108 protein-coding genes, 1 tRNA gene and 17 pseudogenes (2 of these 126 cut by a window edge) are annotated in these 115,343 nt (G+C 52.2%); 44 read left to right on the top strand and 82 right to left on the bottom strand.

The window, feature by feature from the left end:
* The 5 genes from amtB to ACQGXV_RS23515 form a co-directional block, all read right to left on the bottom strand.
* Positions 1–1,253, bottom strand: partial view of an ammonium transporter AmtB gene (amtB, locus tag ACQGXV_RS23535; protein WP_440863348.1) — the 5' portion only. Its footprint begins 40 nt before the window's first position; 1,253 of the gene's 1,293 nt are visible here — the first part of the coding sequence; its start codon is at positions 1,251–1,253; its stop codon lies beyond the left edge, outside the window.
* Between the two features lie 33 nt (positions 1,254–1,286).
* Positions 1,287–1,625, bottom strand: a complete 339-nt coding sequence (glnK, locus tag ACQGXV_RS23530) for a P-II family nitrogen regulator (protein ID WP_195315229.1) — start codon at positions 1,623–1,625, stop codon at positions 1,287–1,289.
* Positions 1,626–1,925: 300 nt separating this feature from the next.
* The gene (locus ACQGXV_RS23525; protein ID WP_440863347.1) at positions 1,926–3,704 is read right to left on the bottom strand and encodes a SmdB family multidrug efflux ABC transporter permease/ATP-binding protein; all 1,779 of its coding nucleotides are present in this window, start codon (positions 3,702–3,704) and stop codon (positions 1,926–1,928) included.
* Complete coding sequence (locus tag ACQGXV_RS23520; protein ID WP_440863345.1) at positions 3,697–5,466, bottom strand: SmdA family multidrug ABC transporter permease/ATP-binding protein; 1,770 nt, start codon at positions 5,464–5,466, stop codon at positions 3,697–3,699. Before ACQGXV_RS23520 ends, ACQGXV_RS23525 begins: the two co-directional genes overlap by 8 nt.
* 155 nt (positions 5,467–5,621) lie before the next feature.
* The gene (locus ACQGXV_RS23515) at positions 5,622–6,083 is read right to left on the bottom strand and encodes an Lrp/AsnC family transcriptional regulator (RefSeq protein ID WP_440863343.1); all 462 of its coding nucleotides are present in this window, start codon (positions 6,081–6,083) and stop codon (positions 5,622–5,624) included.
* Between the two features lie 278 nt (positions 6,084–6,361).
* Here ACQGXV_RS23515 and ACQGXV_RS23510 point away from each other — a divergent pair, with 278 nt between their 5' ends.
* The 4 genes from ACQGXV_RS23510 (at position 6,362) to ACQGXV_RS23495 (ending at position 9,507) form a co-directional block, all read left to right on the top strand.
* A complete protein-coding gene (locus ACQGXV_RS23510; RefSeq protein WP_440863342.1) occupies positions 6,362–7,435 on the top strand; it encodes a PLP-dependent cysteine synthase family protein in 1,074 nt (357 codons plus the stop codon).
* Positions 7,436–7,529: 94 nt separating this feature from the next.
* Positions 7,530–8,228 carry a 7-cyano-7-deazaguanine synthase QueC gene (gene queC / locus ACQGXV_RS23505; protein ID WP_440867568.1) on the top strand — a complete coding sequence of 233 codons (699 nt, stop codon included), beginning with the start codon at positions 7,530–7,532 and terminating at the stop codon, positions 8,226–8,228.
* Positions 8,229–8,446: 218 nt separating this feature from the next.
* Positions 8,447–8,725 carry a transposase gene (locus tag ACQGXV_RS23500; protein ID WP_440862591.1) on the top strand — a complete coding sequence of 93 codons (279 nt, stop codon included), beginning with the start codon at positions 8,447–8,449 and terminating at the stop codon, positions 8,723–8,725.
* Positions 8,722–9,507, top strand: a complete 786-nt coding sequence (locus tag ACQGXV_RS23495) for an IS3 family transposase (protein ID WP_440863340.1) — start codon at positions 8,722–8,724, stop codon at positions 9,505–9,507. Before ACQGXV_RS23500 ends, ACQGXV_RS23495 begins: the two co-directional genes overlap by 4 nt.
* A 6-nt stretch (positions 9,508–9,513) precedes the next feature.
* Here the strand turns inward: ACQGXV_RS23495 and ACQGXV_RS23490 are convergent, their stop codons facing one another.
* From ACQGXV_RS23490 to bolA, 16 genes and pseudogenes are all read right to left on the bottom strand, one after another.
* On the bottom strand, positions 9,514–10,047 hold the full coding sequence (locus ACQGXV_RS23490) for an IS630 family transposase (protein WP_440867567.1): 534 nt from the start codon (positions 10,045–10,047) through the stop codon (positions 9,514–9,516).
* Positions 9,971–10,336, bottom strand: a complete 366-nt coding sequence (locus tag ACQGXV_RS23485) for an IS630 transposase-related protein (RefSeq protein ID WP_440862584.1) — start codon at positions 10,334–10,336, stop codon at positions 9,971–9,973. Before ACQGXV_RS23485 ends, ACQGXV_RS23490 begins: the two co-directional genes overlap by 77 nt.
* Before the next feature lie 24 nt (positions 10,337–10,360).
* Positions 10,361–11,224, bottom strand: a pseudogene (locus tag ACQGXV_RS23480) (IS256 family transposase); the annotation flags it as partial.
* A gap of 44 nt (positions 11,225–11,268) precedes the next feature.
* Positions 11,269–12,192 (bottom strand): IS5 family transposase, encoded by a 924-nt coding sequence (locus ACQGXV_RS23475; RefSeq protein WP_440863224.1) that lies wholly within the window; start codon positions 12,190–12,192, stop codon positions 11,269–11,271.
* A 197-nt stretch (positions 12,193–12,389) separates the two neighbouring features.
* Positions 12,390–12,662: pseudogene (locus tag ACQGXV_RS23470) on the bottom strand (transposase); the annotation flags it as partial.
* Positions 12,663–12,667: 5 nt separating this feature from the next.
* Complete coding sequence (locus tag ACQGXV_RS23465; protein WP_440862665.1) at positions 12,668–13,201, bottom strand: IS630 family transposase; 534 nt, start codon at positions 13,199–13,201, stop codon at positions 12,668–12,670.
* A complete protein-coding gene (locus ACQGXV_RS23460; protein WP_440863338.1) occupies positions 13,125–13,490 on the bottom strand; it encodes an IS630 transposase-related protein in 366 nt (121 codons plus the stop codon). The genes ACQGXV_RS23465 and ACQGXV_RS23460 overlap by 77 nt, the downstream gene beginning before the upstream one ends.
* Before the next feature lie 155 nt (positions 13,491–13,645).
* Positions 13,646–13,969, bottom strand: coding sequence for a ComEA family DNA-binding protein (locus ACQGXV_RS23455; protein ID WP_440863336.1), 324 nt, complete (start codon positions 13,967–13,969; stop codon positions 13,646–13,648).
* 26 nt (positions 13,970–13,995) lie between these two features.
* Positions 13,996–14,133, bottom strand: a complete 138-nt coding sequence (locus tag ACQGXV_RS23450) for a hypothetical protein (RefSeq protein WP_440863335.1) — start codon at positions 14,131–14,133, stop codon at positions 13,996–13,998.
* A gap of 121 nt (positions 14,134–14,254) precedes the next feature.
* Positions 14,255–16,141 carry a peptidylprolyl isomerase gene (gene ppiD / locus ACQGXV_RS23445; RefSeq protein ID WP_440863334.1) on the bottom strand — a complete coding sequence of 629 codons (1,887 nt, stop codon included), beginning with the start codon at positions 16,139–16,141 and terminating at the stop codon, positions 14,255–14,257.
* Between the two features lie 291 nt (positions 16,142–16,432).
* The gene (gene hupB, locus ACQGXV_RS23440; RefSeq protein ID WP_440863332.1) at positions 16,433–16,705 is read right to left on the bottom strand and encodes a nucleoid-associated protein HU-beta; all 273 of its coding nucleotides are present in this window, start codon (positions 16,703–16,705) and stop codon (positions 16,433–16,435) included.
* 196 nt (positions 16,706–16,901) lie between these two features.
* Positions 16,902–19,310, bottom strand: coding sequence for an endopeptidase La (gene lon / locus ACQGXV_RS23435; RefSeq protein ID WP_440863330.1), 2,409 nt, complete (start codon positions 19,308–19,310; stop codon positions 16,902–16,904).
* A 189-nt stretch (positions 19,311–19,499) separates the two neighbouring features.
* Positions 19,500–20,774, bottom strand: a complete 1,275-nt coding sequence (gene clpX / locus ACQGXV_RS23430; protein ID WP_440863328.1) for an ATP-dependent protease ATP-binding subunit ClpX — start codon at positions 20,772–20,774, stop codon at positions 19,500–19,502.
* A 113-nt stretch (positions 20,775–20,887) separates the two neighbouring features.
* Positions 20,888–21,511 (bottom strand): ATP-dependent Clp endopeptidase proteolytic subunit ClpP, encoded by a 624-nt coding sequence (gene clpP, locus ACQGXV_RS23425; RefSeq protein WP_440863326.1) that lies wholly within the window; start codon positions 21,509–21,511, stop codon positions 20,888–20,890.
* A 469-nt stretch (positions 21,512–21,980) separates the two neighbouring features.
* Positions 21,981–23,285 carry a trigger factor gene (gene tig / locus ACQGXV_RS23420; protein ID WP_440863325.1) on the bottom strand — a complete coding sequence of 435 codons (1,305 nt, stop codon included), beginning with the start codon at positions 23,283–23,285 and terminating at the stop codon, positions 21,981–21,983.
* A 286-nt stretch (positions 23,286–23,571) separates the two neighbouring features.
* On the bottom strand, positions 23,572–23,883 hold the full coding sequence (gene bolA / locus ACQGXV_RS23415; protein WP_440863323.1) for a transcriptional regulator BolA: 312 nt from the start codon (positions 23,881–23,883) through the stop codon (positions 23,572–23,574).
* 238 nt (positions 23,884–24,121) lie between these two features.
* Here bolA and ACQGXV_RS23410 point away from each other — a divergent pair, with 238 nt between their 5' ends.
* On the top strand, positions 24,122–24,700 hold the full coding sequence (locus ACQGXV_RS23410; RefSeq protein WP_222159884.1) for a lipoprotein: 579 nt from the start codon (positions 24,122–24,124) through the stop codon (positions 24,698–24,700).
* 54 nt (positions 24,701–24,754) lie between these two features.
* Positions 24,755–26,239 (top strand): muropeptide MFS transporter AmpG, encoded by a 1,485-nt coding sequence (gene ampG, locus ACQGXV_RS23405; RefSeq protein ID WP_440863321.1) that lies wholly within the window; start codon positions 24,755–24,757, stop codon positions 26,237–26,239.
* Positions 26,240–26,304: 65 nt separating this feature from the next.
* Here the strand turns inward: ampG and ACQGXV_RS23400 are convergent.
* A protein-coding gene (locus ACQGXV_RS23400) for an IS5 family transposase (RefSeq protein WP_440863319.1) occupies positions 26,305–27,149 on the bottom strand; the annotation gives its coding sequence in 2 pieces (ribosomal slippage) (positions 26,305–26,804 and positions 26,804–27,149; 846 coding nt in all).
* Between the two features lie 404 nt (positions 27,150–27,553).
* Between ACQGXV_RS23400 and cyoA the strand changes: the two genes are divergently transcribed.
* From cyoA to ACQGXV_RS23360, 8 genes and pseudogenes are all read left to right on the top strand, one after another.
* Positions 27,554–28,519, top strand: a complete 966-nt coding sequence (cyoA, locus tag ACQGXV_RS23395) for a cytochrome o ubiquinol oxidase subunit II (RefSeq protein WP_440863317.1) — start codon at positions 27,554–27,556, stop codon at positions 28,517–28,519.
* A gap of 4 nt (positions 28,520–28,523) precedes the next feature.
* Positions 28,524–30,515, top strand: coding sequence for a cytochrome o ubiquinol oxidase subunit I (gene cyoB, locus ACQGXV_RS23390; RefSeq protein WP_440863315.1), 1,992 nt, complete (start codon positions 28,524–28,526; stop codon positions 30,513–30,515).
* Complete coding sequence (locus ACQGXV_RS23385; protein WP_440863314.1) at positions 30,505–31,128, top strand: cytochrome o ubiquinol oxidase subunit III; 624 nt, start codon at positions 30,505–30,507, stop codon at positions 31,126–31,128. Before cyoB ends, ACQGXV_RS23385 begins: the two co-directional genes overlap by 11 nt.
* Positions 31,128–31,457, top strand: coding sequence for a cytochrome o ubiquinol oxidase subunit IV (locus ACQGXV_RS23380; protein WP_440863312.1), 330 nt, complete (start codon positions 31,128–31,130; stop codon positions 31,455–31,457). The genes ACQGXV_RS23385 and ACQGXV_RS23380 overlap by 1 nt, the downstream gene beginning before the upstream one ends.
* Before the next feature lie 14 nt (positions 31,458–31,471).
* Positions 31,472–32,362, top strand: a complete 891-nt coding sequence (gene cyoE / locus ACQGXV_RS23375) for a heme o synthase (protein WP_440867566.1) — start codon at positions 31,472–31,474, stop codon at positions 32,360–32,362.
* Between the two features lie 151 nt (positions 32,363–32,513).
* The gene (locus ACQGXV_RS23370; RefSeq protein ID WP_440863310.1) at positions 32,514–32,879 is read left to right on the top strand and encodes an IS630 transposase-related protein; all 366 of its coding nucleotides are present in this window, start codon (positions 32,514–32,516) and stop codon (positions 32,877–32,879) included.
* 13 nt (positions 32,880–32,892) lie between these two features.
* Positions 32,893–33,411, top strand: a pseudogene (locus tag ACQGXV_RS23365) (IS630 family transposase); the annotation flags it as partial.
* Between the two features lie 24 nt (positions 33,412–33,435).
* The gene (locus ACQGXV_RS23360) at positions 33,436–34,815 is read left to right on the top strand and encodes an MFS transporter (protein ID WP_440863308.1); all 1,380 of its coding nucleotides are present in this window, start codon (positions 33,436–33,438) and stop codon (positions 34,813–34,815) included.
* 34 nt (positions 34,816–34,849) lie between these two features.
* Here the strand turns inward: ACQGXV_RS23360 and ACQGXV_RS23355 are convergent, their stop codons facing one another.
* Positions 34,850–35,341 (bottom strand): YajQ family cyclic di-GMP-binding protein, encoded by a 492-nt coding sequence (locus ACQGXV_RS23355; protein ID WP_440863307.1) that lies wholly within the window; start codon positions 35,339–35,341, stop codon positions 34,850–34,852.
* A gap of 206 nt (positions 35,342–35,547) precedes the next feature.
* Here ACQGXV_RS23355 and panE point away from each other — a divergent pair, with 206 nt between their 5' ends.
* From panE to ACQGXV_RS23335, 4 genes and pseudogenes are all read left to right on the top strand, one after another.
* Positions 35,548–36,483, top strand: coding sequence for a 2-dehydropantoate 2-reductase (panE, locus tag ACQGXV_RS23350; protein ID WP_440863305.1), 936 nt, complete (start codon positions 35,548–35,550; stop codon positions 36,481–36,483).
* Positions 36,446–37,036 carry a protein deglycase YajL gene (yajL, locus tag ACQGXV_RS23345; protein WP_440863303.1) on the top strand — a complete coding sequence of 197 codons (591 nt, stop codon included), beginning with the start codon at positions 36,446–36,448 and terminating at the stop codon, positions 37,034–37,036. Before panE ends, yajL begins: the two co-directional genes overlap by 38 nt.
* A gap of 114 nt (positions 37,037–37,150) precedes the next feature.
* Complete coding sequence (locus ACQGXV_RS23340; protein ID WP_440863301.1) at positions 37,151–37,390, top strand: type II toxin-antitoxin system RelB/DinJ family antitoxin; 240 nt, start codon at positions 37,151–37,153, stop codon at positions 37,388–37,390.
* A gap of 45 nt (positions 37,391–37,435) precedes the next feature.
* Positions 37,436–37,813 (top strand): annotated as a pseudogene (locus tag ACQGXV_RS23335) (type II toxin-antitoxin system RelE family toxin).
* A 53-nt stretch (positions 37,814–37,866) separates the two neighbouring features.
* Here the strand turns inward: ACQGXV_RS23335 and thiI are convergent.
* On the bottom strand, positions 37,867–39,315 hold the full coding sequence (thiI, locus tag ACQGXV_RS23330) for a tRNA uracil 4-sulfurtransferase ThiI (RefSeq protein ID WP_440863300.1): 1,449 nt from the start codon (positions 39,313–39,315) through the stop codon (positions 37,867–37,869).
* Between the two features lie 245 nt (positions 39,316–39,560).
* Between thiI and xseB the strand changes: the two genes are divergently transcribed.
* From xseB to dxs, 3 genes are all read left to right on the top strand, one after another.
* Positions 39,561–39,869 carry an exodeoxyribonuclease VII small subunit gene (xseB, locus tag ACQGXV_RS23325; RefSeq protein ID WP_440863299.1) on the top strand — a complete coding sequence of 103 codons (309 nt, stop codon included), beginning with the start codon at positions 39,561–39,563 and terminating at the stop codon, positions 39,867–39,869.
* Positions 39,866–40,777 carry a (2E,6E)-farnesyl diphosphate synthase gene (ispA, locus tag ACQGXV_RS23320; protein WP_440863298.1) on the top strand — a complete coding sequence of 304 codons (912 nt, stop codon included), beginning with the start codon at positions 39,866–39,868 and terminating at the stop codon, positions 40,775–40,777. Before xseB ends, ispA begins: the two co-directional genes overlap by 4 nt.
* A 112-nt stretch (positions 40,778–40,889) precedes the next feature.
* The gene (dxs, locus tag ACQGXV_RS23315; protein WP_440863297.1) at positions 40,890–42,752 is read left to right on the top strand and encodes a 1-deoxy-D-xylulose-5-phosphate synthase; all 1,863 of its coding nucleotides are present in this window, start codon (positions 40,890–40,892) and stop codon (positions 42,750–42,752) included.
* Positions 42,753–42,802: 50 nt separating this feature from the next.
* Here the strand turns inward: dxs and pgpA are convergent, their stop codons facing one another.
* From pgpA to nrdR, 6 genes are all read right to left on the bottom strand, one after another.
* The gene (gene pgpA, locus ACQGXV_RS23310) at positions 42,803–43,324 is read right to left on the bottom strand and encodes a phosphatidylglycerophosphatase A (RefSeq protein ID WP_440863296.1); all 522 of its coding nucleotides are present in this window, start codon (positions 43,322–43,324) and stop codon (positions 42,803–42,805) included.
* A complete protein-coding gene (gene thiL, locus ACQGXV_RS23305) occupies positions 43,305–44,294 on the bottom strand; it encodes a thiamine-phosphate kinase (protein ID WP_440863295.1) in 990 nt (329 codons plus the stop codon). Before thiL ends, pgpA begins: the two co-directional genes overlap by 20 nt.
* A 54-nt stretch (positions 44,295–44,348) precedes the next feature.
* A complete protein-coding gene (gene nusB / locus ACQGXV_RS23300) occupies positions 44,349–44,768 on the bottom strand; it encodes a transcription antitermination factor NusB (RefSeq protein WP_222158284.1) in 420 nt (139 codons plus the stop codon).
* 24 nt (positions 44,769–44,792) lie between these two features.
* Positions 44,793–45,257, bottom strand: coding sequence for a 6,7-dimethyl-8-ribityllumazine synthase (ribH, locus tag ACQGXV_RS23295; RefSeq protein ID WP_252318939.1), 465 nt, complete (start codon positions 45,255–45,257; stop codon positions 44,793–44,795).
* A gap of 138 nt (positions 45,258–45,395) precedes the next feature.
* Positions 45,396–46,511 carry a bifunctional diaminohydroxyphosphoribosylaminopyrimidine deaminase/5-amino-6-(5-phosphoribosylamino)uracil reductase RibD gene (gene ribD / locus ACQGXV_RS23290; protein ID WP_440863294.1) on the bottom strand — a complete coding sequence of 372 codons (1,116 nt, stop codon included), beginning with the start codon at positions 46,509–46,511 and terminating at the stop codon, positions 45,396–45,398.
* Positions 46,495–46,965: a transcriptional regulator NrdR gene (gene nrdR, locus ACQGXV_RS23285; RefSeq protein WP_440863292.1), complete on the bottom strand. Its 471-nt coding sequence runs from the start codon at positions 46,963–46,965 to the stop codon at positions 46,495–46,497. Before nrdR ends, ribD begins: the two co-directional genes overlap by 17 nt.
* 205 nt (positions 46,966–47,170) lie before the next feature.
* On the opposite strand from nrdR, the gene ACQGXV_RS23280 reads away from it, so the two are divergent.
* On the top strand, positions 47,171–47,704 hold the full coding sequence (locus ACQGXV_RS23280) for a DUF3251 domain-containing protein (RefSeq protein WP_440863291.1): 534 nt from the start codon (positions 47,171–47,173) through the stop codon (positions 47,702–47,704).
* Positions 47,705–47,759: 55 nt separating this feature from the next.
* On the opposite strand, the gene secF is transcribed toward ACQGXV_RS23280, so the two are convergent.
* From secF to queA, 5 genes are all read right to left on the bottom strand, one after another.
* Positions 47,760–48,728, bottom strand: coding sequence for a protein translocase subunit SecF (secF, locus tag ACQGXV_RS23275; RefSeq protein ID WP_440863290.1), 969 nt, complete (start codon positions 48,726–48,728; stop codon positions 47,760–47,762).
* A 10-nt stretch (positions 48,729–48,738) separates the two neighbouring features.
* Complete coding sequence (secD, locus tag ACQGXV_RS23270; protein WP_440863289.1) at positions 48,739–50,589, bottom strand: protein translocase subunit SecD; 1,851 nt, start codon at positions 50,587–50,589, stop codon at positions 48,739–48,741.
* Between the two features lie 27 nt (positions 50,590–50,616).
* Entirely contained in the window at positions 50,617–50,946 is a 330-nt protein-coding gene (gene yajC / locus ACQGXV_RS23265) for a preprotein translocase subunit YajC (protein WP_440863288.1), read from the bottom strand.
* A 114-nt stretch (positions 50,947–51,060) separates the two neighbouring features.
* The gene (gene tgt, locus ACQGXV_RS23260; RefSeq protein WP_440863287.1) at positions 51,061–52,206 is read right to left on the bottom strand and encodes a tRNA guanosine(34) transglycosylase Tgt; all 1,146 of its coding nucleotides are present in this window, start codon (positions 52,204–52,206) and stop codon (positions 51,061–51,063) included.
* 104 nt (positions 52,207–52,310) lie between these two features.
* Positions 52,311–53,399 carry a tRNA preQ1(34) S-adenosylmethionine ribosyltransferase-isomerase QueA gene (gene queA, locus ACQGXV_RS23255; RefSeq protein ID WP_440863286.1) on the bottom strand — a complete coding sequence of 363 codons (1,089 nt, stop codon included), beginning with the start codon at positions 53,397–53,399 and terminating at the stop codon, positions 52,311–52,313.
* A 139-nt stretch (positions 53,400–53,538) separates the two neighbouring features.
* Here queA and ACQGXV_RS23250 point away from each other — a divergent pair, with 139 nt between their 5' ends.
* From ACQGXV_RS23250 to ACQGXV_RS23225, 6 genes and pseudogenes are all read left to right on the top strand, one after another.
* Positions 53,539–54,120, top strand: coding sequence for an ACP phosphodiesterase (locus tag ACQGXV_RS23250; protein ID WP_440863285.1), 582 nt, complete (start codon positions 53,539–53,541; stop codon positions 54,118–54,120).
* 154 nt (positions 54,121–54,274) lie between these two features.
* On the top strand, positions 54,275–54,877 hold the full coding sequence (locus tag ACQGXV_RS23245; protein ID WP_440867565.1) for a peroxiredoxin C: 603 nt from the start codon (positions 54,275–54,277) through the stop codon (positions 54,875–54,877).
* A 351-nt stretch (positions 54,878–55,228) separates the two neighbouring features.
* A pseudogene (locus ACQGXV_RS23240) lies at positions 55,229–55,824 on the top strand (IS5 family transposase); the annotation flags it as partial.
* A gap of 114 nt (positions 55,825–55,938) precedes the next feature.
* Entirely contained in the window at positions 55,939–56,862 is a 924-nt protein-coding gene (locus tag ACQGXV_RS23235) for an IS5 family transposase (protein ID WP_440862815.1), read from the top strand.
* A gap of 106 nt (positions 56,863–56,968) precedes the next feature.
* On the top strand, positions 56,969–57,868 hold the full coding sequence (locus ACQGXV_RS23230) for a transposase family protein (protein WP_440863284.1): 900 nt from the start codon (positions 56,969–56,971) through the stop codon (positions 57,866–57,868).
* Between the two features lie 359 nt (positions 57,869–58,227).
* Positions 58,228–58,571, top strand: a pseudogene (locus tag ACQGXV_RS23225) (transposase); the annotation flags it as partial.
* Between the two features lie 17 nt (positions 58,572–58,588).
* Here ACQGXV_RS23225 and ACQGXV_RS23220 read toward each other — a convergent pair.
* Together ACQGXV_RS23220 and ACQGXV_RS23215 are read right to left on the bottom strand one after the other, a co-directional pair.
* Entirely contained in the window at positions 58,589–59,122 is a 534-nt protein-coding gene (locus tag ACQGXV_RS23220; protein WP_440862665.1) for an IS630 family transposase, read from the bottom strand.
* On the bottom strand, positions 59,046–59,411 hold the full coding sequence (locus ACQGXV_RS23215; RefSeq protein ID WP_440862584.1) for an IS630 transposase-related protein: 366 nt from the start codon (positions 59,409–59,411) through the stop codon (positions 59,046–59,048). The genes ACQGXV_RS23220 and ACQGXV_RS23215 overlap by 77 nt, the downstream gene beginning before the upstream one ends.
* A 24-nt stretch (positions 59,412–59,435) precedes the next feature.
* Here ACQGXV_RS23215 and ACQGXV_RS23210 point away from each other — a divergent pair.
* Positions 59,436–59,813, top strand: a pseudogene (locus ACQGXV_RS23210) (IS3 family transposase); the annotation flags it as partial.
* Between the two features lie 6 nt (positions 59,814–59,819).
* Here the strand turns inward: ACQGXV_RS23210 and ACQGXV_RS23205 are convergent.
* Together ACQGXV_RS23205 and ACQGXV_RS23200 are read right to left on the bottom strand one after the other, a co-directional pair.
* Positions 59,820–60,719, bottom strand: a pseudogene (locus ACQGXV_RS23205) (IS5 family transposase).
* A gap of 204 nt (positions 60,720–60,923) precedes the next feature.
* Positions 60,924–61,847, bottom strand: coding sequence for an IS5 family transposase (locus ACQGXV_RS23200; RefSeq protein ID WP_440863283.1), 924 nt, complete (start codon positions 61,845–61,847; stop codon positions 60,924–60,926).
* A gap of 58 nt (positions 61,848–61,905) precedes the next feature.
* On the opposite strand from ACQGXV_RS23200, the pseudogene ACQGXV_RS23195 reads away from it, so the two are divergent.
* Positions 61,906–62,298: pseudogene (locus ACQGXV_RS23195) on the top strand (IS3 family transposase); the annotation flags it as partial.
* Here the strand turns inward: ACQGXV_RS23195 and ACQGXV_RS23190 are convergent.
* On the bottom strand, positions 62,295–63,239 hold the full coding sequence (locus tag ACQGXV_RS23190; RefSeq protein WP_440863282.1) for an IS30 family transposase: 945 nt from the start codon (positions 63,237–63,239) through the stop codon (positions 62,295–62,297). The pseudogene ACQGXV_RS23195 and the gene ACQGXV_RS23190 sit on opposite strands and share 4 nt — an antisense overlap.
* Between ACQGXV_RS23190 and ACQGXV_RS23185 the strand changes: the two genes are divergently transcribed.
* Entirely contained in the window at positions 63,238–64,170 is a 933-nt protein-coding gene (locus ACQGXV_RS23185; protein WP_440863281.1) for an ATP-binding cassette domain-containing protein, read from the top strand. The genes ACQGXV_RS23190 and ACQGXV_RS23185 overlap by 2 nt on opposite strands.
* Positions 64,171–64,211: 41 nt before the next feature.
* Here ACQGXV_RS23185 and proY read toward each other — a convergent pair whose 3' ends face one another.
* From proY to phoB, 6 genes and pseudogenes are all read right to left on the bottom strand, one after another.
* On the bottom strand, positions 64,212–65,588 hold the full coding sequence (proY, locus tag ACQGXV_RS23180) for a proline-specific permease ProY (protein ID WP_440863280.1): 1,377 nt from the start codon (positions 65,586–65,588) through the stop codon (positions 64,212–64,214).
* 74 nt (positions 65,589–65,662) lie between these two features.
* The gene (gene brnQ, locus ACQGXV_RS23175; RefSeq protein WP_440863279.1) at positions 65,663–66,982 is read right to left on the bottom strand and encodes a branched-chain amino acid transport system II carrier protein; all 1,320 of its coding nucleotides are present in this window, start codon (positions 66,980–66,982) and stop codon (positions 65,663–65,665) included.
* Between the two features lie 463 nt (positions 66,983–67,445).
* Entirely contained in the window at positions 67,446–68,558 is a 1,113-nt protein-coding gene (locus tag ACQGXV_RS23170) for a cobalamin-independent methionine synthase II family protein (protein WP_440863278.1), read from the bottom strand.
* 360 nt (positions 68,559–68,918) lie between these two features.
* Positions 68,919–69,793: pseudogene (locus tag ACQGXV_RS23165) on the bottom strand (PstS family phosphate ABC transporter substrate-binding protein).
* Between the two features lie 81 nt (positions 69,794–69,874).
* On the bottom strand, positions 69,875–71,197 hold the full coding sequence (phoR, locus tag ACQGXV_RS23160) for a phosphate regulon sensor histidine kinase PhoR (RefSeq protein WP_440863277.1): 1,323 nt from the start codon (positions 71,195–71,197) through the stop codon (positions 69,875–69,877).
* 66 nt (positions 71,198–71,263) lie between these two features.
* The gene (gene phoB / locus ACQGXV_RS23155) at positions 71,264–71,953 is read right to left on the bottom strand and encodes a phosphate response regulator transcription factor PhoB (protein ID WP_440863276.1); all 690 of its coding nucleotides are present in this window, start codon (positions 71,951–71,953) and stop codon (positions 71,264–71,266) included.
* 271 nt (positions 71,954–72,224) lie between these two features.
* Between phoB and sbcD the strand changes: the two genes are divergently transcribed.
* Together sbcD and ACQGXV_RS23145 are read left to right on the top strand one after the other, a co-directional pair.
* A complete protein-coding gene (gene sbcD, locus ACQGXV_RS23150) occupies positions 72,225–73,448 on the top strand; it encodes an exonuclease subunit SbcD (protein WP_440863275.1) in 1,224 nt (407 codons plus the stop codon).
* Positions 73,445–77,134 (top strand): AAA family ATPase, encoded by a 3,690-nt coding sequence (locus tag ACQGXV_RS23145; RefSeq protein WP_440863274.1) that lies wholly within the window; start codon positions 73,445–73,447, stop codon positions 77,132–77,134. Before sbcD ends, ACQGXV_RS23145 begins: the two co-directional genes overlap by 4 nt.
* Positions 77,135–77,161: 27 nt before the next feature.
* Here the strand turns inward: ACQGXV_RS23145 and ACQGXV_RS23140 are convergent.
* Positions 77,162–78,164, bottom strand: a pseudogene (locus tag ACQGXV_RS23140) (fructokinase).
* 190 nt (positions 78,165–78,354) lie between these two features.
* Here ACQGXV_RS23140 and rdgC point away from each other — a divergent pair.
* The 6 genes and pseudogenes from rdgC to ACQGXV_RS23110 all read left to right on the top strand — a co-directional run bounded on the left by rdgC (position 78,355) and on the right by ACQGXV_RS23110 (position 83,920).
* Positions 78,355–79,266 carry a recombination-associated protein RdgC gene (gene rdgC / locus ACQGXV_RS23135; protein ID WP_440863273.1) on the top strand — a complete coding sequence of 304 codons (912 nt, stop codon included), beginning with the start codon at positions 78,355–78,357 and terminating at the stop codon, positions 79,264–79,266.
* Between the two features lie 24 nt (positions 79,267–79,290).
* On the top strand, positions 79,291–79,764 hold the full coding sequence (locus ACQGXV_RS23130; protein ID WP_440863272.1) for an NUDIX hydrolase: 474 nt from the start codon (positions 79,291–79,293) through the stop codon (positions 79,762–79,764).
* A 513-nt stretch (positions 79,765–80,277) separates the two neighbouring features.
* Entirely contained in the window at positions 80,278–80,517 is a 240-nt protein-coding gene (locus tag ACQGXV_RS23125; RefSeq protein ID WP_440863000.1) for a helix-turn-helix domain-containing protein, read from the top strand.
* 67 nt (positions 80,518–80,584) lie between these two features.
* Positions 80,585–81,484, top strand: a complete 900-nt coding sequence (locus ACQGXV_RS23120; RefSeq protein ID WP_440862939.1) for a transposase family protein — start codon at positions 80,585–80,587, stop codon at positions 81,482–81,484.
* A 54-nt stretch (positions 81,485–81,538) separates the two neighbouring features.
* Positions 81,539–81,718, top strand: a pseudogene (locus ACQGXV_RS23115) (TolC family outer membrane protein); the annotation flags it as partial.
* A 63-nt stretch (positions 81,719–81,781) separates the two neighbouring features.
* Positions 81,782–83,920 carry a type I secretion system permease/ATPase gene (locus tag ACQGXV_RS23110; protein ID WP_440863271.1) on the top strand — a complete coding sequence of 713 codons (2,139 nt, stop codon included), beginning with the start codon at positions 81,782–81,784 and terminating at the stop codon, positions 83,918–83,920.
* On the opposite strand, the gene ACQGXV_RS23105 is transcribed toward ACQGXV_RS23110, so the two are convergent.
* From ACQGXV_RS23105 to ACQGXV_RS23085, 5 genes are all read right to left on the bottom strand, one after another.
* Positions 83,883–84,194, bottom strand: coding sequence for a hypothetical protein (locus ACQGXV_RS23105; protein ID WP_440867833.1), 312 nt, complete (start codon positions 84,192–84,194; stop codon positions 83,883–83,885). The two genes, ACQGXV_RS23110 and ACQGXV_RS23105, sit on opposite strands and share 38 nt — an antisense overlap.
* The gene (locus ACQGXV_RS23100) at positions 84,155–84,682 is read right to left on the bottom strand and encodes an IS630 family transposase (RefSeq protein WP_440863270.1); all 528 of its coding nucleotides are present in this window, start codon (positions 84,680–84,682) and stop codon (positions 84,155–84,157) included. The genes ACQGXV_RS23105 and ACQGXV_RS23100 overlap by 40 nt, the downstream gene beginning before the upstream one ends.
* A gap of 15 nt (positions 84,683–84,697) precedes the next feature.
* Positions 84,698–85,231 carry an IS630 family transposase gene (locus ACQGXV_RS23095; RefSeq protein WP_440867564.1) on the bottom strand — a complete coding sequence of 178 codons (534 nt, stop codon included), beginning with the start codon at positions 85,229–85,231 and terminating at the stop codon, positions 84,698–84,700.
* Positions 85,155–85,520, bottom strand: coding sequence for an IS630 transposase-related protein (locus tag ACQGXV_RS23090; protein WP_440862584.1), 366 nt, complete (start codon positions 85,518–85,520; stop codon positions 85,155–85,157). Before ACQGXV_RS23090 ends, ACQGXV_RS23095 begins: the two co-directional genes overlap by 77 nt.
* Positions 85,521–85,594: 74 nt before the next feature.
* On the bottom strand, positions 85,595–85,735 hold the full coding sequence (locus ACQGXV_RS23085) for a hypothetical protein (protein ID WP_440863269.1): 141 nt from the start codon (positions 85,733–85,735) through the stop codon (positions 85,595–85,597).
* Between ACQGXV_RS23085 and ACQGXV_RS23080 the strand changes: the two genes are divergently transcribed.
* Positions 85,706–85,978, top strand: a complete 273-nt coding sequence (locus tag ACQGXV_RS23080; RefSeq protein ID WP_440862616.1) for an arylsulfatase regulator — start codon at positions 85,706–85,708, stop codon at positions 85,976–85,978. The genes ACQGXV_RS23085 and ACQGXV_RS23080 overlap by 30 nt on opposite strands.
* A gap of 117 nt (positions 85,979–86,095) precedes the next feature.
* Here ACQGXV_RS23080 and ACQGXV_RS23075 read toward each other — a convergent pair.
* Positions 86,096–86,621: pseudogene (locus tag ACQGXV_RS23075) on the bottom strand (integrase core domain-containing protein); the annotation flags it as partial.
* Here ACQGXV_RS23075 and ACQGXV_RS23070 point away from each other — a divergent pair.
* A complete protein-coding gene (locus ACQGXV_RS23070) occupies positions 86,569–86,739 on the top strand; it encodes a hypothetical protein (RefSeq protein ID WP_440863268.1) in 171 nt (56 codons plus the stop codon). The pseudogene ACQGXV_RS23075 and the gene ACQGXV_RS23070 sit on opposite strands and share 53 nt — an antisense overlap.
* A 184-nt stretch (positions 86,740–86,923) precedes the next feature.
* Here ACQGXV_RS23070 and yghX read toward each other — a convergent pair whose 3' ends face one another.
* From yghX to mlaA, 6 genes and pseudogenes are all read right to left on the bottom strand, one after another.
* Positions 86,924–87,811, bottom strand: coding sequence for a YghX family hydrolase (gene yghX / locus ACQGXV_RS23065; protein ID WP_440863267.1), 888 nt, complete (start codon positions 87,809–87,811; stop codon positions 86,924–86,926).
* A 139-nt stretch (positions 87,812–87,950) separates the two neighbouring features.
* On the bottom strand, positions 87,951–88,658 hold the full coding sequence (locus ACQGXV_RS23060; protein ID WP_440863266.1) for a GGDEF domain-containing protein: 708 nt from the start codon (positions 88,656–88,658) through the stop codon (positions 87,951–87,953).
* A 2-nt stretch (positions 88,659–88,660) separates the two neighbouring features.
* Complete coding sequence (locus ACQGXV_RS23055; RefSeq protein WP_440867417.1) at positions 88,661–89,023, bottom strand: DUF1987 domain-containing protein; 363 nt, start codon at positions 89,021–89,023, stop codon at positions 88,661–88,663.
* A gap of 25 nt (positions 89,024–89,048) precedes the next feature.
* Entirely contained in the window at positions 89,049–89,174 is a 126-nt protein-coding gene (locus ACQGXV_RS23050; RefSeq protein WP_440863265.1) for a SiaC family regulatory phosphoprotein, read from the bottom strand.
* Between the two features lie 94 nt (positions 89,175–89,268).
* A pseudogene (locus ACQGXV_RS23045) lies at positions 89,269–90,286 on the bottom strand (IS5 family transposase).
* Positions 90,287–90,687: 401 nt separating this feature from the next.
* The gene (gene mlaA, locus ACQGXV_RS23040) at positions 90,688–91,473 is read right to left on the bottom strand and encodes a phospholipid-binding lipoprotein MlaA (RefSeq protein WP_440863264.1); all 786 of its coding nucleotides are present in this window, start codon (positions 91,471–91,473) and stop codon (positions 90,688–90,690) included.
* 361 nt (positions 91,474–91,834) lie between these two features.
* On the opposite strand from mlaA, the gene ACQGXV_RS23035 reads away from it, so the two are divergent.
* The 3 genes and pseudogenes from ACQGXV_RS23035 to ACQGXV_RS23025 all read left to right on the top strand — a co-directional run.
* Positions 91,835–91,909: transfer RNA gene (locus ACQGXV_RS23035), tRNA-Arg, on the top strand.
* A gap of 163 nt (positions 91,910–92,072) precedes the next feature.
* Positions 92,073–93,341, top strand: a complete 1,269-nt coding sequence (locus ACQGXV_RS23030; protein ID WP_440867563.1) for a tyrosine-type recombinase/integrase — start codon at positions 92,073–92,075, stop codon at positions 93,339–93,341.
* A 1,092-nt stretch (positions 93,342–94,433) separates the two neighbouring features.
* A pseudogene (locus ACQGXV_RS23025) lies at positions 94,434–94,520 on the top strand (DNA damage-inducible protein I); the annotation flags it as partial.
* A 41-nt stretch (positions 94,521–94,561) separates the two neighbouring features.
* On the opposite strand, the gene ACQGXV_RS23020 reads toward ACQGXV_RS23025, so the two are convergent.
* The 23 genes and pseudogenes from ACQGXV_RS23020 to ACQGXV_RS22910 all read right to left on the bottom strand — a co-directional run.
* Positions 94,562–96,394, bottom strand: coding sequence for a hypothetical protein (locus ACQGXV_RS23020; protein ID WP_440863263.1), 1,833 nt, complete (start codon positions 96,392–96,394; stop codon positions 94,562–94,564).
* Between the two features lie 128 nt (positions 96,395–96,522).
* Entirely contained in the window at positions 96,523–100,470 is a 3,948-nt protein-coding gene (locus ACQGXV_RS23015; protein ID WP_440863262.1) for a host specificity protein J, read from the bottom strand.
* 57 nt (positions 100,471–100,527) lie between these two features.
* On the bottom strand, positions 100,528–101,145 hold the full coding sequence (locus tag ACQGXV_RS23010) for a tail assembly protein (protein ID WP_440863261.1): 618 nt from the start codon (positions 101,143–101,145) through the stop codon (positions 100,528–100,530).
* Positions 101,129–101,857: a C40 family peptidase gene (locus ACQGXV_RS23005; RefSeq protein WP_440863260.1), complete on the bottom strand. Its 729-nt coding sequence runs from the start codon at positions 101,855–101,857 to the stop codon at positions 101,129–101,131. The genes ACQGXV_RS23010 and ACQGXV_RS23005 overlap by 17 nt, the downstream gene beginning before the upstream one ends.
* 3 nt (positions 101,858–101,860) lie before the next feature.
* The gene (locus tag ACQGXV_RS23000; RefSeq protein WP_440863259.1) at positions 101,861–102,613 is read right to left on the bottom strand and encodes a phage minor tail protein L; all 753 of its coding nucleotides are present in this window, start codon (positions 102,611–102,613) and stop codon (positions 101,861–101,863) included.
* A gap of 12 nt (positions 102,614–102,625) precedes the next feature.
* Positions 102,626–102,982, bottom strand: a complete 357-nt coding sequence (locus tag ACQGXV_RS22995; protein ID WP_440863258.1) for a phage tail protein — start codon at positions 102,980–102,982, stop codon at positions 102,626–102,628.
* The gene (locus tag ACQGXV_RS22990; RefSeq protein ID WP_440863257.1) at positions 102,982–106,278 is read right to left on the bottom strand and encodes a phage tail tape measure protein; all 3,297 of its coding nucleotides are present in this window, start codon (positions 106,276–106,278) and stop codon (positions 102,982–102,984) included. Before ACQGXV_RS22990 ends, ACQGXV_RS22995 begins: the two co-directional genes overlap by 1 nt.
* A gap of 235 nt (positions 106,279–106,513) precedes the next feature.
* A complete protein-coding gene (locus ACQGXV_RS22985; protein WP_440863256.1) occupies positions 106,514–106,879 on the bottom strand; it encodes a phage tail protein in 366 nt (121 codons plus the stop codon).
* A complete protein-coding gene (locus tag ACQGXV_RS22980; protein ID WP_440863255.1) occupies positions 106,876–107,394 on the bottom strand; it encodes a phage tail protein in 519 nt (172 codons plus the stop codon). The genes ACQGXV_RS22985 and ACQGXV_RS22980 overlap by 4 nt, the downstream gene beginning before the upstream one ends.
* 33 nt (positions 107,395–107,427) lie before the next feature.
* Complete coding sequence (locus tag ACQGXV_RS22975) at positions 107,428–107,820, bottom strand: HK97-gp10 family putative phage morphogenesis protein (RefSeq protein WP_440863254.1); 393 nt, start codon at positions 107,818–107,820, stop codon at positions 107,428–107,430.
* Positions 107,817–108,206 carry a hypothetical protein gene (locus ACQGXV_RS22970; protein WP_440863253.1) on the bottom strand — a complete coding sequence of 130 codons (390 nt, stop codon included), beginning with the start codon at positions 108,204–108,206 and terminating at the stop codon, positions 107,817–107,819. Before ACQGXV_RS22970 ends, ACQGXV_RS22975 begins: the two co-directional genes overlap by 4 nt.
* Positions 108,193–108,522 (bottom strand): phage head closure protein, encoded by a 330-nt coding sequence (locus ACQGXV_RS22965; protein ID WP_440863252.1) that lies wholly within the window; start codon positions 108,520–108,522, stop codon positions 108,193–108,195. The genes ACQGXV_RS22970 and ACQGXV_RS22965 overlap by 14 nt, the downstream gene beginning before the upstream one ends.
* A 9-nt stretch (positions 108,523–108,531) precedes the next feature.
* Entirely contained in the window at positions 108,532–108,855 is a 324-nt protein-coding gene (locus ACQGXV_RS22960; RefSeq protein WP_440863251.1) for a head-tail connector protein, read from the bottom strand.
* Positions 108,852–108,992 (bottom strand): annotated as a pseudogene (locus ACQGXV_RS22955) (phage gp6-like head-tail connector protein); the annotation flags it as partial. The pseudogene ACQGXV_RS22955 and the gene ACQGXV_RS22960, both read right to left, overlap by 4 nt.
* Positions 108,985–109,149: pseudogene (locus tag ACQGXV_RS22950) on the bottom strand (phage head closure protein); the annotation flags it as partial. The pseudogenes ACQGXV_RS22950 and ACQGXV_RS22955, both read right to left, overlap by 8 nt.
* A complete protein-coding gene (locus ACQGXV_RS22945; protein ID WP_440863199.1) occupies positions 109,146–109,445 on the bottom strand; it encodes a head-tail connector protein in 300 nt (99 codons plus the stop codon). The gene ACQGXV_RS22945 and the pseudogene ACQGXV_RS22950, both read right to left, overlap by 4 nt.
* An 89-nt stretch (positions 109,446–109,534) precedes the next feature.
* The gene (locus ACQGXV_RS22940; protein ID WP_440863198.1) at positions 109,535–110,755 is read right to left on the bottom strand and encodes a phage major capsid protein; all 1,221 of its coding nucleotides are present in this window, start codon (positions 110,753–110,755) and stop codon (positions 109,535–109,537) included.
* 8 nt (positions 110,756–110,763) lie between these two features.
* Positions 110,764–111,363: an HK97 family phage prohead protease gene (locus ACQGXV_RS22935; protein ID WP_440867358.1), complete on the bottom strand. Its 600-nt coding sequence runs from the start codon at positions 111,361–111,363 to the stop codon at positions 110,764–110,766.
* Complete coding sequence (locus ACQGXV_RS22930) at positions 111,356–112,585, bottom strand: phage portal protein (protein ID WP_440863197.1); 1,230 nt, start codon at positions 112,583–112,585, stop codon at positions 111,356–111,358. Before ACQGXV_RS22930 ends, ACQGXV_RS22935 begins: the two co-directional genes overlap by 8 nt.
* Positions 112,575–112,733, bottom strand: a complete 159-nt coding sequence (locus tag ACQGXV_RS22925) for a hypothetical protein (RefSeq protein ID WP_440863196.1) — start codon at positions 112,731–112,733, stop codon at positions 112,575–112,577. Before ACQGXV_RS22925 ends, ACQGXV_RS22930 begins: the two co-directional genes overlap by 11 nt.
* Entirely contained in the window at positions 112,730–114,487 is a 1,758-nt protein-coding gene (locus ACQGXV_RS22920; protein ID WP_440863195.1) for a terminase large subunit, read from the bottom strand. The genes ACQGXV_RS22925 and ACQGXV_RS22920 overlap by 4 nt, the downstream gene beginning before the upstream one ends.
* Positions 114,487–114,960 carry a phage terminase small subunit P27 family gene (locus ACQGXV_RS22915; RefSeq protein ID WP_440863194.1) on the bottom strand — a complete coding sequence of 158 codons (474 nt, stop codon included), beginning with the start codon at positions 114,958–114,960 and terminating at the stop codon, positions 114,487–114,489. Before ACQGXV_RS22915 ends, ACQGXV_RS22920 begins: the two co-directional genes overlap by 1 nt.
* A gap of 146 nt (positions 114,961–115,106) precedes the next feature.
* Positions 115,107–115,343: the 3' portion of an HNH endonuclease gene (locus ACQGXV_RS22910; RefSeq protein WP_440863193.1), read on the bottom strand. 414 nt of this gene lie beyond the right edge of the window; only the last 237 of its 651 coding nucleotides appear in the window; the start codon falls outside the window, past its right edge — the gene reads right to left on this strand; its stop codon occupies positions 115,107–115,109.

Raw genomic sequence — 115,343 nt, 5'->3', positions numbered from 1 at the left:
AGACCTTCACGCTCTTGTTCTTCCGGCATACGCAGGCCAACGGCCAGGTCTGCGACTTTGAATGCGATGAAGGCAGCAACACCGGACCAGATGAAGGCGACAATCACGCTAAACAGCTGTACCCAGACCTGATGCGCCATGGTAACGCCTTCCGCGTAGCCCGTGCCGCCCAGAGAAGCCGAAGTAAATACCCCCGTCAGGATACAACCAACGATGCCGCACCCGCCATGCACACCGAACACGTCACACGGGTCATCCACGCGCAGCCATCTTTTCAGTACCGTTACGCCCCACAGGCCAGCGAAACCACCGACCAGACCAATGATCAGCGCACCACCCACACCCACGGTTCCCGCAGCTGGCGTGATAGCAACCAGGCCTGCGATACAACCGGAACAGGCACCCAGCAGAGAAGGCTTACCACGCGCCATCCACTCACCGATAACCCATGCCAGAATCGCACCCGCGGTCGCGACTACGGTGTTCAGGAATGCCAGACCAGCAATTTCGTTCGCAGCAGCGGCAGAGCCTGCGTTGAAGCCGAACCAACCGATATAGAGGATAGCCGTACCGGTAAACACCATCGGCAGGTTGTGCGGTTTGAAGGCTTCTTTACCGAAACCGGCACGTTTGCCCAGCAGATAAGCACCGGTCAACCCCGCAACCGCGGCATTGATGTGCACCACAGTACCGCCTGCGAAGTCCAGCGCACCATCAGCCGCCAGGAAACCGCCGCCCCACACCATGTGCGTCAACGGCAGATAAGAGAACGTCAGCCAGATAGCAGCAAAAATCAGTACCGCAGAGAAACGGATACGTTCAGCAATCGCACCAACCACAAGCGCGACAGTAATGCACGCGAAGGAAGCCTGGAAAGCGACGTGAATCAATTGATAAATCGTGCCGGATTGTGATTTCAGCTCAATGCCTTTGAGCATGAACATATCCAGGCCGCCAAAGAAGGCATTACCGGTGGCAAAGGCCATGCTGTAACCGTAGATAACCCACAGCACACACACCATGGCAAACGTTACGGTAACCTGCGTCAGCATGGAGAGCACGTTTTTAGAGCGAATCAGGCCACCGTAGAACAGCGCAATGCCGGGCAGCGTCATGAACAGTACCAGCGCGGTACAAATCATCATAAAAGCGTTATCCGCTTTGTCGATTGCCGGTGTATCAGCGGCCATTGCCAGCGGCGGAGGTAACGCTGCGGCGGCAAGGCCTAATAATGAAGAGACACGTATTTTCATTTTCATCCATCCCAATTTTTCGTCAGCCAGGCATTACAGTGCGGCGTCGTCAGTTTCGCCGGTACGAATACGGATAACGCGTTGCAGTTCAGCAACAAAAATCTTACCGTCGCCAATTTTACCGGTGTAAGCCGCTTTACTAATCACATCAACGACTTCATCAACCTGATCGTCAGCGATGGCAATATCAATTTTCACTTTCGGCAAAAAGTTAACGCTATATTCAGCACCGCGATACAACTCCGCATGGCCTTTCTGGCGTCCAAATCCCTTCACCTCAGTGACGGTGAGCCCCTGGATGCCGACAGAAGATAAGGCTTCACGCACATCTTCCAGCTTGAATGGTTTTATCACCACAGTAACCAGTTTCATTATCTTCCCCTTACCAATTGAGTTCAGACTTACGCCCGCCACCATTTCGAATAACCTTCACGACAGGGATAAAGCAAAGGCTGTGCCACAAATGAGTAGAACCGATAATTGCACAGGGAAATAACGTGGAACCTGCCTGGAGAAGTAAAAGGAAAGGATAAAGATGTGATGTTGCGCACGCGCAATGCACTTATTTGGTGCATTGCGCGTAATAGCGGTGCATGGCACAGAAAAATGAAAATCATCTGCCTGTTGATGGTGCTCGGGTAAAAACGATCGCAACAGGCAGAAGGCCTTTAGTCAGATGATGGAAACGGGTTCATCCTCGCTGGCAGCCAGTTCCTGCCCCGCCAGTTGCAGTTGATACATCTGGTAGTAACGTCCGTGACGTTGCAGTAATTGCTCATGCGTACCCTGCTCCACCGTTTCACCATGATGTAGCACCAGTATGTTGTCAGCCTCTACCACGGTGGAGAGACGGTGCGCAATCACCACCAGCGTGGTGTGACGACGGATAACGCGCAATGCACGCTGAACCGCTTGTTCAGTACCGGAGTCAATGTTAGCTGTCGCCTCGTCGAGAATCAGTATTTTGGGTGGTTTCACCAGCACGCGGGCCAGAGAAAGCAGCTGTTTCTGCCCGACAGAAAGCGTATTGCCTTGCTCACCGATGGCGCTATGTATGCCCTCGGGCAGTGCCGTTGCCAACGCAGAGAGTTGCACAATATCCAATACACGCCACACGTCATCTTCTGGAATATCACGCCCCAGCGTAACGTTGGCATAGAGTGAATCCGCCAACACCATGGGGTCTTGTTGCACCATTGCGACATTTTGTCGTAATACCTGATGGGATAGCGACGTCAGCGGACGGTCATCCAACCGAATCTCCCCCTCATCCGGCTGATAATACTCCATCAGCAAACTCGCTAAGGTACTCTTGCCGCTGCCGGTGTATCCCACTAGCGCCACAAAGCCGCGCGCTGGCACCTGTACGCTGATATGGTTCAGGACACGCTGATTATCACGGTAAGCAAAAGAAACATTATCCATCTCGATAGCACCCGCCGTTAACGGACGCGAATCATCGCCGTAGGACTGCTGCACCGCATCCATCAGTTCAAAGATACGCTCACCGGCTACCACGGCCTGTTGCAACATGGACTGCTGGGTGGTCAGCGCAATCAGCGGCTCGTTGAGACGCCCCAGATAGCTGATAAAGGCATAAAGCACGCCAACGCCAATCGTTCCCACTGAACTGAAACCGAACTGAATCAACAGCCCGCACAGCACCATGGCGGAAAACAGGCTCAATAGTGGACGCAGCAGCACGCCATCCAGTCGCAACGTCTGCATCCGCGCCTGGAAATGCGCACGGCTTGAAGCACCCAGTTTGTCACCAAAACGCGACTGTTGGCGGAACTGCTGGATCACCGACATGCCCGAGATCGCTTCATTAAAGCCATCGTTAATGTCGGCCAGATAGCGGCGCAGTCGCCGCACAATCGGCGTACTAAAATGCTGATAGACCGTCATCACAATCGCCACCGCAGGGAAGATCATCACGGCAATCAGCGCCATGCGCCAATCGAGGGTGAACATGGCGACCAGCATGGCACCGATCAGCGCCATGCTGCGCAACACCGTGGAAACTACGGTGACATACAGATAGCGCACTACCTCGGTATCGTTGGTTACGCGAGAAATCAGTTGTCCAACCGGTTGTGTATCAAAGGTACTTAATGGTTGACGCAACGCGGCATCCATCACATCAATGCGCAACTGCTGCACCACGCCTACCGCAACGCGGTTGAACAACAGCGATTGCACGTAGTGCAATAGCGCTGCGGACAATTGCAGTAGGATATAAACCGCAGCCAAGCCCCCGGCCAGTGCCAGAGGAATATTGCCTTTCGCTACCAGGTGATCGATGAAATAGCTTACTAATGCAGGTCCTGCCACCTCGGCCGCCGCTGCCACCCAGAGCATTAGCACGCCCAACATCAGGGATTTTCGCCAAGGGGAACCATACGCCAACAGTCTCTTTAACGTCGGCCATAACTGTTTTGCGTTAGCCAATTGTCATCTCTCCCTTGACCGGCTCTTCATCCAGTGCCGCCTCTAACTGCTGATAGCGAAACATGTCGCTATACCATCCTGCTTGCGACACTAGCGCGCCATGGCTGCCGCGCTGGGCCACACCACCCTGCTGTAAAACCAGAATTTCATCGGCTTCAGTGAGGGCCGAAAGACGGTGCGCGCTGATAATCAGGGTGCGTTTCTCACCCCAACGCTTCAGGTTTTGCAAAATATGGTGTTCAGTTCGCCCATCCACCGCCGACAGCGCATCATCCAGAACCAATATCTCTGCGTCCAGCAGCAGCGCACGCGCAATGGCAATACGCTGTTTTTGTCCACCAGAGAGCATCACGCCGCGCTCACCCACCTGCGTTTCATAGCCTTGCGGCAAGCGCGTAATGTCATCATGGACGCTGGCCAGACGCGCAGCATGTTGAATCTGCGCCAGCGTGGCACCAGGGTTCCCGAGTGCAATATTGTTCGCCACGGTGTCGGAGAACAAAAATGGCGTTTGCCCGACCACCGCGAAACGTTGGCGCAGGCTATCCAGATTTAGCGTTGCGAGCGGAAGACCATGAAAACGAATCTCGCCGTCATCAAGATCGTAATGGCGCAGGATCAGGGCCAACAGCGTGCTTTTACCGGAACCGGTGGGGCCACACAGTCCCAGCATGTTGCCCGGCGCAAGCGTGAACGCCACCCGGTCGAGCACCGGGCGCGGTTGCTGTGGATAAGCAAAGGCGCGAACATCGACCTCCACGTTACCACGGCCCGATGGCAGTATTGCTTCACCGTCTGCCACCACCGGTGCTTCATTCAACAGTTGGCGAATGCGCCCGTAAGCTGCACTCCCGCGCTCCACGATATTGAACATCCACGCCAAGGCTAGCATCGGCCAAATCATTAGGCCCAGATACATCACGAAACTGGTCAGTTGCCCTAATGTAAACGTCCCCTGAATAATCATCCAACTGCCACCTCCAACGGCAAGCAGGTGTGAGAAACCGACGGCGATATATATCGTCGGATCGAAACGCGCATCAACTTGGGCCACGTGCATGTTTTTTTGACCCGCATCCTCAGCAACCGCCGCAAATCGGTTCGACTGATAATCTTCCAGCCCAAAGGCCTTGATCATACGAATGCTGGTCAGGCTTTCTTGCGCCTGATCGTTCAGCGAAGAGAACGCCGCCTGCGCGCCCTTAAAGCGCTGATGCAACTGCGTACCATAGTGTTTGATCACTATCGCCATGATAGGCATCGGCAGCAGCGCCAACAGCGTAAGCTGCCAGCTGATTTGGGTACTCATCACCACCAATACCGCGCATCCCATTACCATGGAATCCACCAGCGTCAACACCCCTTCCCCAGCAGCAAATACCACGCGATCGACGTCGTTGGTTGAGCGGGCTATCAGATCGCCGGTGCGATGACGCAGATAAAAGGCAGGATACTGGCGGCTCAACTGGCGGTAGAAATCGTCGCGCAGCTCCACGGCCAACTGGTATGAAGCGCCAAACAAAAAGATGCGCCACACATAACGCAACAAATAAACCATGACCGCGATCAGCAGCATCACGCCGATCCATTTCATCACCGTCGCTGCTGACATCGCATCGTGCGTAACGCCATCCACAATTACACCGACCAGCTTGGGTGGCAGCAGTTGCAGGATGGCAATAATGATAAGAAGAACCTCGGCCCCAAGGTATCGCCGCCATTCTCGACGAAAATACCAAGCCAATTGAGCAAAAAGTCGCACGCTGTTGTTATTCCATTTTCCAGAAGGGGCTGCAAAACATCACAGCGCCATTATACAGAAAGCTTATGCGCATCATCATTTATACCCGAAATAATTCAGGTTACAGGAAGGCGGCAAGCGCTGTCCCGAGGGCTGAACCTCAGAGAGGAGATTCATCATGGCACGATCGGGAGTGCGGTGGTGTGCTTTATCCGCTCCATGGCAAAGCTGGAGGTCACATCAATCAGGCCAGGAATGCCGCTGACCAGACGTTTGTAAAAACTATCATAGCTTTTCATGTCGGCGACCTGAACCTGCATCAGGTAATCATATTCTCCCGCCATGCGATAAAATGACAACACTTCGGGCATATCAGACACCACCTGGGAAAATTTTTCATACCAGGCACTATTGTGCTGCTGCGTTTTTAATAGCACAAAAGCCGTCAACCCCAGCCCCAGACGTTCGTTATCCAGCAGCGCAACGCGAGCACGAATATAGCCTTCTTCTTCCAATCGCTTTAGACGTTTCCAGCAAGGGGTCGATGTCAAATGCACCGCATCAGCCAACGTTTGCAACGACAAGGTGCAGTCGTGTTGCAATAGGTTAAGCAGCGCACGATCGATTTTATCCAGCATAGCGGCATTCCAGAATCATTTTTTCTCTATTTCACGCGCAACGGAATGAAAAGGCAACCAAGGTGCGGGAAAAACCGCTTTTTTCCTTTTATCGGCGCTCGCCAGGAACGTAAAAACACGTTACTTTCCACTAACTCTAAAATAAGAGAAAAAAAGTCTCCAATAAAGCGTTTTAAAAGAAATTAAAACCCCATTGAAGTTTAAAAAAACAATCCTTTTTCCTGCAAAACCGGATAGGCTACCCCCATAGATGCAAAACAGGCAAAGAGAGCAATATCATGACAACGGCATGGGTTAAACAGGCCATTAGCGCGATTGATGCGGATTTTCAGCGTTCAGCCGATACCCATTTGATTCGCCTGACGTTACCGCACTATCCAGGGATTTACTTCTATCTTAAGGATGAAAGCACACACCCAAGCGGCAGCCTGAAACATCGTCTGGCACGATCGCTGTTTCTTTATGGCTTGTGCAACGGCTGGATTAAAGAAGGCACCCCCATTATTGAGGCGTCCTCCGGCAGCACCGCCATCTCTGAAGCCTATTTTGCTCACCTGTTGGGCCTGCCTTTTATTGCCGTTATGCCTAGCTGTACTGCCAAGCGCAAAGTGGAACAGATAGCCTTCTACGGCGGACACTGCCATTTCGTCGAGCAATCCAGTCAGATCTATGCGGCATCGGAGCAACTGGCTCGTGAACTGAACGGCCACTATATGGATCAGTTTACCTACGCCGAACGCGCTACCGACTGGCGCGGCAATAACAACATTGCTGACAGTATATTCCGTCAGATGGCGCGTGAACCCTATCCGGTTCCCGATTATATCGTGATGAGTGCTGGCACCGGCGGCACTTCCGCCACCTTAGGTCGCTATATCCGCTATCAAGGTATCGACTCACAGTTGATGGTGGTCGATCCGCAGAACTCGGTGTTTTTTGATTACTACCATCAGCGCGACCGTGCCCTGACGGGACACTGTGGCAGTAAAATTGAGGGGATTGGTCGCCCACGCGCAGAACCCTCTTTTATACCTGACGTGATCGACAGCATGATGCAGGTGCCGGATGCGGCCAGCATTGCCACGCTGTATTGGCTGGAAAGTATTCTGGGACGCAAGGTCGGCGCATCCACCGGCACGAACGTCTGGGGCATGTTACAACTGGCTAATCAGATGCGTGCGCAGGGTAAACAAGGGGCGATTGTCACCTTGCTGTGTGACAGCGGGGAGCGTTATCTGGATACCTATTACAATGCCGAATGGGTCGCGCAAAACATCGGCGATATCAGCCCGTATCTGGCGCAACTCAACGCGGGGCAGGCACAGAATCAACGAGAGCTGATTGTAGCCTGATCCGAGTTAACGCTGAAAACGACGCGCGTTTGCGATAGCATGTCCCTCTTCCGTCACACTGGGAACATCGCCCTTGAGCAACAAAGGTAGAGCAATGACAAAACGCGCGGTTGTCGTATTTAGCGGTGGGCAGGACTCCACCACCTGTCTGATTCAGGCACTCAGCCTGTATGATGAAGTGCACTGTGTCACATTCGACTACGGTCAGCGCCACCGTGCGGAAATCGATATTGCGCGCGCGCTTGCAAACCAATTGGGAGCCAAGGCACACAAGGTGCTGGATGTCGGTTTACTCAATGAATTGGCAGTCAGTAGCCTGACGCGCGACAATATCGCCGTACCGGATTACGACGCCTCTGCATCCGGTATTCCCAGCACGTTTGTGCCAGGGCGCAATATTCTGTTTCTTACGCTGGCGGCCATTTACGCCTACCAGGTCGCCGCGCAAGCGGTGATCACTGGCGTCTGTGAAACCGACTTTTCGGGCTACCCTGACTGCCGCGATGAGTTTGTCAAAGCCTTGAATCACGCGATCGTGCTCGGTATCGCCCGTGATATTCAGTTTGTTACGCCGCTCATGTGGCTCAACAAGGCGGAAACCTGGGCGTTGGCTGACCATTACCACCATCTGGATACAGTACGCAACCAGACGCTTACCTGCTACAACGGGATTCAGGGCGACGGTTGCGGCCACTGCGCGGCATGTCATTTACGTGCAAATGGCTTAGCACACTATCAACAGGATCGCGTCGGCGTGATGGAATCAATGAAACGCAAAACCGGTTTGCAATAAGGTCATCGGATAGTGGGGTGAACAGGCTCGTACCGCCCCCCACTTTCACTAGGCCAGCGGTGAATCATCGGATGATGGTGGCTGCATAAACGCCTGCAAATGCGTTAACAACTCGCCTTCCAGCGGCAATGCCTTCTGCGTCGTAAGATCGATACACACAAAGGTGTAGTAGTTGAATAATCAGGACACTAAACTTACATCCAAAACGGAGGTGTTTAGTGAACCATAAACGACAATTTACCCCTGAGTTTAAAAAGGAAGCCGTTGCCCTGGTAACAGAGCAGGGCTATACGATAGCCAGGGCAGCAGCATCGCTGGGCATAAGCAACAAAACCCTGCATACATGGGTCTCGCTGGCACGCGAGCAGAGCAACGGCGTACTCAGCGATGATGAACGTGCAGAGTTAAAACGGTTACAAAAGGAAAACAAAGAGTTACGTACAGAGAAGGAGATACTAAAAAAGGCGAGTGCCTTCTTCGCGAAACATATGTCGTGAGATACCGGTTCATTCTCGACAATGCCACTGACTTCAGCGTTCGTACACTCTGTCGGGTCATGCGTGTGACGGCCTCTGCCTGGTATGCATGGCGAAAAAAGCCCGCCGAACCGCTGCAAAAAAACGTGGAGGTCCGGGTCAGGTTAAAGGCGCTGTTCGCCGCCAGCAGGCAGGGAGCAGGAAGCCGGACGCTGGTCAAAAGGCTTCGTGGAGAAGGCATCATAATCAGCCGCTGGCGGGTGAAGAAACTCATGCAGGAAGAGGGGCTGGTCTGCCGACGGCGCCGGACTTATAAGGTCACGACAAAACCCCGCCCGGGTGCAGAGGTGGCCCCAAACCTGCTGAACCAGAATTTTAACCCGCCGGGGCCAAATCAGGTGTGGGCGAGTGACATCACGTATCTGAAGACCGGTGAAGGCTGGCTGTATCTGGCGGCTATTATGGATTTGTACTCCCGGCAGATAGTGGGCTGGCAGGTGGACAGACGGATGACCTCATCGCTGGTCTGCGGGGCCCTGATGCAGGCATATAACCTGCGAACTCCCCCGCCGGGCCTGGTGGTGCATACGGACAGGGGGGCGCAGTACACGGGACAACGCTTTCAGGCGCTGCTGAGCAGCTACAGGCTGAGGAGCAGTATGGGAGACGTGGGTGCCTGCTGGGATAATGCGGTGATGGAGCGCTTCTGGGGCAGTCTGAAACATGAATGGTTGCTGCTGGTACCCCAGCCAACACGGGCTTACATGGAGCAGGATGTGGCGACGTATAGCCAAGCGACTTAATTTTGATTACACCATATGGACTGAGAACAAACTCTCTGTATCGCAAACCATCTCTCTTTTTTTGCTTTTTGCTTGTGCCCATTTATGCTCAATTGGGTTAAGATCTGGCGAATATGTAGGCAAATACTCCACCATATACCCTGCATCGATGATGACTTGTTGAATATTATGTTTTTTGTGAAAAGTGGCATTGTCCATCATGATTACACTGTTTTTAGGGAGTACTGGGATAAGGACTTGTGTGACCCAGGCATAGAAAACATCGCTGTTAATATTGATATCAAATAATCCGATAGCAAACAGCGTTGTGCCTAATAAAGCGCCGATAACATTTGTTCTTCCCCTAGCTCCCCAGTTCTTCAGGCCAAAACACCGTTGACCTTTTGGGGAATAGCCGTGAGTCCGTGGGGTATCGTGTGAAAAAACACTTTCATCAATAAAAACAATAGGTTTACCTTCTTTTTCATACTGTTGTTTTTTTTGTTGAAATCCCTGCCGGGCGTTTTCGTCGGCTTTCGGATGACGTAGAGTTTTTTTTATAGGTCAATCCCAGCTTTTTAAGCGCTTGCCAAATGGCCTTCTGACAAACGCCAAAACGCTCTGCACGTTCTTTTTGGTAAGCATCTGGATATTGTTCAACATCTTTTATCAACTCGGATTTATCGATCTTTCGCTGACGCGTGGTCGATGCTTTTGACTCTATTTGATTAATCCAACGCGATACAGAGGCAGGGCCAATCCGAAATTGCTTCGCTGTTTCTCGGATACTCAACCCTTCGTTTTTCCGTGTAGATATCACTTTACGTCTAAAATCAATTGAATAGCTCATTTAAATAATGTAATCAAAATTAAGTCGTTTAGCTATATTATGCAAGGCTAGATAGAGTAATTTTATCACCGAGTCATCCGTTGGAAATATTCGTCGCGTTTTCGTTATCTTGCGCAATGAAGCATTTAACGACTCTATCGCGTTGGTGGTGTAGATAACCTTGCGGATCTCCGGCGGAAAGTCAAAAATGACGATGAGACGTTCCCAATTATTTCTCCACGACGGGCTGATCGTCGGGAACTGCTCATCCCATTTGGCCGCGAAGGCATCCAGGGCCTCTTCAGCGCCCTCTAGCGTTGCGGAACTATAGATAGTGCGGAGGTCAGCAGCAACGGCTTTACGCTCTTTCCAGCCGACGTAGCGCAGCGAGTTCCGCACCTGATGCACAATGCAGAGCTGTACCCGCGTATGCGGGTAAACAGCTTCAATGGCATCAGGAAAGCCTTTCAGGCCATCGCAGCAGGCGACGAAGATGTCCTTTAGCCCACGATTTTTCAGTTCTGTCATCACAGATAACCAGAACTTGGCCCCCTCAGTTTTGGCTATCCATAGCCCCAGCAGCTCTTTTTCGCCCTGGCCGTTGACGCCGAGGGCCAGATAAACAGACTTGTTGGCCACGGCTCCGCCGTCCTGGCTTTTGACAACAATACAGTCAAGGTAAACAATGGGATAAAGCGCATCCAGCGGCCGTTGCTGCCAGCGCTTAACTTCATCCATCACAGCATTGGTCACTTGAGAAATGAAGCCAGCGGAAACATCGACCCCCTAGACTTCTTTAAAGTGTGCCTGAATATCACGGGTTGATAACCCTCTGGAATATAGAGAAATAATGCGGTCATCGAAGCCGTTAAGCTGTTTTTCGTTCTTACCGATCAGGGCTTTGTTGAATAAATCAGAATTAGCCGACAGGATGACTCCCTCTGCTACACCTGTTATCCTATCCTGACGCTGTGTGGCATACCCAACAACGTCATACGGTTCAGCGCTTTGACCATCGCTATCGCTTCACCTACTTGAGCCTCATAGTCACGCAGGCTCAGATGGCCACCCAGCAAAGTTTTTATGCGGAACATCGCTGTTTCTGCCACTGAACGCCGGTGATAACCCACTTTCTTTTTCCACATATCATTACTCCCGCTCAGACGCTGATTCGCCACCGCATGGTTACGTTCATGGTACTTGTCCGGCCAGTATTTGGCTCCGCTTCGCGGCGGGATAAGGGGCCTGATTTTCTTTCTTAGCAACGCATCGTGGCAGTAACGGGCGTCATAAGCACCGTCTGCTGACACTTCCCTGATTTTTCGGTGGGTTTGGTTAATCAGGCCCGGCAGTGCCTGCGCATCTGTCGTTCCGCTGAGCGATAAGTCGGCACAGATAATCTCATGCGTCGCACTGTCTGCTGCCAGATGAAGCTTGCGCCACACTCTTCGTCTGTCAGCCCCATGCTGCCTGACTTTCCATTCACCTTCGCCAAAGACCTTCAGACCGGTACTGTCGATGACCAGATGCGAGATTTCACCACGCGTTGGCGTTTTTATGCTGATACTGACGGTTTTTGCCCGCCGACTGACCAGAGAGTAGTCCGGGCAGCGCAGTGGCAGGCTCATCAGTGTAAAAACCGAGTCGACAAAGCCCTGTAATGCACGGAGCGACAGGTTAAACACGCGCTTTATCATCAAAACCGTGGTAACAGCCATATCGGTGTAGTAAAGCGGCCGACCACGACCTTCAGGCGAAGCACTGTCAGTCCATGCAGCGATGGCCGACTCATCAAGCCAGACCGTCAGGGAGCCGCGTTGTCTGAGTGCTTTGTTGTAGGTGGGCCAGTTGGTGATTTTAAACTTTTGCTTTGCCATGGGGAGCTGCTATCGGGAGCGATGATAGTGCTTTGATCCGGCGATCCCCTGAAAGTTCGATTTATTCAACAAAGCCACCGATCAGTGTCGGCTCGAAGGTATAGCCAAGCGACATTATTTTGATAACAGCCAGCTATGCTTCTTTGCCGCATATCAGGGCATAGGATGTAATCATTTTTAAGTCGGTTGGCTATACTGTTGCGGTCGCGCGGAATATCGAGCTCGATCTCCCCATTTTGGCTACGTACGCTCTTGGATGTCTTGCCATTGCGGGAGTTGCCTGAATGATTACCTGCCGGGTCATGCTTAGCATACCCAAGGTGCATCTCCATCTCAGCTTCAAGAACCCGTTCCGCCAGTCTTTTAGTCAGCACCTTGAGTAGGCCTGATTCACCCAGCAGATCCTGAGGGGAGTGGCAATCTTGAAGCAGTTGGTCAATAAGTTCGTTGCTATAGCCAAGCGACTTAATTTTGATTACACCATATGGACTGAGAACAAACTCTCTGTATCGCAACCCATCTCTCTTTTTTTGCTTTTTGCTTGTGCCCATTTATGCTCAATTGGGTTAAGATCTGGCGAATATGTAGGCAAATACTCCACCATATACCCTGCATCGATGATGACTTGTTGAATATTATGTTTTTTGTGAAAAGTGGCATTGTCCATCATGATTACACTGTTTTTAGGGAGTACTGGGATAAGGACTTGTGTGACCCAGGCATAGAAAACATCGCTGTTAATATTGATATCAAATAATCCGATAGCAAACAGCGTTGTGCCTAATAAAGCGCCGATAACATTTGTTCTTCCCCTAGCTCCCCAGTTCTTCAGGCCAAAACACCGTTGACCTTTTGGGGAATAGCCGTGAGTCCGTGGGGCATCGTGTGAAAAACCACTTTCATCAATAAAAACAATAGGTTTACCTTCTTTTTCATACTGTTGTTTTTTTTGTTGAAATCCCTGCCGGGCGTTTTCGTCGGCTTTCGGATGACGTAGAGTTTTTTTTATAGGTCAATCCCAGCTTTTTAAGCGCTTGCCAAATGGCCTTCTGACAAACGCCAAAACGCTCTGCACGTTCTTTTTGGTAAGCATCTGGATATTGTTCAACATCTTTTATCAACTCGGATTTATCGCTCTTTCGCTGACGCGTGGTCGATGCTTTTGACTCTATTTGATTAATCCAACGCGATACAGAGGCAGGGCCAATCCGAAATTGCTTCGCTGTTTCTCGGATACTCAACCCTTCGTTTTTCCGTGTAGATATCACTTTACGTCTAAAATCAATTGAATAGCTCATTTAAATAATGTAATCAAAATTAAGTCGTTTAGCTATAATAGGCATTTTGTTATCCTTTGAAGGTTTTCCTCAAAATGCCATTTACACAGATTATTTTACAGTCTCTGAATAACCGCACTGCCGTCCAGAGAGCGGGAACGCTACGTATCTGACGCTTACAACACCAGGCGGGCCCGGTTATTCTCAATCAGCGTCGGCCCGATGCCGGACACCTCCTGCAACTGTTCAATATCGGTAAAGGGACCGTTCTCATCGCGATATTGAACTATCGCCTCCGCTCTGCGCGCGCCTATCCCTTGTAACTGGGTCAATTGCTGCACGGTCGCCGTATTAATATTCACCGTTTCCTGCGTCGACGCTGTTGCCTGTGACGCTGGCGATGAGGCACTGCTGTTTGTTGCCTCCTCGCCCGTTTTCGCCAGAATCCCGCCCGTAAAAGCGGATAACCCCAGGGCCAGGCATAAACACAGTGCTGACATTCCTTTCCTTTTCATACGATATCTCCCTATTGATTAATTGGCAGGTACAGGGTGCCGAAATATAGCCAAGCGACATTATTTTGATAACAGCCAGCTATGCTTCTTTGCCGCATATCAGGGCATAGGATGTAATCATTTTTAAGTCGGTTGGCTATAAGGGACATCGCACAAACCACGGCGTTAAAATGTGGAAAAGGCCGCGAAAGCGGCCTTTTGTTATTACAGCGGATTACAAATTAATGCATATACCCTTCATACTTCAGGTTGCAGATGCAGGGGTTGCACTTACTGCGGTTGCTGCTCCTGAGCGGCGGCACCTAATTTGATGGTCGCTTCGGTGCGCAAGCTGGAAACCAGGGTATCAAACAGCGTTGTCACTGCGCTCTGCTCAACCTGGCTGGAAAACTGTGCTTTTTGCTCATCAGTGATGGTGTGGGGTTTCACGCTGTCCAGCGCAACCAGCACCACGTTCCCTTCCTGATCGCGTGCCACACCGTAGCTTACCTTGTCCTTTTGCGGTACAGGCAAGGCAAACACGCTTTCTGCCAACACATTGCCCTGAGAAACGGAGGAGAGGGTCTCTGGCTCGCCAAAGCTGAGGTTAGCGGCTTTCAGCGAGTCCTCTTTGCCTTGTTTCAGGTCAACCACAATTTTTTCAGCCTGTAGGTTAGCCTGCTGCTGCGCTTTCTGCACTTTCAGCACCTGAACAATCTCATCACGTACTTGATCCAGAGGACGCGATGTTTCTGCACGGTGATCGGTGATTCGTAGCACAATCGCACGATCGCCATCGACGCCAATCACATTGGAGTTGCTGCCCGGGGCACCGTTATCGCCTAACAGGGTGCCGCCAAAAATAGCCTGCGTCACCTGCGGGAAATTCAGCTCAGCAGGCACTTGATCGTGGCTAAACCAAGCCGTTTCAACGGTTTTTTGACCCGCAGCTTCTTCCGCTGATGTCAACGATTCATTGTCATTGCTTGCCGCTTCGCTGACTTTACATTGCACAGCAAAGAATTCATCCAGCGCTTTTTCACGTTTTGCTCTGACCGCAATGTCATCACGCACCGCACTCAACGGTTTAACCTGCGCGGCCTGAATGTCATCCAGACGAACAATCAGGTAGCCCACTGAGGATTTTACCGGCTCAGAGAGTTGGCCTTTTTCGGTCAGTTTTGCCTGCTGCAATTCATCGACCGTGGCATTGGCATCCATCCAGCCCAGATTGCCACCGTTACGACGCGATACCACATCCTGCGATTTTTCTTTTGCCAGTGCGGCAAAATCAGCACCGTTTTTCAGTTCATCCAGCACGGCGCGAGCGTCCGCCTCGGTTTTCAACTGAATCACGCTAAAACGCTTGCGCTCAGGTTGGGTAAACTCTTGCTTATTCTTCTCGTAAAATGCCGCGATATCAGCATCAGTGATTTTCACACTGTCCATAACGCGTGCGGCATCCAGCAACAGATAGCTGACTTTGAAAGCTTCCGGGTCGATAAAACGGCCCTTGTTGCTGTCGTAATAGGCCTTGATCTCTTCATCCGTCACGTTCAGCGTTTTGGCAATGGCCGCCACGTCAATCGTTGCCGTTATCACCACACGATCCTGTACGGCCTGCGCCACCAGACTGTCGATCTCTTTTGGCAGCGAGAATTGCGTCGCGCCCAGCCCCTGAATCAGTTGCTGCGTGACCAGTTGCTTACGCAGCAATTCCGCGTAGCGATCCGGTGTCAGGCCCAAACGGCGTACCTGATCCAGATACTTTTCGTTATCGAACTGGTTGTTGGTCTGGAAAGCGGGAACAGCGAATATGGCCTGTTTAATCTGCGCATCGCTGATGTTAAGCCCAAGCTTACGAGCATACTGGTCAATCAGCGCTTCATCGATCAGTTGCGAGAGCACCTGCTGACGCATCTGCTGCATATAACCGTCATTGCCTGCCAGCACGGAAAAGTTTTCTCCCAACTGTTCCTGCATGCGGCTACGCTCGTTTTGCACCGCTTTTTCAAACTGCGCACGACCGATTTCCTGCCCGTTGACTTTGGCGGCGTAATCGTTAGAACCGTCGATAAGGTAATCACCCACGCCCGTCAATACGAAGGAGGCGACGATCAAGCCCAGAATAATTTTCAGCACGACGTTATTAGCGGCCGCGCGTAAATTGTCCATCATAATGTGACAACACTCCGCTGTAGTATGGATAACACGCCCTGCGTTGGCTAAAACCACGCTTCCCTGCGTTTCTGGCGAACCGTAATGCCAGAACATGACATGCCAGAGAGAGGAGCGGGAAAGACGTTACGCCGCAATGCGACGCCCCGCAGGGTGATGGGCAGTGTTCGCCCGTCATAAAAAAGGCACATCATAAAATGATGCGCCCCTTATCTTACATTACCGACACCGTGGCGTCAGGTAATGTGTGGTAACGTACTCGGATTACAGCACAAACCTGTGACGAGATAATCAGTTAACGGCGTCTTTCAGCAATTTACCGGCACGGAAGCCCGGTACTTTTGCTGCTGGAATGCTGATTTCCTTGCCCGTTTGCGGATTGCGCCCAGTGCGAGCAGCACGCTCACGCACGGAGAACGTTCCAAATCCTACCAGTGCAACGTCATCCCCTGCATTCAGAGAATCGGTAACAGAACCAATAATTGCATCTAACACACGCCCTGCTGCCGCTTTGGAAATATCAGCATCTGCGGCAATTTTGTCGATCAATTGTGACTTGTTCACTCTCTCATCCCCTCTGAAATCCTGTTGTCACGCTGAATATCCCAAAACGCGACACGTAGCTTTTTTCAATTCTGTAAAACCTTAGCACAGCGTGCTTGCTAAGACTAACAGTGCCATAACTTAGCGGTACAAAAAAACGCTGGCAAGCGCCATTTCTGCTGCCAGCGTGATTTTTCTCAAGGGTTTTCGCGATAGGTCACTCTTTCGCGGCCTTGGCGGGCACCGTTTTCGCCTTGGCAGGCGCTCGCTTGGCCTTAACAGGCTCCGGCTGCATACCGTCTGGCGGGTTTTGTAACGCTAACGCAAGCACTTCCTCGATACGTTTGACCGGGTGGACCTCCAGGTCCGCAATCACATTCGCCGGAATTTCTTCCAGATCGCGTTTGTTCTCGTCAGGAATCAATACCGTCTTAATGCCACCGCGATGGGCTGCCAACAGCTTCTCTTTTAAGCCCCCGATCGGCAATACCAAGCCCCGCAGAGTAATTTCCCCGGTCATCGCAACATCCGCTCGCACCGGATTGCCCGTCAGGCAGGAAACCAGCGCGGTACACATGGCGATCCCGGCGCTTGGACCATCTTTGGGCGTTGCCCCTTCCGGCACATGCACGTGGATATCACGTTTTTCATGGAAATCGGCATTGATACCCAGCCGTTCAGCACGGGCACGCACCACGGTGAGCGCCGCCTGAATAGACTCCTGCATCACTTCCCCGAGTGAACCGGTATAGGTCAATTTTCCCTTGCCCGGCACGCACGCGGTTTCAATGGTCAGTAAATCACCGCCAACTTCCGTCCAGGCCAACCCAGTGACCTGCCCAACGCGGTTTTCTTCATCCGCGCGGCCGTAGTCAAAACGCTGAACGCCAAGGAAATCTTTAAGGTTATCGCCCGTAATTTCAATATGCTTAACGGTTTTATCCATCAACAGCGTTTTTACCGCTTTACGGCACAGTTTGGATATTTCGCGTTCCAGACTGCGCACGCCCGCTTCACGCGTGTAGTAACGGATGATTCCGGAGATAGCACTGTCAGCAACGGTCAACTCACCTTTCTTCAGTGCGTTGCGTTCAATCTGCTTCGGCAGCAAATGGCGCTTGGCAATATTGAGCTTCTCATCCTCGGTGTAGCCAGATAGGCGAATCACTTCCATACGGTCCAGCAACGGCGCAGGAATGTTCATCGAGTTAGAGGTCGCCACAAACATCACATCGGACATGTCGTAGTCCACTTCCAGATAGTGGTCGTTGAAGGTGACGTTCTGCTCGGGATCTAATACCTCAAGCAGTGCAGACGCTGGATCGCCACGCATATCAGACGACATCTTGTCGATCTCATCCAACAGGAACAGCGGGTTTTTCACCCCGACCTTAGCCATCTTCTGGATCAATTTGCCCGGCAGTGAGCCGATGTAAGTACGACGGTGACCGCGAATTTCCGCTTCATCACGCACGCCGCCGAGCGCCATACGCACGTATTCGCGCCCCGTCGCCTTGGCGATGGACTGCCCCAGAGAGGTTTTCCCTACCCCCGGCGGCCCGACCAGGCACAGAATCGGCCCCTTGATTTTGCTGACACGACTTTGCACCGCGAGATATTCAAGAATACGCTCTTTGACGCGATCCAAACCATAATGGTCGGTGTCCAGGGTTTCCTGCGCTTTAACCAGGTCTTTTTTTACCTTGCTGCGCGCATTCCACGGCACCTGAACCATCCAGTCGATGTAGCTGCGCACCACCGTCGCCTCAGCGGACATCGGTGACATCATCTTCAGCTTTTGCAGCTCGGCTTCGGCTTTTTCCCGCGCTTCTTTCGGCATCTTGGCCGCTTCAATCTTGCGTTTCAGCGCTTCGTGTTCGTCCGGTGCATAGTCCATCTCACCGAGCTCTTTTTGAATAGCTTTCATCTGCTCGTTGAGGTAGTACTCGCGCTGGCTTTTTTCCATCTGCTTTTTCACGCGACTGCGAATACGTTTTTCCACCTGCAACAGGTCGATTTCCGATTCCATCATCGCCATCAGATATTCGAGGCGTTCCGTAATATCAGACATTTCCAGCACGGACTGTTTGTCAGCCAGTTTCAGCGGCATGTGTGCGGCAATGGTATCCGCCAGACGTGCTGCATCTTCAATGCTGTTTAACGAGGTCAATACTTCCGGCGGGATTTTCTTGTTCAGTTTGATGTATCCCTCGAACTGATTAACCGCCGTGCGCATCAGGACTTCCTGCTCGCGCTCTTCAATGGCTGGCGACGAGAGATATTCCGCCTGGGCAGCAAAATGTTCACCGCCGTCAGACAACGTGGTGATACGCGCACGCTGTACCCCTTCGACCAGCACTTTAACCGTGCCGTCCGGCAGTTTCAGCATTTGCAGAATGGAGGCGACCGTTCCTACCGAGAAAAGATCGTTAATACTGGGTTCATCCGTTAAAGCCTCTTTTTGTGCCACCAACATGATCTTTTTATCGTGATCCATCGCGGCTTCAAGGCAACGAATCGACTTCTCCCGGCCAACAAACAACGGAATGACCATGTGCGGATAAACCACCACATCGCGCAACGGCAATACGGGGATTTCAATGCGTTCGGAACGCTCAGGGTTCATAGAGCTCTCTCTTAGTTTCGTTTCCGCCAGGTTAAAGGAATCTCGTGAAACGCGGATGTCACGGGTTTCGCCAACAAGTATTGGAGTATATGGGGATAAATATCCGACATTCAACGACCAGAACATGCGAAAAAAAATGGGAGATAAAATCTCCCATTTTCAACTTCTGTCAGGCATACAAGTGACTATTTATTCGCCAGACGCCTGTTGCGCTTCAGGTTTACCGTAGATCAGCATCGGTTCTGATTGACCGGCAATCACCGACTCATCAATCACCACCTTATCGACGCTCTCCATGGAGGGCAGGTCGTACATGGTGTCCAGCAACGCCGCTTCCACAATGGAGCGCAAACCGCGTGCACCGGTTTTACGCGCCATGGCTTTTTTGGCAATCGCCGTCAACGTTTCTTCACGGAATTCCAGCTCAACCCCTTCAAGATTGAACAGTGCCTGATACTGTTTGGTCAGCGCGTTTTTCGGTTCGCGCAGGATTTGGATCAGTGCATCTTCGCTCAGCTCTCTCAGCGTCGCGACCACCGGTAAACGGCCAATAAATTCAGGGATCAAACCGAACTTGATCAAATCCCCCGGCTCTACCTGGCCCAGCAATTCGCCTTCGGTAGCCTTTTGCGCCGAGCCTTTCACCGTTGCGGCAAAACCAATACCGCGACCAGTATCAACACGCTGCTCGATCACTTTATCCAAACCAGCAAATGCCCCACCGCAGATGAACAGTATCTTGGAGGTATCAACCTGCAAAAACTCCTGTTGCGGATGCTTGCGTCCACCTTGCGGCGGAACCGCAGCGATAGTGCCTTCAATCAGTTTAAGCAGAGCCTGCTGCACCCCTTCCCCCGACACGTCACGGGTGATGGAGGGGTTGTCGGACTTACGTGAAATCTTATCGATTTCATCGATGTATACAATGCCACGCTGCGCTTTCTGTACGTCGTAGTCGCATTTTTGCAACAGCTTCTGGATGATGTTTTCCACATCCTCACCCACGTAACCCGCTTCGGTGAGCGTGGTGGCATCCGCCATCGTGAAAGGCACATCAAGGAAACGGGCCAGCGTTTCAGCCAACAGGGTTTTACCGCTCCCTGTCGGGCCAATCAGCAGAATGTTACTCTTGCCCAGCTCGATGCCGTTGCTGCTGTCGCCATTACGCAAGCGCTTGTAGTGGTTGTAAACCGCAACCGCCAGAACCTTTTTCGCCTGCTCCTGACCAATAACATAATCATCCAGGTGGCGGCGAATTTCATGGGGCGTGGGTAACGCACTGCGTTCACGATGCGGAGCCACTTCCTTTATCTCTTCGCGAATGATGTCATTGCACAGATCGACACATTCATCGCAGATATACACTGACGGCCCGGCAATCAGCTTACGGACCTCATGCTGGCTTTTGCCGCAGAAAGAACAGTACAGCAACTTCCCTGAACCGTCTTTGCGCTTGTCTGTCATCAGTAAACCTCTTCTTTTATCTCTTGCCCGCAGGCCCAACAGCGATATCACTACAACCTGAATCACGCGCAAGCGCGCATTCGTGAACCACAGGTACGCTATGGCCGACGGCGTTATTCGCGGTGCGTCATCACGGCGTCAACCAATCCATACTCTACTGCTTCATGGGCAGAGAGGAAACGGTCACGCTCAGTGTCACTCTCTATCACTTCGAGAGGTTTGCCCGTACGTTCAGCCATCAGCTCATTCATACGTTGCTTCACTTTCAGTATTTCACGCGCATGGATTTCGATGTCCGTCGCCTGCCCCTGGAATCCCCCCAGCGGCTGGTGAATCATCACGCGCGAATTCGTCAGGCAGAAACGCTTGCCCTTGGCGCCGGCAGTGAGCAGGAAAGCCCCCATGGAGCAGGCTTGTCCCATACAGATGGTGCTGACATCCGGTTTAATGAATTTCATGGTGTCGTAAATCGACATTCCTGCGGTAATCACGCCACCCGGAGAGTTGATGTACAGATAAATATCTTTTTCCGGATTTTCGGCTTCCAGAAAAAGCATCTGAGCAACGATCAGGTTGGCCATGTGATCTTCCACCTGACCCGTCAGGAAGATGATGCGTTCTTTAAGCAGTCGGGAAAAAATATCGTAAGAACGTTCCCCGCGCGAAGTCTGTTCTACCACCATCGGCACCAAAGCCATTTGGGGTGCTAATTTTTCTTGTTCGCCACTGTATAACATTCACCTCTCCTCGATAAAATGCTTTTGGTGCCATGTATCAGATTCTACTTGAGATAACGACGGTTGACTATCACGGTCACCCCGACGTTTCCCTTAAGAATGACACCGACTCGCCAAAATCCATGACCACGCGCCTCTGTTTCTTCTAGTTGGGGCATTGCGCGCTATTTCAAGCTTACACTATCCTTTATTTTAGATTAAAGGGTTATCGTGCCCACTGCGTTTACAATGCTTTGCATAGCAAACTGCGTTTTGCATAGAAACTAAGATATTGCACTCCCAAGAGACAATGCGGATTTTATCACTTGCGAAACGTTTCAATGCCACACCCACACTGTTTTATCATAGTGCAATCTGGCACATCCGTGGCGATAGGGTTTTTCAAACCTAAATCAGTGATAGCAAAAAGCCCACGCCAGAGGCGCGGGCTTTTTTTGGCAAAGATAACCGACCGAAGCCAGACAGCGAATTACGCTGTAGCAGGCTGGTTCATCAGATCGTTAAAGCTGACGGTTTTCTCGACCACTTTCGCCTTAGACAACACCACTTCAACCGCTTGCTCTTCCAGAGCAACGTTGCGCATGTTGTTCATCAGCTCTTTGTTTTTGCTGTAGTAAGCAACCACTTCTTGCGGATCTTCGTAGGCAGAAGCCATCTCTTCGATCAGCGCGTTAACGCGAGCTTCATCCGCTTTCAGTTCGTTGGTGCTGATCACTTCGTCCAGCAGCAGACCTACGAGAACGCGGCGTTTGGCTTGCTCTTCAAACAGCTCACGCGGCAGTTCAGCCGCTTGCTTGGCGTTACCGCCAAAGCGTTGTGTCGCTTGCTGACGCAGAACGTCAATTTCGCCGTCGATCAGCGCAGCAGGAACGTCGATGTCATTGGCTTTCACCAGACCGTCGATCACCTGAGACTTGATACGGTTACGCACCGCGCCTTTCAGCTCACGCTCCATGTTTTTACGCACTTCAGCGCGCAGACCGTCAACAGACCCATCCGCTACGCCGAAACGTGCGATGAAATCAGCGGTCAGTTCCGGCAGTTCACGCTCTTCCACTTTCTTCAGGACGATAGCAAACTGAGCCGCTTTACCTTTCAGGTTTTCAGCGTGGTAGTCTTCTGGGAAGGTCACGTCGATAGTGAACTCTTCACCGGCTTTGTGACCCACCAGACCGTCTTCAAAGCCTGGTAACATGCGGTCCTGGCCCATCGCCAGAACGAAATCAGACGCTTTACCGCCGTCAAACACTTCGCCGTCGATAGTGCCGGTAAAGTCAACGGTTACACGATCTTCTGCACCCGCAGCTGCATCGGTATCTTTCCAAGTGGCTTGTTGCTTGCGCAGCGTTTCAAGCATGGCATCAACGTCAGCATCAACTACGTCAACCAGCGGTTTTTCTACTTCGATGGTGTCCAGGTCTTTCAGCTCAACGTCCGGATAGACTTCAAACTCTACCGCGTAGGTAAAATCAGCATCCAGCTTGTATTCGCCCGGCACATAGTTCGGTGCACCAACGGGATTGATTTTTTCTTTGATGATGGCGTCTACGAAATGACGCTGCATCAGATCGCCCAACACGTCTTGACGCACGGATGCGCCATAACGCTGAGCGATAACGTTCATCGGCACTTTGCCTTTACGAAAACCGTCAACGCGCGCTTTTTTAGCAACGTTAACCAGCTCTTTTTTTACCGCTTCTTCAATGCTATCAGCAGTGACGGTAATTGTTACGCGGCGACCAAGGCCTTGGGTGGTTTCAACTGAAACTTGCATCTTGTTACCTCAAAAAATCACAGTGCTCGGTCAGCTCCTAAACCATATACGCATGGGTGTCGGTTTGGACATAACCCCACAGAACCGGGACAGCAACAGCTGGTATCTGAACCCCGTTCCTTGTCGTCAGAAGCGTCCCGATGACATTTCCGGAAAATAAGACGCGGCATTATAGCGGCATAGAGGGAGTGAGTCGAGAACAGCGCGCAGACTATTATGACAAGATAAGCGCGCTTTGATGTCGGTCACCTCTTATACGTCTCTTTTTATGCGTCTTCGGCAGTAATCAGGCGTCAATACCTGCGCCGCCACAGGCAGGCGATTTGGGGGCCTGGCCCTGCGCATCGGCCCACTCTTGCGGCGTGTAAGTATGCAGCGCCAGTGCGTGCAGGCCATTTTCTAATTCCGCCGCCAACGTGGCATAAACCGCACGATGACGGCCAATGGTGCGCTGTCCGCTAAAGGCGTCACTCACCAACACCACCTTAAAATGGCTTTGCGAACCCGCGGGCACGCGATGTTGATGACTTTCATTGATCACATCCAGATGCGTGGGGGTGAAGGCAGCGCGCAATTTCGCCTGAATGGTGGCATGCATGAAGAAGTCCCTTGTTGCTTGTTGATCTCGCCAGACAGTATATTCCACTGGCAGAAAATAGAGTGACCGCGGCATCGGACAACCCGGCGATCGCGATATCTCACCGCATCGCGCCGAAAAAAAGGCCACTTCCAGAGTATTTCCCCTGAATTCGTCCTTTCACCCGCTGTCGGCAATGGTATGATAACGGGAATTTTTTACCAGCGAACCACCCTAATCATTACTGAGAAAATGCACAATGTTAAAAAAACTGTTTTTTCCCGTATTGGCCGTGCTGATGCTCGCCGGATGCGCCAATCAAAGCAACACGCTTGATGTCTCTCCAAAAATTAACGTGCCAGCGCAAGACCCAACCCTGATGGGCGTTACCGTCAGCATCAACGGGGCCGATCAACGTGCCGATCAGGCATTGGCCAAAATCAACCGCGACGGGCAACTGATCGTGCTGACCCCTTCACGCGACCTGCGTTTCCTGTTGCAAGAAGCGTTGGAAAAACAGATGTCTGCCCGCGGTTACATGATCGGTACCGGTGGTCCGGTTGCGCTGCAAATCGTGGTAAACCAGCTGTATGCTGACGTATCAGAAGGTAACCTGCGTCATAATATTACCGCGCGCGCGGATATTTCGATCATCTCTCAGGCGGCCAACGGCAACAAGCAGGTCAAGAATTACCGCTCAACCTATAACGTTCAAGGCGCATTGACCGCGACCAACGAAAAAATCACCAACGCTGTCAATACGGTATTGGGCGATGTCATCAATGATATGGCACAAGACACCACTGTAAGCAGCTTTATTAAGGCTAACGCCCGATAATTCCCACGCTGTTTTCCTCTATCCTGCTCGGTGGGATAGAGGAAAGGATCTGCCATGCTACATCGCTTTTTTACCCTTGTTCGTCAGCCGTATTCGCTGTCGCTGCTGCTACTGGGTTTTGCGTCCGGGCTACCGCTGGCGCTTACCTCCGGTACGTTGCAGACATGGATGACGGTTGCTAACGTCGATTTGAAAACCATCGGTTTCTTCTCCGTGGTGGGACAAGCCTATGTTTTCAAGTTTATGTGGGCACCGATGATGGACCGCTATACCCCGCCTTTCCTCGGCCGTCGCCGTGGCTGGCTGCTGGTCAGTCAGGTGTTGCTTATTGGCTTGATTGCCTCGATGGCACTACTGGAACCCGGTAAGCATCTGTGGTGGTTAGCCGCGATTGCGGTATTGGTGGCATTTTGTTCCGCCTCGCAGGATATCGTGTTCGACGCCTACAAAACCGACCTGTTACCCGCCGATCAGCGCGGCTCGGGCGCGGCCATTTCCGTACTGGGTTACCGTCTGGCCATGCTGGTTTCCGGTGGATTGGCGCTGTGGCTGGCCGATCGTTATCTCGGCTGGCACGCCACCTATGTGCTGATGGCACTGCTGCTGTTACCGGGCATTATCGCCACGTTGCGGGCACCTGAACCGGTATTGGATGCCCCGGCACCGCGCACCCTTGAACAGGCAATGTTTGCCCCGCTGCGTGACTTTTTTTCGCGCAATAATGCCTGGCTGATTTTATTACTGATTGTGCTGTATAAGCTAGGCGACGCCTTTGCGATGAGCCTGAGCACCCCGTTCCTGATTCGCGGGGTGGGCTTCAATGCCGGCGACGTCGGACTGGTCAACAAAACATTAGGGTTACTCGCTACCATTATTGGTGCTTTCTACGGCGGGTTGTTAATGCAACGCATGACCTTGTTCCGTGCGCTGCTGCTATTCGGAATCTTGCAGGCCGTCTCTAACGCAGGTTACTGGCTGCTGGCGGTCACGAGCAAAAATCTGATTAGCATGGCGGGGGTTATCTTTCTGGAAAACCTGTGCGGCGGGATGGGCACGGCAGCGTTTGTTGCATTACTGATGACCTTATGCAACACGTCGTTTTCCGCTACCCAGTTTGCGCTGCTTTCCGCACTCTCTGCCGTGGGGCGCGTCTACGTTGGCCCGATTGCAGGCTGGTTTGTAGAAACCCATGGTTGGGCCTGGTTCTATTTATTTACCATTGCGATCTCAGTGCCGGGATTAGTCCTGCTACTGGTATGCCGACAAACCCTGGAGTATACCCAACGCACTGGCACCTTCATGGTACGCATGACCTATGCCCGCCACTACCGCTTCGCGCTGCGTATGGTGGCGGCCGGGTGTGCGCTGTTATTCATCTGGTTGACCTTGACCATCGCCCACGCGCTGGGTGCCAATGCGGTCGAAATCATCAATGATAATCTTCTGATGCTAGGGGGTATTTTGGTCATTTCGGGGGCACTACTCGGGAGTGTGCTCGACTATTTATCGCTGCGTAATTCACCGTCTTCTGAAGCCTGAAAATAGCGATAAACCTGCGTGGTTATCACCGCATTGTATTATTTTTTTTCACTAGGCTGTGTCCCTTAATTACGTAACCGGGCGTAAAACAAGCGGATGCAGCCCAGTTTCACCATTGCTAGATAGTTTCTTTCCGTTTTTTCATAACGTGTGGCAATCCGTCTATATTCCTTTAAACGGCCAAAACATCTTTCTACAACGTTGCGACGGCGATAAGCATCACGATAAAGTTGTGAGCGTGCATCTGAAGCCAGTTTTTCATTTGATTTTCGGGGAATAACCGTTTTTATCCCTCTTCTTTTCAACTTGTTACGGAGTGCATTGCCAGAGTAGGCTTTGTCAGCCAGTACCGCATGACCACGGCGCTTCATGCTACCGTTCTGCCGTTGCACGCCAATGCCGTCCAGGAGTCGTAACGCGAACAGGCTTTCGTGAGCCTGCCCAGCACTCAGTACGATATTTAGCGGGATGCCACTTCCTTCAGTCGCCATGTGGATTTTGGTGCCATAACCACCTCGTGAGCGACCCAGGCTGTTATCGTTGGTAATATCGGGATGTTTTTTTGAGCGCCAGCCGCACATTTGAGCGCACAGATATTGCTGCCATCCAGCGCAGTGGCTGACCAGTCAACAAGTCCATGAGCATCAAGAAATGAAAGTAACTTATTAAAAATAATGTTAATAACTCCAGACTTTGACCATCTATTGAAACGGTTATAAACGGTTTTCCATGGGCCGTAACGTTCAGGTAAATCACGCCATGGGGCACCTGAACACAGTATCCAGAACATGCCGTTGACGATTTTGCGATGTTCTGCCCATGGCCGGCCTGCCTGCGGAGATGTCAAAACGGTTGGTAACAAGGGCTCAATGATTGCCCATGCTTCATCAGAAAGATCGTAGCGAGCCATAATCCAAAGTGTCTTAGAAACAGATGGATACTATAGCTCAAGCAATTAAGGGACACAGCCTAGTCTGCTAGCAGCCAACGTTATTTTTTTACGTTGGCTCACTTTTTTCTGGCTATTTAATTGTTGGGAAAATGTGTGAGATGCAGCCCTGTCGGTTAGAGAGAAAATTCCCGTACAGGCGGGTTGTAATTTTTTTTTATCCATCCATACTTCTCTACGGGATAAATTTTAATTCACTGTTTTTAATAAATTTTTCCTAACAACAAGGTAATTGTGACATTCAGGGCAAAAATCAGCAACAAAGCGCTGACATAACCTTAATCATGTTTACAGTGCAGTAACCTTACCGTAAAATGCCCGCTCGCATGAAATGACAATAGAGCCCTTGTTATTGAGGTCGCTAGATGAGACTCAGGAAATACAATAAAATTTTTGGGATGTTGTCTTTATTCGCTGCCGCAGCACTACTGAGCGGTTGTGATATGGCATTGATGAACCCCAAAGGACAGGTCGGGTTGGAGCAACGGTCGTTGATTCTGACGGCACTCGGGTTGATGTTGATTGTGGTTATTCCGGTAATCGTGATGACCATCGCTTTTGCCTGGAAGTTTCGCGCTTCCAACACCAAAGCAAAATATACCCCGAACTGGTCACACTCCAACAAGATTGAAGCGGTGGTATGGACAGTTCCCATCATCATCATTCTTATTCTGGGTACCATTACCTGGAAAACCACCCATTCACTGGATCCGTATAAGCCGTTGGTCTCTGAGGCCAAGCCGATTACCGTCGAAGTGATTTCACTCGACTGGAAGTGGCTGTTTGTTTACCCGGAATTGGGTATCGCCACGGTTAACGAGTTAGCGTTCCCGACCAATGTGCCGGTGAATTTCAAAATCACCTCCGACACTGTAATGAACTCCTTCTTCATTCCGCGTCTGGGTGGGCAGATTTACGCGATGGCGGGTATGCAAACCAAACTGCATCTTATCGCCAACGAGCCGGGTAAATATGACGGTATTTCTGGTGGTTACAGTGGTAAAGGCTTCTCTGGCATGAAATTTACTGCCATTGCCACGCCTAGCCAGCAGGAATTCGACCTGTGGGTTGCCACCGTGCGTGCCTCCAGCAAAACGCTGAACAGCACGGAGGAATTCAATACTCTGGCCAAACCCAGCGAATTCCACCCGGTAGAGTACTTCTCCAGCGTGCAACCTGAGCTGTTTGAAAACCTGATTCGCAAATTCACGCAAAGCGGCGGTGCGCCTGCGCATCATCACGCTGAAAGTGAAACGCAGCAAGGCGGCATGCAACACGGTGACAATATGAACATGAGCGAGCACGCCTCGCACCAAGGCGCCGAGGGATAAGACGATGTTCGGAAAACTAACGCTTGATGCGGTTCCGTATCATGAGCCCATCATTATGGTTACGGTGGCCGGCATCATCGTCGGCGGCCTCGCCCTTTTGGCGGCCATCACCTATTTTGGTAAATGGAAGTGGCTGTGGGCGGAGTGGTTCACCTCGGTAGACCACAAGCGTATCGGCATCATGTATATGATCGTTGCGTTTATCATGATGATTCGCGGCTTTGCCGATGCCATCATGATGCGCGGTCAACAGGTGCTGGCGTCAGCCGGTGAGGCAGGCTTCCTAAATGCCCACCACTACGATCAGATATTTACTGCGCACGGCGTGATCATGATTTTCTTCGTGGCAACGCCGTTTGTGGTCGGTTTGATGAACCTGGCTGTGCCGCTGCAAATCGGCGCTCGCGACGTGGCCTTCCCTTTCCTTAACTCGCTCAGTTTCTGGCTGTTCGTGGTGGGGGTTGTCCTGATCAACCTGTCGCTGGGTATCGGTGAATTTGCGCAAACCGGTTGGGTGGCCTATCCGCCGCTTTCCGGCAAGGAGTACAGTCCCGGCGTAGGGGTCGATTACTGGATATGGAGTCTACAGATCTCCGGTCTGGGTACCACGCTGACCGGTGTCAACTTCTTCGCGACCATTATCCGTATGCGCGCACCGTGCATGACGCTGATGAAAATGCCGGTCTTTACCTGGACGGCACTGTGCACCAACGTGCTGATCATCGCCGCCTTCCCGATTTTGACCGTGACCATCGCGTTGCTGACGCTGGATCGCTATCTGGGCACCCATTTCTTTACCAATGATATGGGCGGCAACATGATGATGTACATCAACCTCATCTGGGCCTGGGGCCATCCTGAGGTGTACATTCTGGTTCTGCCCATTTTCGGCGTTTACTCCGAAGTGGTTGCCACCTTCTGTAAAAAGCGTCTGTTCGGTTACACCTCGCTGGTGTGGGCGACCATCGCCATTACCGTGCTGTCGTTTATCGTCTGGCTGCACCACTTCTTCACCATGGGGTCTGGCGCGAACGTTAACGCCTTCTTTGGTATCGCCACCATGATCATTTCCATCCCGACCGGGGTGAAAATCTTCAACTGGCTGTTCACCATGTATCAGGGCAGAATCCAGCCGAACTCCGCCATGTTGTGGACCACAGGGTTTATCATCACCTTTACCATTGGTGGGATGACAGGGGTGCTGCTGGCAGTGCCGGGGGCTAACTTTGTACTGCACAACAGCCTGTTCCTGATTGCCCACTTCCATAACGTCATCATCGGCGGCGTGGTGTTTGGTATTTTTGCCGGTATTACCTACTGGTTCCCGAAAGCGTTTGGCTTCACGCTCAACGAAACCTGGGGCAAACGCGCGTTCTGGTTCTGGATTATTGGGTTCTTCACCGCCTTTATGCCGTTGTATGTGCTGGGCTTTATGGGTATGACCCGTCGTCTTAGCCAACAGATCGATCCGCAATTCCACTCACTGCTGGTCGTCGCCTCTGTCGGTGCCGCACTGATTGGCCTTGGCGTACTGTGCCAACTGATGCAGTTCTATGTCAGTATCCGCGATCGCGACCAAAACCGCGATTTGACCGGTGACCCGTGGGGTGGCCGCACGCTGGAGTGGGCAACCTCTTCGCCACCGCCGTTCTACAACTTCGCCATCGTGCCTGATGTGCAGGAACGCGATGCCTTCTGGGAACAGAAAGAGCGTGATGATGCCTACAAGAAACCGGCCAGCTATGAAGAAATTCATATGCCGAAAAACACCGGTGCCGGCGTGATCATCTCAGCGTTCAGCCTCGTATTTGGCTTCGCGATGATCTGGCATATCTGGTGGATGGCGATTGCCGGTTTCGTCGGCATGATCGTGACCTGGATTGTGCACAGTTTTAACCGCGATGTGGATTACTACGTTCCGGTCAAACAAATCGAAGAGATCGAAAACCAGCACTTCGACAATATCAGCAAAGCAGGTGTGAAACATGACAACTGAAACTCTGACGCATCATCACGCGGCTCATGACGCCCATGCCGAGCATGGGCACCACGACGCCAGCGGCACCAAGGTGCTGGGGTTCTGGGTTTACCTCATGAGCGATTTGATCATTTTCGGCTCGCTGTTCGCCACCTATGCCGTGCTGGTAACCGGCACGGCGTGCGGTCCGTCCGGAAAAGATCTGTTTGATCTCAAGTTTGTGCTGGTCGAAACCTTCGCGCTGCTGTTGAGTAGTATCACCTTCGGCATGGCGATGATCGCCATGTACAAATGCAACGTGGCACGCATTAACACCTGGCTGGCTATCACCTTCCTGTTTGGTCTGGTGTTTATCGGGATGGAAATCTATGAATTCCATCACCTGATTGCAGAAGGGTACGGCCAGGATCGCAGTGCGTTCCTGTCAGCCTTTTTCGCTCTGGTCGGCACCCACGGCGTTCACGTAACTTCAGGCCTTATCTGGCTGGTGGTGATGATGATTCAGGTCTCACGTTGGGGTATCACCCCTACCGTGAAAACCCGTTTGATGTGTCTGAGCCTGTTCTGGCACTTCCTTGACGTGGTGTGGATTTGCGTCTTTACCGTAGTTTATCTGATGGGGGCGATGTAATGAGTCATTCAACGACCGATCACGGCGCCAGCCACGGTAGCGTACAGTCTTATGTCATCGGCTTTGTAATGTCGGTCATTCTGACCGTGATCCCGTTTGGTTTGGTGATGGCGGGTGCCGCCTCCCCCAGCGTGATCATGGCCGGTGTGGTTGGCTGCGCCGTGGTACAGATACTGGTTCACCTGGTCTACTTCCTGCACCTGAACAGTTTTTCTGAACAGCGCTGGAACTTGGTAGCGTTGGTGTTCGCCATTCTGATTATCGCCATCGTGGTAGTAGGATCCATCTGGATTATGCTGAGCGCGCACCACAATATGATGCTTCCGTAATCGAGCCAGACATGATGATTAAGCAATACCTACAAGTCACAAAACCAGGGATCATTTTTGGCAACCTGATTTCTGTTATCGGGGGATTTCTGCTGGCGTCCAAAGGCAGCATTGATTACCCCCTCTTTATCGCTACCTTGTTTGGGGTGTCGTTGGTGGTTGCGTCCGGTTGCGTCTTTAACAACGTAATCGACCGTGACATTGACAAAAAGATGGAGAGAACCAAAAACAGAGTGATGGTGAAGGGGCTGATTTCGGTCAAGGTTTCACTGAGTTATGCGGCTGCGTTAGGTATTGCCGGTTTTGCGTTGCTCTACGTGGCGGCAAACCCGTTAGCCATGTGGCTTTCAGTCATGGGCTTTGCGGTATACGTTGGCGTCTACAGCCTGTATATGAAACGCCACTCGGTATACGGCACGTTGATCGGCAGCCTGTCCGGCGCCGCACCGCCAGTTATCGGGTATTGTGCCGTGAGCAATCAGTTTGATGCAGGGGCGTTGATCCTACTGTTGATCTTCAGCCTGTGGCAAATGCCGCACTCCTACGCTATCGCCATTTTCCGTTTCAAGGATTATCAGGCTGCCAACATTCCGGTATTGCCGGTGGTAAAAGGCATTTCTGTGGCTAAAAACCATATTACGCTGTATATCGTCGCGTTTATGGTGGCTACGCTGATGCTGTCGCTGGGTGGCTATGCCGGCTATAAATATCTGGTGGTGGCTGCCTCCGTGAGCATCTGGTGGTTAGGCATGGCACTGTCGGGCTACAAAAAACCCAATGATGACAAAGTGTGGGCGCGCAAACTGTTTGTGTTCTCGATCGTTGCCATCACATCACTGAGCGTGATGATGTCTGTCGACTCAATGGCGCCAATGCAAGATGTGTTGATCACCGCACTGCGCTAACGCCTGACCTTTCTTTCCCTAAAAACAGACGATGCTTATCGTCTGTTTTTTTTCGCCCTCCCCCCGCGTTTGCTGCATTTACTCTGTCATTTTATGACCGTGCGCCAAATCAAGTATAGCTAAACGACTTAATTTTGATTACATTATTTAAATGAGCTATTCAATTGATTTTAGACGTAAAGTGATATCTACACGGAAAAACGAAGGGTTGAGTATCCGAGAAACAGCGAAGCAATTTCGGATTGGCCCTGCCTCTGTATCGCGTTGGATTAATCAAATAGAGTCAAAAGCATCGACCACGCGTCAGCGAAAGATCGATAAATCCGAGTTGATAAAAGATGTTGAACAATATCCAGATGCTTACCAAAAAGAACGTGCAGAGCGTTTTGGCGTTTGTCAGAAGGCCATTTGGCAAGCGCTTAAAAAGCTGGGATTGACCTATAAAAAAAACTCTACGTCATCCGAAAGCCGACGAAAACGCCCGGCAGGGATTTCAACAAAAAAAACAATAGTATGAAAAAGAAGGTAAACCTATTGTTTTTATTGATGAAAGTGGTTTTTCACACGATGCCCCACGGACTCACGGCTATTCCCCAAAAGGTCAACGGTGTTTTGGCCTGAAGAACTGGGGAGCTAGGGGAAGAACAAATGTTATCGGCGCTTTATTAGGCACAACGCTGTTTGCTATCGGATTATTTGATATCAATATTAACAGCGATGTTTTCTATGCCTGGGTCACACAAGTCCTTATCCCAGTACTCCCTAAAAACAGTGTAATCATGATGGACAATGCCACTTTTCACAAAAAACATAATATTCAACAAGTCATCATCGATGCAGGGTATATGGTGGAGTATTTGCCTACATATTCGCCAGATCTTAACCCAATTGAGCATAAATGGGCACAAGCAAAAAGCAAAAAGCAAAAAAAGAGAGATGGGTTGCGATACAGAGAGTTTGTTCTCAGTCCATATGGTGTAATCAAAATTAAGTCGCTTGGCTATAACAATACAGCCATTTACGGCCCGATGAGTAAGGCACTAGAATAGCGCCAACGCGAATTTGAGGTTTTCATGAACGATACATCCCTCACAGACAATATCATGACACCGCGCGAACGGCGCGCAACCTGGGGCCTAGGTGCAGTTTTTTCCCTGCGGATGCTCGGTATGTTTATGGTGTTGCCAGTGCTCACAACTTACGGCATGGCATTACAAGGGGCCAGCGAATCGCTAATTGGCCTCGCAATTGGTATCTATGGCCTGATGCAAGCGCTGTTTCAAGTGCCTTTTGGTTTACTTTCCGACCGTGTTGGGCGTAAACCGCTCATCGTTATCGGTCTGCTGATGTTTGTGCTCGGTAGCGTGATTGCCGCCCTCAGCACGACGATCTGGGGTATTATTCTTGGTCGTGCGTTGCAGGGCGGGGGCGCAATATCAGCCGCCGTTATGGCGTTGCTGTCCGATCTCACGCGCGAACAAAATCGTACCAAAGCAATGGCTTTTATCGGCATCAGTTTCGGCGTGACCTTTGCCATCGCCATGGTGCTCGGACCGATCGTTGCGCACGCCTGGGGATTACAGTCCCTGTTCTGGTGTATGGCCCTGCTCGCATCGCTCGGTATTGTGATAACCCTGACGCTGATCCCCAACGCCGCTAGCCATGCCCTCAATCGGGAATCCGCTATCGTGCGCGGCAGCATTCGCCAGGTACTGGGTAACAGCCGACTGGTAAAACTCAATATCGGCATTATGTGCCTGCATATCCTGCTGATGTCGAGTTTTGTCGCCCTGCCGCGCGTGCTGGAACAGGCGGGCCTGCCGGCAGAATCACACTGGACGGTGTATCTGTACACCATGTTGATTTCCTTTGTCTGCGTGCTGCCCTTTATCATTTACGCTGAAGTGAAGCGGCAGATGAAGCGGGTGTTTGTCGGCTGTATCATTGTGCTGTTCGCCGCAGAGGTGGTTTTATGGATGGCAGGCAGCCAATTCTGGCCGATTGTGGCAGGCGTTCAGCTGTTTTTTCTGGCGTTTAATATTATGGAAGCGCTACTGCCCTCACTGATCAGCAAAGAAGCGCCTGCGAGTTATAAAGGCACTGCCATGGGAGTCTATTCCACTACCCAATTTATCGGCGTTGCTATCGGCGGCAGCATGGGCGGTGCACTGTTTCAATTCCACGGTGCGGCTTGGGTGTTTGCAGCAGGAGCGCTACTGTGCGCGCTGTGGCTGATGGTTGGCATCAGCATGAAGGAACCGCCCTATCTAAGCAGTTTGCGCATTGCACTGCCCGATGACGCACTGTGCGACGCCGCGCTAGCACAGAAAATACGCATACACCCCGGCGTGGCTGAAGCCATCGTGGTGCCAGAAGAACGCAGCGCCTATGTCAAAATCGATCGTCAGAAGACTAACCGTCAACAGCTCGAAGAGCTGATCGGGCAAGCGTAAGCCATATCAGGCCAGCATTGCTGGCCCTTTACGGTTAATCGCGGAAGTTGGTGAACTGGAAGGGTTGTCCCAGACTCGCTCCACGAATCAATGCCATGACGCTTTGCAAATCGTCACGCGCTTTGCCGGTTACGCGCAGTTGCTCACCCTGAATCTGGGTTTGCACTTTCAGCTTGCTGTATTTGATCAGCTTGACGATTTTTTTCGCCTGTTCAGGTTCAATGCCCTGCTTCAATTTGGCATTAACACTGTAGGTCTTTCCGCTGTGTTCCATCTCTTCCGGAACCTCCAACGCGCCGGCTTCGATACCGCGTTTCACCAGTTTTTCGCGCAGAATATCAACCAGTTGCTGCACCTGAAAATCTGACTCGCTGGCCACTTTGATCTGTTCGTTTTTCTCATTCAGCTCAAAGCTCGCCGGTATGTTGCGAAAATCCCAGCGATTAGTCAGTTCACGTGACGCATTCTCGACCGCGTTGCGGATTTCCTGCATATCGATTTCCGATACAATATCGAAAGATGGCATAATCAATTCTCCCTGATTTATGCGTAGGAATAGGGGTATGTGGCATGCATGATACCTATTCCCCGCAGAGAAACAACATCCGCCCGCCTTGGCGCTTGCAGTCCCTTACTCACGCGCCATAATACGTCATTGTTGGGCTGAATGAATCAAAAGATAACCTCCGCCATCACACTGCGTGCTACGCGCATCGATAAAGGAAACCTCAGATGAAAATTACCGTGCTGGGTTGCGGCGCACTGGGTCAGCTTTGGCTTGCCGCATTACATCAGCAAGGCCACGACGTTCAGGGATGGATGCGGTTCCCCGCACCGTACTGTGCAGTCAATGTACAAATGCTGGACGGAAAACTGTGCAATCTGATGCTGCCGACAAACGATCACGAGCACCTGATGCATAGCGAATTGTTATTGGTAACCCTCAAAGCCTGGCAGGTTTCCGATGCCGTCAGCGCCTTGTTACCGACTATCGCCCCCAACTGTACCATTCTGTTGTTGCACAATGGCATGGGCACCCGCGAAGAGTTGCCGGTATTGACCCAACCGTTGTTACAAGGGGTCACGACTCACGCGGCCCGCCGCGATGCAACGCTGGTGGTGCACGTTGCCGGAGGAACCACGCACATTGGTGCCATTACCAGCGGCAACAGCCGTGGCGCTGTTCTTCACAGCGATACGCACTCTGCGCTGGCCGCATTGCTGCATCAGGCACTGCCGGATGTCGCCTGGTACAATAATATTGCCGTGACGTGCTGGCGTAAGCTGGCAACGAACTGCGTGATCAATCCCTTAACCGTGCTCTATAACTGCAAAAATGGGGCGTTAAGCGCTTACTCCGAGCAAATAGACCTGCTGTGTCAGGAGATCGTGCGTGTCATGGAGCGCGAACGCCACCCCGATTCACTGGAACAGGTGAAAGTGTACGTAGAGCAACTGATCCAGAATACCGCCGAAAATACCTCCTCCATGCTGCAAGATATCCGAGCCCAGCGTCATACCGAGATTGATTATATTACCGGCTATCTGCTGCAACGGGCCCGTGCCCACGGGCTAACGCTGCCGGAAAACAGCCGTTTATTTGAAATGATTAAGCTAAAGGAAAGCGAATATGACCGCATCGGTACTCCTCTGTCTGGCTCCTGGTAGCGAAGAAACCGAGGCTATCACCACGTTCGACCTGCTGGTACGCGCCAGTATTGCTGTTACGGTAGCCAGCGTCGCCAGCGACGGCGCAACAACAGTAACCTGTTCGCGTGGCGCTAGATTGGTGGCGGATGCACCGCTGGTTTCTGTTGCAGATAACCCGTTTGACGCCATCGTGTTACCAGGCGGAGTCAAAGGGGCAGCGTGTTTTCGCGACAGTCCGTTACTGGTGGAGTGTATTCGCCAAAAACATCAGGAAGGGAAAATCGTGGCCGCTATCTGTGCCGTGCCTGCACTGGTGCTGGAACACCACCAGCTGTTTCCCGTCGGCAATATGACGGGATACCCCACGCTAAAAGAGAAAATCGCGCCAGAAAAATGGATGGATAAGCGCGTGGTATTCGATCCACGCGTTAATCTGCTGACCAGCCAGGGCCCCGGCACCAGCATGGATTTCGCCTTGAAGCTGATTGATTTACTGTCCGGGCGTGCCAAAGCGGCAGAGGTAGCGGCGCAGTTGGTGCTGCCACCGGGCATTTATGATTATCGGGAGTGATGCTAATGTCCCATCAGGTTATCAGAGTTGATGACCTGAAGAGAGTTTGCCATAACGCAATGACAAAGGTAATCACACCTGTCATTACAAGCTATCATACTAAACGGGGACAGCATGGGTCACTTAAACATTCGCATCGATGACGAGCTCAAATCTCGTTCCTTTAGTGTCTTGAAAAAACTGGGGATGACCCAATCTGAGCTACTGCGTCAAACGCTGGAATACGTTGCTACCAATAAGCGACTACCCTTTCGTCAAGTGCTGTTAAGCGATGAAGATGCTGCATTGATTGAAGTTGCTCGTCAACGGCTGAAAAACCCTCAGCCAGTAAGCGTGACGCTTGAAGACTTATAAGCAGGAAATAGATTGATAGATAACGTCATTTAAAAAGGAATTTTAATGACTTACTCTTTGAACTTTGATGCTAATGCACTCAGAGAATGGCGCAAATTAGGTTCAACCGTCAGAGAGCAATTCAAAAGAAACTGGCTGAGATTCTTCAAAATCCACACGTAGCATCAAACAGATTATAGCCAACCGACTTAAAAATGATTACATCCTATGCCCTGATATGCGGCAAAGAAGCATAGCTGGCTGTTATCAAAATAATGTCGCTTGGCTATAAGAGCACTGCCCAACTGTTATAAAATAAAACTACGCCGTTCAGGCTACAGAATGATTTATCAGGTCAAAGACGATGTTGTCACTGTGTATGTGGTCGCGATCGGAAAGCGGGAGCGTTCTGCCGCCTATCTCGATGCAGCAAAACCGTTGTAATAAAGCTTATGCGTCATCATCCTCCGCTCGCGCGGAGGATGATGAGAGCAAGGTTAAGGCCGATATACCTTCACGTTAGTGAACCCCTGCTCACGCAGATACAGCGCCTGCAAACGGCTCATCACACCGCGTTCACAATACAGCAGGTAGGTCTTGCCCTGATCGAGATCGCCGAACTGGGTGCTGAGTTTGTAGAACGGCAGCGATTTAATTTCGACACCTGCCAGCGCAAGCGGACGATCGTCTTGCTCATCCACAGAGCGAATATCCAGCAAAATATCGTCGGCAGACAGCGATGCCACGGTTTCGACTTCCGTGACCTCTTGTGAAGTCTGGGTGGCGATATCACGGATATCAATATTGCGCGCTTCAAAGACCACCCGGTCCAGAATCTCAAAGTCGAACTTACCTTCTTCCTCTTCGATTTTGGATTTGACCGCTTTTACTGTTGGGCTTTTGGAAATTACCCCGCAATACTCAGGCATGATTTTGGCAAAATCTTCCGTGCCTAAATGGCGCGCCAGCTTGATGATGTGTTCTTTGTCGTGTGAAATCAGCGGGCGCAGGATCAGTGTATCCGAGGCATTATCGATGAGACGCAGGTTGGTCAACGTTTGGCTGGAAACCTGCCCTAACGCTTCCCCGGTTACCAACGCCTGAACGCCATAACGCTCCGCAATACGCGAAGCGGCACGCACCATCATGCGTTTAAGCACCACGCCCATCTGGCCGTCTTCCACTTTTTCCAGGATCTCGCCCACCACGGGTTCAAAATCGATAGCAACAAAGCGCACGCGATGCGAACTGCCAAAGCGTTTCCACAAATAGTGGGCGACCTGTTTAACACCAATTTCATGTGCAGCACCGCCCAGATTGAAAAAGCAGTAGTGCACGCGACAGCCGCGGCGGATGAGCATATAGCTGGACACGCCAGAATCGAACCCACCGGAAATCAGTGACAGCACATCTTCTTGCGTACCGATCGGGAAACCACCGATACCTTCATAACGCCCTTTGATCAGCAGCAAACGATCCTGTTCTATCTCCAGATGAACCGTAACCTGCGGCGTGGTGAGATTCACGCGCGCACTATCGATGTGCTGATTAAGTCCACCGCCCACATAACGCTCGACATCCTGTGAAGAGAAGTCGTGCTTACCGCGCCGTTTGACGCGCACACAGAAGCTTTTCCCTTCCAGTTGCGGACGATACAGGGCCAGCGTTTGTTCAAAAATGTCGTGCACATCGGTGTAAGCGTGGTCTTCAACATCCAGAATATGATGAATGCCGGGAATACGGGCTAACGCATCGCGAATCTCTTCGAGTTGGCTTTCCTCTTTGGCGCGGACTTCGATATGATCCCAATGACGGACGACGGCCAGTTGGTCGTCATACTGCTTAAGCACGTTACGAATGTTACCGGTAAGTATCTTAATAAAGCGCAACCGCACAGATTGACTCTTGATGGTGATTTCCGGGAACAATTTAATGATAAACTTCATGATGGCTGTCGTTACTTGATCAAATGGGCGTAAGTGTTAACCCGAGTGCTACATTCACGTTATCGGTAAACTCGTTCCATGGGGTGATTTTACCAATAGCATCCAGGGCGCGGAGTATATCATCTTCTCGCACGCTACGCGCAGGAAGGATGTGCTTATCTGTGCGATGGAACAGTAGCGAACAGTAACGATTAACGACACTAAAAGAACAGCATCACTTAGCGATCAGGATGTAAAATAGAGTCATGCCTGCAAAAAAAACGTCGCCTCACGCAGAGGCAAACAGCGAAACGCTGAATACCGCTGACTCAGCGCTGAGTTTTGAGGATGCGCTGCAACAGCTGGAACAGATTGTGACCCGCCTTGAATCGGGCGATTTGCCATTGGAAGCCGCGCTGAGCGCCTTCGAAAATGGCATTCAGTTGGCGCGCCAGGGACAGTTGCAGTTGCAACACGCAGAGCAACGCGTGCAGATCCTGCTCAGCGACGAGCCTGATGCCACACTGTCCCCTTTCACTCAGGGCACGACAACCCCGAACAGTAAGCCGCTATGACGGAATTCGCTGAGCAATTAAGCGTCCATGCCGATCGCGTTAATCAGGCATTGAACCGTTTTATCACCGACTTGCCGTTTCAGGGCAGTCCGCTGGTTGATGCCATGGCCTACGGCGCGCTGCTAGGGGGCAAACGCCTTCGGCCTTTTTTGGTTTATACCACCGGGCAGCTTTTCGGCATTCCGCTGAGCAGCCTGGATGCACCGGCTGCCGCAGTAGAATCTATCCACGCCTATTCGCTGATTCATGACGATTTACCGGCCATGGACGATGATGACCTGCGCCGTGGTCAACCGACCTGCCACATTAAATTTGGCGAAGCCACTGCGGTTCTGGCCGGGGATGCGCTGCAAACGTTAGCCTTCTCCATTCTGGCTGATGGCGCCATGCCGGAAGTAAGCGACCGCGATCGTCTCTCAATGGTCGAAGAACTGGCACAAGCCAGCGGCGTGGCAGGCATGTGTGGTGGGCAAGCGCTGGATTTGGCCGCAGAGGGTAAGCAAGTCGATCTCATCGCGCTGGAACAAATTCATCGCCACAAAACCGGCGCATTGATTCGCACGGCCGTCAGGCTTGGCGCGCTCAGCGCGGGCGCTGTGGGTCGGGCGGCACTGCCCCACCTCGATCGCTATGCCAATGCCATCGGTCTGGCCTTTCAGGTACAGGATGACATTCTTGATGTGATTGGCGACAGCGCCACCACCGGCAAGCGACAAGGAGCCGATCAGCAACTGGGCAAAAGTACCTATCCCGGCTTGCTCGGGCTTGACAGTGCGAAGGCAAAGGCGTCGGATCTCTATCAGGAATCACTGGCAGCATTGGATGAACTGCAAGCGGCCAGCGCAACGCCGCTCGATACCACGGTACTACGGGCATTGGCGAATTATATCGTCGAGCGAGATAAATAATTTCAAAATCACCCAGTGGATTTCAAGCGTGTCGCACGGTGGCAACGCCCGGATGGACACTTCATTCGCCGCTTGAGAGAAAATGGGGATTACACCTCAGAATGAGTCGCAAATGAGTTTTGATATTGCAAAGTACCCGACACTGGCTTTAGTGGAAACACCTGACGAACTGCGCATGCTGCCGCGTGACAGCCTGCTTAAACTGTGCGATGAACTTCGTCAATATCTGCTGGACAGCGTGAGTCGCTCCAGCGGCCACTTTGCGTCGGGGCTCGGCACCGTTGAACTCACCGTAGCGCTGCACTATGTCTACAACACGCCATTTGACCATCTGGTGTGGGATGTCGGCCACCAGGCCTATCCTCACAAGATTATCACCGGTCGCCGCGATCGCATTGCCACCATCCGCCAAAAAGGCGGCCTGCACCCGTTCCCCTGGCGCGGTGAGAGTGAATACGATGTGTTAAGCGTCGGTCACTCCTCAACGTCGATCAGCGCCGGGCTCGGCATGGCAGTCGCCGCCGAAGGTGAAGGCAAAGGACGCCGCACCGTGTGCGTTATCGGGGACGGCGCGCTGACAGCAGGTATGGCGTTTGAAGCCATGAACCACGCAGGCGATATTCGTTCCGATCTGCTGGTGGTGCTGAACGACAATGAGATGTCTATTTCCGAGAACGTCGGCGCGCTTAACAATCACCTGGCGCAACTGTTGTCCGGCAAACTCTACTCCACCCTGCGCGAAGGCGGTAAGAAGGTGCTGTCTGGCATCCCGCCTATCAAAGAGCTGGTCAAACGCACGGAGGAGCACCTGAAAGGCATGGTAGTACCCGGCACGCTGTTTGAAGAGCTTGGCTTTAACTATATCGGCCCGGTTGACGGTCATGATGTGGTCGGGCTGGCGCAAACCCTGAAAAACATGCGTAGCCTGAAAGGTCCGCAACTGCTGCATATCATGACCAAAAAAGGCCGTGGTTATGCGCCGGCAGAGCAAGATCCGATCAGTTGGCATGCCGTGCCTAAATTTGATCCGTCCAGCGGCACCTTGCCCAAAAGCAAGGCGAGCCTTCCCAGCTACTCGGCCATTTTCGGTGATTGGCTGTGTGAAATCGCCGCCAAAGACAGCAAGCTTATGGCGGTAACGCCAGCGATGCGCGAAGGTTCTGGCATGGTGCGCTTCTCTCGTGACTACCCACAGCAATATTTCGATGTTGCCATTGCCGAGCAGCACGCCGTCACCTTTGCTGCCGGTTTAGCGCTGGGCGGGTACAAACCGGTGGTGGCAATTTATTCCACCTTTTTGCAGCGGGCCTACGATCAGGTGATTCACGACGTCGCCATTCAGAACCTGCCGGTACTGTTCGCTATCGATCGCGGTGGTATTGTGGGTGCGGATGGTCAAACGCATCAGGGGGCGTTTGATTTGTCCTTCCTGCGTTGCATTCCCGATCTGGTTATCATGGCCCCGAGCGATGAGAACGAATGTCGCCAGATGTTGTTTACCGGCTACAGTTATCAAAACGGCCCTTGTGCCGTGCGCTACCCACGCGGTACCGGTACCGGCGCTACGCTTGAGCCGTTGCAGGAATTGCCTATCGGTAAAGGGGTGGTACGACGAGCGGGCGAGAAAGTCGCCATCCTCAACTTCGGTACACTGCTGCCGGAAGCGCAACGGGCTGCCGAAAAGCGCAACGCCACAGTGGTCGACATGCGTTTCGTCAAACCGCTGGATGAAGCACTGATCGCTGAACTGGCAAAAAGCCACGATCTGCTGGTAACGCTGGAAGAGAACGCATTGATGGGCGGTGCGGGCAGCGGCGTGAATGAAGTGGTGATGGCGCAACGTCTGGGCGTTCCGGTATTAAATCTGGGGCTGCCAGACAGCTTTATTCCCCAAGGGACACAGGAAGAAGTGCGTCACGACCTGGGATTGGATGCGGCTGGGATCGAGCGTCGCATTGATGAATGGCTGCAATAATCGTTGTATCGACCGGGGCAGCCGCCCCGGTCAACCACTGCGCATGCAGGTTAAGAAAATAGCGGCCAGTGGTGCCCGATCCAGTAGATAATGCCAGCGGAGATAACCCCAGCCACAATATCGTCAATCATGATCCCCATGCCGCCATGGACATTGCGATCGAACCAGCGTATCGGCCAGGGTTTGAAAATATCCAGAACACGAAACACCACAAACCCAGCCAGCACCCACTGCCACTGTTCATCTGGGATCGCCATCAGCGTGATCCACATCCCGACAAATTCATCCCAAACGATGCTGCCGTGATCGTGCACGCCCATGTCTTTGGCCGTTTGATGACACAGGTAAACGCCGATGCAAATGCTGAACATGATAATCAGCGAATACAGTTGCCAGGGCAGGAAGGAGAGCAGATACCACACGGGGATCGCCGCCAGCGATCCCGCCGTGCCGGGCATCCAGGGTGAAAGGCCACTGCCAAACCCGGTTGCCAGCAGGTGCCAGGGATTGCTCAGGCACAAGCGCTGCTTAGAGGCGCGCTTGGCTTCTCGGTCATTGGCTGAAGTGGTCATAGCCTTTCCAGTTCAGTTCCACTGCGTTATCACCACGGAAAAAGCGTAGCCCCTCGGACGACGGCGCTATCTGGCCAATGCAGGTATACCCCACACCAAGTTGGCCCAGCGCCATGTCGATCGCTCCGCGATTAATTTCCGGCACGGTAAAGCACAGTTCATAATCTTCCCCGCCAGACAGCGCCCAACGCAATGCCTGATCGGGTTCAACGTGTTGTATCATTGCTGATGAGTATGGAACCGCATCAAGCTGCACGCGAGCGCCGCAATCACTGGCAGCCAAAATATGGCGTAAATCCGAGATCAACCCATCCGACAGATCGATAGCCGCACTGGCAAGCGTGCGCAACGCTTGACCTTGCAAAATACGCGGCTGCGGACGCAAATGGCGTTGCACCAAGGACTGGCGCGCCGCGCTGTCACTCACCTGCAAACGTTGTTGCAAAATCGCCAGCCCGGCGGCGCTGTCACCCAGCGTTCCGGTCACATAGATCCAATCGCCAATGCGCGCGCCAGCACGGGTGAGCACACGACCGGCAGGCACCAACCCGTGGATGGTCAACGTAAGGCTGAGCGGACCGCGGGTGGTATCGCCGCCAATCAGCTGCATGCCATAGTAATCCAGCAGCGTGAACAAGCTATCGCTGTAGGCTGCCAGCCATGCGCTGTTGATGTCGGGCAAAGTAATGGCCAGAGAGAGCCAGGCAGGATCGGCGCCCATGGCAGCCAGATCGCTTAAGTTAACGGCCAGAGATTTGTAACCCAAATCAGCAGGATCGATAGTCGGTAGGAAATGCACCCCAGACACCAGTGTGTCCGTACTGACGGCTAAAAGCTGCTTTTCTGCCACTGAGAGCAACGCACAATCGTCGCCAATCCCCAATTCCACATCACGACGCGGATTTCCCGCCTTGTAGGCGTTCGTGCGATTGAAATAGCGGGCAATCAGATCAAACTCACCGTAAACCATAACCGTTTCCGTCAAAAACAATCGCGAACAGGGCCGACATTCCGGCCCTGAGCGTTACTTCTTGGTTTGGCGCACCGTTGGAGCGACTTTATCCAATACGCCGTTGACAAACTTGTGGCTATCTTCCGCACCGAACACTTTCGCCAGTTCAATGGCTTCGTTAATGGCAACCTTGTAAGGAACGTCGTCGCGCTTGCTCAGTTCGAACAGGGCAATACGCAGCACAGCTCGCTCCACCTGCCCCAACTCTTCGAGCTGACGTGACAGGTAGGGTGCCATCAATGCATCCAGTTTTTCTGCCTGCATGGCGACGCCCGCCAGCAACTCACGAAAGTAACTGATGTCGACGTCTTTGACATCCTGCTCACTCAGGAATTGCAGTTCAATATCGGCAATGTCATTCTTTGACAATTGCCAGGAATACAGCGCTTGAACCGCACATTCACGAGCGCGGCGACGAGCAGCAGGTTTCACGAAATACCCCTTTTTTAATCAAACTTATTTGATAGCTTTCAATACGTTAATCATTTCCAGCGCGGTCAGCGCAGCTTCTGCACCTTTATTGCCCGCTTTGGTGCCAGCGCGTTCAATCGCCTGCTCGATGCTTTCTGTCGTTAAAACGCCAAACGTCACTGGAATATCGCTGTTCATGGCAACATGCGCCAACCCGGAGCTGCACTCACCCGCAACATATTCAAAATGCGCAGTGCCGCCACGGATCACCGTTCCCAGCGCCACGACGGCGTCATAGCCGTTTTTTGCCAGCGCGCGCGCAGTCATTGGCAGCTCATAAGCACCAGGCACCCAGACGACAGTAATGTTTTCATCTTTGACCTGACCAATACGTTTCAGCGCATCGATAGCACCTTCCAGCAGGCTATCGTTGATAAAATTGTTGAAACGGGCAATCGCAATCGCGACGCGGGCATCAGGGGTGGCAACAACACCTTCAATGACGTTCATAGCGTTCCTTATAATCATAATCGCATGCTAATACCCCGCAGGGGGGCGGATTCTATCACATTCTTGCGACGGCGTATCCGGTTTTGTCTGCCACACCCCATTGAGGCCAGAGCAAACCAAAACCGCAGGATATCGACGTCAGGATTGCGGTATCAAACGCAGACGGAGATCGGGGCCAATCTGGCACACTTCCGTCAGCGTAAATGAAGGCGCTTGCGCCAATTGCGTCAACCCCGGCAACACACACAGGGCCCGGGCATCATGCCCTAACAGTTTCGGGGCCAGGTACACGATCAACTCATCGACCACGCCCGCATTCAACAGCGCACCTGCCAGCGTAGCACCGGCTTCAACCCACACTGAATTAATCTGGCGCTTGCCGAGCGTCATCATTAGCGCAACCAAATCGACGCCGCCACCGTGAGCAGGCAGAGTCAGGTGTGTCACGCTGTCAGGCCATGCGCTATCATTGTTCGGTTGGGTACTCGCCAGCCAGGTTTGGCCCGGTTGATGGACCAGTTGATGCTGAGACGTTACGCGTCCATGGCTGTCGACGATCACGCGCACGGGCTGAGGCAGCGCCACATCGGGAAGCTGCTGTTGCGTAGTGGCATCCAACGTCTCCCAGCGTACCGTTAACAGCGGATCGTCCGCCAGCACGGTAGCGCTGCTGCTAAGGATAGCGGCGCTTTGTGCACGAAAGCGTTGCACATCCTGACGCGCCTCGGGAGAGGTAATCCACTTGCTCTCTCCGGACGCCATCGCCGTGCGACCGTCCAGCGAAGCGGACACTTTAAGACGAACATACGGAACGCCAGTGCGCATCCGTTTGAGAAAACCCAGATTAACCTGCTCGGCATCTTGCATCATCAAGCCGTGACTGACGGCGATACCCGCCTGCTGTAAACGGTGTAAACCACGCCCGGCTACCTGAGGGTTGGGATCTTGCATCGCCGCCACGACGCGCGCCACACCCGCCGCAATCAACGCATCCGCACAGGGCGGCGTGCGCCCGTGGTGGCTACACGGCTCCAGCGTCACATAGGCGGTCGCTCCACGGGCCTGTTCACCCGCCATGCGCAGCGCATGCACTTCCGCATGTGGTTCACCGGCGCGCAGGTGATAACCTTCGCCGACCATTTCACCGTCGCGCACAATCACACAGCCAACGTTAGGGTTTGGCGAGGTAGTAAAACGACCACGCCGCGCTAGTTCAAGCGCACGTGCCATCCAGAATTCATCTTGCCGTTCCATATGACGAATCCTGTAACCGAGCAATCTCTTCGCCAAACTCCCGAATATCCTCGAAGCTACGGTATACGGAGGCAAAACGAATATAAGCGACTTTATCTAAGCGCTTCAGGGCATCCATCACCAAATTGCCAATCATCTTGGCGGTGACTTCACGCTCACCCGTAGCACGCAGTTGAGATTTGATATGATTAAGGGCATTTTCAACATCATCCGCACTGACCGGCCGTTTTTCCAGCGCTTTCAGCATCCCTTTACGCAATTTCTCTTCGTTAAAGGGCTCGCGAACGTCATTGCTTTTGATCACCCGGGGCATCACTAGCTCCGCCACTTCAAACGTGGTAAAGCGCTCATTGCACACCAGACACTGACGGCGACGCCGCACCTGCGTGCCTTCTCCAACCAGACGAGAATCAATAACTTTGGTATCAACAGCAGAGCAGAATGGGCAGTGCATAACATATCCCGATGATTAGCTTCTCTTGCGCTTAGTTTACCCTGATTTGATTGACTAACCTAAATATCCAGCGCTTACAGACCAATATTTGCATAAGTGCCTGCATAAACGCGGCATGATTTAACTCTCATTCGCCACTACGCTTATATACTTGCCACGTAAAAACGACACGAGAAAGGCATAATGCAATGAGGGGAATACCTGAATGAATAACTATTATCGTGCATCTGGTCTCTTGATGCTGGCGCTGACGGGCTGTTCAGCGCCTCCGCAAACGCCTACGCTGCAACGGGAAGTCGGGCAGCTTAACCGGCAATTACAAACCCTGACGGCACAGGCGTTAGCCCTGGAGCAGCAAAATACCTTAAACAGTCACTCTACCCACGGTGTGTACCTGCTGCCCAGCGCAAAAAGCAGCGCAATTTTAGAAAGCAATATTGGCAAACTGAGCATTTCCCTGAGCCATATTGAACCCGAAGCCAATGGCACCCAGGCGCTGTTGCACGTTCGGCTACTGGAAGGTACAGCCCTGCCTGCGTTTCACGCGCAACTCGACTGGGGTCAGCTCGATCCGGTCAGCAGCAAGCCATTGCCAAGCGAAACGCACACCCATCAACTGATGCTCGACGCCCCCCTATTGCCCAAAACCGAAGCCATATTTGGCGTGCGGCTAAGCGGTGTCACACCGGAGCAGCTCGGGTTTATCCGTCTGCATCAAGTGGAAACCAGCCGCCCCTGATATAAAAAAAAATCCCTGCCGTAGCAGGGATTTCTCTCAACGTTATCAAACGGCCTTAAGGCAAGATGGAGGGTTGATCCGCCCCTTCCTTCTCGACTTTCTGCACCAGCAGGTGTTCGCGCTTCATCCCGAGCTTCAGCGCCAGCGCGGAAGCCACGTAAATGGAGGAGATAGTACCGATAGACACCCCGATCAGCATTGCCAGCGAGAAACCTTCCAGCATCGCGCCGCCAAAAATGTAGAGCATCAATACCACACCCAGCGTGGTGCCAGAGGTCATCAAGGTACGGCTCAGCGTCTGAGTCAGCGACACGTTCATGATTTCGTAAGGCGTACCGCGGCGAATCTTGCGGAAGTTTTCACGAATACGGTCAGATACCACGATGCTGTCGTTCAACGAGTAACCGATAACCGACATCAGCGATGCGACGATGGTCAAATCGATCTCGATTTGAAACAGCGAGAACACCCCCATGGTGATGATCACGTCGTGCGCCAATGCCAGCACCGCCCCCAACGCCAGACGCCATTCAAAGCGGAATCCTACGTAGATCAAGATACAGATCAACGCGGCCAGCAATGCCATAGCACCGTCTTGCGCCAAATCGTTACCCACACTCGGTCCAACAAACTCTATGCGCTTCACCGTTGCACTCTGTTCCGTGCCCTGGTTAATCACGCTAACCACTTTGTTGCCCAGTTCCTGACCTGACGTGCCCACGCTCGGCGGCATGCGCACCATCACATCACGGCTGCTACCGAAGTTCTGAATCAACGGATCGGCAAAACCGGCTTTTTCCAACGCGTCACGAATCAAGTCCAGATCGGCTGGTTTTTCCAGGTTGATTTCAATCACCGTACCACCGGTGAAATCCAACCCCCAGTTAAACCCGCGCACACCCATAACAATCAGTGACAGGATTAACAAAGTGCCCGAAATGACGAACGCGACGTTATCCCAACGCATAAAGTCATAGACTTTACGACCATAGTTGAGCTGTTCAACAGTATATTCCTGTGCCACGACGCACTCCTCAAATAGACAGCTTGTTAACGTGTTTGCCGCCGTAAACCAGGTTTACAATCGCACGGGTACCAACAATAGCGGTAAACATCGAGGTCGCAACCCCAATCGCCGTCGTAATGGCAAAGCCTTTGATTGAACCGGTCCCCACAGCGTACAGAATCACTGCCGTGATCATCGTTGTCAGGTTGGCATCGACGATACTGGAGAACGCACCTTTGTACCCTTCATGAATGGCTTGCTGAACCGTGCGCCCGTTCCTGAATTCTTCTTTGATACGTTCGTTAATCAGTACGTTGGCATCCACCGCCACAGCCAGCGTCAACACGATACCGGCAATCCCCGGCATGGTGAGCGTCGCCCCCGGCAACAGTGACATCACCCCGACGATGAGCACCAGGTTAGCCACCAGCGCAGTGGTCGCAATGACACCAAACCCTTTGTAGAACACCACCATAAACACGATCGACGCCACCAACCCCCACAAGCAGGCTTCAAGCCCCTGGGTGATATTTTCCATCCCCAGCGTTGGCCCGATGGTGCGCTCTTCAACAATCTGGATCGGGGCAATCAATGCACCGGCACGCAGCAACAGTGAAAGTTGACGCGCTTCGTTCGGGTTATCGATACCGGTAATACGGAAGCTGTTACCCAGACGCGACTGAATGGTCGCGACGTTGATCACTTCTTCGTGTTTTTCCAGAATGGAACGATCGGATGTGGCATCTTTCTTACCGCTGTCCTTGTATTCCACAAACAAGGTTGCCATCGGTTTACCGATGCTGTCCTTGGTGAAATTGGACATGGCGTTACCGCCCGCGCTGTCCAGCGAGATATTCACCTGCGGACGACCGTATTCGTCGGCACCCGAGGTGGAATCGGTAATGTGGTCACCGGTGAGGATGACACGCTTATACAGCACCACCGGGGTGCCATCACGCATGTTCTTAACTTCGGAATCAACCGGAACACGGCCATTGGCCGCGGCCGTCACGTCCGCAGAACTGTTTACCAGACGGAATTCCAGCGTTGCTGTCGCCCCCAGAATTTCCTTGGCACGCGCGGTGTCCTGAATACCGGGCAGCTCAACCACGATGCGATCCGCACCCTGGCGCTGTACCAGCGGTTCGGCCACGCCCAGTTGGTTAACACGGTTACGCAAGATATTGATGTTTTGCTGGACGGCGTATTCGCGCGCTTCACGCAGACGCTCGGCGCTCATCATCGCACGCATCAGGTTATCGCCACTGGCGTTAAACACCAGATCGCGATGACGGGCGGTAAGATACGAAATAGCGTCGTTGCGCGTTGCCGCATCGCGGAAACGGATCTCTACGGTATTGTCATCGGCTTTACGCACAGTGGCGTAAGGGATGCCCTTTTCACGCAGATCGCTGCGCAAGGAATCCATAGTCTGCTCTTGCAGTTTACCTAATGCCGTTTCCATATCCACTTCCATCAGGAAGTGCACACCGCCGCGCAGGTCGAGACCCAGTTTCATGGGTTCTGCACGCAGCATACGCAGCCAGTTTGGCGTAGCGGGGGCCAGGTTCAAAGCAACGACATACTTCTCACCCAATGCATTCACCAGCCCTTCACGGGCGCGCAGTTGAATATCTGGGGTGGAGAAACGGGCAAGGATCGCACCACTTTCTAACACGAGCGATTTGCTGGTGATCTGCTGTTCTTGTAATACATTCTGGACTTGGATCAGCGTTGACTCACTGGCGGCGATACCTCGCGCGCCAGTGATTTGTACCGCCGGATCCTCACCATACAGGTTAGGAAGTGCATAAAGCAGGCCGATGAGCAATGCCACGACAAGCATCAGGTACTTCCACAAAGGATAACGATTTAACACGGCAGTTCCCTTCGGGAAAATCAAAAATTACAGGGCTTTGATGGTGCCCTTTGGCAATACGGCAGCCACAAAATCACGTTTGATAACCACTTCATTGGTGTCGTTCAGCGCGATAGCGATGTACCCAGTCTCAGAGACTTTCGTCACACGACCCACCAGACCGCCCGTCGTCAGCACTTCATCCCCTTTGGAAATGGAGTCCATCAGTTTCTTGTGATCTTTAGCGCGTTTTTGCTGAGGACGCAGAATCATGAAGTAAAAAATCAGACCAAAAACAGCCAGCATAATCACCAGATAGTACGGGCTTTGTGCCGGAGCACCAGTTGCAGCCACAGCATCAGAAATGAAAAAACTCATTTAACTATCCTCTTTGTTATCAAACCAAACGTGTGCAAAAGTATATGAAATCCAAATGTGCCTAAAGCGCTTCAACCGTACACATCACGCGCAGCAGCTACGAAAACCGCGTCGTCAGTCGTGTTGACCTGCCGCCGTTTCAGCAAGGGAAGGCGCTGGCTTGCCAATCCGTTGGTAAAAATCCGCCACAAAGTGCTCTAATTTACCCTCTTCGATGGCCTGACGTAAACCCGCCATCAATCGTTGATAATACCGCAAATTGTGGATGGTATTGAGGCGCGCGCCGAGTATTTCGTTGCAACGGTCGAGATGATGCAAGTAAGCGCGGCTATAATTGCGACACGTGTAGCAATCACAGTGCTCATCCAGTGGACGAGTATCATCCTTGTGTACCGCATTGCGGATTTTTACCACGCCGTCGGTAACAAACAGGTGGCCGTTGCGTGCATTGCGCGTTGGCATCACACAGTCAAACATGTCGATGCCACGCCGCACGCCTTCCACCAGATCCTCAGGCTTGCCGACCCCCATCAGATAACGGGGTTTATCCGCCGGGATCTGCGGGCAAACATGCTCCAGAATGCGGTGCATATCAGCCTTCGGCTCCCCGACTGCCAGGCCGCCCACAGCGTACCCATCAAAGCCAATCTCTACCAGCCCTTTTACTGAGACATCGCGTAAATCTTCGTAAACACTTCCCTGAATGATACCGAATAACGCGTTGTTGTTATTGAGTTCATCAAAACGATCGCGGCTGCGTTTCGCCCAACGCAGCGACATTTCCATCGAGCGTTTGGCATAATCCCAATCAGCAGGATAAGGCGTACACTCATCGAAAATCATCACGATATCAGAGCCGAGATCGTACTGGATTTCCATCGATTTTTCCGGGCTAAGGAAAATCGGGTCGCCGTTGATCGGGTTACGGAAGTGCACACCCTCTTCGGTGATTTTGCGGATGTCACCCAAGCTGAATACCTGAAACCCGCCGGAATCGGTCAGGATAGGGCCATGCCACTGCATGAAATCATGCAGATCGCCATGCAACTTCATGATCTCCTGCCCTGGGCGCAGCCACAGGTGGAAGGTGTTACCCAGCAGGATTTGCGCGCCAGTTTCTTTCACTTCCTCGGGCGTCATGCCCTTTACCGTGCCGTAGGTGCCAACCGGCATAAACGCCGGGGTTTCCACTACGCCACGCTCAAAAACAAGACGGCCACGGCGCGCGCTACTATCGGTTTGCAACAATTCGTATTTCACTTTGCCTCCAGCATCAGAAAAACAGTCCGATGTTGTTATTGGTCAATCAACACGCCAACAGATTGCACTCTGCGACGCGATTATGCGTTTGCTTTTAAAAAAACTTAGGCGTCGCTGTCCGCCGCATTGGCAACCTGCTCCGCTTCAGCCGCAGGATTGCGCGTAATAAACATGGCGTCGCCGTAGCTGAAAAAGCGATACTGCTCGCTCACCGCTGCACGGTAAGCCGCCATGGTGTGCTGATAGCCTGCAAACGCAGACACCAGCATGATCAGCGTTGATTCCGGCAGATGGAAGTTAGTCACCAGCGCGTCGATCACGCGATAATGATAGCCGGGATAGATAAAAATGCGCGTATCACCGAAGAAAGGAACAACTAGCGCTTCTTGCGCCGCCTGCGCCGCACTTTCCAATGAACGCACTGAGGTGGTGCCAACGGCGATCACGCGATTACCGCGCGCTTTACACGCCAGCACAGCATCGACCACGTCCTGCGGCACTTCAGCATACTCCGCGTGCATGATGTGATCTTCGATGGTATCAACCCGCACGGGCTGGAAAGTGCCTGCGCCGACGTGCAGGGTGACAAACGCCATTTCAACCCCTTTCTCGCGCAGCGCAGCCAGTAGCGGCTCATCAAAATGCAGGCCCGCCGTCGGTGCGGCAACCGCACCGGGGCGCTGACTATACACCGTTTGGTACAGTTCACGATCGGCATCTTCATCCGGCCGGTCAATATAAGGCGGCAGCGGCATGTGGCCGATGTCGTTTAATATCGTCAACACATCGCGGGTATCATCAAAGTGCAGCTCAAACAGCGCATCGTGGCGCTGAGCCATCACGGCTTTAACGCTATCGTCTTCTCCCAGCAACAGTTCCGTTCCCGGCTTGGGCGCTTTGGACGCTTTGACATGGGCCAGCACACGCCGTGTGTCCAGCACGCGCTCAACCAGCACCTCAATCTTGCCACCGCTGGCCTTTTGGCCAAACAGACGTGCTGGAATGACGCGCGTATTGTTAAACACCAGCAGATCGCCCGCTGCCAGCTTATCCAGCAGATCGGTGAAAACACCATAGGTCAGGGCTCCCGTCGGACCGTCCAGCGACAGCAATCGGCAACCGCTACGCTGCGCCTGCGGATAATGCGCAATGAGCGCTTCGGGAAGTTCAAACGAAAAATCAGAGACTCGCATGGCTATTCACTTGGTTGTGCTATTTATAAAAGAGTGTTCAACAGGAACAGGTAAAAAAACGGCGGTCTAGTCTAGAGCCGTAAGCGCGCGGCTGCAACAAATAAGCAAACGGTGCATAAAATTGATGTAAACTGGCAGGATGAATTTTCTTGCTCATCTTCACCTGGCCACGCTAGCCGATAGTTCGCTTCTCGGCAACCTGATGGCAGACTTTGTGCGCTGTAACCCGCAACAAGGCTTTAGCGATGACGTGGTGTCAGGTATCCGCCTGCACCGCCGCATCGATGTGCTGACGGACAGTCAGGCCGAAGTGAAAGCCGCCGCCGCCCATTTCAGCGCCGACTACCGCCGCGTTGCGCCCATCACGCTTTACGTGCTGTGGGACCATTTTCTTGCCCGCCACTGGACGTGTGTGTGTCCGCAACAATCGCTGGAAGCGTTTGTCGATACCGCTCGCACTCAGATAGAGCCGCATCTGGCAGACACGCCAGAACGCTTTCAAAATCTGAATCACTATCTGTGGCGTGAGCGCTGGCTGGAGCGCTACGCCGAGCTGCCCTTTATTGCCGATGTGCTGCAACGCATGGCGATACGTCGCCCTCGGTTAGCTGCGTTAGCGGGCTCGTTTGAGGATATCGAGCGTCACTACACCGCCTTTGAAGACTATTTTTGGTGTTTCTATCCACGCATGATGGAACAGGCTCGCTTACAACAACTGTAAGGATGTCAATTTATGCAGGGTGTTGCCAATCAATTCGATAGACAAAACCTATCTCATTAATCGGTCTGTTGGTCTGTATTCACAGAAGAAGAAACCCTATACTGCCTTTTGTTTTTTCATCCTCGTCCTTTTAATCACTTTTACAGGAGTTATTATGGTCCTGGTAACGCGTCAAGCCCCTGACTTCACCGCTGCTGCCGTATTAGGCAATGGCGAAATCGTTGAAAACTTCAATCTGAAAAAGCATATCAGCGGTAAAGCGGCAGTGATTTTCTTCTGGCCGATGGACTTTACCTTCGTCTGCCCGTCAGAACTGATCGCCTTTGACCACCGCTACAAAGAGTTTCAAGATCGCGGCGTGGAAGTGGTTGGCGTCTCGTTTGACTCCGAATTCGTTCACAACGCCTGGCGCAACACGCCGGTGAAAAGCGGCGGTATCGGCCCGGTGCAATACGCCATGGTCGCCGACGTGAAGCGTGAAATCCAGAAAGCCTATGGCATTGAACACCCGGATGCTGGCGTGGCACTGCGCGGCTCTTTCCTTGTCGATAAAGAAGGCTTCGTTCGCCATCAGGTCGTCAACGATCTGCCGCTGGGCCGCAACGTTGATGAAATGCTGCGTATGGTTGATGCCCTGCAATTCCACGAAGAGCACGGCGAAGTGTGCCCGGCACAGTGGGAAAAAGGTAAATCCGGTATGGGCGCATCGCAGGATGGCGTTGCCAAATACCTGACGGAAAACGCCGACAAGCTGTAATGGCCGTTTTTCTTTAACCGCCGATGCATTGGCGGTTTGATTCTGCTAAAGAACCCGATGCTGTGGCATCGGGTTCTTTTTTTATTATTGACAATATCATTTATCACGCCAGGTAATAATTACAATAAGAAATAACCACATTCCCCGAACTCAGTTAAAAGTATTACCTCCTGGCATATTTTATTAAATCCACGCCAGGTTCACACGCCCCTAAAACTTTCACTGATTACACATGAATATTATTCACATTATTTAATTAAACAACGCTAAATACAAAATTCAGAAATGCTAGGCTGTGTCCCTTAATTGCTTGAGCTATAGTATCCATCTGTTTCTAAGACACTTTGGATTATGGCTCGCTACGATCTTTCTGATGAAGCATGGGCAATCATTGAGCCCTTGTTACCAACCGTTTTGACATCTCCGCAGGCAGGCCGGCCATGGGCAGAACATCGCAAAATCGTCAACGGCATGTTCTGGATACTGTGTTCAGGTGCCCCATGGCGTGATTTACCTGAACGTTACGGCCCATGGAAAACCGTTTATAACCGTTTCAATAGATGGTCAAAGTCTGGAGTTATTAACATTATTTTTAATAAGTTACTTTCATTTCTTGATGCTCATGGACTTGTTGACTGGTCAGCCATTGCGCTGGATGGCAGCAATATCCGTGCGCTCAAATGTGCGGCTGGCGCTCAAAAAAACATCCCGATATTACCAACGATAACAGCCTGGGTCGCTCACGAGGTGGTTATGGCACCAAAATCCACATGGCGACTGACGGAAGCGGCATCCCGCTAAATATCGTACTGAGTGCTGGGCAGGCTCACGAAAGCCTGTTCGCGTTACGACTCCTGGACGGCATTGGCGTGCAACGGCAGAACGGTAGCATGAAGCGTCGTGGTCATGCGGTACTGGCTGACAAAGCCTACTCTGGCAATAAACTAGTTGCTGAATAGAGACTTGCATTTTTTGTCAGGCTATTGGCTTTGTTGAATAAATCGAACTTTCAGGGGATCGCCGGATCAAAGCACTATCATCGCTCCCGATAGCAGCTCCCCATGGCAAAGCAAAAGTTTAAAATCACCAACTGGCCCACCTACAACAAAGCACTCAGACAACGCGGCTCCCTGACGGTCTGGCTTGATGAGTCGGCCATCGCTGCATGGACTGACAGTTCTTCGCCTGAAGGTCGTGGTCGGCCGCTTTACTACACCGATATGGCTGTTACCACGGTTTTGATGATAAAGCGCGTGTTTAACCTGTCGCTCCGGGCATTACAGGGCTTTGTCGACTCGGTTTTTACACTGATGAGCCTGCCACTGCGCTGCCCGGACTACTCTCTGGTCAGTCGGCGGGCAAAAACCGTCAGTATCAGCATAAAAACGCCAACGCGTGGTGAAATCTCGCATCTGGTCATCGACAGTACCGGTCTGAAGGTCTTTGGCGAAGGTGAATGGAAAGTCAGGCAGCATGGGGCTGACAGACGAAGAGTGTGGCGCAAGCTTCATCTGGCAGCAGACAGTGCGACGCATGAGATTATCTGTGCCGACTTATCGCTCAGCGGAACGACAGATGCGCAGGCACTGCCGGGCCTGATTAACCAAACCCACCGAAAAATCAGGGAAGTGTCAGCAGACGGTGCTTATGACGCCCGTTACTGCCACGATGCGTTGCTAAGAAAGAAAATCAGGCCCCTTATCCCGCCGCGAAGCGGAGCCAAATACTGGCCGGACAAGTACCATGAACGTAACCATGCGGTGGCGAATCAGCGTCTGAGCGGGAGTAATGATATGTGGAAAAAGAAAGTGGGTTATCACCGGCGTTCAGTGGCAGAAACAGCGATGTTCCGCATAAAAACTTTGCTGGGTGGCCATCTGAGCCTGCGTGACTATGAGGCTCAAGTAGGTGAAGCCATAGCGATGGTCAAAGCGCTGAACCGTATGACGTTGTTGGGTATGCCACACAGCGTCAGGATAGGATAACAGGTGTAGCAGAGGGAGTCATCCTGTCGGCTAATTCTGATTTATTCAACAAAGCCCAGGCTATTGAGAATAAAAAGAGGTTTAACTTAGAGAATAAAGGTTTGAAATGATCAACAAAGAGCGGTTGTTACGAGATAATCGTTTATGTAAAGCAATCATTGGATTATCAGTCGAAGAATTGAAAAATTTAGCCGCTGAATTTTCAGCTTGTTATTTGATTTATCGGAAAAAGAATCGAAAAGATCACGAGCGGCAGATGGGTGCAGGGCAGAAAGGATTTATCCCAACCCCATTAGATAAACTGCTTTTTATTTTATTGTATTTAAAATGTTATCCGACCTATGATTTGCAAGGACTTCTTTTTGGTTTAGATAGAACACGGGTATGTCGCTGGGTAAAAATATTATTGCCGGTTTTAGAGATGACCTTGGGGCGAGAATGTGTTTTGCCCGCTCGTCAAATTCGCTCTGCTGAGGAATTTTTTCGCGCCTTTCCTGGAGTTAAAGACGTCTTTATTGATGGGACAGAGCGACCTGTCCAAAAGCCTAAGAATCTGCGTCGGCGAAAAAAAATGTATTCGGGAAAGAAAAGACAGACCACTCGAAAAGGGCTTATTATGACTGACGAAACAAGGCAAATTGGATTTATCCCCATGAGCAAAAATGGGCGCCGTCACGATAAACGCTTACTCGATAAAGTCGATATAATTCGCCATATTCCTCCTGAGGTAACCATCTGGGCAGATACCGGTTTTCAAGGTATAGATAAACAGCATCCTAATACACAAATCCCAAAAAAAGGAACTCGAAAAAGACCTTTATCGACTGAACAAAAACAAGAAAATAAAATAATCTCGGGCATCCGTATTACAGTTGAACACGCCATCGCGGGTATCAAGCGCCTCGGTTGCATGACCCAAATTTTACGGAATCGTAGACCCTTTATTAATGATACCTTCTTACTCCTTAGCGCCGGTCTTTGGAATTTCCATCTCAGAACAGCGTAAAATTTACTTCAATCACCGAAACACCCTTATTTCACTATTAAGCAACACGCTTAGTGTAATGCGGGCAAGAAAATGCATCGAACAAGGGCCAGTACAGCAGGTACTGACTGCACCAAAAATCTGCTATACCCGCGAGTTGATTGCCGCCGAACCTGAGGGACTTCCCCATCCCGTTGAGCCTCAAGCAAAGGCCCCATTCCCACTCGAAACGCAACAAAACGGTAGAGGCTTATGCCCCCAGTAAGTGCGTTAAAAATACCTCATTGGGGGAACGATAGCCCAGCGATTTTCTGCCCTGATCCGGCCCAGAGATCGTGGACACGCTGTTAAGTGAGTAAAATTGCTGACAGAGGTGGAAAATGACTCAATCGAACGGTCGTAAAATGAGCAACAATCGCTATCCGGACGAGTTTCGGGAGAATGCTCTGCTACTTGCTCAGCGGATTGGCGTAGCCAAAGCAGCCAGTGAGTTGAATCTTCACGAATCGCAGCTTTATGCCTGGCGTAAAAAACAGCAAATGGCGCTATCCTGCTCCGAACGTGAACAGCAGCAATCTGTTGAAATTGTAAGGCTTAAACGTCAACTGGCTGATCAGGCTGAGGAGTTAGCCATCCTCCAAAAGGCCGCGACGTACTTCGCCAGACGCCTGAAGTGAGGTACGTCTTTATGCAACAATATCAGGCTGAGTTTCGGGTTATAGCCAAGCGACTTAATTTTGATTACACCATATGGACTGAGAACAAACTCTCTGTATCGCAACCCATCTCTCTTTTTTTGCTTTTTGCTTGTGCCCATTTATGCTCAATTGGGTTAAGATCTGGCGAATATGTAGGCAAATACTCCACCATATACCCTGCATCGATGATGACTTGTTGAATATTATGTTTTTTGTGAAAAGTGGCATTGTCCATCATGATTACACTGTTTTTAGGGAGTACTGGGATAAGGACTTGTGTGACCCAGGCATAGAAAACATCGCTGTTAATATTGATATCAAATAATCCGATAGCAAACAGCGTTGTGCCTAATAAAGCGCCGATAACATTTGTTCTTCCCCTAGCTCCCCAGTTCTTCAGGCCAAAACACCGTTGACCTTTTGGGGAATAGCCGTGAGTCCGTGGGGCATCGTGTGAAAAACCACTTTCATCAATAAAAACAATAGGTTTACCTTCTTTTTCATACTGTTGTTTTTTTTGTTGAAATCCCTGCCGGGCGTTTTCGTCGGCTTTCGGATGACGTAGAGTTTTTTTTATAGGTCAATCCCAGCTTTTTAAGCGCTTGCCAAATGGCCTTCTGACAAACGCCAAAACGCTCTGCACGTTCTTTTTGGTAAGCATCTGGATATTGTTCAACATCTTTTATCAACTCGGATTTATCGATCTTTCGCTGACGCGTGGTCGATGCTTTTGACTCTATTTGATTAATCCAACGCGATACAGAGGCAGGGCCAATCCGAAATTGCTTCGCTGTTTCTCGGATACTCAACCCTTCGTTTTTCCGTGTAGATATCACTTTACGTCTAAAATCAATTGAATAGCTCATTTAAATAATGTAATCAAAATTAAGTCGTTTAGCTATAAGTCTATGGCGCGTGTTCTGGTCGTCAGCCGCAGCGGATTTTATGCCTGGAGCCGACGATGTGGGCAGAAAACGGTTTCACAGCAGCGACGGGAGCTTTGCGATACCCGGGTAGCCAGCGCCTTTACGGAACAGAAAGGACGCAACGGTGCCCGCAGGCTGCGCCTGGACCTGCAGGATGCCGGTTATCATTACAATCGCAAAACCATCGCTGCAAGCCTGCGCCGGCAGGGGCTGAAGGCGAAAGCGGCAAAAAAATTCAGGGTGACAACAGATTCGAAGCATAATCGTCCGGTGGCGCCGAATCTGCTACAGCAGGATTTCACAGCATCAGCCCCGAACCAGAAATGGGTCGGTGACATCACTTAGAGCCTATCCCAATAGGATTTTATTCCAGACAATGATGCCGCAGGTAAAATGCAGCATCGCCTCATAATTTTCGACTTTCTTCTCCCAGCGAGTCAGAACCCGACGAAAGCGATTCATCCAGCTGTGCGTTCTCTCCACTACCCAGCGGTGAGCTTTAAAATCCGTGTTTTTGATGGCTTCCGACTCCTCTTTCCTTGACTGGATATGAGGTTCGTAACGACGACTTTTCAGACAGGCCTCCAGCCATCCGGCTTCATAGCCTTTGTCCAGACAGAGGCGGAGCTTTCTGCCGCGTCTGCCCGTCTGAAGGGCGTCGAGAGTATCAGCAACCAGCTTTATGTCGTGGGTATTTGCCCCTGAGACAACCAGAGAGAGGGGAAGCCCGTTCGCATCGGTCATCAGGCTACGCTTTACACCCTGTTTCCCCCGGTCTGTGGGATTCCGTCCTGTTTTTTTGAGCCTGCCAGCGGTGACTTCGTCATACAACCATCCATCGACAGCCATGACCAGTCGATATAGCCAACCGACTTAAAAATGATTACATCCTATGCCCTGATATGCGGCAAAGAAGCATAGCTGGCTGTTATCAAAATAATGTCGCTTGGCTATAGCATCCAGCTGCTCGCAGGCCAGCAACCCGTTCTGCCAGAACCGTTCAAAAACTCCTGCATCCCGCTACTCCTGGAAGCGGCGGTGAGCGGAGCTTGACGAGCATATCCCGGTGGCATTCAGGGCATTCCACTGGCAACCCGTTCTGAGCACAAAGAGAATGGCGTTCATTGCGGCACGATTATCAACCCGCCTGCGATGCGTACCCAGCGGATGGTGGGTTTTGTGTTCCGGGAGCAACGGAACCATTTTCCCCCAGAGTTCATCGCTGATCGGCCACTTATTGCTTGCCATACTTCCCTCAGAAATTGCTATTACTTATTAATTTACAATTCCTTTTGGGATAGGTTCTTACTTATGGACGGAAGCGGGTTGGGTTTATCTGGCTGTAATAATTGATTTATTTTCACGAGCCGTTGTGGGATGGTCAATGTCGGTAAGGGGCTTTGTTGAATAAATCAGAATTAGCCGACAGGATGACTCCCTCTGCTACACCTGTTATCCTATCCTGACGCTGTGTGGCATACCCAACAACGTCATACGGTTCAGCGATTTGACCATCGCTATGGCTTCACCTACTTGAGCCTCATAGTCACGCAGGCTCAGATGGCCACCCAGCAAAGTTTTTATGCGGAACATCGCTGTTTCTGCCACTGAACGCCGGTGATAACCCACTTTCTTTTTCCACATATCATTACTCCCGCTCAGACGCTGATTCGCCACCGCATGGTTACGTTCATGGTACTTGTCCGGCCAGTATTTGGCTCCGCTTCGCGGCGGGATAAGGGGCCTGATTTTCTTTCTTAGCAACGCATCGTGGCAGTAACGGGCGTCATAAGCACCGTCTGCTGACACTTCCCTGATTTTTCGGTGGGTTTGGTTAATCAGGCACGGCAGTGCCTGCGCATCTGTCGTTCCGCTGAGCGATAAGTCGGCACAGATAATCTCATGCGTCGCACTGTCTGCTGCCAGATGAAGCTTGCGCCACACTCTTCGTCTGTCAGCCCCATGCTGCCTGACTTTCCATTCACCTTCGCCAAAGACCTTCAGACCGGTACTGTCGATGACCAGATGCGAGATTTCACCACGCGTTGGCGTTTTTATGCTGATACTGACGGTTTTTGCCCGCCGACTGACCAGAGAGTAGTCCGGGCAGCGCAGTGGCAGGCTCATCAGTGTAAAAACCGAGTCGACAAAGCCCTGTAATGCCCGGAGCGACAGGTTAAACACGCGCTTTATCATCAAAACCGTGGTAACAGCCATATCGGTGTAGTAAAGCGGCCGACCACGACCTTCAGGCGAAGCACTGTCAGTCCATGCAGCGATGGCCGACTCATCAAGCCAGACCGTCAGGGAGCCGCGTTGTCTGAGTGCTTTGTTGTAGGTGGGCCAGTTGGTGATTTTAAACTTTTGCTTTGCCATGGGGAGCTGCTATCGGGAGCGATGATAGTGCTTTGATCCGGCGATCCCCTGAAAGTTCGATTTATTCAACAAAGCCTCGGTAAGGATGAAGTCGGGCCTGGTCTGCGATGCCCTGCAGATGGCCCTGAGCCGACGGGGTTCCCCAGAGGAAGTCATCGTCCACTCGGATCGTGGCAGTCAGTACTGTTCTGATGATTATCAGAAGTTAATTAAAATCAGTAAATTAACATGTAGCATGAGTGGAAAAGGCAACTGTTATGATAACGCGTGTGCTGAAAGTTTTTTTCACAGTTTGAAGGTGGAGCTGATCCACGGCGAACACTTTCCTGACCGGGAAACCATGAAATCTGAGGTGTTTAACTACATTGAGGTGGATTACAATCAGAAACGGCGGCATAGCACGCTGGGCTATGTCAGCCCGATGGTATTTGAACGACAAGTCCTCTCTTAAGGGCGTGTCCACCAAGTCTGGGCCAGATCACCCCTCGTATTGAGTATGTGTTTGAGTTCGGCAATCTTACGATGACTGACCTGACTGAAGTCTGTTCCCTTTGGGTAAAAACGTCGTATCAGCCCGTTGGTGTGCTCATTCAAGCCCCTCTCCCAGGAATGATAAGGATGGGCAAAGTAGACCTGCGCCCCTGTGATTTGAGTAATTTGCTCGTGCAGAGCGAATTCAGGGCCGTTATCAGCTGTTAGGGTCTTAAACTTGCAAAAGGTATTAGCTTCAATGTCCCTGAAAGCAGCAACCACAGTCTCCGCACGCTTATTAGGCAGTTTGCGAATGATGACGGTTTTCAATGCTTTATCTACGATGGTTAACAAGAATGACTTCTGGTCTTTGCCAAAAATAGTGTCAATTTCGAAGTGGCCAGGCTCCTGTTTAAGCTCGGCTTGAGCTGGGCGATACTCAATACCAACACGGTTGGGAATAGGGCCTGATTTGAGGTTTTCGGCATTGTACCTGTAACGTTTTCCCCGATGAGGAAGTTGCTGATATAGCTCCCCGCCAGCCTGTCTCTCCTGCAGGATATAGCGATAGAGCGTATTCTTGCTGACAGATATACCGAATTCCAGGTGCAAACGGCCACTGATGATTTCAGGTGAAGAGTGAGTGGAAAGCGCCTGACTGATGAAGTTCTGAATGTGTAGCTCCAACGGGTAAAAAGCATTGTTTGGCAGAGGCTTATGACGGCGTTCCCGGACCAGAGTGTCCGCCCTGCTACAGCAGTAGACACCATTGAAAGTAGGGTCGGTATTGCGTCTGAGTTCCCTGCTGATGGTCGAGCGAGGCAGAGCAAGCTCTCTGGCGATGGTAGCTTGGTTGATACCTTCACCACGCCGCTTTTCGATGTAGAACCGTTCTTTCTGAGTCAGATGTTTTCCCTGCATGCAAAAGGCTCTCCAGTATGGCCAGAACGGTGATTTTATCCGACTCTGGCAAGTGGTTCACTTTGTTGCGTTTCCAGTGGGAATGGGGCAAGAGGTTCTGTCCATTGAAAACCTGAGTGTCACCTACCCTGGCCAGCGACGCTGGTTCAGAAAGGTCCCGCCCACCGCCCCTACGCTGACGAATATCAGCCTAACCGTGAAACAGGGGGAAACCTTGGGGATTGTTGGGGAATCAGGCTCCGGTAAATCCACATTGGCAAAAACCATACTGGGATTACAACCGGGAGAAGGGAAGATCGTCTTTCTCGGCCAACGCGTCGATCGCTGGTCGCTGTATGGCTGGGGAACTTTACGCAATAAGCTACAGTATGTGTTTCAAGACCCTTACGGAGCACTGTCACCGCGCATGAGTGTGTTTGATATTGTCAGCGAAGGGCTACGCTACCAACAAAAGCAGCTTTCTCTTGAACAGGTACACCAGCGTGTAAGCAAGGTACTACAGGACGTAGAATTGAACGAAACCTTAGCCGCACGCTATCCTAATGAGCTATCTTGTGGGCAGCGCGCACGTATTGCCTTGGCGCGCGTCTTGATTCTTAATCCTGCACTGTTGATCCTGGATGAACCTACCGCAGCGCTCGACAGGTTGGTGCAAAAAAAACTGATCGTGCTATTACGCGATTTACAGATGGAATATGGCCTGAGCTATTTGTTCATTAGTCACGATATGTACGTCGTCAAAGCGCTGGCACACCGAGTACTGGTATTAAAATCGGGACAGGTCGTGGAACAAGGCGATATGCACAACCTGTTCCACCATCCTCAATCGAGCTATACCCTCAGATTGGTCGAGAGTCGATCAGCCAGGGTTTATCGGTTACCGCTTCAGGCTCACAGCACGTGTTCGCCTGAAGGCTTCCCATCAGGATGATACGTTTACCGCATCAGCACGCTGTTCACGTTCAACACCACTTAAGCGTTGTTATTCGCCAGCTTCTGCCGTTTCTGTTTAAAGGCATAGCCCAACAGCAGCAGTGCAATCCACAGCACGCCCACGTAGAGGGAAACACGCGTTTCTTCGAAGTAACCAATCAGTCCGATGATAAACACCAGGAACACGATACCAACTACCGAAGACGCCACGCCTCCCGGCAGCGGAAACGCCAATGCTTTCACCTCGTTCTCACTCAAACGACGCCGGAACGCAATTTGTGAACAGAGGATCATGATCCACACCCACACGGTGGCAAAGGTTGCCAGCGACGCAATCACCAAAAACACTTTGCCCGGCATGATGTAGTTCAGATAAACCGCCACCAGCAGCGCAGCCATCATCACAACGACCGTGACCCACGGAATACCGCGCTGCGACACTTTGGCAAAGACCTTGGGGGCGTTACCCTGCTCGGCCATGCCGTGCATCATGCGGCCCACGCCAAACACGTCGCTGTTAATCGCCGACAGAGACGCTGTGATCACCACAAAATTCAGAATGCCTGCGGCTGCCGTGATACCAAGATGCTGGAAGGTCAGCACAAACGGGCTGCCTTCTGTCCCCACCTGATTCCAGGGATAAATCGACATGATGACAAACAGCGTGCCTACATAGAACACCAGGATGCGCCACGGCACCGAGTTAATCGCACGCGGAATGGATTTATGCGGATCTTTAGCTTCGCCTGCGGTGATACCAATAATTTCAATACCGCCGTAGGCAAACATCACCAGTTGCAGCGACAGGACCATGCCCATCACACCGTTACTGAAGAAACCGCCGTGGCTCCACAGGTTACTGATTCCGGTTGGCTGACCACCGTTACCGATACCCCACACGATAATCCCGATGCCCGCCACAATCATAATGATGATGATGGCGACCTTGAAGAACGAGAGCCAAAACTCCAGCTCACCGAACACCTTCACCCTCATCAGGTTAATGGCACCAATGATCAGCACCACGCTTAACACCCAGATCCAGTGCGGCACATCCGGGAACCAGACGCTCATGTAGATACCAAACGCGGTCACATCCGCGATGGCAACGATAAGGATCTCAAAGCAGTAGGTCCATCCGGTAATGTAGCCCGCCATCGGCCCCAGGTAATCCTGCGCGTAGCGGGAAAAAGAGCTGGCCTGCGGGTTATTGACTGACATCTCTCCCAGCGCCCGCATAATGATATAGGCGATAACACCACCGATGATATAAGCCAACAGCACGCTGGGTCCTGCCATCTGAATGGCACTGGCCGAGCCATAAAACAGCCCAGTACCAATCGCCGATCCGAGTGCAATGAAGCGGATGTGCCGCGTGCTTAACCCACGCTTTAGCTTAGCGGATTGTTGTTCCATAAATTAAGCAGCCCTGTCTTACAAAAGAAAAACCACAGGCGGCAGCCTGTGGTGAAAAATGCAGCGTTAGTGCGTTATTGGTGCGCCGTCTCTTCCTGACGCCCACTTAACCGATCATAAATAACCGCGGCAAGCAGCAGCACCAGTGACGGTGGCAACCAGGCCAATCCCTGCTCACCCAAAGGCAAGTTCAGGCTCCAGGCTGGCAGCAATGGCGCAAAGGTCGATGATTTTACCCCATCAATCAGTCCAAATAACAGGCTGATTAACATGACCGGGGCCACAATACGCGAAGCCTGATTCCACCAGCGCAAAGTAAAACTCAGCAAAACCAGAATGATACAGGGCGGATAGATCGCTGTCAGCACCGGAATGGAAAGCTGAATCAGATGACTTAACCCCAGATTAGCCACTAACGCCGAGAAGCCACCCAGCACAAATACCAGCGTGCTGTAGGAAAACGGCAAATACTGGGAGAAAAATTCGGCGCAGGCACAGGTCAGGCCAACCGCAGTCACCATGCAGGCGATAAATATCAACAATGCCAGAAAACCGCTGCCCATGCTGCCAAAGGTGTGCTGCACGTAAGCATGCAGAATTTTAGCCCCGTTTTGCGCGTTAGGAATCAGTTCGCCGCTCACCGAGCCCAGCTTAAACAGGCTCAGATAGACCAACGTCAATCCGACCCCAGCAATCAAACCAGCCCAAATGGTGTAGCGGGTCAGTAGCCTAGCATCGGTCACGCCGCGTGACCGGGCGGCATTGACGATAACAATGCCGAAGACCATGGCACCCAGGGTATCCATGGTCAGGTAACCGTTCACAAAACCGTTAGAAAACGGCACGGTTTGATAGACGTCGGTCGCCGGGATCGGCGAACCCGCCGGCCACATCACCGCCGCCAATCCCAGAACTGCCAGCGCCAGAATTTTTAACGGTGCCAGTACATGGCCGACCGTATCCAGCAGACGACCCGGATAGAGAGAAATGCCGATCACCAGCGCAAAATAGACCACGCTATAGATGAGCAACGGCGTGGCCGCATCGCCAAACAGCGGAGCCAATCCGACTTCGAACGATACCGTGGCAGTACGCGGTGTAGCGAACAGCGGTCCGACAGCCAGATAACACACGGTCGCCAGCAGAACGCCAGCCTTCTGGCCAATGGGGGAGCTCAGCGCATCAACGCCACCGCCCACACGCGCCAGCGCTACCACGGTTAACACCGGTAGGCCAACCGCTGTGAGCAAAAAGCCAAGCGCGGCGGTCCAGACGTGTTCACCAGCCTGCAAACCCACGATCGGCGGGAAAATAATGTTCCCCGCCCCGACAAACAGCGCAAAGGTCATAAACCCCAGCGCCACGATATCTTTGGATGTTAAACGATGACTCATAGTTACGTTGTGTTGCCTGTATATAAATGCGACAAAATGGGAAGACGCACTGCGACGTGGTATAAATTATTCTTATCGCGAAGACGTTATAGGGCGCTAAGTAAAACGTTTATAGCAATAAATGACAAGTAGTGATCCAAAATGCGAAGTATTACGCCAACCTAACAGAAATAATCAGCACATAATATCACCACTCACACAACCTTCCGCACATGATTTGTGCATTTACCGTCTTTGCTTTGCAATAAAACCAGTATAAAAACGCGTAATACGCGCAAAACGGACATAAAAGAGGCGATGCTTCAGCATAAGAAGCGCTTTTTACTGCAAAAGGGGACAAGTGGCAGGGGATTACGCGGTAAACGGTGTGAACAGATTTGCAGATTGTGACACCCCACGGCGGAGCGTCGAAGAAACACCGGGGATAGCGGATCCGCGTCCCCCGGTGCGATGCGTTCGTGTATTAGTTGCCCCACACGGCGGCAGCCGTATCCACAACCAGACGCAGCTTGGCCCACTGCTGTGCTTCCGTCAGGCTGTTGCCCTCTTCCGTGGAAGCAAAACCACACTGTGGGCTGAGGCAAAGCTGTTTGATATCAACATATTTCGCGGCTTCCGCAATGCGCGCCTTCAGCAAGGCCGGATCTTCCAACTCGCCGTTTTTGGTGGTCACCAGACCCAGCACCACTTGCTGATGTCCCGGTTTGATGAAACGCAGCGGTTCGAATCCCCCTGAGCGATCGTTATCATACTCAAGGAAAAACTCGTCCACATTGACGTCGCCAAACAGGATCGATGCAACTGGCTCATACCCGCCTTCAGAAATCCAGGTAGAACGGAAGTTGCCACGGCATACGTGCAAACCGATAGTCAGGTCGGCTGGTTTGCCTACCAATGCTTTATTCAACACGTCGGCATAGATACGGGCCAGCTGTTCCGGATCTTCACCGCGTTCGCGAATTTGGCGTTTTTGATCGTCTGAGCACAGGTAAGCCCATACGGTATCATCCAGTTGCAGATAGCGGCAGCCTGCGGCGTAGAAAGCATGAATCGCATCGTGCCAAGTCTGCGCCAGATCGTCGAAATAAGCATCCAGCGTTGGGTAAACCTGACTGTCGATGGCCTTGCGTCCACCACGGAAATGGAACACGCTCGGGCTAGGAATCGTCATCTTGGCGGTCACATCACCCGCGATACTGTTCAGGTAACGAAAATGCGCCAGCATCGGGTGCTGTTGGTTAAAGCTGACTTTGCCCGTCACCTTGATAGCACGAGACTTGGTTTGGATACCGTTAAACTGGATACCGTGGTCCGCTTCGAAAGCCTCCACCCCGTTCAACCCTTCAAAAAAGTCGAAATGCCACCAGGCGCGACGGAATTCACCGTCGGTGACCACCTGAAGCCCGGCTTCACGTTGCAACGCAACTGCACGCAAAATTTCTGCATCTTCTACGGTGCGCAGTTGCTCCGCATTAATGGCACCGGACTGGAATTGCAGGCGTGCTTCTTTGATGGCTTCGGGACGCAGCAGGCTACCGACCACATCGGCGCGGAAAGGGGGAAGTGCTTTAGCCATGATAAACTCCTGATCTTTCGCAACCGCGCCAGCAGGTCGCAGCGTGAGGCAAGCGGCATTGCAAAGTAGTTTCAAAATGAATAGTCACGCCGCACAGTAATCACGCCTTATACTTATTTAGACATCTGGACGGCTATAAGGTAGGTAAATCCTCTCATGGCAACAGAGTGAGGGCAATAGAATAATTTTCACTTTCCGCGACTAACATGAATAAAATTCACGTCAGGCTGATGAAAAAGTCACTTTTCCCCTGGTTATTTCCGGCGAAAACCGGGGATAGCTGCCAGAATGAACGCGTTTCACGTGCACCAGATTCCCGCCTTCTCGGGAATGACGGTGATGGGTGAGAATGATGGAGTGTTACAGGCCGAGTTGCTGGCGTGCGGTAACGCGCACATGCTCAGGCAAGGGAAGATAGCCATCCTGACTCACCAGATTTTGCCCAGCGGTAGACAGCACCCGATCCATAAAGGCGGCCGTCAGGCTATCCAGCGCACGCTCTGGCGCTTTGTTGACATAAATATAGAGATAGCGCGCGTAGGGATAACGCCCGCTGCGAATATTGTCCACCGTCGGCGCAACGTAGTCGTTTCCCTGCGCCGCCAGCGACAACATTTTCACTCCGCTGGCGCGAAAACCGAGGCTGGCATAACCAATCGCCTGTGTGGAAGTGGCCACCGCCTGCACTACCGACGCAGAACCCTGTAGCTCATTCACCAGCGGCAAGAAATCACCGCCACATAGCGCTTGCTGCTTAAAAAACCGTAGGTGCCCGACGCTGAGTTACGCCCGTAGCGCAACACGCGGCGCGATGACCATTCCCCGCTCAACCCGAGGTCGCGCCAGTGAGTGACGGTTTGCGTTGCCCCACAGCGATGGGTAATGGAGAACAGTGCATCGAGCTGTTGCACGTTCAACCCCGGCAGCGGATTATCCTGATTAACTAACACCACCAGCGCATCCATCGCCACCGGCACAGCCAGTGGTGGATAACCGTAGCGTTGCACAAAGGCCTCAATCTCACTGGCCTTCATGGCACGGCTCATCGGGCCAAGCTATGCCGCGCCGGAGGCAAGTGCCGTCGGTGCCGATGACGACCCCGCCGCCTGCATCTGTACGTTAACGCTGGGATAATGCTGGTTGAAATCGGCGGCCCAAAACGCCATCAGCGTCGCCAAGGTGTCAGAGCCGGCACTGGAGAGGTTACCCGCCAGCATTTGCTCACTGCGCGCAATGTGGCTCTAGCCACTGAGTAACAGCGCAGTACAGAGCAATAAACCCGAAAAACGCGGGGCTGGCATCATAGGTTATATCCATCAAGCCGAAGGGGTGGTGCTATTCTCCGACAGAGAGGCAGGGACAATCAACCGGTTAGGAAGCGTAAACATAAAACGTGCTCCGGCACCGGGTTCACTGAGGATCTCCAACCGCGAATCATGATGGCTGAGCGCATGCTTGACGATGGCAAGCCCCAATCCGCTGCCACCCGTTTGTCGCGATCGGGCTTTATCCACGCGGTAAAAACGCTCCGTCAGGCGAGGGATATGCTCGGCGGCGATACCAGGGCCATTATCGCTGACCTGAAACTGCGCGCCTTGGCTGATTTTTTGCCAGCACACTTCAATGCGTGTGCCTTCCGGCGTGTGATTAACCGCGTTGTACACCAGATTGGAGAAGGCACTGTGCAACTGTTCTTCATTGCCATAAACGCTCAGCCCATCGTTGATGCGGAACACAATTTCATGACGCTCCTGGCTCAGCGTCTGTGCTTCACGTTGCAGTATGCGCAGCATACGTGGCACATCGACCTTTTCCGCCAGATTGATCGGTGCCGCCGCTTCGATTTTCGATAACGTGAGCAACTGTTTCACCAACCCGTCCATGCGCCGCGTCTGCTCCTGCATGGTCGAGAGTGCTTTGCTGCGTAAGGCACCGTCCAGCGAATCGTCCTGCATCATCTCCAGATAGCCTTGCAACACGGTGAGCGGAGTGCGTAATTCATGACTGACGTTGGCAAAGAAATTACGCCGAGCCCCTTCCAGTTGGTGCATCTGGGTGATGTCGCGCACCACCATCAACAATTGTCCTTCCGAGTAAGGCATAACACGGAATTCGACATGGTGAGCGTTGATCAATTGCAGGGTCAAGGCGCGGGTAAAATCCTGCTGACGCATGTATTGGGTGAACTCGGGATAGCGCAGCAAATTGAGGATATTTTGGCCGTTATCTTCCGGCCAACGCAGGCTGAGCAAATGCTGCGACAAGCCGTTGCACCAGATAATTGTGCCCTCTTCGGTGGTGATCACCACGCCGTCGGGTAGCGACTCGGCACCGCTGCGAAAACGTTTGATCAGCAAGGCCAGCTCACGCCGCCGCCGCCGATTACGCAGTTGCATTTGGTACAGCCCGTAAAACAACGGCTCCCAGCTCCAACGTCCGGGTGGTGGCGTCATACTGCGATCGACCCACAGCCAATAGGAGAGCTTAAGCTGGTTGTAATAATTCCAGCCAAGTACCACCAGCAAAGCCGCCAGTATAAACCAGGGCAGGTAGCCGAAAATCAATCCCAGCAGCAGGGCGGGCAAGCAAAAAAAAGCCAGCTCCGATGCCAGCTTTTTCCACGAAAGACGTTCTAACACGTTAAAAATTCTCCGCTTTGGCGGTATTCAGCCACGATGTCGCGCACGCTAAGACTCACACGCACATCAATAACGCGTAGAAAAACGGTACCCCGTTCCCCGGACCGTTTGCACCATTTTATCGTGTCCACTGGTTTCCAGCGCCTTGCGCAAGCGACGAATATGCACGTCCACAGTACGATCCTCAACATAAACGTTAGTTCCCCAAACTTTATTGAGCAACTGCTCGCGACTGTATACACGCTCAGCGTGCGTCATAAAGAAATGCAGCAGCTTGAATTCGGTCGGCCCCATCTCCAGCGCGTGCTGTTCGGTGGTAACCCGATGCGAGGTTGGGTCCAGACTCAACCCCCGCATTTCGATCACCTCTTCCACCGCCATCGGTGAAATACGGCGCATCACTGCCTTGATGCGTGCGACCAGTTCTTTGGGCGAAAACGGCTTGGTGATATAATCATCCGCACCAACCTCAAGCCCACGCACGCGATCTTCCTCTTCTCCGCGCGCCGTCAACATCATAACCGGGATATCCCGCGTCAGCGCTTCGCGCTTCATGTGCTTGATGAACTGCAACCCCGAGCCACCTGGCAGCATCCAGTCCAGCAGCACCAGATCCGGATAGGGCTCGGACAAACGCGTCACGGCGCTGTCATAATCTTCCGCTTCAACGGACTGATAACCGTTTTGCTCTAACACGAAGCACACCATTTCACGAATCGGCGCTTCATCTTCTACGACCAGTATGCGTCTTGCCATTGTTCATCCTGCCGTTAGTCAGCGTATGAAACGCGTCAACAATAACGAAATCTCACCATTGCCCGCTTTACCTATCAAGGTGCTTGAGCGGCTTATCTTCTGTGGGCGAAAGCAGTATGCGTCAGTTTTATGACAGATTCATGAAAACCCACATTGAAGGTAACACCCTGTTTAGCAGTTGTTTCCAAAATTTTCACGGTGATAACGACAGTCGCCGCCCTCACTGCTTATAATCGCCCTACACGCGATAGCACGTCTAACAGGAAACGCCATGCGTATCATTCACACCGCAGACTGGCATCTTGGCCAATATTTTTATACTAAAAGCCGCGCACCTGAGCATCAAGCGTTTCTCGACTGGCTCATCGAGCAGATAACCGACTATCAGGTCGATGCGCTGATTGTGGCCGGTGATATCTTTGATAACGGTTCGCCGCCGAGTTACGCACGCGAGATGCTCAACCGGTTTGTGGTAGCTTTGCGCACCACCGGGTGCCAGTTGGTGTTGCTGGCCGGAAATCACGATGCGGTGGCGACCCTGAATGAATCACGGGATCTGCTGGCGTGCCTCAATACCCGTGTTATCGCCAACGCCACCGAGGATGCAACGCAGCAGGTATTTGCACTCAATACCCGTCAAGGTGCGCCCGGCGCGATTCTGTGCGCCATTCCTTTCTTACGCCCACGCGACATCCTGCGCAGCCTGGCAGGTCAATCCGGCGTGGAAAAACAGGTCGCCTTACAAGAAGCCATCAGCGAACACTATACGCAATGCTACCAGCACGCCTGCGATTTACGCGACATGCTGGCAGCGCCCCTGCCGATTATCGCCACCGGACACCTGACTACCGTGGGGGTTACCGCCTCGGAAGCGGTGCGCGAGATCTACATCGGCTCGCTCGATGCCTACCCGGTGCAGGCCTTTCCGCCTGCGGATTATATCGCTCTTGGGCATATTCACCGCCCGCAGCGCGTAGGACACAGCGAGCATATCCGCTACAGCGGTTCCCCGATTGCCCTGAGTTTTGATGAACTTGGCAGTGAAAAATCGGTCGCGTTGATCGACTTTCCGCCAGGCGTTCCCCCGGAGATAACGCTACTGCCCGTACCGGTGACGCAGCCGATGCGACTGATAAAAGGCAATCTGGCGGACATTGAGCAGCAGTTGCACAACCTACCCGCTCCCGAAGCGGGGCAACGCATCAGGCTGGATATTGAGATCGCCACCGACACCTACCTTAGCGACATGCAGCAGCGTATTCAGCAGGTAACGCACACATTGCCCGTCGACGTGTTGCTGCTACGGCGCAACCGTGAGCAGCGTTTGCAGGCGATTGCGCGCGAAAAGAAAGAAACGTTGGACGAATTATCCCCACAGGACGTTTTCGAACGCAAACTGGCGCTGACCGACATGGCGCAGGAACAGCAAGCACGGCTGCGCCCACTGTTCGATGACATGGTCCGCGACGTCACCGAAGGAGCACCGCAAGCATGAGAATCCTGAGTTTTCGGTTAAAAAACCTTAACTCGCTCAAAGGCGAATGGAAGATCGATTTCACGCAGGAGCCGTTTGCCAGCAACGGGCTGTTTGCCATCACCGGCCCGACCGGCGCGGGCAAAACCACGCTGCTGGATGCCATCTGTCTGGCGCTGTATCACCAGACACCGCGGTTGAATACGCTCTCCGCTACGCAAAACGAACTGATGACACGCAACACCGCCGACTGTCTGGCAGAAGTGGAGTTTGAGGTCAAAGGCATCGGCTATCGCGCGTTTTGGAGTCAACGCCGCGCCAAAGATGCGGCAGACGGCAACCTGCAAACCCCGAAAGCCGAGCTGGCGCTGATCGCAGACGGTAAGATCCTCACGCAAAAGCTGTCCGAAAAACTTGCTCACACCGTCCGTATTACCGGGCTGGATTTTGAGCGTTTTACCCGTTCAATGATGCTCTCACAGGGGCAATTTGCCGCTTTTCTCAATGCCGAACAGAATAAACGCGCAGAACTGTTGGAAGAGTTGACCGGAACGGTGATCTATGGCGAGATTTCCAGTCGGATCTATGAGCAGCATAAGGCCGTAAAGCTGGCATTGGACACGCTACAGGCATGCGCCTCGGCCATTGCATTGTTGGATGACAGTGAGCAACAAACCGTACTGGCAGCACTGACGCAGCGACAGCAGGAAGAGCAAGGGTTGCGGGAAAAACGTGAGCAAGCACTGACACACCAGCAATGGCTGACTCAAGAACGGCTTCTTCAGCAGGACTTACGCCAAAAACAGCAATTGGCCGAGGCAGCCGAGCAGGCGCAACGTGATGCCGAGCCCGATCGATTACGGCTGGAACGTGACGAACCAGCAGAAAAATTGCGCCCCTTGCAGAGCGAGCGCGAACGCGCTCAGTTGGCTCGGGTTGCAGCACAAACGCGTGAAACGGCGTTAGTCCAGCAGCACACTGCCAGTCAGACAGCACATCAGCAGCAACAGCAGTTGTTGCTGCAAGCGCAACAGGCACAGCAGCAACACAATGCAGCACGCCAGCAGGAAGAAGATCTGATCGAGCAACAGGTAATACCGCTCGATCAGCAAATCGCTCGCCAAGGGGAGCGTTGTGCCGAACATCGGCAAGCGTTGACCCAAACGCAAACGCAGCGTGATAACGAGCAACAGCAACTGGCGGAGTTGCTTCGCCAACGCGATACCCTGCAAACCCAGCGAGAAACCCGACGCAACTACCAGCAACAGCATCCCCATCACCGTCACTGGAGCGAGCAGCTTGGCGCGTGGCGCTCGGTATTTCAGGAGCAGCAACGCCTGTCTGGAGAACTGACCGCTAACGGTACACAACAGCAGCGCCTGACAAACGCGAAACAAGAACTGGCGCACAAGCAGGTGGCACTGTTCGAACAGCGTAGCGCGCAACAGCAGCGCTACGACACTTTGCAGCGTCAATGCGAACAGCAGCAACAGGGGTGGCAACAGGCAGAAACGGCCAATCCGATTGCCGGTCTGCGTGAGCGTTACGCGGCGCACCAGCGTTCACGACAAGCGCAGCGGCAGTTTGGAGAATTGACACAAGCACTCAGCAACCTGCGTCAACAACAGCAAAATAGCGCCAGCAAAGGGATCAAGCTGGATCAGCGTTTTCAGGCCGACACCGAGAGCAACGACACGAAACGCGCAGACTGTCAGCGTCTGGAGCAGCAGTTGAACGATGTCGAACAGCGTGTCGAACTGGAAAAACGCATCGTTAAGTTGGAGGCTGAACGCGCACAGTTACAACCGGGAGAGTCCTGCCCGCTGTGTGGCTCAACGCACCATCCGGCGATTGAGGAATATCAAACGCTGGCGCACGCCGCGTCCGAGGCGCAAGGGCGAGTGGCACAACTGCGCACGCTATGTCAGCAGGCGCGCAGTGAATTGGAGCAGCGCGAGGGCGCGCTCGCCGCCTTGGCAAAACAGCGCGACGAACTTCAGGCCGAGCGGGCCGAGCAGGAAAAGCGGTACCAAACGTGTTATAGCGACTGGCAACAAGTAAGTGAGCATTTACACGCAACCTTCACGCCTGAGCAGGAACAAGAGATTGCCGAATGGCTGACGGCCTGCGATCGCGAAGCAGATACCCTGTTTAGCCAGATAGAAGCGCAAGAGCAGCTGCAACGCAACTGGCAAGAAAGTAAGGATTCACTGACCGCAGCGCAGCAGCAGCGTCAGGAAACAGAGCAGCAGCTTGCCTTGCTGCAACAGCGTATTCAGGCGCACCGGGAAGGGCTTGCCGAGGCCGCACACAAACAGCAACAGCTCACCGCGGCGTTGACAACACAGCAAGAAACACTCGCCGCGGCGCTTGCGCCCTACGCGTTGGTTCCGCCAGCACTTGCCGAACAACAGCACTGGCTGGCAGAACATGCCAGCGAAGCGGAGCGTTGGAAAACCACCGAACAGCAGTTGCAGCACGATGACAACACGCTGGCCTCACTGCATGCAACCGTGCAGGAACGGGAAAAAACGTTACAGGCACTCGATGCGAGCGCCACACTACAGCAGACACAATGGCAGGATGGGGAAAAACAGCTGGCAGCCTTGCGCCAGCAACGCCACGCCCTGTTTGGCGATCGCGACACGCAGCAGGTACGTCAGCAATGGCGGCAGAACAGCGAACAGCATCAGCAGCGCGTTGATAAGTTAGCCGTCGTGTTGCAAGAGGCAGCGGCACAGCTCGCCCAACTAGCGGGAGAGTTGGCAGGTCAACGCACGCACCGCGAACACTGTGAAGACGCCGAACAGCAATCCGCAGCCCAGTTTGCGACAGCCTTGGCGCGCAGCCCCTTCACTGATGAAGCCGCGTTCCAACAGGCGCTGCTGAATGATGATACGCGTCAGGTGCTGCGCACTAAACTCGACGCAGTGCGTCAGGCCGTCACAGAAACCCAAGCGCTGCGACAGCAGGCCGCCGCCGCGCTGAGCACACATCTGGCACAGCGCCCGCTAACCGGACCGGATGACGACGAGACCACAACGCCTGAACAACGGCTGGAACAGCTTGATAGTGCGCTGAAAACCAATCTCTATCAACAAGGTGAATGCCAACAACGGCTACGCAACGATGATATGCAACGGGATAAACAGCAAGCACTGCTACAAGAGATCGAACAACAGAGCCAGCAGTATGCCGACTGGAGCTGCCTCAACGATCTTATTGGCTCGCAAAGCGGTGATAAATTCCGCAAGTTCGCTCAGGGGCTAACGCTCGATCATCTGGTATATCTGGCCAACCTGCGCCTTGCCCGCCTGCACGGTCGTTATCAGCTACAACGTAAAACCGATGATGAGCTTGGCCTGCATGTGCTCGACACTTGGCAGGCCGATGCGGTGCGCGACACTCGCACCCTGTCGGGCGGTGAGAGCTTTTTGGTCAGCCTGGCGTTAGCGTTGGCGCTCTCCGATCTGGTGAGCAACAAAACCCGTATCGATTCGCTGTTTCTGGATGAAGGGTTTGGCACCCTAGACGCGGATACGCTGGACAGCGCGCTGGACGCGCTGGATAACCTCAATGCCACCGGCAAAACCATTGGCGTCATCAGCCACGTGGAGGCGATAAAGGCGCGTATCGCCACGCAAATCAAGGTCAAAAAGGTAAATGGGTTGGGCGTAAGTCAGCTTGATGAGCGCTACGCCCTGTAGCGCTCTGCTTATACATGCGTAAACGCGTTATGCCGCCGGCCACAGCCAGGAGGCACCGCGCACACCGCTGGAATCACCGTGGGTGGCCTGACGAATCGGCGTGGTGCACTCCTGACCGAAGATCCACGGGGTTACCAGCGTTGGCAGCGTCTGATAAAAACGCGTGACATTGCTCATTCCGTCGCCCAACACCACCACGTCCGGATCCACTAAATTAATCACATGCGCGATGGATTTGGCCAGGCGTCGCTCATAGCGTTGCAGCGCCTGTTCTGCGGCGCTATCCCCTTGACGCGCCAATGAGACAATGGTTTCCCCGTTGCAGGCATGGCCGGTGACATGGTGATAGTCGGCAGCGAAACACGTGCCGGAAATAAAGGTTTCAATGCACCCGCGTTGACCACAGTAGCAAGGTACAGCCTGCGCAAACTGGCGTTCTTGGTCATCATGCCAGGGCAAGGGGTTATGCCCCCATTCGCCAGCGATGCCGTTGCGGCCAGCATGAGCACGTCCGTTGAGCGCAATGCCCGCACCACAGCCGGTACCGATAATAATGGCAAACACCACATCGAGTCCGGCTCCGGCACCGTACAACGCTTCAGATACCGCCAGACAGTTGGCGTCATTGGCGAGGCGCACCGGACGCTGTATAGCCAAGCGACATTATTTTGATAACAGCCAGCTATGCTTCTTTGCCGCATATCAGGGCATAGGATGTAATCATTTTTAAGTCGGTTGGCTATAACAGCGCGGAGAGATCGTTATCCAACGGCTGGTCGTTCAACCACACCGAATTGGCGTTTTTGACGTGGTGGGACAACGGCGACAGGGTGCCTGGAATCCCCACCCCGACGCTTCCGGTCATGCCGGTTGCCTTTTCGGCCTCGTTGACCAACGTAGCAATGGTGTGTAGCGTTCCCTGATAGTCATCACGGGGGGTCGGCAGACGATGGCGGAACAGCGTTTCACCGTGCTCTCCCAAAGCAATGACTTCCGTTTTGGTGCCACCCAAATCAATTCCAATACGCACACCGCCTCCTCAGAAAACTCCCATAATGCATGAATAAATATCACAGTTTTCACGCACCTGGCACAAAGTAACTTTATTTTAGTGTATACCGAATCCACCATTACGCGCTGCACTCGTGCGCCAAATCCGCTATGATGCATCCCTACCCTTTTCATCCGCGTGTCACGCACGCACCGCCAGGGATAACACCATGCTGTGGTTTAAAAATGTTATTATTTATCGCCTGAACCGCGATATCACCCTTTCCACTGATGCGTTAGAAAAGCAGTTGAGTGAATTCGCCTTTACCCCCTGCGGAAGCCAGGATCTCTCTCGCACCGGTTGGGTATCCCCGATGGGCGCTCACAGTGACGCACTGACTCACAGCGTTAACGGCCAGTTGCTGCTCTGCGCACGCAAAGAAGAAAAGATGCTGCCATCTCCAGTGATCAAGCAGGCGCTCCAGGCCAAAATCGACAGGCTGGAAGCCGAGCAGCACCGCAAACTGAAAAAAACCGAAAAAGACACCCTTAAGGATGAAGTGCTCCACACCCTGCTGCCGCGCGCCTTTAGCCGTTTCAGCCAGGTGTGGCTATGGATTGATACCGTTAACCAGTTGATTATGGTCGATGCCGCCAGCGCCAAGAAAGCCGAAGATACGCTGGCGCTGTTGCGCAAAACCCTGGGCTCCCTGCCCGTAGTGCCCCTGGCACTGGAAAACCCGATTGAACTCATGCTGACCGAATGGGTGCGCTCTGGCGATGTGCCAGCCGGTTTCACCCTGCAAGACGAAGCCGAATTGAAAGCGACTCTGGAAGACGGCGGGGTGATTCGCTGTAAGAAGCAAGACCTGGTGAGCGATGAAATTGCCGTGCATATCGAAAAAGGTAAAGTGGTGACTAAACTGGCCCTCGACTGGCAGGAACGCATCCAACTGATACTGGCAGAAGATGGCACGCTAAAACGTCTGAAGTTTGCCGATACGCTGCGTGAGCAGAACGACGATATCGACAGGGACGATGTGGCTCAACGCTTTGATGCCGATTTCATTCTGATGACCAGCGAGCTTTCAGCGCTAACGACCAATCTGGTCGAGGCATTGGGCGGCGAAGCGCAGCGCTAAACCACACAGGGAAGAGAGTGCGTTATGCGACATGAAATTCCGGTGCGCTGCTTTTCTATCGCGCTTTATGTACTGCGCCCAGTACAGGCCGGTTATCAAGTCCTGTTGCTACGACGCAACGGTCATACCCAGCCGGGACAGTGGTGCCAGATAGCCGGTGGTATTGAAGCCGGGGAGAGCGCCTGGCAAACGGCGCGACGTGAAGCGAAAGAAGAGACGGGATTACAGTTAACCGACCTCTACTCAGCGGATCACTGTGAGCAGTTTTACGAAGCGGATAACGATGGCCTGACGCTGGTGCCGGTGTTTGTGGCTTATGTCGCTGCCGACGCCGACATTGTGCTTAACTCTGAGCACAGCGAATTCCATTGGGCAACGTTTGAGGAAGCGAGCCAGATGCTTCCCTTCCCTGGCCAGAGTGACATCCTGCATCACATTCATCGTTACTTTGCCGAACAACAGCCAGATCCCCTGCTACGGATGCCGTTAGACGCTTAACGCCTATTGCAATAAGCCTGATGTGCATATAGCCCGTTCGGTCACTGCGGCGGTGCAGAATCGATCTGCGCCGCTCGCTAAATCAACATACAATGACGCACAGTCAAACCGAGTGCTGGTTTGCTTTCCCCTATAAGGCATGCTACAAATACACCAGCGTAATATTCTTTTAATTCCGAGGAATGTGGACAAATCGCATTATTTGTGGCGGGTAATACAGAATTATCATGAAGAAAATACAAAACAAAACCATCATTACTTCCATCTACATGTTATTCCTTTCAGCCATTCTTGCCAGTGAGCATCACTGGTGTAGCGAACTTTAGGTTTCTCTCTGAATTCAGCGATGGCAGAGCAGTGTTGCGCGTTTGTCTGCTGAGCCACCTCTTTATCGCATCTGGGAACCGACCCCTGCGTTATCGCTGCCCCATTCCCACTCGAAACGCAACAAAGTGATCCACTTGCCAGAGTCGGATAAAATCACCGTTCTGGCCATACTGGAGAGCCTGTTGCATGCAGGGAAAACATCTGACTCAGAAAGAACGGTTCTACATCGAAAAGCGGCGTGGTGAAGGTGTCAACCAAGCTACCATCGCCAGAGAGCTTGCTCTGCCTCGCTCGACCATCAGCAGGGAACTCAGACGCAATACCGACCCTACTTTCAATGGTGTCTACTGCTGTAGAAGGGCGGACACTCTTGCCCGGGAACGCCGTCACAAGCCTCTGCCAAACAATAAACTAGTTGCTGAATAGAGACTTGCATTTTTTGTCAGGCTATTGAGAATAAAAAGAGGTTTAACTTAGAGAATAAAGGTTTGAAATGATCAACAAAGAGCGGTTGTTACGAGATAATCGTTTATGTAAAGCAATCATTGGATTATCAGTCGAAGAATTGAAAAATTTAGCCGCTGAATTTTCAGCTTGTTATTTGATTTATCGGAAAAAGAATCGAAAAGATCACGAGCGGCAGATGGGTGCAGGGCAGAAAGGATTTATCCCAACCCCATTAGATAAACTGCTTTTTATTTTATTGTATTTAAAATGTTATCCGACCTATGATTTGCAAGGGCTTCTTTTTGGTTTAGATAGAACACGGGTATGTCGCTGGGTAAAAATATTATTGCCGGTTTTAGAGATGACCTTGGGGCGAGAATGTGTTTTGCCCGCTCGTCAAATTCGCTCTGCTGAGGAATTTTTTCGCGCCTTTCCTGGAGTTAAAGACGTCTTTATTGATGGGACAGAGCGACCTGTCCAAAAGCCTAAGAATCTGCGTCGGCGAAAAAAAATGTATTCGGGAAAGAAAAGACAGACCACTCGAAAAGGGCTTATTATGACTGACGAAACAAGGCAAATTGGATTTATCCCCATGAGCAAAAATGGGCGCCGTCACGATAAACGCTTACTCGATAAAGTCGATATAATTCGCCATATTCCTCCTGAGGTAACCATCTGGGCAGATACCGGTTTTCAAGGTATAGATAAACAGCATCCTAATACACAAATCCCAAAAAAAGGAACTCGAAAAAGACCTTTATCGCCTGAACAAAAACAAGAAAATAAAATAATCTCGGGCATCCGTATTACAGTTGAACACGCCATCGCGGGTATCAAGCGCCTCGGTTGCATGACCCAAATTTTACGGAATCGTAGACCCTTTATTGATGATACCTTCTTACTCCTTAGCGCCGGTCTTTGGAATTTCCATCTCAGAACAGCGTAAAATTTACTTCAATCACCGAAACACCCTTATTTCACTATTAAGCAACACGCTTGTAGCCTTAACGATTTGCTCAGCGTCGAGCAGGACGTACTTCAGGCTGACAACGCCCGTGCAACAGCGCAGTTTGACGGCTGGGATGCAACGGTCAACTTCGCGGCTGCCGTCGATAATCTGCTGGATATGCTCGGCATAGAACGAGACAAGGCCAATGGCGATCGGCTGCCATCGCTGTAACGCCCGCGAAAGTAACGGCGTAAAAAGTGGCTGATAACCACGCGTTTACTTACAGGAGAGTGCATGACAGCGTCTGCTACCACAGAAATATGGATCGCCGCACTGGCAAGAACAGCCGCGCATTATGGACATTTGATTGATGTGCGCACCTTTGCACAGCAGATGCGCTGGCATGAACAACTGCCGCTGCCGCGCAAGCTGGAACAGATCGCACGCCTGATGGGCCTACACACCAGCCTGTGCCGCTGGGATCGCTTGCGCTGGAGCCCCGGTATACTTCCGGTGCTGGCCACCGCTCATGACGGCAGCGTACTGGTCATCGAAGCCATCGATGAAGACCAGAATTTGGTGCACTGGCGCAGCGATGGCGGCGATTTACAACGCAAAATCGACAAAGAGACGCTGCAATCACAGATCCAGGACACGCTAGTACTGACAGGCATTGCCGAGCGTGGCCACGATGCCCGCATCGATGATTTCGTCAAACCCTACCGTAAGCACTGGTTCTGGCAGCACTTTGCCCATGCCAAACGGCAGATTGGTGAAGTGGCGCTGGCCTCTATCATCGGCAATGTGCTGGCACTGGCGGGCATTATGTTTTCGATGCAAGTTTACGACCGCGTTATCCCCTCACAGTCGATGCCCACGCTGTGGGTGCTGTTTGGTGGCGTGCTGCTGGCTGCCGCCATTGAATACGCGATTCGTTTATCCCGCACCGTGATCTCCGATTTGATGGGCAAACAGATCGACTTGAGCGTTTCCGGCATGCTGTTCGCCCGCGCATTGGCTATCAAAAACGAAGCGCGCCCCAAATCTACCGGCTCCTTTATTTCTCAGCTGCGAGAAATCGATCAGGTCCGTGAATTACTGACCTCGACCACCGTGGGCGCGGCGGCAGATTTGCCTTTTGTGCTGCTGTTTCTGGTGCTGATGTCATTTGTCGGCGGCCCGCTGGTGTTTATCCCCATGCTGGCAATCCCACTGATTGTCATTCCCGGTATCTTGCTGCAATGGCCGATGGCGAAACTGGCTAAAGACGGCATGCGCGAGAGTGCGCTGCGCAACGCGGTGCTGGTGGAATCGATTGAGGGCGTCGAAGACATCAAGGCACTTCAGGCAGAGCCCTATTTCCAGCGGCAGTGGGAGCAAACTCACGAGGTGAGCGCCTCGGTCGGCATGAAGCAGCGCCTGTGGGGCGCACGTCTGACCGGATGGGCGTCGACGGTCCAACAGCTCACCTATGCGGGCATGTTGGTGTTCGGTAGCTATCTGGTGTTGGCCGGAGACATCACCACCGGTACGCTGGTGGCGTGTAGCCTATTGTCATCACGTACCATCGCCCCGCTGATGCAATTGACCATGGTATTCTCGCGCTGGCAGCACGCCAAAAACGCCCTCACCGGACTCGATGAACTGCTGCAAAAACCACTCGACCGGCCTGAGGCGCAAGAAATCGCCCACTGCCCGGTGCTGCAAGGCCACTACCAGGTGACGCAGGCGCAGTACAGCTACGATCCGGAAAAGGGAAATAATGCGCTGTTTATCAACACGCTGGATATCAAACCTGCCGAACGCGTGGCGATATTGGGCAAGGTCGGCACCGGAAAATCCACCCTGCTAAAACTGCTCGCCGGGCAAGCGACCGCCACGCGCGGCAAAGTAACACTGGACGGCGTCGACATGGCGCACATGGATCCGGCAGACATGCGCCGCCAGGTCGGTTTTCTTTCTCAGGACTCTCGGCTGTTTTTTGGCAGCCTCAGGCAAAACCTGATGCTGGGCAACCCCCACGCCAGCGAGCAGGAATTACTGGCAGCATTGCATATCAGCGGTGCGCTCAGCCTGGTGCAGCAGGATGCTTCCAGCCTTGAGCGCATAATTCAGGAAGGCGGACGCGGCCTGTCCGGTGGACAGCGCCAGATGGTGCTGCTAAGCCGTCTTATCCTGCGCAATCCGCAGATCGTGCTGATGGATGAGCCCACGGCTTCGATGGATGAACAACTGGAAGAACAGGTCATTCGCCAGATGAAAAGCTGGCTGGAAGGACGCACTTTGGTATTGGTGACACACCGCCCTGCCCTGCTCAAGCTGGTTGACAGGCTGATCGTCGTCGACAACGGGCGCGTTATTGCTGATGGTCCAAAAGAACAGATACTTAAGTCGGTCAGTAAACCGCTTGATACTGCGCAGCAGGTAGCCTGAGGGAGAATGAGATGAACGCATCCCACACATTTGAGAGCAGCGAAGGGTTCGGCAGGTAAGGTGTGGATCCTCGCAGACTTCCGGCATCATTGTGCCCAACACGGGATGCATAAAGCTCCCTGATAACTGGAGGATCCACGACATGAAATATACCCCTGTTGGCGTCGATATCGCAAAACATCTGATGCAGGTTCACTTCATTAATGAACATATAGCCAAGCGACTTAATTTTGATTACACCATATGGACTGAGAACAAACTCTCTGTATCGCAACCCATCTCTCTTTTTTTGCTTTTTGCTTGTGCCCATTTATGCTCAATTGGGTTAAGATCTGGCGAATATGTAGGCAAATACTCCACCATATACCCTGCATCGATGATGACTTGTTGAATATTATGTTTTTTGTGAAAAGTGGCATTGTCCATCATGATTACACTGTTTTTAGGGAGTACTGGGATAAGGACTTGTGTGACCCAGGCATAGAAAACATCGCTGTTAATATTGATATCAAATAATCCGATAGCAAACAGCGTTGTGCCTAATAAAGCGCCGATAACATTTGTTCTTCCCCTAGCTCCCCAGTTCTTCAGGCCAAAACACCGTTGACCTTTTGGGGAATAGCCGTGAGTCCGTGGGGCATCGTGTGAAAAACCACTTTCATCAATAAAAACAATAGGTTTGCCTTCTTTTTCATACTGTTGTTTTTTTTGTTGAAATCCCTGCCGGGCGTTTTCGTCGGCTTTCGGATGACGTATAGCCAAGCGACTTAATTTTGATTACACCATATGGACTGAGAACAAACTCTCTGTATCGCAACCCATCTCTCTTTTTTTGCTTTTTGCTTGTGTCCATTTATGCTCAATTGGGTTAAGATCTGGCGAATATGTAGGCAAATACTCCACCATATACCCTGCATCGATGATGACTTGTTGAATATTATGTTTTTTGTGAAAAGTGGCATTGTCCATCATGATTACACTGTTTTTAGGGAGTACTGGGATAAGGACTTGTGTGACCCAGGCATAGAAAACATCGCTGTTAATATTGATATCAAATAATCCGATAGCAAACAGCGTTGTGCCTAATAAAGCGCCGATAACATTTGTTCTTCCCCTAGCTCCCCAGTTCTTCAGGCCAAAACACCGTTGACCTTTTGGGGAATAGCCGTGAGTCCGTGGGGTATCGTGTGAAAAACCACTTTCATCAATAAAAACAATAGGTTTACCTTCTTTTTCATACTGTTGTTTTTTTTGTTGAAATCCCTGCCGGGCGTTTTCGTCGGCTTTCGGATGACGTAGAGTTTTTTTTATAGGTCAATCCCAGCTTTTTAAGCGCTTGCCAAATGGCCTTCTGACAAACGCCAAAACGCTCTGCACGTTCTTTTTGGTAAGCATCTGGATATTGTTCAACATCTTTTATCAACTCGGATTTATCGATCTTTCGCTGACGCGTGGTCGATGCTTTTGACTCTATTTGATTAATCCAACGCGATACAGAGGCAGGGCCAATCCGAAATTGCTTCGCTGTTTCTCGGATACTCAACCCTTCGTTTTTCCGTGTAGATATCACTTTACGTCTAAAATCAATTGAATAGCTCATTTAAATAATGTAATCAAAATTAAGTCGTTTAGCTATAACATAGTCGAAAAAAAGCTTCATTATAGCCAACCGACTTAAAAATGATTACATCCTATGCCCTGATATGCGGCAAAGAAGCATAGCTGGCTGTTATCAAAATAATGTCGCTTGGCTATAAAGAGCGGGCTACAAATGCGAGGATAAAAATGATCGACCTGACGGTAGAACAGCGACAATTAGCGAAAATAGTTCATGATTACACCAGCCAGTTTCCCCTGACAGAGGATGGTGATGCTCAATTATTGCAGGGCTGTTATGACTACATGGAGGCCTTTAAGCAGGTGATGGACAGCACATCAAAGGTGCAGATGGACTACATTTACCTGCAATATCCAGGCTATTTTCGCTTTGCGAAATGGATGGAGCGACTGGCCCAGGGGATTGCTGATGGTGTGATCGAAGTGCCGAAAGATCACTAAAAAATTGCATGACGGAATTTTCGGCGGTTCCGGCGTAGAACCCCTTTCATATAGAGATGGATCTGTTTGTTGGTGAGAGCCACGGCGCGTGTCAAGGTAGTTGTCGCCTCAGTTAACTCATGCAGCCAGCGTTTCCCGCTCCGGATTTAGCCAGACTTCATCCTGTCGGCTCCAGTTGCGCGTTGGCCCGGACCAGCGATGCGGGGTCTGCATTTTTGCTGCTTCATATACCGATTTACGCTGCGCCAGCAGTTCATGATCTTCACCCCTGTGCCGCTGACCCGGTGTGACGTAGCGGATGCCGCTGTGGCGATGTTCTTCGTTGTATAGCCAAGCGACATTATTTTGATAACAGCCAGCTATGCTTCTTTGCCGCATATCAGGGCATAGGATGTAATCATTTTTAAGTCGGTTGGCTATACCAGCCGACGAAGGTTTCCACCCAGCCGCGCGCATCTTCCAGCGTTGCGAAGCCCTTATCAGGCCAGGCAGGCACGTATTTCAGCGTCCTGAACAGCGATTCAACATGTGCGTTGTCGTTGCTCACCCGCGGCCGGCTGTGCGACGGCGTTATCTTCAGCTCTGCAAGTTTGACCTGCAGCACCTGCGACTTCATTGGCGCACCATTATCCGCATGCAGTATAGCCAACCGACTTAAAAATGATTACATCCTATGCCCTGATATGCGGCAAAGAAGCATAGCTGGCTGTTATCAAAATAATGTCGCTTGGCTATATCAAAATAATGTCGCTTGGCTATAGCTTGGTTGACACCTTCACCACGCCGCTTTTCGATGTAGAACCGTTATTTCTGAGTCAGATGTTTTCCCTGCATGCAACAGGCTCTCCAGTATGGCCAGAACGGTGATTTTATCCGACTCTGGCAAGTGGGTCACTTTGTTGCGTTTCGAGTGGGAATGGGGCCATGGTTTATCCTGAGCATATGCTAGACCAGATAGCGCCGGAACCATGCCAGGGTGCGTTCCCAGGCCAGATCGGCGGCCGCTTTGTCATAGCGCGGGGTGGAGTCATTGTGAAAGCCGTGGTTGGTGTTGGGGTAAATGTGCGCCTGATACACCTTTTTTCCGGCAATCAGCGCGTTTTCGTAGGTGGGCCACCCTTCGTTAATACGCTCATCGCGTTCGGCGTAGTGGATCAGCAGCGGAGCCTTTATGCGCTCAACGTCTTCCGGTTTAGGCTGTCGGCCATAGAAAGGCACCGCGGCTGCCAGCTCCGGGTAGGCCACTGCCGCCGCATTGGCGACGCCGCCGCCGTAGCAGAATCCAGTGATGCCTACTTTACCGGTGCTGTCCGGGTGCTTGAGCATAAATTCGATAGCGGCGAAAAAGTCGTTCATCAGCTTAGTGGGATCGACCTTCTGTTGCAGTTCCCGCCCTTTTTCGTCATTGCCGGGATAACCGCCGACGCTGCTGAGCCCGTCAGGGGCCAGCGCGATAAAACCGGCTTTTGCCAGCCGTCGTGCAACGTCTTCGATATAGGGATTGAGGCCGCGGTTTTCGTGCACCACCACCACCGCAGGCACTGGGCCGGTCAGGTTGGCGGGTTTCACCAGATAACCGCGCACGCTGCCGTGCCCATTGGGTGACGGATAGGTGATGTATTCAGGGAGGATATCCGGGTCCGTGAACTCGACCTGTTGTGCCAGGGCGTAGTTGGGGCTAAGTAGCGACAGCAGGGTCATGGCGGTCAGGCCGCCCACTGCATATTTACCCGCGCGCTCCAGAAACTCTCGCTTGGTGAGTTTCCCATGCGCGTAGTAGTCATACAGTTCGAGCAGTTCAGGTTGGAAATCTTGTGCAGTAAGACGTGGCATGGCGATACGCTCTCCTTTGGCAACCCATCCAACACGGGCTCTCATCACTGTAGCAAAAGTGACTCAACGCCGCGCTAATGCGCTCTGGCGTTTCTCGCCATTTTTACCTTTTTTTACGTTGGAGAACGTAGGTACCGACTCAGCGAAACATTACACGATTACGCCCTTGCTGTTTGGCTTTATACAGCGCGGCATCGGCGGCGTTGTACAGCGTATCAAATCCCGTAGTTGCCGGGGCCCAACTGACGCCAAAGCTGGCTGTCACCGGATACGCGGGCAACGCGGCCAGGTTTGAACGGTTCAGGTAGGCATGAATGCGCTGTGCATACAGGACGGCCTGTTGCAGGGCAACGTTATCCAGCAAAATCGTGAACTCTTCCCCACCCACGCGCCCAATGCTGCCGACACCGCCCAATGCGTGACGCACGCGGGTAATCAAATCGCAGATCACCGCATCGCCAGTGGGGTGACCAAAGTTGTCGTTCACCCGCTTGAAGTGGTCGATATCCAACACAATCAGCGACGCCTGGCGTTGGGTGAGCACCGTACTGATGATGTCGATAATGGCACCACGGTTGTAGACGTCCGTGAGCGGATCGTGTGTCGCTTTGTAAGCCAGTTCATCGGCCAACTGATGGAGCTGATGGTTTAAGCGCGTCAATTCGCGCTCCGCCCGATCGCTGCGTGAGATTAGCCGGTGGGATTCACGCACCAGACGATGATAGTGCTCGGTCAGTGCCAGCAGGCTATCCCGGTAGACTTCCGCGGGGCGGTCAGGCTGAGCCGCCACGTTGCGCGCGGCGAGCAGGATGTCATATTCCGGGGTGAACAGCTCAAAGGTGCTCATGATTACTCCATGATATGGCTGTGAAAATCCAACGCGGGGAAGTCGATATGCAACTCTTCGCCAAACTCTTGCGCGATATCATCCTCACAATCGTGATACCAGTGCAGAGCGATGGTGAACGCGTCCTGCGCCGCCAGGTGCAGGATATTGAGCAGGCTGAAAAGCATCTTGGTGCTGGAACTGTTGAAATAGCTCAGCGAAATATGCACTTCGATTTCGGTTGCGGACGCGTCATCGCGGTGCGATAGCTCGGCAAGATAGGCTTCCACCTTCTCGATCAGCGGCCGGTATAGCCAAGCGACATTATTTTGATATAGCCAAGCGACATTATTTTGATAACAGCCAGCTATGCTTCTTTGCCGCATATCAGGGCATAGGATGTAATCATTTTTAAGTCGGTTGGCTATAAAACGCGGCGGCGTTCTCTGGGTAAGATTCGCAGGAAAGGGATAACCTATGTGTGTCGAAATAAAAATCAACGCTGGGGGGTGGATGCTGTCCCGGCGAGATGAACATTATCGATGCGAGTTATATTTATCATTTCAGATGATCGCGGCTTTGTTGAATAAATCAGAATTAGCCGACAGGATGACTCCCTCTGCTACACCTGTTATCCTATCCTGACGCTGTGTGGCATACCCAACAACGTCATACGGTTCAGCGCTTTGACCATCGCTATGGCTTCACCTACTTGAGCCTCATAGTCACGCAGGCTCAGATGGCCACCCAGCAAAGTTTTTATGCGGAACATCGCTGTTTCTGCCACTGAACGCCGGTGATAACCCACTTTCTTTTTCCACATATCATTACTCCCGCTCAGACGCTGATTCGCCACCGCATGGTTACGTTCATGGTACTTGTCCGGCCAGTATTTGGCTCCGCTTCGCGGCGGGATAAGGGGCCTGATTTTCTTTCTTAGCAACGCATCGTGGCAGTAACGGGCGTCATAAGCACCGTCTGCTGACACTTCCCTGATTTTTCGGTGGGTTTGGTTAATCAGGCCCGGCAGTGCCTGCGCATCTGTCGTTCCGCTGAGCGATAAGTCGGCACAGATAATCTCATGCGTCGCACTGTCTGCTGCCAGATGAAGCTTGCGCCACACTCTTCGTCTGTCAGCCCCATGCTGCCTGACTTTCCATTCACCTTCGCCAAAGACCTTCAGACCGGTACTGTCGATGACCAGATGCGAGATTTCACCACGCGTTGGCGTTTTTATGCTGATACTGACGGTTTTTGCCCGCCGACTGACCAGAGAGTAGTCCGGGCAGCGCAGTGGCAGGCTCATCAGTGTAAAAACCGAGTCGACAAAGCCCTGTAATGCCCGGAGCGACAGGTTAAACACGCGCTTTATCATCAAAACCGTGGTAACAGCCATATCGGTGTAGTAAAGCGGCCGACCACGACCTTCAGGCGAAGCACTGTCAGTCCATGCAGCGATGGCCGACTCATCAAGCCAGACCGTCAGGGAGCCGCGTTGTCTGAGTGCTTTGTTGTATAGCCAAGCGACATTATTTTGATAACAGCCAGCTATGCTTCTTTGCCGCATATCACGGCATAGGATGTAATCATTTTTAAGTCGGTTGGCTATAGGTGGGCCAGTTGGTGATTTTAAACTTTTGCTTTGCCATGGGGAGCTGCTATCGGGAGCGATGATAGTGCTTTGATCCGGCGATCCCCTGAAAGTTCGATTTATTCAACAAAGCCACTTCTATGCCTCTGTTTATTCTAATTTTGTTGTTGCAGGTAAATCGCTACTCCAACCATCCCGAACGTGCATCATTCCCACACGGCAGCCAGGCGTCGTGTAAAATGCGTATTACATCGCACATCCGTACAACATTATTGTTACAAAGGCGGTGAAAATAAATTTTTGTAATTAAATAAAAAATAACAATGCAATCATCATTGATTAACAAGTAGTGAAAGCACCGTGCTGGTTCGGAATAGTGCAGTGTTTTATTTCGGATAAATGCGCATAAAGCAAAAGGCTCCACCGGGAGCCTTTTTACGTGTGATGCTTGAGAAACAACTATTTGGCAGGTGCTGCGGGAACCGGGTCAGGCGCATCGATCTCCTGAAGAGAGTCTTCGATGGTAGCGGCGTTCGGGTTCTCTTGTGGAGCCAGACGGCCACCCCGCGCCAGGAAATCATGCCGTTGGAAATAGGCCTCCCGCACCATCAGGTAAGGATCGGACGAATTTCTCAGCAGACCATCCAAATCCCGCAGCTGTGCTCGGGTTTCCACCCCTTCCACAACCCATTTACCGGCGGAAGCCCAGAACGTCAGGTAACTCAGAACCGGATAGAGCGTATCAACCATGCCGCCACCGTCTTCACGCAGCGTCGCACTGCCATAGCCCGGCAATACCACATATGGACCATAACCCACGCCGTAGCTTCCAAGCGTAGTGCCGAATCTGCGCGGCTCTTCTTTTGCCAGCTTCGGATTCGCCACCGAGGCAAGATCGAATAACCCGCCCATCCCCAGCAGCGTGTTCAGGAAGAAGCGGTTGAAGTGGATCATGGCCTTATAGGGATCGCCCGACACAAAATAGTTTGCCATCGCAGCGGGTTCTTCCAGGTTACTGAGGAAGTTACTCAACCCATTACGCGCGGGTTTCGGCACATAGTCACGCCAGGCAACAGCTACTGGCAGGACGACATATGGGTCCAGCACATTGTAGTTAAAGTTGAACATGGTGCGGTTGAATCCCTCAAGTGGGTCGGAACGCCCTTGGGTTGTTTTATCCGAAGAGCTGGCGCACCCAACCAGCATGACACTGGCCAGCACCACCCCACTCAAACGGTTATTCATAGTGATTCTCCCTGATAAAATTGCGTTTCGCCCACATTACAACCGTATAGCATACCCCCGATCCGTCTCAATGCATTGATGGCGAAGAACGCATTCGGACAAGAAACAGGCGTTGGTAGTGTAACATTTTATTGCGCTTCATCGAGAAAAGCTAACGTAATAGTGCTTATTAATTCGTGTGTTACTGAATTAGCAAGCCAAAAAACGGGTTTTTAAGACGCAGAGACGCAGAGATGCAGATCCAATACCCTGCACACGGACATTCTTCACACTTTTTTGCCACCGATTGACGGGATATTAATCAATCACGCATTCATGTGCTTATGCTTACGGTCAAAATGCGTATAATGTCCTCGCGGAAGTCTCCATAGTTAAATGGATATAACGAGCCCCTCCTAAGGGCTAGTTGCAGGTTCGATTCCTGCTGGGGACGCCATCATCTCGTCTACTTTAGTTCACCAAAGCCAACAAACTCCTTAAAAAAGCTTATATTACAAAGCAATTTACTCTACTTGAGTCAATGGAAGTCTATTGCAATCGTCTCTAGGTTTGGGGCATTATTTGGGGCTCTCGCTGGTTCGAGTTTAAAAGAGCCCCATATGAAGCTAAATCCCAGACAGGTACAAACAGCTAAAGCAAAAGAAAAATCTTACAAACTCTCCGATGGGGGAGGAATGTATTTGGAGATTACACCACGAGGTTCAAAGTACTGGCGCATGAAGTATCACCGTCCTAATGACCGAAAAGAGGATAAATTGGCCTTTGGGGTTTATCCTACGATCACCTTGGCTGAAGCTAGAGCTAAACGCGATGAGGCCAAAAAACTTCTCGCGAACGGGTTGGATCCTAAGAAGGTGCAAAAAAAGGAGCAGGCAGAGAATAATGGAGAGTTTACTTTTGAATCAATTGCTCGAAAGTGGCACTCCACTAACAGACGATGGGAGAACGTGACACGTAACTTGATACTTAATAGTCTTGAGAAATATGTATTTCCAATTATCGGTAAAAATGATATACGTCAACTAAAAACTCGCCATCTCCTAGCAGTAGTGAGGGCTGTGGAAGAGAATGGAAAACACGAAGTAGCTCAACGTATCCAGCAAAGAATAACGTCAATCATGCGTTATGCAGTACAAAATGAAACAATTGAAACGAACCCGGCGCTGGATATGGCAGGAGCATTAATTCCTCCCAAAAGTGTTCATCATCCTGCATTAACACCCATCATGTTACCCCAATTCCTTGCACGATTAACTAGTTACAAAGGCCGAAAAATAACTCGCATAGCCGTAGAATTAAATCTATTAACTTTTGTACGATCTAGTGAGTTACGTTTTGCTCGTTGGAAAGAAATTGACTTTGAGCATGCGTTATGGGAAATACCAGCCAAACGCGAACCTATTGCTCGAGTTCGTTATTCTGAACGAGGAATGAAAATGAAATCCTCTCACCTAGTACCGCTCAGCAAGCAGGCAATAGAATTATTAAAGCAACTTGAAGTACAGCGAGGTGATGAAGCACATATTTTCCCTGGAGACCACGATATTAACGGTGTTATGAGTGAAAATACTGTTAACAAAGCTCTTCGCGTTATGGGCTATGATACCAAAACCGAGATTTGTGGGCATGGATTTAGGACTATGGCAAGAGGAGCTATGGGTGAGTCGGGTTTATGGGCTGATGATGTAATAGAGCTTCAGATGAGCCATATCGAGCGAAACGGGGTCAAGGCCGCCTACCTCCATACAACCAAGCATCTAGAAGAGCGCCGTCTAATGATGCAGTGGTGGGCGGATTATCTCGATGCCAACCGAGAGCATTACATATCCCCCTATGATTTCGCCAAGCGCCATGGAAGAGGCGATTAGAGCCATCAAATATTACAGGTCTACAATATGGACGATGTGCCAGCCACTGAGAGAATGCACACAGGGGGCTCATGCCTACCAATCTCACACATGGCTGCACAAAATCTCCTCAGCCCTCGTGCTATGCGGATTCTGCTGGGCATACCTAACGACCTACAAAAATATTGTAGGTCTCCGTGAAGCGTACAGCAGTTGGATAGAGGTAATTTGGGAGGTCATTCTCTTACCCAGTGCGCCGTAAAGCACCGTCCTTTAGGGCGAAGACATAGTGATCGGGGTGAACATTTTGGAGAGGACATGGCACAAAAAACCCGGTGCTGGAGGCGTGCAGATCCTGCACTCTATAATCAGTGAGTTACGATGAAATTGGTGGTACCTAAATCGATTGGGCAACTACCCAGGAATTTGAGGTAGTTCGAAATGCTGTTTGATGGGTATTTAAATCGAATTGGGTTGTCGAGCTGTTCGCTCAATTCTCTGTTAATATAAAGTTTTATTCTGTCACACCCATCAAATTGACGAGTCGCGCCGACGCTTTATCTGGATGGAAAAAACAGGAGGAGTGATGAAAAGGTGCGGGAGATGGTTAACGATGTCACTCTTGGTAAACGGTTTACCAGTTGTGTAGCGTTCACCTAATGATTCATAAAGCTCCGTTCTTCATGGCGGGGAAGATGTCAACTGAAAAACTTATTTATTTAGATAGGCGAAAAGTGGTGGTTTCAGTAGTTTCAGTGGTTTCAAAAAACACATAGTATTGATTTATAATAGATTTAAAAATAAACTTGAAACCACCATCCCCCATTTTGAAACTACTCCCCCAAACTTTGAAACCACTGGACCATCGACGATTGAGAGAGAAAATACCCCTCTCTAGCTGGACTATGCGCTGGAGAACTGCCCCAGAAGCCTTGTCAGCAGAGGCTTTTGCTGAACACGACCTCTTATGTCACCACTTGAAAGTGGACTTCATCGGCAGCTTTTACCGGATTTTTGCAAAACTCAGTACCGAGCAATCGTGGATGCTGATTTTTGCTTAAAAGTTGAACTACAAAATTTTAGTCCGAACTCGAGCATAGAGCGGGTAGCGATGGGTTGACGGTATTCGGTGGGGATCGGGATGAGGTGAGTGAACTGATTCAGGAAACGTGGGGATCGGCAGACGATGGGTTCAATTGATGTGAGTGAAAGAGCCCAACATCATCGTCGGGCGCTCTTGTTTAGTTTGCTACAGTGTTGCAGTAAAAATTACTGTGAATTACCTTCGGGTTAGGCTCCTCACGTTCTGGCATTTGCACGCGCATCGATATGAAGGTGTCACGCGGGATATCTATCGGGTCGCCGTTGGCGTATCCCTCTATCTCATTGCGAGCGAACGCTGGCGCATCCGGGTGTGGGCGGTGATAGGTGCGAATAACTATCGAGCCATCCGGGTTTATTTGCTCACTTCCATCATCACCGCCATAGTCCACCCACAGGCGCGGTAACTTGTTGCGGCACATCGGCACATCGATACCGCCCTCATCACCGCCCCAGGCGCGATCGGCATTCAGGCCCAAACAGCCGGAAATGCGGTACACACCTTCACTCAGACGTTCGGTGGTGATGCCCTCAGCGTCGCTGGTCAACTCGCTGGTACCATCGGCGAACAGCTTCACAACCGGGCTTGCTGTTTTCCAGAAGCCGTTGGAGTCGGCTACGGCGTTATTGCCAGTAACAAGCACATTGCCGGACGCAGCGCTCGGGAACGTTACAACGGTTTGTCCTGTTGCTGATCCAGTGCCGTCCCGTCTTATTATTTTAAGTTGTCCGTTCTCAGCCGAAATAAGAACCCTGCGCCCAACTGTTGCCTGTGCGACCGTAGTCGATTCAAGGTATATCGCAGGGTATTGCCTAAGAATAAAGAAATCGTTAGTTAAGGTTTTTAGCCCGGATATTGTCTGTGCGCTGTCGAGCGTAGCCAACTCATGCCACGCACCAACGGCGTTGTTCTCGATTGTTCTAAAACGGTACGATGGCGTGCTATTTCTCACATCGATCCAAACTTGAGCACCATAGGTGCTGCTTGGATTGCCGAACAGATTTTGTAAATAGCCACTATTAGGAACATCAGACTGTTCAGCTGACCGGGCATACCAAACGCCATTTGCTCGGTGATCAGATGCAAGGGTTGCGCCGGGCAAAACTTGCGATGTGTTACTGCCAATACCACCAGCTAACCCGGCAACCAACACCTGACCAGCAGTAGCCAATGACGCTGTCTGCTTAGCAAGATTTTTGTCGGTCCAAAAGTTATGGATCACCGTAGCCGTTCCGGCTTCGTTACCTACAGTTGCCCTAATACCAAAAGACGGCGCTCCCACAACGGCTTCATGACCAAAAGACATTGAAGCCCACAAATCGCCCGTTTTTAGAAGAACGGACGGCGCATATCTGAGGCCATAAGAAACACGGCTTGTGTCATTACGGTATATGCGACTCCCTGTGCCGGAAGCCCTAAGCCACGCAATCATTGCCGCATCATCACGGTTGAAAGCCAGCCCTTTCGCCCCCCAACCCCAAGCCCCGTTTATCAATAGCGAGCCTGCGGTAGCATCAAACTGGCCAGTCTGCTTAACCCCTGTTACCTTCCCATTCAGCGCATCATCCCATGCCTTTTGCGAGCGAACGGTGACAGTCTGGCCGTCTGGCGTAGTTAAGGTAACGTTCCCCGTTCCGGTTAATATCTGCTGCCAGCCTGATAGTTGCTGCTGGTAATAGGCCAGCGTTGATGCAAACTCATGGGCAAACTGCTCAACCGAAACAGCCGGTGAGGTGGGAATAGCATAAGCTTTGCCTGTTCCCGTTGTGCCATTGAACGCCGATACCAGCGTTAATTGTGTATCGGATTGCACAGACTCAATTTCATAAATCTGAACAGTGCCAGCAGCAGGCAATAATAACATCCGGCCTGCTGATACACCGTTTAATGGATTAGCGAATTGTGTTCCTACGCCCGTAATGATTTTGCTGCCGTTAGTGGCAGCGATAGTTCCGGTTTTATACCAAGACATTCGCCATTACCCCATGACATTGGTGAATAGTATTTTTATTTTAGATTGAATGGTACTGGATAATTGGTTACGTCAGCGACCATCAATGGTGCCGGTTGTGTGCCATGCTTTCATACGTTTACCCTGCTTTATTGCCAATTCATTATCGGCGTAATCGAACTTGATTGCCGAAAAGCAGCAACGTCGAATTTGAACACAACCTTGTGAACCATCGTTCCACCACTCGATGGGTTTCTATGCATCTTTATTGAAACGACAGAAAATCCCTCACCGGCTGGGATAGTGAGAATTATTTTTCGAGGACGGATATAGGGTGCTAATTTGGCTCTACCCCACATATCTATTACTAAATCATCATCAATATATAATCCACCGTACCCCCCAGCTCCGGTTTGTCCGTTGCAAAACCAAATTTCATTAGTTTCCCTGTATATGGGAGGATTGAAAGCGCGGGTCCTCTCGTCGGTCGAGCCAATCATAATGATTGTTTTATCAAATAATTCTCTTTTTATTTTAAATAATTGATAGCTATAATTGCCACCATCTAAACCAATAATGCCGGTATATTCTCCGGCAAAGCTGTAGGTGTAATCATAGACATCACCAACAATTTTTCCAGCATAGACAGTCCCGTAGAAACTACCGTCATGAAATTCAGCATCCCCGTTCTTAGATATCTTCCATCCACGCACATCTTTAGCATAATTATTTGATTGTAGGTCGCCTCTAAACAACATGTCGTTGAACTCAGCAGTACCGTCTTTATTGATCATCCACCCTGAAACACCAGCAGAATAGTTTTTTGACTTGATGAGATCGCCAATCATCAGGTCAGTGATTGTTCCCTTACCAATAATCGCAGAGTTAATAATTACCTGATCCCCCTGCGTGGTGAATATTAATTGTGGATTTCCCCCGGCTGCATTCATGATCGAGAATCGGTCTTGCAGGAATATAGTATTCGACTGCATACCCTGGTCCGTGTCCTCAATGCTCTGCGTCATACCCGCAACATATTGCCGCCCATTCGCATCAACTTTAATGCGCAGCGTGCGATAGGCCGACAACTTCGCATCTGTGCCATTCACAATGCTGCTGATATCGCTGATTTGCGTTGTGACGCCGTTAACCGTGGAGGTGAGTTGGGTGAGCTGCGTAGCTTGCGCTGTAAGTTGCCCGTCAATGCTGGTGACAGAGGTTTGCAGGCCCTGCACCGCCGTTGCATTCGCTGTAAGGCCAGTAGCAGGATCGTTCATCTGACTGTTGAGATTGGTCAGCTGCTGCGATGTGGTTTCGTTTTGCGTTGCCACTGTCTGCTGTAACTGCGTCAGGTTACTATTGGTTGCGCCGATACTTGACTGCATCTCCAGCATCGCAATCGTTCTGGCCTCCACCTCATTGGCGATTGTAGCACGCGTTTCGGTGATTTCTGCCGCTCTGTCGCCGTTCTGCGCGCGCCAGCGTCGCGTTTCAGCATCGTTAGCCAGGCTGTTACGGATAATCGCTTTGGCCTGTTCAATGCTGTTCAGCATGCCGTCCGATATTTGCAGGGTATTGTTCTCGACCTCACCAACTAGAGATTTCCATGCATCGGTTTCGGTTATTTCACCCACAATCACATCCGTAATATCGCTTACGTCTGTGCTGGATCCCCCGCGTATCCAGTTCGTCCACGGTCCCTGATTGCCTGACTTGTCAACAATACGGGCACGGTAAAAAAACGCCTGACCGACACTGAGCCCCATTTGCTGATAGGTGCGAGTGGGGTAAGCCACATCGGCCAGCAGCAACGCAGTCTGCCCGTCGCTCGTAGGGGAATAATGAATCTCCGTTTTCAGCGTATCGTCTGTATCAGCAGGAAAACTCCAGTTAAGCTGAATGCCGAAAACGAGTGGCACTGTGATAAAACTCGCCAGCGCAGGCGGATTGCCCTCTTTGCCGTTAAGCCGGGTCTCCTGCGCGTTAGTCCACATGCTGGAGATTTCAGCCGCATTAATAGCCCGGACGCGAGCCTGATATTGCCCGGCGTAAATGCCTGGTACTTCAAAACCCAACGCAGAAGTACGCGCTGCATTTATCCAGTTGCCATTATCACGTCGCCATTGCGCCTCATAAGCGATTGCGCTTTCAGCCCGATCCCACGTTACCCGAAGTGTCGTAACGTTTATGCCCTGATCGACAGTGTTGTAACTGCCAATCTCGACACTTTCGGGGGCAGGTTGTACTGAAGGAGGAATAACGCTGATCGGACGCGATTCAATGCGTGCGCCGTTATCAATCTTGTCCCATTTGTCCGGGTCATACTCGACGCCGGTGATATCAAATGACAGGCCACCATCAGCCTCGGCCACACCAACAATGCGGTACAGTTGCAAAGCCAAATCAGTGGCATCTATCGCCCATACAGATTCTGCGATCGGCGTTTCGCTGTAGTCTGTTGTGACCGTAATGATGTTGTCGTTTACCGCTTCAATGGTGCGCCCTTCTGCTTTCCCACTCGGCAGGTTAACAATCAGGCGCTCACCAATGGCCGCAGACGATACGCGATCAAGTGTGATGTTACGCCCGTCAACCGCACTGATGCGACCCCCCAGGGGACGCCCTGCCAGTAACGAATCAGCTACCCCAACAATTGAGCCAGGCACCGGAATATCGCCATCCAGCCCCATTGTGTACGCAATGGCCCTGTCCGCATCATTAGTGTGCAAAATCCATTTACCACGGCGGATCGCCTCCGTCTGGCGAATACAACCAATCGCCGTCACGTCGGCCTGTTTAATCCCGTAACGTTTAACCAACTTGTTATCATTGACGGCTTCAACCGCATCCTGATAGCTGTTGGCAGGATCGGACCATGACACCATGGCCTGGCTATAATGTGTTTTCTCGCTGGCGTTGCTGTAGGTGAATTTCCCGTCTTTCACGTTGGCGCGCGTCACGATGTAATCAATATCGCGCGGCATATCGGCGATCACATTCATCTGGTTGTTGCCCCAGAACGTGGCACCGCGAAAGATTGCAGCCAGATCATTAAGCACGGTCCAGGCTTCTTCCTGCGACTGGATATACACATCGCATAAAAAACGTGGTTCAGTGCCATTACCGCCCCGGCCATCCGGTACTAACTGATCGCAATACTGTGCAATCTGATACAGCGACCATTTTGAAACGGAGAGGTTTTCAGCCTTGATGCGGTTGCCAAGGCCAAAGCGATCGCTGATCTGGATGTCGTAATATACCCAGGCAGGGTTATTGGTGAACGTCCACTTAAAGGTGCCGTTCCATGCCCCGCTGTAGGTGCGGGCTACCGGATCATAATTTGAGGGGACGCGGATAATGCGCCCATCAGGCTCACAGGAAATAACCGGGATATTCTGGAACTGTTTCGCATCAAACTGAACAAACAGCAGCGCGGTTTCCGGGTAACGCAATTTCGCATCAATGATTTCCGTAACGGCATCAATAACCATTTTATCCGCAATGCGGTTGCTCGTTGAATTCGGCGTAATGCGGCGCACGCGGATTTGCCAGCCGGTTGTTGCATCAGGTAAGTCAATACGGTGGCTACGCTCATATTTCGTCGTAGTCTTACCGTCGACCGCTGTTTTCAGCAGTTCCTGATAGCTGCCGCCATCCGTGGCCACATCAATCGCATACTCAATGCGATAACCACCAACATCGCCGTTATCCTGTTGTTGCTGGAGTGCAGACCACGAAAAGCGTAGACGTACCGCTGAAAGCTGAGTATTGGTGAGTGACCGCACCCAGGCTGTCTGGCTGGTTAATTCTGTGCTGACGGTAATTTCATTCTCAACGCCGGGAAAACCGGGAATATAGCTTTGGTCGGGCGTACCGGAACGAAACTCCCACGTCACGCCTGAAAAGTTTGCGTTGCCGTTCGCATCAGTGATCGGCGTACCGTCCAGAAAAACCCGCGAACCATCCAACCCACCGCTAAATTCACCCTCCCCCAGCGCCAGCAGGATTTTTGCGTAGGACGTAGACTGAATAGAATCCGGCGACTCCACCGGTGTGCGGGCATTGCCGCCACCCCCTTTACGACCATGAATCGTCATGAATGCTCCAGAAATAAAAAAAACCGCTGAGAGCGGCTTAAGAAGTGAACGGAATGATTACTGCTGATCTTCTGCGTAGATACCCGCTGAGATAATCGCGCCACCGATTCGGCGACGGCCATAGAGGATCGGCACCGGATTACCCTGAGCAATAGAGTTAACCGGCCCGCCAAAGGCATAGGATGGTTTATTATCGGGGGATTCGCGCATACCAATCCCACCCTGAACGGGGGTTAGCATCTGCACCACTCCGCCAAGCATCATCGATGCGCCGCCGATCGCCATTGCTCCAGCCCAACCCTTTGCGGCAAACGCCGCGCCTAAACCTCCAGTAAAGTAGGCAGCAACAGCGATTAAAACAGCGCCCAGAACAGTTTGAAATACGCCAGCTTGCTTGCTCCCGATAATGATGGGAGCAATACGGATTTCATGACTGACATTAAAATCCAACTCATCGCGCGTCAGATTCCGCTTACCATCAAACACCGCATAGGTCAGCCCCCGCGCTTTACTCGTCAGTAGAAACTTCTCAAAGCCGGGGATGACTATGCTTAGCGCCTTGATAGCCTCCTGACGGCTTTCAACCGCCAGACGGTGCACGCGCCCAAACGTCGCGCCCAGAACGCCATAAAGGCGGATGGTTTTCAGGGGTTGATACTCAATCGCTACCGACATTAACACCTCCTTTATGACGCAAGCGGGTTATGGTCCTGTCCAGCCAGTAGCCGCCGTAGGGCACTTTCTGGCTTAACTGGTTGTACATGTGATGGATCATTTCACCGTTGCCGACATAAATTCCTGCATGGTTTGGCTCGCTGGCTCTCACCTGCATAATGATCACGTCACCGGGTTGTGGCTCACAGCTGACAGCAGTAAACCCCGCCTCAGCGTAATGTTTCATGTAAAGGTTTTCGCTACGGTTCCACCATCCATCGGCGCGTTCAAAATTGGGCAGCGTTATGCCTCGTTCCAACAGATACCAGTCACGCACAATGGCATAGCAATCCCAGATGCCATGCACAAAAGGACGCCCCAGCAGCGGCTTGACACCCTCCGCAGGCATAATGGTGCGAATATCCCCCTCCGGCCAACTGGCGATCACCCAAGGCAGTTGCGACACATCACACTCAGCCTGATCAACATGACTAGGTTGTGTGGTGGCATCCGGGTGACTGTGGACAATGGCAATGATGGCCCCGCTATCTTCCGCCTCTGCGTAATCCTCCGGGTTCATCGTGAAATGTTCTTCTGGCTCCAGCGCCTGATTACGGCAGCGCACATAGCGCTGTTTCCGCCCGGTCTGGATAATTAATCCGCACGCCTCATAGGGATAGACGTGCTCAGCATGTGCCAGTATTTCTGTAATTATTAATTTGCTGAGTTTCACTATTCACCTCTTAATCAGTGCGGAGCCGGGAAAACCGCCGAAAGGTAACGCTGCGCCTTTGCCAAAGCGATTTTCACAGCCAGTGGTAAGCAGACCAGAACATTCATCCAACGCAGGATCGCTAACAGGATTACCCTCTGCATCAAAATAGTTTGTGCCGGTATAACCACATGATGCCCCGCGATACTGACCACGCATGCACCAGGTGCACAGACTGTGTATCTGCCGGGTGGGGATCATGATGCCTTGCAGGTCTGCCGGGGATGACAATTTGAAGGTCACTGACTCGTCATCCTCTGCGGTTTTGCTGTCGATATACCAAACTTCTAACCGTTCCTGCGTTGGATCAGCGTCGGCATTTCCGCCAGGGAAATTACGCGCATCAAGATAGTGGGCAAACGTGGTGTGAACGCGCACCGTGGCTTGTGCCAGATTCTGATAAGCCAGACAGAGCGCCGTAATGGTGCCGTCGATATTACCCACCGTCAGTGTGGGCGTGGGGGCGCTGCCATCGCTGGTCATTTCCAACCCTTCAACCTGCGTTGGCCAGGCTTTATATTCTTTGCCCTGCCACCAGATCGATTTTGCGAGTATCTTTGCTGCATCGTCACCCGCTTCCTCAATTGCCTCCGAGGTATGAGCGATAGCATGACTGTGGAAGTACAATTCCGGGCCATCAAATGCGGCGCAATCCACTTCAAACAGGCGCACGCGATCGCCCGGCTCCAGTTTTTGGGAGTCGGTGTTTATAGCCATGATTAACCGTGTTTATGGATGATAGGCGGTAACAAACGTTGCGGTGAGTTGAAATACCTGGTCGTCACGGCTGTTTTTACCCATCGCCGTAACGTTAAAGCCGTCAGGGCAGCAATACAGCCCCAACTCAGTGAGTGGGTTTACCCATTGAAATGCGGTATACCCCTTGTGGCGACGCAGAAAGGCAATAATTGGCTGAATATGGGCACCATCGCCAACAAACGTTAACGGCCAACGCTGCGACTCGCCGTTAATCCCATCGCCTGCCCGCTGCGTGTACCCGTCACCGAACTGTATCGATCGGGTTCGCTGTGTAAATGCCCCCTCTGGATTGACGCGAGGACAGAAGGTGAATGTCTCGATAGCCATTATCCCCCTCTCCTTCCTTTCATTGCTGCATTCAGACTTTTTCCTTGCCCCATTTCTTTCTGCAACAGGACCTGAAACCGCTGATCGACAAACTGACCTATTTCACGCCCAAACTGTTCATAACCCGGTGTTGACGTTTGGCTTACTTGCCCGTTGCTGGAAATATTTACTGTCACCTGAGGAGCGCCGCCGCCCCACGCTGAAACATCCGGCATGATCGCCCTTACGCCAAGAGAACCATTTGCTGCACGACTGAGTGGCATGATGGCCTCTGGCCCGGCCTCACCAAACACGCCAGCACCTTTAGCAAAAGCAAACACCTGAGGCGTGCTGTACACACCACCGCTGTAGGCTCTGAGCGACGGTGATTGATAAACGCCACCCTGAGCATTAAACGAAAGAGGGTTGTATGCGCCAGTTGTAAACGCATTGCTTGACGCCGACGCTGCACCGCCGCCAAAACCGCCCATAAACGAGGAGAGGATCGTTTTGGTGATCAGCATCTGCGCCGCCATGTCCACCAGATTTTTGATGACCGATTGCGCCAATGAGGCAAACAATCCCGACAGACTCTCCTTGAAAGAGCGGGCCCCGGTCAGCAGGCCGGTAAGCATATTTGTCGTCCGTTCGCGCAGGGTCTCCGCCAGCGACAGCGACAGCTTGTGCAACCGGCTTTGACCGCCATACAGGGCTAATGCGGCCTGATATTGCGCATCCGCCGAATCCTGAGCGGTTTTTTGCATCAGCGCTTCGTACTGGGTTTTATTCAGGCTGCCGTTGGCATAGTAGGCGTCCAGGAGACTTTGTTGCCGGACCAGCTGGTTTTGCAGCTCGACTATGGGGTCAACCTCACCGGCAAGACTAAGGCGGGGGGAGCCCGCAGACTCGGCCTGCGCTTTCACTAACGCCTGCGTACTGCTATAGGCCAATTGGCGGCGGGCCGTTTGGTAGTCCTGCTCGCTCAGCAAGCGCGCTGCCCACAACGCGTTCAGTTCGCGGCTGGCGTCCTGCTCGTGGCGTAGCTGCGTTTTGACCGGGGAATAGCGCTCAGCCAGCTGTTGGCGCTGCCGCTGATATTTCTCCGCCTGCATCCCCTGTAGGCGCAGGAGATCAGACTGTGCCGCCCCGGCGGTCTTGGCGCTCGCCAGCAACCGTGACTGCGCCACCTGCTCTTGCAAGGCAAGGCGCTGTAAACTACCGGCGTGAGCTTGTTCAATCTCCTGGCGCAACTGCTGATACTGATTCAAGGCCAGTTTTTGGCCCGATTTTGCCGTGGGGCTGTCCTGACCGGACCAGGGCGTTTTTAGCGTTTCCGGCGGTGTTGCCTGTTTCGGCTTGACGGGGCCGTACGCCCCTGCCTTCAGACGCGCAAGCGCCTGGTGCGCATTGTCCAGCGAAGCCTTAACGGTTTGTGCCCCTTGATTGACGGCTTCCAAATCTGCCAGGGCACGTTTTTTATCCGCCTCAACCCCTGAACGCTGGCCGAAAGGATCAAAGGTACTCAGGACGTCCAGACGACTGTCGTGATCCTGCACCGCCTTCATCAGCTGGTTACGCTGGGTGATTTGGTTTTGATACTGCGCCGACAAATCCAGCACCTTGACATCCAGCTGTTTTGACGACAGCGCCATCAGCGCCTCTGTGGTCTCCGTCACCGCCTCTTTCAGCCCAATCGCTGACTCACGGGCGTCTTTGGCCTTTTGATGAAAGTAGAGCAAGGCGGCGCCCGCCAGCATGGCCGCCCCTAGGGGGCCACCCACCAGAGAGAGCGCCCCGCGCGCCACGGACACCGCCGCCGAGACCGCTCGCGCCGAGACGGACAGCCGTGCGTTGGCTGCCGCTAACTGCTCTGTGGCACGCACCTCGGCAAGACGGGCTGCGCGTATCGTGCGACTTAACGCGATATGCTCACGCTGATAACTTAGCTGGATGCCATTCGCCCGGTTTACCGCCGTCTGGGTCGCCAGATAACGCGACTGCTCCTGTGCCAGCTGTCTTGATGCCTGCGCCTGCGCCTGCGTCGCACGGGCAGTCGCGCCCTGTTGTGCCGCGGCGGCTTTGGCCGCCTGTTGTTGTGCGACCCAGCCTGCGACGCTTTCCCGCAAGCCTGCGGTAAGCCGGGTGGTCAGCACCGGGATCAGGGTATAGAGTGCGACCGATGCCACTGTGGTGAAATTGTCTGCCAGCGCATTAATGGTGTGGGTGATATTTTGTACACCTGAGCGTAACGGCCCATTCCCCGACTGGCCGACCTGAATAACCAGCCCTTCAAACGCGCTGGTGAGTCCCATCAGGTCACCATTGAGATTGTTGACCCGAATAGCTGACTGCTCGTACGCGGTCTGGGTACCTGTTAACGCGTGAGTCAGCGCCTCCAGCTTGTCGCGATTATCCACCAGAATGGAAGCCGCATTGATGTTCTCCACCCCAAACAGCTTGACCGCTTGGGACGTGGAGCGCTTTTTCTTCGCCAGCGTATCCAGTGCGCCAACCAGTCCCACCACCGAGGGTTTCAGCGTTTTGTCAGTGCCTTTTTCGAGCGTCAGAATAACGTTTCGTAGCGCCGTGCCCGCCTGTGCGCCCTTGACTTCACGCTCGGCCAGCACCTGAATGGCCGCATTCAGCTGCTCAAACCCCACACCCGCCTGCGCCGCCGCCACACCGCCGTTTCGGATAGCCTCACTGGTCTGGGCGATTTCCGAGGAGCCGTACTTCGCCCCGGCGGCCAACACGTTGATATAGCGGTCGGCCTGCTCGGCGCTGACACCAAACTGGTTCAGCGATAACGCCAGTGTCCGGGTCGCCTCCGGCAGGGTGGTGCCCGATGCCTGCGCCAGGATCAGCGCACTGTGGGTCGCGTTTGTCAGACCGTCGGCGGTGTTTAACAGCTCTGGTTTGGCGGACGCCATCAGCTTTAACGCCTCGGCAGCCTGGCGGGCACTGTACTCCGTGGTGCGCCCCATCTGCTGCGCTGCCGCATCCAGTTTTTTTAACGCCTCACCGGTCGCCCCGGTGATCGCCGACAAATCCGACAACGCCTGACTGTATTGCCGCGAGGTATGAATAACGGCACCCAGGGACAGTCCCACACCCACCAGCCCGGCCAGACGCGAGGCTACGCCGCCAATAGCGGACGCCAGGTGCTGGTAGGCCACTTCGGCTTTTTGGGTATCCTGCTGCACGTCGCGACTAAAGCGACGCGACTGGTCGCTCGCCTGACGATAAGCTGCCGTCAGCTGGGGCGTAAACGCATTGTTCAGGTACAGGCCTACGGCCAAAGAAGCAACATCTGCCATCGTTATCCTAACGCTCGCATTACGGCAGCACATTGCGCCTCAATGTTAGAGACGGCAGGCTGCGCCGGGGGGGAAGTCTTGTTTACAGGTATGGGGTCATGCGGTGCTGCCTGCAGCAGGAAATACGCCTGCCAGTGGAGAAGCTGGGAAGCGGGTAGCGCCGCCAGTTTGCGAATGTCTGCCTCGCCCAGGCGCTCTGCCAGTTGAAACAGAAAATAGAGCCAGGGCGAGTCGGTCAGTTTTTTTGCGCGTCCTCCAGTGACCCCACCGCATGACGTTTGACCGTGGCAATGGCATCCAGCAACGTGCCGTTATCGTGCGCCGCCATCAGTGCATCAGCCGTCGGCAGGGCATCAGGCGGTATCGGCAGCCCTTCGGGATCACACAGGCAATCCAGCAGCATCTGCACGTTCAGAAACGACGCCTGACGCATATCCCCCGCCTCAAACGCCTGCGTCGCTTTCTCTTCCTGCTCAAGCAATGCCAGCGCGGACAGACGGCGGATAAAATAGCGCCCGCCTAACAATTCACATTCCTGCGCCGTGTTCAGCGGTTTGAGTAACGACATTTTCAGGTTGTCGGTGTAAACGGTCTGCTTCATACGCCATCTCCTGCACCACCTGTGCCTTTACCACCTGTGCCTTTACCACCTGTGCCGCCAGAGGGGGGCGTTGTCTTTGTTCCCCAGTTCAGCGTGTTTTGCTTACCTTTAACGGTGATCTGAATGACCTCACTGGAAGGGGCGCTGATTTCATTCGTTTCCCAACCCGATAACGCCAGTATCATGGTGGCTGTCCGTTTGTTCGGTAATTCAATGTAAAACTGCACGGTTTCCCGTTTTTGCGCCGCCGTCAGAAATGCAGCAAAATCCGCATCCTCAGGGTTATCAATAAACACCAGGGATTTTTCCGGGCCTTCCGGTAAATCGGAAATAAACTGCTTGCTGGTATCAAGCAACGTCGTACAGTCGATATAGCCGCCTGTTTGGCCGGTCGCTCCAATCGCTTTGCAATTTGTCAGGGCTTTCATAGCCGTCACTGCTGCGCCGATGGCACCGTACTTTACAACAGTGCTGTCGGGCAGAGTGGCATATTCCGGCGAGGTTTTTGTCGGCATAGTGTGTTCTCTCAATATAAGGGGAAATAGGGACTATCGATTTTCCAGCGCCCGGCGGATCTCAGCCGCCAGCAGTCGTAAAACCTGGGACTTCTCATAATCCAGCGAAGGACGGATAAAGGGTTGGGCGACCTGCTTCACGGTACCCCATTCCTGCGCCAGCGCTTTTATGCGGTGTTTTTTACCGGGGCCAACCCGTAACGTGACCTGCGCCCGCCCGCCGGTAGTGCTGCGTATCTTGATACTGTCGCGCATGTGGACATCGTGACTCTCAGCGTCAAAACCGGCATGTTGGCGCATATCGGCCTGAACCGGTGCCAACGCTGCCCGTCCTGCCTGACGCAGGATTTTTGTCGATACATCACTCTGTAGTGCTTCAAGCTGTTGGCGCAGCACCTCCAGTCCATTTAGCTGCATTGTTATCATGTTGCATCCTCGGGATAGACAATGATGAAATCTCTGATCAAACGGTACTGTTTATGATTATTTGCCAGTGGCGTCATATCCTGATGGACAGTGCCACGTCTGACTGCCTGAACCGGCCAATCGCCGATCGCACCCTGTTGCACACTTTCCCATGCCTGACGGACGATATTGTCCAGGCGGAGTAAACGCTCGTAGTCATCGACAAGAACGAACGTCACCTGAAACCGCCCTTCAACCAGCGCGGTTTGCGCCAGACCGGTATCAACTTTGGCATCGCTAACCCGTAGTAACGTTATGCCTTCCTGTGCATGCTCGGGCAACAGCAGCGGCCAGACGGTCAGCCTAGTCAAACGCTGTAAATCCCTGGTGAGTTCAAACTCGATCATGTCTACCGTCTCCTTCTGCACGTAATACCAGCCGATCGCGCTGGCTCCTGTCTGTCGCGGTAACCGTCAACACTCTCCCCTGCCAGACAACCTGCCAGTCAACCTCGACATCAGTGCGTGGACGCAGGGTAAAGAGCACCGTATTGACGACGCGTTGCTGATCAGCGGTGCGAATTTTTCTGTTCGATATCGGTTCAACCTGACACCATACCGATGCAACCTCTTGCGCACGGTGTTGCTCCGCCCCTGATAGCGGGGAACGCTCAATCGCGACGCGACGCAGGGTGACGCGGTGACGCAGTCGTCCTGCCAGCATAATTCCTCCCTAAATAATCGTTGGTCGTCGGAGATCGTAAATAAGCATCGTCACAGAGAACGGGAGTTCCCCCTGATTCAGTTTCTCTTCCTCTTCTCCGCTGCGATTTCGGTCAAGGTATCCAAGTAATACCAGTAGCGCGGCCTGTACTCTCTTTAGTGGCTCTCCTTCAACCAGGCGATCACCTTCGACAACCCGTTCCCGGCTACCCTGGATATAAGACAGGATCGCCGCGCTACCGGACTGAATTTTCAGAAGCAGATCGTCATCACTGGAGTCATCATCAATGTGCAAGTGCTCTTTTGCCTGTGACAAAGTAACCAACTCAATCACGTTTTATCCCTCCCGTCTCGCCCACGCTTCGCAGCTAGCGTCCATCCGGAAGAACCGGTCTCACCAGGCTTATCCTGAGTCTTGGTATCACAATGCCAGAGTGAACCACCCCATGTGACCGTATCGCCGGGCAGATACCGCCCCTGAAGCCACCAGCTCACGTCCGCTTATAGGTGCGACCTCGGCCCACACAGTAGCAGCATCAAACCACGTCTTGATGAGTTGCCCGCTGGCATCGCGTGTTGTGGTGAAGTTCTGGATGGTGACGCGGTGGCGCATTTTTCCGATGTTCATAGCGGAATAAACCTGTAAGGTTGCAGTATTGAGAAAAATCCCGCTGGCAGGCTCTGCGCCTCACGATTTTCATACCAAAACCCAACCGCAAGCATCAGCGCCAGTTTAATATCCGACGAGATCACCAGCCCCTCACTTTCGTTTTCAGGCACCGCAGCATCATATAACTTACGGTTAATATAATTCTCGGCCCTTCCCTTTGCCGCCAAACAGTAAAGCGTAAGCATCTGGTCTTCGGTAGCGTCATCGCTGTCTATTCGGCACTGATTGCGCAATTCATCAATCGTTGGGACCATAGAAAGCACTCCGCCCGCAACCCGTTACCAGATTGCGGTCATGAAAAAACCGCCTAAGCGGTAAACGTTGTCAGTACAGTGATTGTGCCTTATGCGGGCTTGCCCACCAGCGCCTTAATAGCCGCGACATCTTCCAGTACGCAGTCAAAGCGATGGAACGCGAGGAATGCAGTCTGGTCGTACTCAGCGTAGCGTTCAACCAGGCGCTTAAGCGTCATGTACGTGATTCGGCGGATGATGAAGCGGTTAAAATCTCCCAGGAATGCGAACTTTTTACCCGCTGCAATGCTGCCGATAGCCTGATCGATAACGTATGGAATGTTCAGAATCGTAGCGGGAGAACCGCCGACGATATCAGGAAGCCATAGCGGGCGCTTCTGATCATCAACCATCTCTTCGATGATTTGGAGTGTTGAATCGTTGAACGCCCAGCGGTATTTAGGTCCACCTCGATACGCGGGGTCAATGGCGTGCTTGAGGCTATTCATCTCTTTCCATGTAAATGCAGCAGCGGCAGCGGTATTAACCGTCCCCGTCACGGACGTTACAAGTCCTTTCGGTTGAACCGGAGCACCAGCGCCCGTCCCTTGTACCAGATATTTGGCCTCACCGCGCCCAATGCGCTGCCCGATGCGCCCAGCTAAATAGGCTTCAATATCAACACCGCTATCTTGCAGTAATTCATTAGAGACGCGAATGATTTTGGATGACAGTTTTTTTGCACCCAAGATCGCTGTACCAAAGCTCACATCTTCTTCCGATGCCTCGGTATTTTCACCCAGCAATTCGCCTTCTTCAGAAGTGCCGTCAGACGTTGACCAGGTGATGTCCTGACCATTAGATGTGTTGAGAATCTGCGCTACGCTGGCAATGCCGCCGTAAGCCTTCATTGAATCGACAATCTTATTCAGCATCTGCGTTGGGACGGTGTAGCCACCCTTTGCATCTGGCGTAGTGCCCTGAGCGCGCAATTCTTTCAATGCCTGGCGTTCTTCACTGGTTAATTCGGCAAAACCATTACGCAGGAAGCGATCGAACGCAGCAACGCGTTTTTCTTGAGCTTGCGCAGCCGGATCGCCATTATTTTGCTGGCGCTGTTCCTGCTCGTTGTCATTAACATACAACTGATCTTGACGGCGCAACTCGTCTTCACGAGCAATCTGCGCATCCAGACCGTCCAGTTCAGACTTGGCTTTATTCCACTCAGTACGCTGCTCATCAGTCCATGTGTTTTCACCGATTTTGTCATGCAGGGCGCGCATATCGGTGGCGATGGTGTTACGTTTTTGCTTCAGTTCATGATATTTCATGTCTTTCCTCACGCATTTATCAAATTAAGGAGACGCTCACGCGCCATTTTTTCATTGATAGCTTTCTGTATTGCGCCGCTATCACGCGCCTCCTGCCATGCCGCCATAGAACGCAGCGCGGAATCGGCCTCTTGATACGCCGGGTACGTCACCGGGCTGACATCGAATAGTCGGGAAACCTTGGTGATTTCACGAAGAACAATCCCCTCTTCGTCTTCGTACCAGTGCTCCCCGTCACGAGCGACACGGAAAGCAAAGGAGGACTGGCTGATATCGCCGCGAGCCATGGGTGACAAAACCAGATCGCGGATCGTCTGCGTATCGGGCGCGGTAATGTCATAGCGCAACCCTTTATCATCAACAGCCACAAACAGTGTTCCTGCTGTTGAGCGACCAAGAATAAAATTGGCATCGTGGTTGAACAGCGCTCGCACATCGTCGTTCAGCACATCGTCAAACGCCCCCGGCTTGATGATTTCCCGAAAACCCCATAGCGGTTCGGATCGGGAATTGAAAACAGAGCCGTAACCGATAATGTATGCTGGTCCGTCCCCCGTCTGTTCGGTGCGAACTTCGCCGCTATAGCAACGCAATTCACGATCATTCATTGGTGTTATCCCCATCATCATTTTTCGTGGTTTTAAAATCGCTGGCAGGGTTGGCTGCATTAACGTTCACCAGCATTTCGTCCAGCCCATCCACAGGGTTCATGTCTTCAAAGGCGCGGGCTTCGTTACGACTCATCCAGCCATCAGTGATAGCAAAGTGATAGAACTGCGCACGCTCTTGCGGAGTACCGCGAAGCAGGCCAGTGAGGTTAAAACGGGTGTAATATCCGGCAGCTCTCTCGGAACGCGTAAACAAACGTCTGTTTAGCTCCTGCTCCCAGTTCGTCACCCAGGGCAGCATGGTGTAACGCACAAACTGGATGGCTTGCTGGGTGATGTTGGAAAATGTCGCCTTTTCCAGATCGTTAATCATGTGTGCGGGTACGTTATATATCCCGGCGATCATCGAGCGATTGAGCTTCAGCATGTCGATGATCTGGGCATCGACCGGAGAAATGGTCAGCGCTTTATAGTCAAGGTCAGCAGGCAGCAGCATAGTTTTATTTTCCTGGCTGCGCAGCATGGCAGTGGCCTTCTGCCACTGGTCTTTCAGCCACCCCCAGCTGTCTTTATTCAGTGGCCCTTTAACCGACACGATCCCGGCAGGGCGGGCATTTCCACTGAAGAAATTTTCGGTATATTTCTGCCCACTCATGCCCATGCCGATGGTTTCAGCATGCTGTAGTACAGGGCTGACGCCCATCTTCTGATCGTTGCCCAGCGCCCGAATATGCACCATATCTTCCGGACTAATAGCAAATGAACCTTCGTCGTTATAAACACCGTAGGTGTAGCGCCCGCCAGTATTCAGCAGCGTGGTTTCCCACGGCATGCACGCTTCAAGCTGGATAACTTCGCCCCTGCGATTGCGCTTTATGTGGGTATAGCCATTTCCCCAACCGAGGATATGGCGCTGTTTCAGCTCGCGCCATTTGTAGCTGGTCTGCCAGTCGTTCGGCTCATCATGTACCAGGTGAAAAACAGGATGATCTCGCGCTGGCTCCACCTTGTTATTTGATTTGCGCATCACATGCAGGGGCATCTGCGCAATGTTTGATGAGATGACGTAGATACAGGCATAAACCGCAGCCAGTTTCATGGCCGTTTCGGGACTCACAAAAACGTCACGGCCAAAAATATTGTCTGTTTCTGCTGCATCACCGGTGATCGGTGTCGCAGGACTCTCCAGCGGTTCGTTGCGAAACAAGGCATCAAGCAGCATTTCTCCCCCTTGCAGCCAGCAGCGCAAAAATAAGCAACAGGACACCAGTCAGCATCAATGCCACGGACACCCCAAATTGCAAATACACGCCAGCGGTGAGCGAACCGAAACCGGCTAGCCCGATAACATCAGTAATCAGTGATTTCATAGCATCAACAGGTCTTCATCAGGATCGAGCGTTGAAAGGAAGTCGATTTCATTACCACCATTGACCAGTAGCCGACTCATCGCAGTAAACAATGCGGCGGGACCGTCAATTTTGGCTTCGGGTGTCGATTTGTTGGGGAAAATGTTGTCATGTTTATCCGGCTTAACGGTCACGTTCGACATCATCCAGTTCATGACCGGGTGATTGCTGTGGTGAAAACGTTCACCGTAAACCAGCGCTTCAACCTCTTTCATCGCTTCAGAGAAATTTTTGACCGTTTGAGGGACTTCCACCATCGCTACACCATCATCACGCATCGCAATGCTGAATTGCAGGGCGCTCCACGGGTCAAAACCTGTCTCTCTCAGGTTTTCTCCATTAATCCATTCCAGAAGGTCGGCTTTGATTTGTGCATGGTCAATAACGTCGCCGTCAGTCAGCGCTAACTTGCTGAGATCTGCCCACTTGCGATACATCTGCGCCATTTGTGCAGAGCATCGCTCCAACCGCCCTTCGGGTAACCAGAACTTAAAATCAGCATGCACATGGCCATTGTTTGCCCGCCAGAGTTTGACGGCGGCACAAATATCGATTTTATGCGCCAGATCGACCCCCACCCACATCGGGTAGGTCTTCAGTTCGTGTTGTGGGGCAAGGTATTCACACTTCTCCCACTTAATCATGTCCATCCAGGCAGACTCAGCGGTCACCCAGATATTCATGTGCTTGGTGAAAAAGTTAACGCGGGCTGAAACCTGCTCTTTGGCTTTTTTAGCCAGCCGCCGCAGGTCATCCCAGCGCTTGCAGATGCCAAGTCCGGGATTGGCTTTCTGCCAGACGGTCTCATCAAAGGGATCGTCGTCTTTATCCAGGGTGTAGATAATGGCAAAAAACGTATCGTCCTTTACTGCACCCTCGACCGCGCTGTTATAGCCGTGCAACACCTTGATGGCGTAATCACGCAGTTCGTAACAGATACCTTCTTTATTGAACCCCGCCGTGGTGATGCCAAACAGTAATGATTGCAGGCGAGCGCCGGTTGCCGTCTCCAGAACGTCCCACACGTCGCGGGTTTTGTGCGCGTGCAACTCATCGACAATGCCACAATGAATATTGAGTCCGTCGAGGTTGTTGGCATCCGATGAGAGCGGCTCAAACTTTGACGCTGTTTGTTCCTGGTAAATGGCAAGTTTGTTGAATTCAAACAACCTGCCGAGCGTCGCCTTGGCCTTTTTGACCATGTTTTTCGCATCTTCAAACACAATGCGGGCCTGATCGCGCGTGGTGGCCGCTGAATAGACCTCGGCACCCCCTTCGCTGTCAGCGCCAGTCATATACAGGCCAATACCGGAGGACAGCGTTGATTTGGCGTTTTTGCGCGCCACCTCGTTATAGGCAGTGCGGAAGCGGCGTACCATCACCGGGCGTCCGCTGCCATCGTTGCGTAACACGACCTCCCCGGTCTGCTCATCCATCAGCGGTATAACAAAGCCGAAGATATTGATCAGAATAAACACATGCCAGTCCATCAATTCGATGGGCTGTCCAGCCAGATTGCCCTTAACGTGTGGTACGAACTTATAAAAATTGAGGATGTGTTGTGCGCGTGGCTCGCTGAAATAAATGTTACGGGCTTCGCCATGCTTTAAGTCATCAAGAAAACGCTGGCATGCCAGGCGCACGTACTCGCAGGCAATAATATCCCCCGCCACGACACGTTCAGCGTAGCGAATACCATCAGCAACGTTTGCCATTAATCCCTCGCGTTAAGAAATTCAGCAAGAGGATCACTCTCGCCCGGATCACCCACATTTACTTTTGATCGGCTGGATGGCGTCATGCCAAATTCCTGAAGCCAACCTCGGACTTCTTTTCTGGCTTCTCGGCTCTCACCAAAAAAATCGCTCGGCTTAACCCTGACATCACCAGTAGTGGTGGTGATTTCTTTTGTCGCGCCCTCGCGCTCCAGCGTTTCTTTAATAAGTCGATAGTCAACGTAGGCGTCGACCAACATTTCAAGCGCCTTTCCATCAAGCGCTGTGAGTACGCCGATCCCTGCTAATTGATCGCCCAATCGCTTAAACCAGTACTTACCTTGCTTGGTAAAATGCTTCGGCGTTGGGGGGACCCCTTTTGTCGGTTGCGGCTCATTTTTGTTGATCGGGCGTTTTGATGGGTTACCCCTCACCAAACGTAGATGGGTCGGGGTTTTCGGTGGTCCAGACATAATCGAAAACTCCTATTAATCATCGTATGGGGAACCCCAAAAAAAAGTTTCTAACCTGCGGCGATGTGAAGAAAGGCTAGGCGGCGGTACTGGAGCGACAGGGCTGTAGAGATTTACCCTCCCCCTCCCGCTGATGAGAATCGCTATCATTTGATCGCTTCATGTACTATTTTTGCCAATTTGCGGCTTGGGGGACCGCTGTTGCCAATGCGTGGACTGAATGCTTTGTTGATATCCCATCCAGCATTGAGACGGTACTCAATGGAGTTAGGTGATATGCCGAGATAATCAGCCCATTCATTTAGACACATGGTCTTTCCGTGCACGTTATAGCGTCGGTGTGATTTCTTCCTCATCGTCTGTCTCATCTTTGCTCTACCGCG

Origin of the sequence: Symbiopectobacterium purcellii, from assembly GCF_052050035.1 — a bacterium.
Classification (GTDB): domain Bacteria; phylum Pseudomonadota; class Gammaproteobacteria; order Enterobacterales; family Enterobacteriaceae; genus Symbiopectobacterium; species Symbiopectobacterium purcellii_A.
Note: the sequence above shows the minus strand (reverse complement) of the source record. Positions and strands in the feature narration are given on the sequence as shown.

Excerpts from the sequence above, each read along its gene's own strand:
- ACQGXV_RS22935 (WP_440867358.1), bottom strand. The coding sequence starts at position 111,363 with ATGAATGATCGTGAATTGCGTTGCTATAGCGGCGAAGTTCGCACCGAA.
- ACQGXV_RS23460 (WP_440863338.1), bottom strand. The coding sequence starts at position 13,490 with ATGAGCTATTCAATTGATTTTAGACGTAAAGTGATATCTACACGGAAA.
- ACQGXV_RS23340 (WP_440863301.1), top strand. The coding sequence starts at position 37,151 with ATGGGTCACTTAAACATTCGCATCGATGACGAGCTCAAATCTCGTTCC.
- ACQGXV_RS23125 (WP_440863000.1), top strand. The coding sequence starts at position 80,278 with ATGCAGGGAAAACATCTGACTCAGAAAGAACGGTTCTACATCGAAAAG.
- ACQGXV_RS23280 (WP_440863291.1), top strand. The coding sequence starts at position 47,171 with ATGAATAACTATTATCGTGCATCTGGTCTCTTGATGCTGGCGCTGACG.
- ACQGXV_RS23235 (WP_440862815.1), top strand. The coding sequence starts at position 55,939 with ATGGCAAAGCAAAAGTTTAAAATCACCAACTGGCCCACCTACAACAAA.
- proY (WP_440863280.1), bottom strand. The coding sequence starts at position 65,588 with ATGGAACAACAATCCGCTAAGCTAAAGCGTGGGTTAAGCACGCGGCAC.
- queC (WP_440867568.1), top strand. The coding sequence starts at position 7,530 with ATGACAAAACGCGCGGTTGTCGTATTTAGCGGTGGGCAGGACTCCACC.
- ACQGXV_RS23455 (WP_440863336.1), bottom strand. The coding sequence starts at position 13,969 with ATGTCAGCACTGTGTTTATGCCTGGCCCTGGGGTTATCCGCTTTTACG.
- ACQGXV_RS23370 (WP_440863310.1), top strand. The coding sequence starts at position 32,514 with ATGAGCTATTCAATTGATTTTAGACGTAAAGTGATATCTACACGGAAA.
- ACQGXV_RS22925 (WP_440863196.1), bottom strand. The coding sequence starts at position 112,733 with ATGAAATCACTGATTACTGATGTTATCGGGCTAGCCGGTTTCGGTTCG.
- tig (WP_440863325.1), bottom strand. The coding sequence starts at position 23,285 with ATGCAAGTTTCAGTTGAAACCACCCAAGGCCTTGGTCGCCGCGTAACA.
- ACQGXV_RS23215 (WP_440862584.1), bottom strand. The coding sequence starts at position 59,411 with ATGAGCTATTCAATTGATTTTAGACGTAAAGTGATATCTACACGGAAA.
- ACQGXV_RS23120 (WP_440862939.1), top strand. The coding sequence starts at position 80,585 with ATGATCAACAAAGAGCGGTTGTTACGAGATAATCGTTTATGTAAAGCA.
- dxs (WP_440863297.1), top strand. The coding sequence starts at position 40,890 with ATGAGTTTTGATATTGCAAAGTACCCGACACTGGCTTTAGTGGAAACA.
- clpP (WP_440863326.1), bottom strand. The coding sequence starts at position 21,511 with ATGTTATACAGTGGCGAACAAGAAAAATTAGCACCCCAAATGGCTTTG.
- ACQGXV_RS23450 (WP_440863335.1), bottom strand. The coding sequence starts at position 14,133 with ATGTCCCTTATAGCCAACCGACTTAAAAATGATTACATCCTATGCCCT.
- ACQGXV_RS23145 (WP_440863274.1), top strand. The coding sequence starts at position 73,445 with ATGAGAATCCTGAGTTTTCGGTTAAAAAACCTTAACTCGCTCAAAGGC.
- ACQGXV_RS22970 (WP_440863253.1), bottom strand. The coding sequence starts at position 108,206 with ATGATCGAGTTTGAACTCACCAGGGATTTACAGCGTTTGACTAGGCTG.
- ACQGXV_RS22995 (WP_440863258.1), bottom strand. The coding sequence starts at position 102,982 with ATGGCTATCGAGACATTCACCTTCTGTCCTCGCGTCAATCCAGAGGGG.
- ACQGXV_RS23185 (WP_440863281.1), top strand. The coding sequence starts at position 63,238 with ATGCAAAAGGCTCTCCAGTATGGCCAGAACGGTGATTTTATCCGACTC.
- sbcD (WP_440863275.1), top strand. The coding sequence starts at position 72,225 with ATGCGTATCATTCACACCGCAGACTGGCATCTTGGCCAATATTTTTAT.
- ACQGXV_RS23250 (WP_440863285.1), top strand. The coding sequence starts at position 53,539 with ATGAATTTTCTTGCTCATCTTCACCTGGCCACGCTAGCCGATAGTTCG.
- ACQGXV_RS23360 (WP_440863308.1), top strand. The coding sequence starts at position 33,436 with ATGAACGATACATCCCTCACAGACAATATCATGACACCGCGCGAACGG.
- ACQGXV_RS23015 (WP_440863262.1), bottom strand. The coding sequence starts at position 100,470 with ATGACGATTCATGGTCGTAAAGGGGGTGGCGGCAATGCCCGCACACCG.
- rdgC (WP_440863273.1), top strand. The coding sequence starts at position 78,355 with ATGCTGTGGTTTAAAAATGTTATTATTTATCGCCTGAACCGCGATATC.
- ribH (WP_252318939.1), bottom strand. The coding sequence starts at position 45,257 with ATGAACGTCATTGAAGGTGTTGTTGCCACCCCTGATGCCCGCGTCGCG.
- ampG (WP_440863321.1), top strand. The coding sequence starts at position 24,755 with ATGCTACATCGCTTTTTTACCCTTGTTCGTCAGCCGTATTCGCTGTCG.
- ACQGXV_RS23475 (WP_440863224.1), bottom strand. The coding sequence starts at position 12,192 with ATGGCAAAGCAAAAGTTTAAAATCACCAACTGGCCCACCTACAACAAA.
- ACQGXV_RS22945 (WP_440863199.1), bottom strand. The coding sequence starts at position 109,445 with ATGGTCCCAACGATTGATGAATTGCGCAATCAGTGCCGAATAGACAGC.
- cyoA (WP_440863317.1), top strand. The coding sequence starts at position 27,554 with ATGAGACTCAGGAAATACAATAAAATTTTTGGGATGTTGTCTTTATTC.
- ACQGXV_RS23030 (WP_440867563.1), top strand. The coding sequence starts at position 92,073 with ATGAAGCTAAATCCCAGACAGGTACAAACAGCTAAAGCAAAAGAAAAA.
- pgpA (WP_440863296.1), bottom strand. The coding sequence starts at position 43,324 with ATGACCACTTCAGCCAATGACCGAGAAGCCAAGCGCGCCTCTAAGCAG.
- ACQGXV_RS23510 (WP_440863342.1), top strand. The coding sequence starts at position 6,362 with ATGACAACGGCATGGGTTAAACAGGCCATTAGCGCGATTGATGCGGAT.
- ACQGXV_RS22930 (WP_440863197.1), bottom strand. The coding sequence starts at position 112,585 with ATGCTGCTTGATGCCTTGTTTCGCAACGAACCGCTGGAGAGTCCTGCG.
- ACQGXV_RS22965 (WP_440863252.1), bottom strand. The coding sequence starts at position 108,522 with ATGCTGGCAGGACGACTGCGTCACCGCGTCACCCTGCGTCGCGTCGCG.
- ribD (WP_440863294.1), bottom strand. The coding sequence starts at position 46,511 with ATGGAACGGCAAGATGAATTCTGGATGGCACGTGCGCTTGAACTAGCG.
- cyoB (WP_440863315.1), top strand. The coding sequence starts at position 28,524 with ATGTTCGGAAAACTAACGCTTGATGCGGTTCCGTATCATGAGCCCATC.
- ACQGXV_RS23130 (WP_440863272.1), top strand. The coding sequence starts at position 79,291 with ATGCGACATGAAATTCCGGTGCGCTGCTTTTCTATCGCGCTTTATGTA.
- ACQGXV_RS23055 (WP_440867417.1), bottom strand. The coding sequence starts at position 89,023 with ATGCGGCAAAGAAGCATAGCTGGCTGTTATCAAAATAATGTCGCTTGG.
- ACQGXV_RS23385 (WP_440863314.1), top strand. The coding sequence starts at position 30,505 with ATGACAACTGAAACTCTGACGCATCATCACGCGGCTCATGACGCCCAT.
- ACQGXV_RS23355 (WP_440863307.1), bottom strand. The coding sequence starts at position 35,341 with ATGCCATCTTTCGATATTGTATCGGAAATCGATATGCAGGAAATCCGC.
- queA (WP_440863286.1), bottom strand. The coding sequence starts at position 53,399 with ATGCGAGTCTCTGATTTTTCGTTTGAACTTCCCGAAGCGCTCATTGCG.
- panE (WP_440863305.1), top strand. The coding sequence starts at position 35,548 with ATGAAAATTACCGTGCTGGGTTGCGGCGCACTGGGTCAGCTTTGGCTT.
- ACQGXV_RS23515 (WP_440863343.1), bottom strand. The coding sequence starts at position 6,083 with ATGCTGGATAAAATCGATCGTGCGCTGCTTAACCTATTGCAACACGAC.
- ACQGXV_RS23080 (WP_440862616.1), top strand. The coding sequence starts at position 85,706 with ATGATCGACCTGACGGTAGAACAGCGACAATTAGCGAAAATAGTTCAT.
- cyoE (WP_440867566.1), top strand. The coding sequence starts at position 31,472 with ATGATTAAGCAATACCTACAAGTCACAAAACCAGGGATCATTTTTGGC.
- ACQGXV_RS23485 (WP_440862584.1), bottom strand. The coding sequence starts at position 10,336 with ATGAGCTATTCAATTGATTTTAGACGTAAAGTGATATCTACACGGAAA.
- ispA (WP_440863298.1), top strand. The coding sequence starts at position 39,866 with ATGACGGAATTCGCTGAGCAATTAAGCGTCCATGCCGATCGCGTTAAT.
- ppiD (WP_440863334.1), bottom strand. The coding sequence starts at position 16,141 with ATGATGGACAATTTACGCGCGGCCGCTAATAACGTCGTGCTGAAAATT.
- ACQGXV_RS22915 (WP_440863194.1), bottom strand. The coding sequence starts at position 114,960 with ATGTCTGGACCACCGAAAACCCCGACCCATCTACGTTTGGTGAGGGGT.
- ACQGXV_RS23170 (WP_440863278.1), bottom strand. The coding sequence starts at position 68,558 with ATGGCTAAAGCACTTCCCCCTTTCCGCGCCGATGTGGTCGGTAGCCTG.
- yajC (WP_440863288.1), bottom strand. The coding sequence starts at position 50,946 with ATGAGTTTTTTCATTTCTGATGCTGTGGCTGCAACTGGTGCTCCGGCA.
- ACQGXV_RS23200 (WP_440863283.1), bottom strand. The coding sequence starts at position 61,847 with ATGGCAAAGCAAAAGTTTAAAATCACCAACTGGCCCACCTACAACAAA.
- ACQGXV_RS23190 (WP_440863282.1), bottom strand. The coding sequence starts at position 63,239 with ATGCAGGGAAAACATCTGACTCAGAAAGAACGGTTCTACATCGAAAAG.
- bolA (WP_440863323.1), bottom strand. The coding sequence starts at position 23,883 with ATGCATGCCACCATTCAGGCGAAATTGCGCGCTGCCTTCACCCCCACG.
- ACQGXV_RS23000 (WP_440863259.1), bottom strand. The coding sequence starts at position 102,613 with ATGGCTATAAACACCGACTCCCAAAAACTGGAGCCGGGCGATCGCGTG.
- ACQGXV_RS23050 (WP_440863265.1), bottom strand. The coding sequence starts at position 89,174 with ATGTTCATCTCGCCGGGACAGCATCCACCCCCCAGCGTTGATTTTTAT.
- mlaA (WP_440863264.1), bottom strand. The coding sequence starts at position 91,473 with ATGAATAACCGTTTGAGTGGGGTGGTGCTGGCCAGTGTCATGCTGGTT.
- ACQGXV_RS23410 (WP_222159884.1), top strand. The coding sequence starts at position 24,122 with ATGTTAAAAAAACTGTTTTTTCCCGTATTGGCCGTGCTGATGCTCGCC.
- nrdR (WP_440863292.1), bottom strand. The coding sequence starts at position 46,965 with ATGCACTGCCCATTCTGCTCTGCTGTTGATACCAAAGTTATTGATTCT.
- yajL (WP_440863303.1), top strand. The coding sequence starts at position 36,446 with ATGACCGCATCGGTACTCCTCTGTCTGGCTCCTGGTAGCGAAGAAACC.
- clpX (WP_440863328.1), bottom strand. The coding sequence starts at position 20,774 with ATGACAGACAAGCGCAAAGACGGTTCAGGGAAGTTGCTGTACTGTTCT.
- ACQGXV_RS23010 (WP_440863261.1), bottom strand. The coding sequence starts at position 101,145 with ATGTCGGTAGCGATTGAGTATCAACCCCTGAAAACCATCCGCCTTTAT.
- ACQGXV_RS22975 (WP_440863254.1), bottom strand. The coding sequence starts at position 107,820 with ATGATAACAATGCAGCTAAATGGACTGGAGGTGCTGCGCCAACAGCTT.
- ACQGXV_RS23060 (WP_440863266.1), bottom strand. The coding sequence starts at position 88,658 with ATGAGCACCTTTGAGCTGTTCACCCCGGAATATGACATCCTGCTCGCC.
- glnK (WP_195315229.1), bottom strand. The coding sequence starts at position 1,625 with ATGAAACTGGTTACTGTGGTGATAAAACCATTCAAGCTGGAAGATGTG.
- lon (WP_440863330.1), bottom strand. The coding sequence starts at position 19,310 with ATGAACCCTGAGCGTTCCGAACGCATTGAAATCCCCGTATTGCCGTTG.
- yghX (WP_440863267.1), bottom strand. The coding sequence starts at position 87,811 with ATGCCACGTCTTACTGCACAAGATTTCCAACCTGAACTGCTCGAACTG.
- brnQ (WP_440863279.1), bottom strand. The coding sequence starts at position 66,982 with ATGAGTCATCGTTTAACATCCAAAGATATCGTGGCGCTGGGGTTTATG.
- thiI (WP_440863300.1), bottom strand. The coding sequence starts at position 39,315 with ATGAAGTTTATCATTAAATTGTTCCCGGAAATCACCATCAAGAGTCAA.
- ACQGXV_RS22920 (WP_440863195.1), bottom strand. The coding sequence starts at position 114,487 with ATGGCAAACGTTGCTGATGGTATTCGCTACGCTGAACGTGTCGTGGCG.
- ACQGXV_RS22940 (WP_440863198.1), bottom strand. The coding sequence starts at position 110,755 with ATGAAATATCATGAACTGAAGCAAAAACGTAACACCATCGCCACCGAT.
- ACQGXV_RS23230 (WP_440863284.1), top strand. The coding sequence starts at position 56,969 with ATGATCAACAAAGAGCGGTTGTTACGAGATAATCGTTTATGTAAAGCA.
- ACQGXV_RS22985 (WP_440863256.1), bottom strand. The coding sequence starts at position 106,879 with ATGAAGCAGACCGTTTACACCGACAACCTGAAAATGTCGTTACTCAAA.
- ACQGXV_RS23020 (WP_440863263.1), bottom strand. The coding sequence starts at position 96,394 with ATGTCTTGGTATAAAACCGGAACTATCGCTGCCACTAACGGCAGCAAA.
- ACQGXV_RS22990 (WP_440863257.1), bottom strand. The coding sequence starts at position 106,278 with ATGGCAGATGTTGCTTCTTTGGCCGTAGGCCTGTACCTGAACAATGCG.
- xseB (WP_440863299.1), top strand. The coding sequence starts at position 39,561 with ATGCCTGCAAAAAAAACGTCGCCTCACGCAGAGGCAAACAGCGAAACG.
- ACQGXV_RS22980 (WP_440863255.1), bottom strand. The coding sequence starts at position 107,394 with ATGCCGACAAAAACCTCGCCGGAATATGCCACTCTGCCCGACAGCACT.
- ACQGXV_RS23245 (WP_440867565.1), top strand. The coding sequence starts at position 54,275 with ATGGTCCTGGTAACGCGTCAAGCCCCTGACTTCACCGCTGCTGCCGTA.
- ACQGXV_RS23090 (WP_440862584.1), bottom strand. The coding sequence starts at position 85,520 with ATGAGCTATTCAATTGATTTTAGACGTAAAGTGATATCTACACGGAAA.
- phoB (WP_440863276.1), bottom strand. The coding sequence starts at position 71,953 with ATGGCAAGACGCATACTGGTCGTAGAAGATGAAGCGCCGATTCGTGAA.
- thiL (WP_440863295.1), bottom strand. The coding sequence starts at position 44,294 with ATGGTTTACGGTGAGTTTGATCTGATTGCCCGCTATTTCAATCGCACG.
- ACQGXV_RS23380 (WP_440863312.1), top strand. The coding sequence starts at position 31,128 with ATGAGTCATTCAACGACCGATCACGGCGCCAGCCACGGTAGCGTACAG.
- ACQGXV_RS23110 (WP_440863271.1), top strand. The coding sequence starts at position 81,782 with ATGACAGCGTCTGCTACCACAGAAATATGGATCGCCGCACTGGCAAGA.